This is a genomic window from Mesorhizobium sp. C268A (assembly GCF_040324475.1).
Lineage (GTDB): Bacteria > Pseudomonadota > Alphaproteobacteria > Rhizobiales > Rhizobiaceae > Mesorhizobium.
This window is the reverse complement of sequence record NZ_JAMYVX010000001.1, coordinates 4,532,720-4,644,750: the sequence shown is the minus strand read 5'-3', so window position 1 is coordinate 4,644,750 and position 112,031 is coordinate 4,532,720. Positions and strand designations below refer to the sequence as shown.

The following is a 112,031-nucleotide window of genomic DNA, read 5'->3' as shown; positions in this document are numbered from 1 at the left end:
CGGTACTCGCTATCGCGCTGACTTCGAACTGGCCACGCGCGAGGGCCTGAAGACCATGGGCATGGGCGAGCGCGTCGACGGCGGCCGATCCGGTGCGAGTGTCCCGGCCAAGCTGATCGACAATCACGCGGTGATGGCGCGGGCGCGGCAGGCGCTGGTCTATCCCGAGATCCTGGCTGTAATCGATGCGGTATGCGGTCTCGGGATGTCCATCAAGGAAGTCGCGCAGCGGGAGAACGTGGTCCGAGACATTCCCGCCCAGCTTTTGCGCATGGGTCTGGAACGTCTCGTTTTTCACTACGGGTCGCAGTCCGCAACCCGTCACAACAGTTGAAACGTGCCGTCACGTATGGTAGATATTCGAGCACGGTGACGAGTTGCGCCGGGAACCCGCCAAATTAGGCGGGTTTTTTGTTGGTTTCTTTCAGCTGCCTTTCGCTAGGCACCAGCGGTGTCATTCCATCGAAAGGCCGCGGCGAGACACGCAACAGCGCCTGGGTTAGCGCGCCATGCTCGTCGACGACGTTTTTGACGATCATGTTGACGGCCTTTTCCTCGCCATCAGGTGCGCCATACTGCTCCACCATGACGTGGAAATAGATGGGCTTATCTGCCACGCGATGCGGGTGCCATTCGCCTTGCCGGAGCGCCAACGCTTGGCAAGCGAGTCCGATGGATCGAGGTATTTCAACCGGGCGGTTGTCTTCACGGCGTTCGCCGCGCTCATAGTTTTCGACGGACCCGCGCGATATGCCGAGGGCATCGGCCGCTTGCTGCTGGCTGAAGCCGAGATCAGACCGCCAGGCTTTGAATTCTTCAGGTGTCATGCTATATCTCCGATCACAGGAGGTGGAGAGCTTTCCCCTTCGGTGGGTGCCGGGTTTCCCCGACACCCTGTGGCCTCTAGCTGAAGTAAAGGGTCAAGGTTACCGGCCCGACCTTTATCCTCAGCGTCCACCGCCGAAGTCTCATTTGCTCTCCACCTCCTTTCAGTTCCCGGCTGGTATCTGCCGGTGATTTGTTATCGCATATTCGTACTCAGTACGCAACAACAATCTGCATACACAGTACGAATTTTCAAGCCGCCTCAGGTCCAACCGGGCGGCTGCGCTTTTAGAGGTGCGGCGCACCTACGAATCGCTGGGTAGCTCCTGCCTGCGCTTTGGCTGGATAGGCGGGGAGTTAAGCCTTATCAGCTGACCGGCCGCAAAATTCCTGGCAAATTCTTCGTTCTCGAAAAGATGCTGGGTGGTTTCGCCGTTCTCAAAGATCTGCACCGCCCATTGGCCGTCGATCCTTTCGACACGAACACCATTTGTACTCTCGTCCACGGTCGCCACTCCCAAACACGAGCCCCAACGAACCATTTCAGTCGCAAGGTTCAAACGTATAATTCCGCATGCGCTCAGACCGCAAGGTGCCTCAATGCCCGCAACAGAGCTGACCCCGAAGCAAGCGCGCTTCATCGAAGAATTCATGATCGACCTCAACGCCACACAGGCGGCAAAGCGGGCCGGCTACAGCGAATTGACAGCCCAGGTGCAGGGATCGCGCCTATTATCGAATGTTATGGTTGGCGAGGCCATCGCTGCGCGGCAAGCAGCCATCGCTGAAAAGCTCGGCGTCACTCAGGAACGCATCGTGGCCGAGCTGGCGAAGATTGCCTTTTCCGATATTCGCAAGGCGGTGCAGTGGGGCCGCAGCCCGATCGACACGGAATCGGAGAACGCCAAGCCGAATGGTCTCGGCATCTATCCGGTCGAGTTGGTCGGCAGCGACAAGATTGACGACGACACGGCCGCCGCGGTGTCCGAGGTTTCGCTCACCCAAACCGGTATCAAGATCAAGATGCACGACAAGAAGTCGGCGCTGGTCGACCTGGGCAAGCATCTCGGCATGTTCAAGGAACGCGTCGAGCTCACTGGCAAGGACGGCGCTGCGCTCGTCCCCGTGGTCAATGTCCGCCTCCGCAGCCGCAGCTGAAATCAATCTCGACCTGCACGAGAAGCAGGCGCTGGCATTCGAGACGGAAGCAACCGAAGCGCTCTATGGCGGTGCTGCTGGTGGTGGCAAGTCGCACCTGATGCGCGCGGCCGCCATCACGTGGTGCGCCGAAATCCCAGGCCTTCAGGTCTATCTCTTCCGCCGCATCCGCGACGACTTGATCAAGAACCACATGGAAGGCCCGCAAGGGTTTCGCCAGATGCTCGCCGGCTGGGTGGAATGCGGGTTCGTCACCATCGTCGAGGATGAAATTCGGTTCTGGAACGGATCGAGGATCTACCTTTGCCACTGCAAGGACGAGAAGGACCGTTTCAAATATCAGGGCGCTGAAATCCATGTGCTGCTGATCGACGAGCTGACCCACTTCACCGAAGTGATTTACCGATTCCTCCGCAACCGCGTGCGCATGGTCGGGATCAAGGTTCCACCGCAATACGCCGGCCGGTTCCCGCGCATCCTGTGTGGTGCCAATCCGGGCGGCATTGGTCACCAGTTCGTCAAGGCAACATTCATTGACGGCGTGCTGCCGCTGAAGGTGTACAAGGCCGAAGTCAGCGAAGGCGGCATGCAGCGTCAGTTCATCCCTGCGCAGCTCGAAGACAACCCGTCGATGAACGACAACGATCCCGGCTATGAAAGCCGGCTGATGGGTCTCGGTTCGGAAAGCCTGGTGCGCGCAATGCGCTATGGCGATTGGGATGTGGTCGAGGGCGCCTATTTCGACAACTTCGAACGACGCCGGCATGTCATCAAACCGTTCGCCATCCCCGACCAATGGACACGCTTCAGGGCGGGCGATTGGGGCAGCGCCAAGCCGTTCTCTTTCGGGTGGTATGCGGTAGCGTCCGACGACACGATAGTGCCGTCTGGCGTGGCTGGCGCGCCCGGCATCGTCATTGCGCGCGGCGCGCTCATCAAGTACCGCGAATGGTATGGCGTGAAGATCGACAAATCGGGCCGCTATCTGCCCAACACTGGTCTGAAGCTGCATGCCGAAGCAGTCGGCGCCGGTGTCCGGCAGCGCGATTATGACGACACCATTAGCTATGGCGTGCTTGACCCTGCTGCCTTCAGCCAGGACGGCGGGCCATCTCTCGCCGAGCGCATGGCTAACGGGACCAACTCCAACGGATCGACCTTCCGACGCGCCGACAACAAGCGAACGGCTGGACGCGGTGCCATGGGCGGCTGGGACCAGTTGCGCGGCCGACTGACTGGCGACGAGGACGGCCGGGCGATGCTGTTCTTCTTCGAAACCTGCATCCACACAATTCGAACACTGCCGGCGCTGCAGCACGACGAGGCGAACCCGGAAGACGTCAACAGCGACCAGGAAGACCATGCGGCCGACGAGACGCGCTACGCGTGCATGTCGCGGCCTTGGGCGGCCAAGACCAAGACGCCGGCTCCCAAGGTGCCGCAAGGCCATGTCCAGCTTCCCGGCGTGCCTGACGACGGCAACGGGCGTCGAAGGATTCGCATATGATCAACGACACTGATGACGAGATCGACAGCACCGCAGATGATGCGGTCGACCCGTCGCTGAAGCCGAAGGCCTCCAAGGGCTGGCTGAAGCTGATCACCGATCAGGAGAAGGCCGGCTTTGCCGACTATCAGACACGGTGCACCAACATCCAGAAGCGATATGCCGATCTGGAGCGCCTGGCCAACGTCACCCGCGACCGCGAGTTTCAAATCTTCTGGGCCAATATCGAGGTCCTGAAGCCTTCCATGTTTTCCCGCCCTCCGGTTCCGGTGGTCGCGCCGCGCTTTCAGGACAGGCGACCGCTCCCGCGCACGGCATCGGAGCTTGTCGAGCGCTCGACGGCGGTCACGTTCGATCGGCAGAACATCGACGGCGTGATGCGCCTGGTGCGCGACGACCTGGCCACGATTGCGCGCGGCTGCATGTGGATCCGGTACGAGACCAAGAGCCGAGAGAACGGCTACACCGAAACCGTCTGCATCGAGCACAAGAACCGTCGCGACTTCGTGCACGATCCCGCCCGAAACTGGAAGGAAGTGGACTGGGTCGCCGGCGGCGCATGGATGACGCGCAAAGAGATGCGCAAGCGCTTCAAGGCGACGTCGGGCAACGCCTATCAGGATGCCGAGTTCGCCAAGCGCAAGGACGACAAGAACAACACCGACGGCAAGCTGAAGGCGCGCGTCTGGGAACTGTGGTCGAAGTCCGAAAACAAGGTGGTGTGGCTGTCGCCAGGCGTTGATGTGGTGCTGGACGAGGGAGCGCCGCACCTGACGCTGGAAAACTTCTTCCCGTGTCCGCAGCCGGCCTATGGCACGTTGCAGCCGGAGAGCCTTATCCCGGTTCCCGATTACGTCTTCTACAAAGACCAGATCGAGGAAATCAACGACATCACCAACCGCATTTCGGCATTGACCGAAGCGCTTCAGGTGCGTGGTTTCTATCCGGCCGGCGCCGGCGAAATCGGCGATGCGATCGAGGCCGCGGTTAAGGCGCGCGATCCGCGCCAGATCATGGTTCCGGTCAGCAATTGGGCTGCTTTCGGCAATGGATCGGCCAAGGACACGATTGTCTGGCTGCCGACCGACATGGTGGCGTCGACCATCACGCAGCTGATCGCCCTTCGTAAGCAGCTTATCGAGGACATTTACCAGATCAGCGGCCTGTCCGACATCATGCGGGGCGAGAGCAACCCGAACGAGACGCTCGGCGCGCAGCAGATCAAGACGCAATACGGCTCTGTTCGCATCCGCGACCGGCAGAACGAGTTGGTGCGCATCGCTCGCGACGCGGCGCGCATCATCGCCGAGGTGATGGCAGAGAATTTCCAGTCGAAGACGCTGCTGGAAATGAGCCAGATGGAACTGCCGAGCGATGCCGATATCGCCAAGCAGGTAAAGCCGCTGGAGGCCCAGGCCAAGAGCATCGAGAAGGAATTGCAGGGCGCGTCGAGCGATCCTGAAGTCGCCGCGATGGCGAAGCAGAACCCGGAAGCCGCACAGCAGATCATGCAGCAGGCTCAGGGCCAGATTGCCCAGATCGCCAAGCAGGTCGAGGAGCTGAAAAAGACCGTCACCATCGACCAGGTTATGGACTTCCTGCACGATCAGAAAATCCGGCCGTTCAGTCTCGACATCGAGACCGACAGCACCATCCAGCCCGACGAGAATGCCGAGAAGCAGCGCCGCAGCGAGTTCCTGACGGCGCTTGCTGGTACGCTCGCCCAGCTTGGCCCGATGGTGCAGGCGCAACCTGAGACGGCTCCCTTTGCTGCCGAGGTGCTGAAATTCGCCATGGCGCCGTTCCGCCCCGGTCGCAGCATGGATGCGACGATCGACGAGTTCGCCGAGCAAATGAAGGCGATGGGTTCCCAGCCTAGGCCGGATCCCAGTGCAGGTAAGGCCGAAGCTGACGCCAAGGCCAACGAAGGCAAGATGGCGGTGGAAAAGGCCAAGTCTGACGCCGCAATGGCCAAGTCACAAAGCGACGCGGAAATCGCAAGGACCAAGGCGGAGGCCGATATCGCCCGGATCAACGCCGATGCCGCGCAAAAGCAGCGCGAGGCCGATATCCGCATCCGCGAGATCGAGGCCAACTCGGCCGCCGCAGCTCAGAAGCACGAGCAGGACATGCAGAAGGGTCAGCTCGAAATCGAAAAGCTGCGTCTTCAGGTGCTCGGCCAAGCGCAGAAGAACGCCGCGCCTCAGCCAGCTGCTGCTCAACTTTGAAAAGGACAACACCATGCCAGTCAGTGCTGATGAACTCTGCCGGGGCGGGATGTCATATCCGGTGGCGGTCGAAGTAGCCCGCCAGATGAATGCTGGCCTCACCAATGGCAACGTCGACCGGCTTATGTCCGTTGGGGTGCCTGGCGAGCAGGCAAAGGAACTGGCCAAGCAGATCAACGCCGGTGTCTTCGATGCGCACAAGCTTGCTTTAAGCAATGTGAACCCGGGCGTCGCAACTCTGCTGAAGCGGACCAGCGGCCTGTGATGGCTTACACGTGGATCAATCTCGGCGACGGCCGGCAGGTTTTCCGCAAGGTGGATACCACCAAGCCGAAGCGCTCGCATCTATCGGCGCCAATGATCAATTCGGACACCATGTCCGAAGTCCAGTCGATGCACGACGGCAAGGTCTACACCTCGAAATCGGCTCTTCGCGCGACTTACCGCGCCGCCGGGCTCGAGGAAGTTGGCAACGATCCGTCACGGCTGCGGCCCCGCAAGCGTCCGAAGATCGACCGTAAGGCGATTAAAGAAACAGTGCTGAAAGCAAAAGCCCGATTTGACCGCGGCGAACGGGTCCGGGCGCCGTGATCAGCGCCGGCCTCGCCAACGCGATCGAGGCATCATTCAAAGGCAGTCGCCTCGATATTGGCCAGCAGGCGGTCTTGTGTGTCGCCATGCTTGAAGGCGCGCTGTCCCTGACCATCCCGAACGACATCCGGGCGAAGATGGAAGAGAAATTGCTGCGCGGCATCACGCGCGAGCACATCGACCAGGCGCTGGAATTGATGCGCCAGGACCACCAGTAACCAGCAATCCCTCAGACGGAGCAATCCCATGGAAGACTTGAACGGAGGCGCTTCGGCGCCCGCCGAAATCTCGACTGTTGCCGACGACGTGCAGACGCCGAATCCGATCAGCACTGAACCAAACACAGCCGAGCCCAAGCCGGAACCGGAAGCGAAGAAGGCGCCGACCGCTCGCGAAGCGCTGAAGGCAGCGGCCGAAAAGGTCAATGAGAAGGCCAAGGCCGAAGAGACCGACACCGGCAAGAAACCGGTGGAGCCCAAGCCGGGCGAGAAGACTGCTGACAAGGCCGACAAGACGCTTCCCGATCCGAAGCCGACCAAGGACCCGAACACCACCCAGCAGCCTGCTAAGCCGGCAGAGGCAGCCAGGACCGAGCCCGGCAAGCCTGCCACTCAAACCAGCCACGCCGAGGCTCCCGCGCGCTTCAAGAGCGACGCCGCTGCGATGGCAGAATGGGAGAAGGCACCCGAGCCGGTCAAGGCCGCTGTGCACCGGTCATTTCGCGAGTTGGAAGCCGGGATCGAGAAGCACCGCGTGGCGGCCGAGGCCTTTGAGCAGGTCCGCGACTTCAACGAACTCGCCAAGAAAAACAACACGACCATGCGCGATGCGATGACGCGCTACACCAATCTGGAGCGGACGCTACTCTCGGACCCGCTGAAGGGCATTGAAGCCGTCTGCGACTATGCCGGCATATCGCTTCGCCAGCTCGCTGCGCATGTCATGGGCCAGAAGCCAGACGAGGTGCAGGGCCAGAACGACGCCACCATCCAGCAACTCAAGCGCGAGATCGAGACCCTCAAGCATAGCGTCGGCGGCGTGACCAGCACGATGCAGCAGCAGCATGTCGCAACGATCGACGCCCAGGTGCAGAAATTCGCGGCTGACAATCCCCGTTTTGAGGACCTGGCCGAAGACATCGCCTTTTTCCTGAAATCAGGCAAAACCGCCGATCTGGCCGAAGCTTACAAGCTCGCGGAAATGCTCAATCCCGACCCGGCCGCATCGACAACCACAGTTTCAGCAGCGCCTCAGACGCGCACCGCTCAAGACCCTCAGGCTCAGACCCTGAAGGGCCAGAAATCCATCACAGGCGCGCCCTCGGCTGGCTCAGACCCGGCAACGAAGCGGGCTTCCACCTCAATCAAGGATTCGCTCCGCCGAGCTGTCGCTCAGGCCGGGTGATCCCCGTCATAAAGGAGGGCCGACATGGCTCTTACTTCCGTAGAAAAGAACCAGGAGATTTTGTCTCTGGCGCTTGAGGACCGTGCCTCGGGTTACCAGGACCTGGTCTCCAATTCCAACGCCTTGCTCAACGTGCTGAAGCGCAAGGGCAAGTTCAAGGAATACTCCGGCGCGAAGATCCGCCAGCGCCTGCTTTACACCAAGACGGGTTCGGCGGTCTGGTATAACGGCTTCGACTTCCTCAACCCGGTTCCGGCCGAGTTGTTCAACGACGCCGAATACTCGCCGAAAATGTGCGCCGTCGCCGTCACTCTCGCCAACGAGGACATCCTCAACAACGAGGGCGAAAACCAGCTCATGGATATTCTGGAGTCTCACATCGAGGCTGCGGAAGGTGAGCTGCAGGACGAGGTTGATATCTCGCTCCACGGCAATGGCACCCGCTTCGGTGGCAAGGAACTGGGCGGCCTCCAGTTGGCCGTTCCAACGGTGGTCAACTCCGGCGTCTATGCCGGCATCGATCGCGGCGCCAATGCGATCTGGCGCACTTCGGTGTTCGACGCGAATTCTGCCTTCCCGGCTATCGGAACGCAGGTCACGGCGACCACCATCCGCCCGATGCTCAACTCGATCATGACGCAGCGCTCGCGTGGCACCAGGGCCGCCGATCTCCTGCTGATGTCGCCGGAGCATTACGCGGCCTATGACGCGGCCACCGTGGCAATCCAGCGCGTCAACGATGTTTCTGGGCTTGGCAAGCTCGGCTTCACGTCGCTGAAATACTTCGGCGCCGGTCGCTCCGCTGAAATCGTCCAGGAAGGCGGCATCGGCTCCAACATGCCGGCGAACACGACCTATGGTCTGGACACCGACACGCTCTGGCTCCGCTACCACCCGGAACGCAACTTCAACAAGATCGGCAAATCCATGATGCCGATCAATCAGGACGCGAATGTCCAGTACATCGGCTTCATGGGCGAGCTGACGATGAACAATCCGCTGTTCCAGTGGAAGCTCATCGACAGCAACCCGGCCGCGTAAAGGAGAGGATCCACAAAATGGCTTACGTTCCTCACACTCCGCACCTCGGCCTCCCGCCGATCGCCGCAACGCTCCCGGCCTCTACGGCGGCCGGGCGCTCCACTCCTGGCCCTTGGCTGGGTCAGATCATCCAGGCGCAAGATCCGGTCTACGGCGTCGGCGAGTTCATCTATCTCGCTGGCGTCGCCACCACCGGTGTCGGCTCGTGGGTGCTCTACAATCCTGACGACTGGTCGACGGTGCTCCTCGGCCCCGACATGATCGGTTCCGTTGCAGTCGCCATGTCCGCGAATGTCGCCAGCCAGTTCGGTTGGTATCAGATCAAGGGCAAGGCGATCGGCAAGGCTCTGGTCGGCTTCCTCGACAATGCCAACGTCTACGCCACGGCAACGGCCGGCAGCGTTGACGATGCTGTTGTCGCTGGCGACCGCGTCAAGAACGCCAAGGGCGCTTCTGCGGTCGGCGTACCGTCTGCCGGTCTCGCCGAGTTCGAGATCGATCGGCCGTACGTCGACGACGCTCTGGCCGCGTAACCCGGCCATTCCAACAGGACACTGAAACGGGGGCTTCGGCTCCCGTTTTTCTTTGCACCCTCTCAGACAGGAGTTTCGCCATGAGCGCGAACCAGAACATCGTCAACGTCGTTTTCCGAAATCATGTCATCCCCAACGAACAGGCCAGCAGGTCAGCCGGCCGGCCGATCTTCACCGATATGGAGGTCTGCGACCTTTCATTCCCGGCAAACCGCCAGACCAAGGCGACCTATCCGGCCCATGATGCCGAACCGAACGCCACGCGCGAGAGCATTGCGGCCGGCGGCGGTCTCGTCACCTATGCGCAGCTTTACAACAAGCAGTATCTGGCCTTCAAAGACGGCACCTCTCAACCGCTCTCCGGCACGCCGCTGTCCGAAGCACCGTTCCTGAAGGAAGGCAAGCGCCGCGAACTGAAGGCGCTGGGCGTCCACACAGTCGAGCAGCTGGCTTCCCTGGACGGAACCCCGCTGAAGCAGCTCGGCATGGGCGGCCGCGAACTGAAGAACCAGGCGCAGGCCTATCTGGACAACGCGGCCGGCAGCGCCGACATCGTCAACCTCGCGGCTCAGGTCGCGGCCCTGACCCAGCAGTTGGCGGATGAACGCCGGCTGCGCGAGGAGTTCATGCAGGCAGGAAAGCCACTGGAGGGCGCCACCGCGACGGCCAAAGATACCGCCGCCGACGATGAACCTGGCGACGAGGACGAGGAAACCAGCGAGGAGCAGGACGGCGACGAAGAGACCAAGCAGACCACGCCGCCAAGCGCTGCCGAGATCGAGGCCATGGATGATGAAGCCCTGAAGGTCTACATCGCCAAGGAAACGGGCTCGCGCCCGCGCGGCAATCCGAACCACGACACCTTGGTCGCTGCGGCCAAGGAACTGGCGATGGTGGACTGATCCCAATGACGATCCTCAGCGTCGTCAAGGATGTCTGCACGGTCATCGGTTTGACCGTGCCGACGGCTGTCTTTTCATCGACAGATCGTGAGCACGTTGAATTGCAGTCGCTCGCGAACGAGATGGCGCAGAGGATCGCATTCGACACACGGGACTGGACGAAACTCAAGACGCTTGCCACGCTCACCGGCGACGGCGTTTCGACCGGCCTCAATCTCCCGGCCGATTACCAGCGCATGCTGAAGAAAGCGCGCGTCTGGCCATCAGCAAGCCCATATACATCGCTCACGCACTATCCCGACAGTGACGAGTGGCTGGGCCTGGCGGTGGAGAATTTTCAGATCCTCGTCGGCGCCTGGACGATGATCGGCGATCAGATCCAGATCAAACCCGCGATCCCCAACCTTGCCACGGCGCAATTCTATTACCTGACCAACAAAATCGTGAAGGACAAGGACGGCGCCACAAAAGCAGCTTTCACGGGTGACGATGACGTGTTCCGGCTCGACGAGCGCGTTTTGAAGCTCGGCATGATTTGGCAATGGAAGGCCAACAAGGGGCAGTCCTATTCCGAGGACATGGCGACATACGAGGATGCCATCGCGGTGTCAGCCGGTGCCGACAAGGGCTCCAACATCCTGGCCGTCGGTGGCCACCGCTCGACGATCGATGCTGACTTTGCCTTCCCTGGAGTGATCACGCCATGAGGGCCGGCTTCAGGCGCGTTCCTGTTGCGGCCCAATCGCAGCAGCGCCACAGCACGCTCACATTTCCAGCACCGATCCGGGGCAAGATTTCGAACGAAAACCTCGCTGCATCGAAGCCGCAGGGTGCCCGCGTCCTCGAGAACTGGTTTCCGACGACAACCGGCATCCGATTGCGTGGCGGCGAGAAGAAGAAGGCGACGATCGGCACTACCGCAGTGGTCAGCATGATGTCGTATGACGCCTCGCCGGGCCGCTTCATGTTCGCGGCGGATGGCACGAAGATTTTCGATGTCACGAACCCTGCAAACCCCAATGTAGCGCCGGCTCCCGTCGTCTCCGGGCTGACCAGCGGTTATTTCTCCTATGTGCAGTTCGAGACCGCTGGCGGCGACTATCTGTCGGCGGTGAACGGCACGGACAGCATGCGCCAATTCGACGGCACGGCATGGACCACGGTGGCCGCGCTGGGCACCATTGCCACGAACAAGCTCTCGCACGTCTGGACCTATCGCAACCGCGAATTCTTCATCCAAAAAAACAGCCTTACGGCGTGGTTTCTACCAGTCGACACCATTACCGGCGCCGCCGTCGATCTCTCACTGGCCGGTGTCTTCCAGAAGGGCGGATCGCTGCTTTTTGGCGGCACCTGGTCGCTTGATGCCGGCGACGGTGTCGACGACAAATGCGTGTTCGTTTCGACCAAGGGCGAGGTAGCGGTCTACGAGGGTGCAAACCCCGCCGATCCGAATGACTGGTCGCTCGTCGGCCGCTATGACATGTCGCCGCCGCGGGGCAAGCGCGCAGTGATGCAAGCCGGTGGCGAACTGCTGATCGGCATGGATGATGGTATCATTCCGATTTCCCAAGCCATCCAGAAAGACCGAGCGGCGCTTTCGATGATCAGCGTTTCGCGCAACATCGAGCCGGACTGGCGCAGGGAAGCTGCAGCTCGCGCCAACCTGCCTTGGGAAATCCTGAAGTGGCCGCTGTTCAACATGGCAATCGTCTCGCTGCCGGCGGATGTCGGACAGGATGCGAGGTGCTTCGTCGTCAACCTGCAAACCGGTGCATGGGCGGACTACACAGGCTGGGATACGCGATGCCTGGTCCTGCATGACGGCTGGGCGTATTTCGGGACGTCGGACGGCAAGATCATGCAGTGCGAGGTCAGCGGCAGTGATGACGGCTCGCCTTATACCTGCACCTATGTTGGCCTGTTCGATCACATGAAGTCGCCGGCGCGGAGCAAGATCGTTCACATGGCGCGGACGGTCTTCCTGGCCAGCCGGAAGTTCATCGCCAAGCTCTCGGTTTCCAAGGACTATCAGGTCTCGCTGCCGTCGGCGCCGTCGTCGGTTGCCGACGATGTCGTTTTCGATGAATGGGATCTGGGCCTCTGGGATGTTGCGAAGTGGGACGCCAGCGCAACGAAGACGGTTGCCACGAAATGGGTCTCTGTCGGCCTGACGGGCTTTGCCATCGCGCCTCAAGTGCAGGTGACCTGTGGTGTGACGCCGAGGCCTGATGCCGAGCTCGTCGCGATCGACATGACCTATGAAGTCGGTTCGGTGGTCGTTTGAAACTGATTTTCGGCCATAGCGAAGCAGTCGCTCGGTTCGTGGCTGACATGACGCCGGGCTGCGAAACCGGCTTCGGCAAATGCCAGGCGATCGGCGTGGGCGATGACGAAACCGGCGAACTCGTCGCCGGCATGGTGTTTCATGATTTTCAACCAGGCCCGGGGCTGATCCAGATTTCGAGCGCTTCGAAAACGCCGCGATGGCTGACGGCGGATGTCCGCCACATCATGTTTTCATATCCGTTCGACCAGATCGGTTGCCAGATGGTCGTTCTGCAGGTTTCCGCAAAGAACGAGCGCATGGTTCGGATCGCGAAGGCTTTCGGCTTCACCCCTTACTTGATCAAGCGCATGCGCGGACGCGACGAAGACGGCTACGTTTTCACGCTCACTGAAGAAGACTGGCGCAACGGCCGTTTCACGAGGAAGACAAATGGGTAAAGCCTCAGCACCTAAGCCGCCAGATCCCAAGGAAACTTCCGCGGCCTCGACGGGTACGAACATCTCGACCGCTATTGCCAACTCATATTTGAACAATGCCAATCAGGTCGGGCCTGATGGCACGATCACATATACGAACAGCGGTACGCAATCGCTCACTGACCCCTATACGGGCAAGACCTATCAAATCCCGACGCGCACCGCGACGACCACGCTTTCCGCTGCGCAGCAGGCGATTAAGGACCAGACCGACAAGGCACAGTTGAACCTTGGCACGCTTGCCAACAACCAGTCGTCATTCCTGAACGACTATATGGCCAAGCCCTTCGATGGATCGAACGATGCCACCGAGGCGCGACTGCTGCAGCTCGGGAAAGCGCGCCTTGATCCGATCTTGGCTCAACAACAGGATGCCTTGGCGACGCGGCTATCGAACCAGGGCATCAAGCTTGGCTCAGCTGCTTATGACCGTGCCATGGCCCAGCAGGGCCAGAACGCCAACGATGCCAACAACCAGCTCATCCTTTCAGGCCATGGGCAGGCGTTCGCGGAGGGCCAGGCAATCCGCAACCAGCCCATCAACGAAATCACGGCGCTGCTTTCCGGATCGCAGGTCAGTTCGCCACAGGCCGCGGGCTATACCGGCAGCACCATTCCGACAACCGACAACGCTGGGCTGATCAATCAGAACTATCAGGACAGGATGGCCGCCTACAACCAGCAGCAGGCGCAGAGCGGAAGCTTGATCGGCGGCCTCTTCGGTCTCGGCAGCAAGCTCATCGGACTATCCGACGACGAGGCGAAAAAGGACAAGGAACGGCTCGCCGACATCACCCCGGAAATGGGGCTGTGGAAGTTCCACTACAAAGGCGAGGCGAAGGGCGCTCCGATGCGGCTTGGCCTCATGGCCAGCGAAGTCGAGAGGGTGCGACCCGATGCTGTTTCGCGCCGGCCTGACGGTTATCGCCAGGTCGATTACGGCAAAGCTCTGTCGTTGGGGGCCTGAGGCATGGCGCTGTCATTCATCTTCGATGCCGAGAAAGGCGAGACGCCTGCGTCCGTCGCCAAGAAGCGGGCAATTGTCCAGGCGCTGATGTCTTCCCAGCGCGCGCCGCAGAACATCGGCGAGGGCTTGAACGCGCTTGGGGATGGCATCGTTCAGAATGTTCTCAACAGGCGCGCCGATGCGGCAGAGATCGCAGGACAAGCCCACGCGACCGACGCGTTTGGCGGCATGATCAATGCGGGCACCTTCCCGGCGGCTCCGGGCTCTCCAGTTGCGGCCTCCGCGAGCGGCGCGGCCGACTACGGCGGCGACCAACTCGCATGGCAGGACGCAAAGCCCTACCAGAAGGCGCTGCTCAACACGATTTCCGGCCCAGAAAGCGGCGGTCGCTACAACGTCATCTATGGCGGCGCAAAGTTCGATGATTTCTCCCACCATCCGAACCAGGCGGTGCGCATCCAAACCGGGCCGAATGCTGGCCGCACCTCGTCGGCCGCCGGCAAGTATCAGTTTCTGGGTTCCACATGGGACGATGAGGCCAAGGAACTCGGCTTGCCCGACTTCTCGCCAGTCAACCAGGACAAGGCAGCATGGAACCTCGCCGCCAAGACCTACAAGGCCAAGACGGGCCAAGTGCTCGATGACGTTCTACAATCCAGCGATCCGGACGCTATCGCCAACGTCGGCCAGGTCTTGAGCGGGACGTGGACGAGCCTTCCCGGTGGCATCGAGCAGGGCACAAATACGAACAGGTTCGTTGCGACCTACCAGAAGGCGCTTGGCGCCGGCGCTACGCCCGCACAGGCAACGCAGGCGGCCCAGCAGGAGCAGTCACAAGACCCAGTTCAAGTTGCCTCGCTCGGTCCCTCCGCTGGTATGACACCGGCCCCGAGCCTCGCCACCATGTCGCCCGGCACCACGGCTCCTGCGTATGATCCCAGCGGCCTTCCTCCGCTCGATCCTAACGACCCGATGGCACCCGCAACGCGTCCGACTTATCCCGGCGCTCCGCAAGGATCTGGAAAAGCTGGTGAAGTTCGCCGCGGCGCCGACGGCAAGACCTATCAGTTTGTCGAGACAACTGGCATGGCCGGCGCGACCGGTGATCAGGGCTGGATTCCAGTCAATGCCAATTCGCCGTTGCCCAATCCCGGCCCCGGTGAGCCTGACGCGACCACGCCGGCCGGCCAGCGCGTGCTGTCGACAATGATGAGCCCGGAACCGCTGAGCGGTCGCGGTGGCGTCGTGCAGGCCCTCAGCGCGGCTCAGCAGCCCGCACCAGCAGCGGCAGCCCCGTCGCCGGTCGTTGCGGCACTCGCGGGCGCTCAGCAGCCTCAGCAGGCCGCAGCAGCCTCTCCCGGCGTCCAGAAGGTCGCTCAGGCGATGTCTCCGCAGGAAGACCTGTCCAGCATCCCGGTAGAGGCTGGCGGCACTGGCGGCGCTATCCAGCCCGGTCAGGGCGGTCCGTCTATTCAGCAGATCATGCAGGTTGCCGCTGACCCGTGGGCATCGCCCGAGCAAAAGGCGATGGCCAATATGACGCTCCAGCAGAAAATGCAGGAGGCCGATCCTTTGCGGCAGCTGCAAATTCAGGCTGCGCGCAAATCTCTGGCCGTTCCGCCGAAGCAGTGGCAGAAGCTGGACGACGACACCCTGTTCGATGCGGCCAGCGGCGAGACGAAAAGCATTTCAGGCGGCGGCCCGACGAAGTTCGAAGGCAACGGCCTCGACGCCCAGGCTTGGAACATCCTGTCGACCGCCGATCCCGCTTCGCGAGAATATGCGACTGCCTACGCCATCATTTCGCAGCCAAAGACGCAGATGGTGCAGACGCCTGATGGCATGGTGCCTATTCAGGTGCCGCCCAACCTTCCGGCATGGCTACAGGCTCCCGGTGGTGGTGCCGTGCCTGCCGCACCAGCCGCGCCAGGAGTGACTTCGCCCGCTCAGGTAGCGCCTCCTGCTGCTGGGGCACCGGCTCCCGCCGTCGCTGCGCCGCCTTCGGCCGCTCCTTCTGCAGGAGCCGTCATCCCCGGCACAATGAAGCCGACAGAAACACAGCGGAACCGGGTTTCCTCCGTCAACCAGGCGTTCGATGCCATCACCGGCGAACTCGACCGCTATTCGGAGCTGGTCGCCAAGACCGGCATCGAGGCAATGCCCGGCGCGTCCAAGGACAATCTGAACACCGTCCGCCAGGGCATCATGTTGCAGATGAAGGAACTCTTCAATCTAGGCGTTCTCAACGGGCCTGATCTCCAGTTGATGGAAAACATGATCTACGACCCGGTTGTCGACGTGACCAAGGACGGCGGGGCATGGAACCTTCCGAGCCAGGTCTACACCGCAGCTACTGGCGGGGCGGGTGACAGGGCGGCCAACAGCGTCAAAGAGCTGAAGCGCATGCTGGAAGGCATCAAGGCCTCGGTTGACAGGACGACGGCCGAGCCGAACGCTCCGGCACCATCGCCAAATCCGGATGGCTGGAAAGATGTCGGCAACGGCGTGCGGATCAGGGTGAAACCATAATGGCGACGTTCGAAATTCAAGGCGCGGACGGCAAGACCTACGAAGTCGATGCGCCCGACGAAAAGACCGCGCTGAGCGCCCTCGGACAGGCGGGCGCATCCTCGGGTCCGGATGCCCGCGCTCAAGCGGGCATTGGGCTCGCTCAACAGATGCATGCGCTGTCACCCGAGCAAAAGCGCGCGATTGCCGGGGTCGATCAAGAGACGTTGCAGCCGAACCGCGTTCCTGCCTTCGCACCACCTGGCTACAATGCACTCACCGACAGGATCGAGGGCGACGATGCTCTGAGCAAAATGCGCACCACCTCGGGCGGGATTCTGGAGGGCATCCCGATCTTGGGCCCAATGATCCGGGGCGGCGTCGATCGTGCAGCTGCTGCGACAATCGCAGGAGCGTCTGACGAGACCTATGACCAAGTTCTGAAGCGCATCCAAGCGGGCACCGTCGCTGAAAAGTCGATGAACCCGAACCTCGACAAGGCGTCACAAGTCACGGGCGCTGTCGCGGGCACTATCCCGGCGATGGCGGCAGCGCCTGGGGCCTTCGGTATTGGCGTGACGTCGGCGCCGTTGCGCTTCGGCGCCAGTGCCTTGACCGGCGGACTTATCAACGGAACCGATGCGGCAGTCCGTTCTGGTGGAGATCCTACGGCAACAGGCATTGGCGCGGTTACTGGAGCCGGCCTCGGTGTGCTCGCCCCGGCTATCGGCCCTCTCGTCGGCCGAGGCGTCAAGTATGTTGCCGATGGCTGGAACCTCGGCGGTGCAGCCAAGGAACTTGGCATCGACAAGGTTGCCGCGGCGATGCTGTCAAGGGCGGCAGGGCGCGACGCGCTCGATGCCGGCGCGCTGGGTCAGATGGACAAGCTCGGCCCCGGCGGAATGATCATGGATTTGGGCGAAAATCTTCGTTCGCAGGCCGGCGGCTTGGCAGCGTTGCCCGGAAAAGGCAAAGCCATTGTTCGCGGGGCCGTCGACGCGCGCAATGCCGGTGCAAACCAGCGCATCACCAGCACGATCGACCAGGAACTTGGCCCAGCCCCTATCCCATCGCGCATCAATGCCGGCATCGACGTGAACCAGGCCAACCTGTCACCGGAATATCGGGCGGCCTTTGCCAACGCTTCGCCGGTCAATACGCGACCCATCGCCACCTATCTTGATCGGGAAATCCAGACCCTTCGCGGCGAGGCGCAGCGTGGTCTACAGCGTGTCCGCACGATGCTGAACCGCACCGCCACCCAGGAACTGGAAAGCAATCCCGTAACGTTGCTTGAAACCCGCAAGGCTATTGATGGCATGCTGGAAACGACGGTGGAAACGAACGCCCGCAACGCGCTTCAGACGGCCAGACAGGCTGTTGATGACGAGTTGCGCGCTTCCGTGCCCGGCATCAAAGAAGTCGACAGCAAATTTGCCGAGCTGGCCCGCCAGCGGGAGGCGGTCGGACGCGGTCAACAGGTGCTGTCCAGCGGCCGGGAAGCGCCGAGGCCCGCCGAGCTCGCCCAAGAAGTGCAGGAAGGTGCGTTGCCGCAAGGCATGCAGATCGGCCCGTCTGCTGTCCCTATGCGGCTGCGCGAGGGCGCGCGTGCCGAGATTGAGCGCATCGTGGGGACAAACGCAAATGACCGCGTTGCCCTTCAGCGCCTCATCAAGGGCGAAGGCGATTGGAACCGCAGTCGTCTTGCAACGCTTTTCGGCAAGGACCGAGCCGACCGCATCATCGGTCTTCTCGATCGCGAGAAGCATTTCGCAGACACAACTGATATTGTGACGCGGAATTCTCTCACCGCAGCCCGCCAGGCTTCACAGCAGGAACTCACCGGCTCCGGCGCCGAGGCCTTTGGTGTCCCTCAGGCTTTCATGGCAGGCGGGGTAGCGGGGGCGGCCCGGGCCACGGCCATGAAAGGCGTTGACGCGGTCGTTGAAGCACTCAGCGGCATCAAGAACGAAGCCACGCGCAGCGCTATGGCCAAGATCCTCACCAGTAACGATCCGGAAGTGCTTGAAACGCTTCTTCGTGCCGGCCGTGGCTCGCGTGTAAATGCGTCAGAGGTCGATAAAGTCTCTCGCGCGCTGCTCCTCTCGCAAGGTCAGCGTTCGGCGTTCCCACAGCAATAGCGCAACGAAAACCGCTGTCGTTCCCATAACGCCAACGGCAAGACCGATGACGAATTGGGGCTCGAGGCTTCGGAGAAACCCTCCAAGCACGTCGTGCAGCACGACCATGATGCCAATCGTGATCACAGCAGCGATGACCTGAAGAATTCTGACGCGCATGCGCGCGGAACATAAACCAATCCCCCAAAATTAAAAGGTGCTGCCAATGCCTATGAATGGAGCCGGCGTCACGTCGTGGCCGCCGAACACAACGGCGATTCCGAACACGACGATCGAGAGCGGGAAATACAACGCCTTCTTGGCCGATCTCTTGTCGATCATGAACACGCCGCGCCCGATCACGATGGGCGGCACGGGGGCGAGTTCGGCGGTCGGTGGCAATGATGCTCTGCACACGACCAGCAGTGTCATCGCATCAGCTGCGACGACTGATCTGGCCGCGGCAACCGGTGTCTCCGTCACGGTGTCGGGCGCGGCGGTGATCACCGCTTTGGGCGTGCTGCCCAGCGGCGTCTTGCGTTTCCTGACCTTCTCCGGAGCGGCGACGCTTACCCATAATGCCGCCACGCTCATCCTGCCGGGGGCCGCCAACATCGTTGCCGCAGCCGGTGATACCGCCGTGGCGCAGTCCCTGGGTGGTGGCAACTGGCGTTTTCGATCCTACATCCGCGCGTCTGGCCAACCAGTCGCAGTAATCTCTGATGCCAACCTCCCCGCGCGCCTTGGTGTGGTGGCTAAGACGATCACCGACTGGAACACTGCGCTCGACAACGGCTGGTATATGGGCAGTGGGGCGGCCAACGCCCCTGCGGCAAACACCGGGTGGAATATCGGCACGGTCGAGGCACACGGGGCGGCCGGCTACCGAACCCAAACGGTTTACGATTTTGTGAATGCCACGGCGGCCAACACCACCATCTGGCGCCGTTACCAGAACGGCGGCGTGTGGGGTGCTTGGTTTAAAATCCAGTGGTCTCAGGCCGAGCAAGACGCCCGCTACGTTCAGTCGAGCACGGCGCTTCTGCAGAAAGCCTACGAGAGCGCCCAGCAGACCATCACGGCCGGCGGCACATTGACGCTGGCGCATGGGCTAGGGGTGAAGCCGAAGCTCTACATCGCCGTCATCCAGTGCACGACTGCGGACTTGGCGTATTCGATCGGCGATGAAGTCGCCATCAATCCTATGCTGAACACTACTGACGCTACCGTGCAGGCCATCAGCATGGTTCCGGATACAACCAATTTGAATGTTCGAATTGGCGCCAATTCCAGTTCACTTCGAATTATGGCCAAAAGCGGAGCAAGCCTTACCAACATAACGAACACAAGCTGGCGGCTGGTATTCAGGGCGTGGGCCTAGCTTGCTGAATAGGATCCGTCTAAACCTGCGAAATGCATGCTACTGTCGTGGTTCAAGGCGAAATACCCTGCAAAGGCTACGGTGGCACTCAGCGCCAAGTAGAATGGCTGGCCACCACGCTGGTCGGTCTGGGGCATCGGGTCACGCTGATTGCCGCCCATGGCTCTACACATCCCCTTTGTGAGGTTCGACACGCTGCATCTGCGCCCGAAAGCGTGGCGGCAATCCCGCCAGATACCGACATTGTGCATTTCAACGGCTGGTACGAGGCCGAGACCAGTCACCGAGCGCTCTACACGCTGCACGGCTATGTGCCGAATACGCCAAGGGAAGGGCTGAACTGGAGTTTCGTTAGCGCCAGCCACGCCCGGCACCAGGGCCGGCAGACATTCGTCTACAACGGGTTCCCGGTGGATGCCTACCGGCTCACCGACAAGAAGACCGGTCGGCTGTTGTTTCTCGGCGGTATCGCAAGAGCGGGAAAGGGTCTCGGTCGCGCCGTCGACCTCGCCAAGAGATTTGACTTCGATCTCGACGTTGCCGGCGGCTCTCGCTGGAAGTTGCTCGGGCGTAGCAAGACTCGGGGCGTGTTCCTCAAAAGCCTTTCGCGTCGTTTCAATTTCACGGGGACTGTCGACGGTGACGAAAAGCTGCGGCTGTTGGGCGAGGCAAAAGCCTTCCTCAACCCGATTTCTTGGGATGAGCCGTTCGGCATGGCGCCGGTCGAGGCAATGCTATGCGGAACTCCAGTACTGACTACTCGACGCGGAGCGCTACCTGAAACAGTTAACGCAGAGACCGGACGCTTTTTCGACAGTAACGATGAATTCGCGACCGGCCTGAACGAGATCAGCGGGATGTCCGCACTCCGCTGCCGCGAATCGGCTGCTGACCGATTCCCAATCGAAAAGACCACTAAAGCCTACCTGGCCCTCTACCAGCGCGTTCTTGACGGCGAAACGCTTCCGTAAAGTTTCCGGACGGGCGGCAATGCCCAAACCGGAGGTTTCCCATGACAAAATACTTCGTCAAAGCTCAAGGCGTGCGCCGCTAACCGGCGGAAGGCCTATGCTGCTAACGCTCTTCCCCCCGCCTGATCTCAAAATCATCATGGTGCGTCCAATAATAAACGGCAGCTGACATTGCCACGATGCCCAACGCAAAGCCGACCGCCAACCCCAAATAAAACATCTCTGCCTCACGGCGAAAACCATGCTTGGCGAAGGCATACACCAATCACAAATTCTGAGTAAAGGGATCGGCAGATATGACCAAATTCTTCGTCGACGCGGATGGCGTCTATCTCGGCGGCTTTGACGGTGAAAACGTCGATCTGCCTCAAAATGGCGTTGAGGTCTTGGAGGCCCCGGCAGATGCCCGCCAACTCTGGGATGGCAAAGCGTGGAGCGCGCCGCCTGCTGAGCGTCGCATGGTGCCAAAATCGGTTGTGCAGGCTCGGATTATTGAGGCTGGCAAGATGTCGCAGGCCTATGCCGCCCTGGCGGGCAACCCAATCTATTTTGCCCGCTGGTTCGCGCCGGATCGGCCGGAAGTTTACAGCGACGATCCTGACGCAGTCGGGCTAGTCCGTGCTCTTGGGCTTGATCCTGCAGTCATCCTCGCGCCTTGAGTTTTTGGCGAATGATATCTACCGGCGTCCGCCACACTCGATATCGGCCAGCTTCGACGATTTGCCGTGCAACGGGCTCGGCAGCGTATGCATCGAAGAAGCGATGTACACGAGGTTCTGCGAACGCCTTCTTCCCTCGCGTATTATAGTCCCTGATCTTGAGCTTATGCGGGCTGATCGTCCGCCCCCCCAAGGACAAGGCTATGCCGATGCAGAACTGCTCCGCAGCGTCAATTTTCGATATCTGATGGACAGCAAGCATCGGTGGATACGCGTCCATCAGAGCGGGAAGATTGTCTCGATGCACTCCGAGAATGCCACTTTGCCACATAGGTTCGCGGCCCGTGATAACATGTTCGCCGATCCGAAGGCCTTCCCCTTCCAGCACAGGCGTCCATTTGTGGGGTTTCTCTAGGCGTCGCATCACTGAATGCTTAGGCGAAATGCTTTCGAAGCCAAGGGATAGAAATCCTGCTGGGTAGTGGTCTGAGTCCATGAAGATGAGGCGGTCGGTCATCCTCAGTAGTTTGATCAGCGCCCGGGCCTTGATGCCAAAATGATATTGACCGCTGAAGGACCAAGCCTCTTTCTGCATGTCAGTCAGAAGCAACGTCTCCATGGGATAGTCGACAAACAATTCGGGCCTGTCCGTCGCAATAATGATCTTTGCTTCTGGACAATGATACAAAAGCTTGAGGGCGCTCAGCAACGCGCCGCGATGGTACAATTCGTTTCCGCCATACGCGATGTAACCGAAAACGTCCTTCATCACCACTCACCTCGGTGCAACCGTACGCCACCTCTTGTGAAACTGCGTCGCCTCACGCGCCTACGGCGCAGATTACTAGAGCTTCGGGGTCGACACTGACTTTATTCGAGTAGCGTGCTTTGCAATGAAAACCTCGATCGGACCGCTGAGAGTAGCTGCCTCGCTCTTGATCTTATCCTCGTCCCATAACCACCACTGTATTTCCAGCAATTGCGCAACGGTATCAGCAGGGAACCGACTGCGGATAACTTGTGCACGATTGCCGGCCACTATCGCATAGGGCTCGACAGACTTGGTGACGACGGAGCCGGCACCCACAACAGCGCCGTCGCCGACTGTCACGCCTGGCAATATGATGGCACCGTGGCCAATCCAAACATCGTTGCCGATCGTGATGCCCCCAGGCTTCCCAGCGTTGGGTAAAGGCTCAGGCTGCTTCAGGACGCGGCTATAGATCGGGAATGAAGTGGCACTCTTCGTCTGGTGTTGGCCGGTGCACATGAACAGCACTTGGCCAGCAACAGAGCAGAAGCTACCCACATTTAGGGGCGCTTCATTAGTCGGGAAAAGCACCTTCCGCCAAGTGACGCCGTAGGTGTGGCGGCCGACGGACACATTATCGGGCAGTTTCGCGCGCGCGTCTTTGAACCACTTAGAAAATACTGACATTTAGACATCCCGCCCTGACCGCTAAAGAGCGGTTACCTTCTTTCAAATGCAACCTCAAGAGGCTTACACATGGACCGCAATTTCGTGCGGGCGCTCGCGCTCGTTCTCAAATCGGAAGGGCTCTGGTCGGACAATCCGGCCGATCCGGGCGGCGCCACCATGAAGGGCGTTACCATTGCCAATTTCCGCCGCTATGTGAAGGCGGATGCGACGAAGGACGATCTGCGCCATATCACCGATGCGCAGATCGCCACTGTTTATCGCCGCTTTTATTGGGATGCGGTCGCTGGCGCCGAACTACCCGATGGTGTCGATTATGCCACCTTTGACTTCGCGGTCAACAGCGGCCCGAGCCGAGCTGCGAAGTATCTGGAAGCCGTGGTCGGTGTGGCGCAGGACGGACGCATAGGCCCTGCCACCATGGCCGCGCTAGGCAAGAAGTCACCCGGCGCGGTCATCGACGCTCTCTGCGACAATCGGCTGACCTTCCTGAAGGGGCTCAAGACATGGCCCACCTTCGGCAAGGGCTGGGCCTCTCGCGTCGAGAGCGTGCGCCGGGCGTCCCTGTCGATGACGATACAGCCGGCGCCCGCGAAGCCCATCCCGGCTCCACAGCCACCCGTAGCGCCTCCTGCCGCTCCTGATCCGGCCTATGTCGAGCGCAATCCGTTTTGGGCGGGCCTGTTCGCTATCCTCAAAGCCATCTTCGGAAGGAAATGACCATGAAGTGGTTCAACACCAACAGCTTCCACAACCTCCTGAACGTGCTGATCACCGTCGTTTGCGGTGGCGCGCTCGTCGGCTTCGACTGGACCATGTTCGGCCTCACCGATCGCACGGCATTGCAGATCAGCGGCGCGCTGGCTTTGCTCAAGCTGGTGATCAACGCCGTGCGCGATGGCCCGACCGGCATGGTTGCGCCTCCACCGCCGGCCGAGGAGAAGTGAGATGGCCGAACTCATCATCGCCGGCCTCGAAGGATTCTTTCTCAATCCCACCGTCATGGCCATTGGTGCCGGCGTTGTCCTTGCCATCGGTGCTTGGATCAAGGGCAGGCTTTCCGGAGCCAAGGCAGAGCAGGCCAAGCATGACGCCGAGCGGCTGGCGGCCCGCACCGAATCCGACAAGATCGACCAGGCCGTCGCCGGCATGAGTGACGCCGAAGTGCTGAAAGGACAGGCCAGATGGTCACGCCCAAAGTCCTAGCGCTTGTCGCCTTCATGGCGCTCGGCGCCTGTCAGCACGCGGGCGGTTCATTCTGCGATATCGAGGAGCCGAACCGCAACCCGGTCGAGGACATGACCGTTGTTGAGGCAAGAGACGCGCTCGCCCACAATCTCAAGGGCGAAAAGCTCTGCGGCTGGGAAGCCTGACATGGCAACATCGGCGACGAAGAGCCTAGAGATGATGGTAGGCGGCCTCGTCGCCGCTATGGAGGGCGTCCAGCGGGACGTAACCGAGATCCGGCGCGATATCAAAGACAGCGATGCCAGGGCCGCGCTCTCTTATGAGCAGTCTGAACAGCGCGCCGCTGCCAGCCGATCGAAGATGTACGCCAAGACCGACGAACTGGTGGAGCGTCTTTCCGAGACCGAAGGCGCAGTGAAATCCCTCAGCGAAGACATGACCGAGGTCAAGGCCGTGACAGCGGAAGTCACACGGTGGAAGCTGATGGGGCTCGGGGCGCTTGGCGTGACCGGCATGGCAGCAGCAGCGCTGGCGTCGCTGGTCACCGCCTACTGGTCAGATATTTGGCGGGTGATGCGTGGCGGCTAACGCCGATTAATATACGGAACTGTGCACGGGTATGTGGGTCCGAGACAGGCTGGTGCTTAAAATTGTTTGGAACAAGAGCCGCATCTGCGGGTTTATGTCGTGCAGCGGCTTTCTCAGGAATATGGCCGCTCTATTCAAGGTGCAGAACCCGCCGCCATGGTCCCCCTCAGCGGCGGGTTTCTCTATTCCAATAAGGGCGCTACCCAGCCAAGATCAGAGTAAGCTGCTATCGAGCGAATCCAACTTTGAGCGAATGCTGCTGATTGCATCCACGATAGCGTCTGCCGTTGTTCGGTCGAGGGCAATATCCAGGCGACCTTCAGTTGTCCGGATTGAAAGAACGCCGAGAACGCCGTCTTTGGCCCGAACCGTGGCAATGCGAATTTCGGTCGGCACAAAGGGCGCCTTTTCCATACGCTTCATGGGTTGCTCGCTTCAGGTTCTCTGGCGTGACCGTCGCGCAACCACGCTACGATTTCAAGCGCAGCGCTTGGCTACCCAGCCGTAGGGAATGTTACACCTTAGCCTTCCGCCACCCCGCCCACCAAGCTTGCCATTGGGAGCAAAACCAGCGCTCGCCCTTGGCTGGGTTGACGACTGTGGTGTTGTAATAGCGCTGACCTGGCATGTGATAGATGCGCTCGCCTGTCTCGACGCTGATATTACCCTTGATGTTGCAGCCAGCCGGCGCTCGGGACGCTGGGGAGTCGCCCTGCCGATGCACGGTCGGCAGAGGATGCAGTTCGGCTTGTGGCATGAAATAGCTGGCTCCGGCAACGCCACAAAGCAAAACCGGGATTAGCGCCCGCTGATCTAACAGCGAACGCCGACGCCGCCTTACAGGCTTCTGCCTTTGGAGGCCCATAACCCTCTCTCCAACGAGAGAATGCGTCGAACACTTTGGGGAGTCCAGAGCGCTGTCAAGTTGCGCCGCCCTATAGGCTCGCACTCTAGCCATTCGTTAATAATTCCTGAATTTTCGAAGATTTAACTACAGCCTGCAACTCTGTTGTCGGGGACAGAAGCTATGAACAAGCTATTCTTCGGTGACAACCTTGACGTTCTGCGAAGGCAGGTCAAAGACGAGAGCGTTGATCTTGTCTATCTAGACCCTCCTTTCAATTCGAATGCCAACTACAATGTCCTATTCAAAGAGGGCGCCGGCATACCATCCGAGGCGCAAGCAGAGGCGTTTCGCGATACCTGGTCGTGGGGAGAATCTGCGGCCATAGCATTTGATGATGTCATGCGCGAAGGGGATGACTTGGCGCTTGTCCTTCGGGCCTTCCGCGCTTGGCTTGGCGACAATTCGATGATGGCCTACCTCGCTATGATGGCCGTCCGTTTGATTGAATTACACCGCGCACTGAAACCGACTGGGTCGCTCTATCTTCACTGTGACTCAACGGCCAGTCACTACCTAAAAATGCTGTTAGACACCATTTTCGGGCCAAGGAATTATCGGAACGAAATCATCTGGAAGCGGACCACGGCCCATAGCGATACAAAATCTGGCTTTAGCCGCGTTACGGATACGATCTTCTTTTATGCAAAATCGGACAAAGCGACATGGAATACCCAATACGGCGAGCACTCGGAATCTTACAAAGCGAGCCACTATCGCCACGTTGACGCACAACGGAGGCATTACCGTCATGACAACATTATTCGATCCCAGAGTATGGGGCCGAGACCTAACTTGGTATACGAATACAACGGATTTACGCCGCCCCACGGTTGGAGGGTCGTTCGTGAGAAACTTGCCGAAATAGACCGGGCGAATCGTATTTACTGGTCTCGCAATGGTGTGCCGTATCTCATTCGCTACCTAGATGAGCAGAAGGGCGAGATTGTCGACAATCTCTGGACTGATATCTTCCCGGTGAATTCACAGGCGCGTGAAAGGCTCGGATATCCAACCCAAAAGCCTCTCGCTCTGCTTGAACGAATTTTGAATGCCTCATCGAATCCCGGCGACATCGTGCTCGACCCATTTTGCGGCTGCGGCACAAGCGTTGAAGCGGCAGAGCGACTCAATCGGAAGTGGATCGGAATTGACGTGACCCACTATGCCATAACGTTGATCGAACGCCGCTTAAGAAAAATAGAGAACGTCCAAAAATTCGAAGTAAGCGGAAGGCCGACCGATCTTGCTGGCGCACGTGATCTCGCGCGGCGCGACAAACACCAATTTCAATGGTGGGCTTCTTGGCTACTTGGTGCGCAGACCTATGAATCAAAGAAGGGAGCCGATAGGGGCATTGATGGAAACATCTATTTTGCAAACGGCCCGTACGGATTTGGGCGAATAATTGTCTCTGTGAAGGGCGGAGAACACCTCGGGCCAGCCATGGTTCGGGAATTGAGCGGCGTTGTCCAAAGGGAAGAGGACGCCAATATGGGCATTCTGGTCACTCTTGCAGAGCCAACTAAGGCAATGCTTTCAGATGCTGCCGGCGCAGGGTTTGTGGAACGGTCTGCGCACGGCAGACTGCCCCGCGTACAGATCGTGACCGTCGGTGATTTGCTGGATGGGCGCTACCCGGCAATGCCCCCGTTGCCGCCGCCAGCCGTAACAAAAATCCGGACAAGGGCTGCGCGAGACCGTGACCAACTTGAACTTCTCTTGCCCTTTGATGTTGACGGGCTAAAGATTCCGAGTGGCGCAATTCTCGACCCGAGGTACCTGGCCCTCAATAGTGAAACGTCCAGGCGTTCTTCTTAGGCTTGGCGCGCAACACTCGTCGGAGGCTTACTCTGACCTGCCAGATTATGGGCTTACCCAGTCTTCCGTTGACGCCAGCAGGTGATTGGCCATTTCAGGGGTGACAGCTACATAATACCGGATCGATCTATCGCGTCGGAAAGTTAATGACTTGTCCTAGCGCATCTCCGCGGGCATTGATCTCTCGGGTCAGGTGTACCAGCATCACCATTTCGGCGCTGCCTGCTGCGATGTCGGTTGGCAGAGCATCCATCAAACTTCGCAATTTTTCTTTATCCCAACGTGGAGAGCAACTGTTTAAATGCCTTTACGGTCGCCCTGAGCTCCGCAATCAATGCATCTGCCATTTGTCTGATTAACCCCGAACCCTTCGCCGATTAACCAGGTGAAACAAAACTAGTTTCGATTCCCAAGTGTGGCTAACTGACGCAGCCGGTACAGCAGAGTTTATGCAACCATTTAGAGCTTGGTCGCGCCGCCTGTAGCGCCATATCCGCGCTGGCGGTCGTCGAGCTTACCAACAGCACTGATGCAAAGAGCATGATCGGAGGATAACTACGGGATTATCGGGCACAGCCTGGTGACGGTTATGGTGGACCGGACGGACCGGATGCAAAGTACCGGTCGTCTTGGTGGGGGGCCAGCAGGAGCCACCAAATGTACCTAGGAGATATTGTCGGACGCCAAGCGCGAGGTGAGAAGATGAGCCATATGCTCCGTCAACGCGGAGAGAATTGGCTTGGTCGCAGGCTGTGGACGGCGCTGGAAGATGATATCTGCCATTCCGAGTATCCCAACTACACGGCGATGGCGAAGAAGCTTCCTCACCGCACGCATTGCGCACTCAAAAACCATTGCCTGCAGTTGGGCATCTGCAAGCCGCGTCCGCAGTGGTTGGCAAACCAGGACACCCAATTCCGCAAAATGTATAAGGCTGGTTCCTCGATGGACGAGTTGCGCCGAGCGTTTCCGCACCTATCTAGGGTACAAATCTGGAACCGGGCTAGCCACTGCCGGCTTTATCGCCCTAAAAAAAAATACTCCCCAACGGGCATAGACCTGCTGGATCACCTGCGTTCCGAGTGTGCTCGTCGACATGTCACGATGGCTGACCTCGACCATTTCAGTAAAGCCAAGCGCTATTTTACGCAACGATTGTGGAGAGGAGAACGGGGTTTCGTCGACTTCAATTACATCGTGCGCGGTATCCATGAACTCGGCGGCACGCTCTCCGTTCAGTGGGGGATCGACCATTGAGCGCGTTCTTCCGACGCCGAGTGGAGGCGACAATCGAACATATGCTCGGCCTGCTGGACGAGATGGACGGCGACCCGGATCTGGAGCCGGAGCCCGTCGAAGAGCAGCATGACCGCGAAGCCGCCAGCTTCACCTACGTCTTGGCTGACAGAGCGAGGCGCCGACGAGTTGCGCACTAGTCGGCGGGAGTTGTCCACAGGTCGCCGAGATAGATAAAATTGTGGCGGTTTGTTTAAGGTCTCGATCATCGGCCAGGCGCATCGTTCGACCGGGTCCAATCCCAGCCTTCGGCCTTCGGACCCCCACTATAGCCCGCTGCCCTCCGGCTGCGGGCTTTTTTATGCCGGTCGGCCCACTGGCACAGAAACGGCACAGATATGTTTCAATGTTTTCGCTCTGTTCTCGCTCTGTTGGCGTATATTAGCTAATGAAAACAGAGAAAGCACTGCATTGACATTGCAGGGGTCACAGGTTCAATCCCTGTCACGCCCACCATCCTTTCAATAACTTAGCCAAGCCCGTTTTTGGCGCACCCCTTCGACGACTTAGCCGGTAAGGCGGCCACCGCTTGTGGCAGCCGCCTCGTGTTTGTGGACATTCTAATGCATGGCGCTCAAAAGTGGTCCCGGTTTGAGACAACGACATGCATAAAAACAAAGACCTATAGCGCGTCGCCTGAGTCCGTTCAAACGCGACGCGCTTTAGACGTGGTGCGGGCTTAGCGTCCTTGAAGGCGCAGGCTCGATGCCGTCCTCCATAAGAATATCCTTCTTGCGAGCGAACGCGACGAAGACGCCTCGTGCTGTCTCGGGTTCCACATCACCAATCAGAGCGGCTTTGCAAGCGCGAATAGCAGCTCTCTGCTCCGGGCTGTTGCCACACCATTCGGCTGCGAATTGATAGGCATCCGCGACCGTGTTGAGTTGGCGGGGAAAGCCCAATCCCACCCACACCCGGACTGGCTTTGCAAAAGGTTTCGATAGCATCATGACCTCCTTTCCTAATGCATGTCACCCAGAAGTATGCCGCGGTTCTGGGACAACGACATGCATCAAAACAAAGACTTAAAGCGTGTCGCATGAATCCGTTTCGCGACGCGCTTTAGGCAGTCACTCCTCCGCCTTCGCCACCTCTGCCCATCATCCACGGCATTGTCGTGGATACTTCCTCAAGGATTCTGGCTGCTTTCGCAAAACCGCTGAACGCGTCTCTGGCTGCGGAAAGCGGATAATCGCTATCGAAAGCTCGCTGGCAGGCCCGCAATGCCGTTTGGTGAATGGGGCCGCGCCTGTCCTTCGGCCATTCATAGAGGAACTCCAGAGCGTCCTCGAGACACGTGATTTCCTGAACAAGGTTGTCGCCGCTTTTCACGAAAACGGCGCTGTCAAACATCCGATCGTTCATATGATCCTCCAAATTGAACGAACCATTGAGTTTCATGGTTTGCGCGGTCCAGGCCAACTGCAGGCGCGCGACAGAGGCGCGCCAGTACGTCCTGCAGTGATCATCTTCGTTTCTCCGCAATCACAGCCTCCCGGCCGGAACCGGGAGGCGGACCCGCAGTTCAAAGTGTGACAGATCGACAGGATTACGCGGCTTTACGCGCGCGGTCCGTGTCTTGCGTGATCTGAGTGGCGGCCGTCGGCGTGTCGCCGACGCCGATGCTGATGCGGCGCGGTTTCAGCTCTTCGGGAATCTCACGGACGATGTCGATCGAGAGGAGGCCATTCTCCAGTTTGGCTGCCTTGATCTTCATGTGGTCGGCAAGCTTGAACGTCTGCCTGAAACTGCGATAGGCGATGCCCTGGTGCAGCAGCTGGCGTCCGCTCTGATCATCAGCCTTCTGGCCTACCACGACCAGTTCGGGTCCATGCTGGGTCAGCTCAACCTCATCCTGGCTGAAGCCTGCGATGGCCATCGAGATACGGTAATCGTTCTCGTCGACCTTCTCGATGTTATAGGGCGGCCAGTCTGGACGCGTGCCGCTGTCGAGCATGTCGAAAAGCCGGTCGAAACCGACGGTGGTCCGATAGAGGGTATCAAAGGTTCTCATAGCCACATCCTCCTTGAAGCAACATGGGTACAAGGACGCCGCCCCGTGCGGCGCCGCCATTTTTTGCCGAGCCTTATGGCCTTGGCGGAAATCGAATTAGGAGGCGCCCCAAATGAGTTCAAGAGCATCTCGAATTTTTTTTAGTAGCATCCTTCGCATCGACGGAAAGCGAAATCTGAGTTTCTACGGGACCTTCCCTTCGAACAGTCGAACAGCCCCTTGAAGTACAGATCCGGCGGGAAGTTTTCGCGCGATCTGCGCGACCGCATCGTCTACTGCCCCGCCGTCCCGTTTCGTATTCAAATGCCGGCCAGCAAGGAACCGGGTAGCGGCCTTCCGATCCGTAAATCCACCCTGTCGGGGGCGAGACGTCCCGGCACGTGCCGGGACGTTTCTGGCTCGCGGATCACTGTGGCCGCGGATCGGGCCTGTCGGGCTTGTCATGAGGGGTGTTGTTGCCTTCACGGCACGGTGTGCCGATGCCGCAGCATTTGCCGTTGTAGGTGACACCGGGCTTGGTCTTCTCGCATTCCCTCGGCGGTGCCGTCTGACACCCTGCCAGCACCGAAACCGCGATGGCGGCGAGAAATGCGTTTCTTGAAGTGATAAACATTGACGTTCTCCTTGATGGACCGTGTTTGCTACACACCGCTTGGTCGCGGGCGGCAGCGAAATGGTTCAAGGAAAATTGGAATCAGGCCGCGCCGAGGCGGACATCACCCTTCTCAATATGGTTGAGAAACCACGCATATGTCTGTTCCAATCCATCGCGAAGCGCGTAGCGCGGGCGCCATCCCGTCGCGAACAGCCGCGAAACATCCATCAACTTGCGCGGGGTGCCATCTGGCTTGGTCGTATCGAAGGCGATATCAGCCTCGACGCCGGCGACCGATGCGACGGTCTGGGCAAGCTCAGCAATGGTGACATCCTCGCCCGAACCGACATTGACGTGGCTGTCGCCGGCATAATTCTTCAACAGCCAGACCAAGGCATCGGCGGCGTCGTCGACATGCAGGAATTCACGCCGTGGCGTGCCCGAGCCCCAGACCTCGAGGCTGTTGCCGCCGCTCAGCGCCAGCGCATGCGCCTTTCGCATCAGGGCCGGCACGACATGGCTGGACTGGAGATCGAAATTGTCGCCAGGACCGTAAAGGTTGGCCGGCATCGCTGAGATGTAGTCGACGCCATGCTGGCGCCGATAGGCCTGGCACAGTTTGAGCCCGGCGATCTTGGCGATCGCATACCATTCATTGGTGGGTTCGAGCGGACCGGTCAGCAGGGCGTCTTCCCTGATCGGCTGCGGCGCGAGCTTTGGATAGATGCAGGACGAGCCGAGAAACAAAAGCTTGCCGACCTCGCTGCGAAAGGCGCCGTCAATGACATTGCCCTGCATAACCAGGTTTTGCTGCAGGAAATCGACAGGGAACCGGTCATTGGCCAGGATACCGCCGACTTTGGCGGCCGCCATCACCACCGCATCCGGCCTGTGCTCGGCCATCCAGCGCCGCACCCCTGCCTGGTCAAGCAGGTCGAGCCCGTCGCGCGATACGGTGAGTATCTCGCAGTCCTCGCTCGCCAGCCGGCGCACGACGGCCGAACCGACCATGCCGCGATGCCCGGCGACGAAGACACGCTTGCCTTTCAGATCAAATGTCGCGTCCATGAACCTGCCTCACGCAGAACGGCTGTTCTGCCGCGTGCCGCCGGCGGTGCGCGCCAGATCGGCCTGCACCATTTCCGCCACCAGATCCCTGAAGCCGGTCGTGTGCGACCACCCCAGCCTGGCTTTGGCCTTGGCGGGGTCGCCGAGCAGCAGGTCGACCTCGGTCGGCCGGAAATAGCGCGGATCGATGCGCACCAGGACAGTGCCCGAACCGGCATCGACACCGACTTCATCGACACCCTCGCCTTGCCAGCGGATGGTGCGTCCGGTCTCGGCAAAAGCCAGTTCGACGAATTCGCGCACCGAATGCGCCTCACCGGTCGCCAGCACGAAATCGTCGGCTTCACTGTGCTGCAGAATGCGCCACATGCCCTCCACATAGTCGCGCGCATGGCCCCAGTCACGCTTGGCGTCGAGATTGCCGAGATAGAGCGTGGCCTGAAGGCCGTGATGGATCGAGGCGACGGCCCGCGTGATCTTGCGGGTGACGAAGGTTTCGCCGCGTGTCGGGCTTTCGTGGTTGAACAGGATTCCGTTGGCGGCGAACATGCCGTAAGCCTCGCGGTAGTTGACCGTGATCCAGTAGGCGTAGAGCTTGGCCGCGGCATAGGGCGAGCGCGGATGGAAGGGCGTCGCCTCGCTTTGCGGGACCTCGCGCGCCTTGCCGTAAAGCTCCGACGTCGATGCCTGATAGAAGCGCACCGACTTCTCCAGGCGCAGGATGCGGATCGCCTCGAGCAGCCTGAGTGTTCCCAGCGCATCGGCATTGCCGGTGTATTCCGGCGTCTCGAAACTCACCTGGACATGACTCTGGGCGCCGAGATTGTAGATCTCGCCGGGCTGTGTCTCCTGCACCAGGCGAATAAGGTTGGTCGCGTCGGTCAGGTCGCCATAATGCAGGAAGAAACGCGCACCGCGCTCGTGCGGATCGACATAGATGTCGTCAACGCGCTCGGTGTTGAACGAGGACGAGCGGCGTTTGACGCCATGGACAATATAGCCCTTCTGCAGAAGCAATTCTGCGAGATAGGCCCCGTCCTGCCCGGTAACCCCGGTGATGAGCGCCACTTTTTCCGTCATTGCCGCTCCGTCCGCATCCAATCCCGGCAACCGAATACAGATTTGGCGCGAGAACGCAAATCCCCCATACGGGGGACAGGTTTCAGCCAGCGATTGTGTCGTTCTCAGGCACCTGCAATCGCGCAGAAATGCTTCATCCTGGCCAGCGCACGCTCGGGATCGGCGAGCAACCCTGCCTGGTCGGCAAGGCGGAAGATGTCGGCATAGTGCAGGATACCGCGCGCCGACTGCATGCCGCCGACCATGGCGAAATGGTCCTGATGGCCGTTGAGCCAGGCCATGAAGACGATGCCGGCCTTGTAATACTCGGTCGGCGCCTCGAAGATCTTGCGCGACAACGGCACGGTCGGCGCCATCAGCGCGTCATAGCCGGCGCGGTCTCCGTCAGCCAGTTTTGCGAGCGCCGCATTGGCGACCGGCGCGATGGCGTCGAAGATGCCGAGCAAGGCGTGCGAGTGCCGCTTCCCGTCGCCGGCAATCAGTTCGGGATAGTTGAAATCGTCGCCGGTGAACATGACGACGCCTTCCGGCAACCGGTTGCGCAAGGCAACTTCCTTGCCGGCATCGAGCAGGGAAATCTTTATCCCCTCGACCTTGCCGGCATGACGCTCGATGATGGCGACGACGGTGTCGAGCGCGGCCTCGAAATTGCCGCTGCCCCAATAACCTTTCAGTGCAGGATCGAACATGTCGCCCAGCCAGTGCAGGATGACCTTGCCGGATGCCTGGCTGAGGATGCGATCGTAGACCCTGATATAGTCGTCCGGACCCTTTGCGACCGCTGCCAGCGCCCGGCTGGCCATCATGATCGCCTTGCCGCCCTCGCCTTCAATGAAAGCGAACTGCTCCTCATAGGCGGCGATCACATCTTCGAGTGATCTCGAATTGGCCGGCGCCAGATGATCGGTGCCGGCGCCCGAGGCGAGGTCTGCGCATTCGACGCTGCGCGCCTCGGCGATCGAGCGCCGGATCAATTCCTGCGCATTCGCCCAGTCGAAACCCATGCCGCGCTGCGAGGTGTCCATCGCCTCGGCGATGCGGAAGCCAAGCCGCCACAAATGATGCCGAAACGCCATCGTCTTGTCCCAGTCGACCGCAGGCTTCGACCAGGGGTCGGTCATCGCGAAAGGGTCGGCGACGACATGGGCCGCGGCATAGGCGATGCGCGGGAAAACCGCACCGATTACGGGCTCGACCGGACTGCCCGCGAGCTTGTAGCTGACGCGGCCGCCATTCTGCGTAGGCAGGGTGATATCCATGGCAACCTCCGTTTTCGGCATCCTACTAAATGGAACGTTCCAATAAATCAAGAAACTTTATGATTCCGGCGATTGAACCGGCCCAAACGTTGAAGAAGGCTAAGAGCCCTTGCTAGGAACCACATTCATCACCTTTTCGATCTCCGCAAGAATCCCGATTGACTCTCGTTTGGCAGAGTGATTAGAACGTTCCAATAGATTTTCTCATTTAGGCGGAGGAAACCACCGACATGGCCAGCCGGGCCAAGGCAACGATCCTGGACATCGCCCGCGAGGCTGGTGTGTCCAAATCGACGGTGTCGCTTGTGCTGCAAGGCTCAGGGCTGATCCGGCCTGAAACCGCGGTCAAGGTTCGCAAGGCGATCGAGGATGTCGGCTATGTCTACAACCGCGGCGCCGCCAATCTGCGCAAAGCCCATTCCAACGTCATCGGCATGGTCATCAACGATCTCACCAACCCCTTTTTCGCCGAGCTGGCGGTCGGCATGGAGCGCGTCTTCCAGTCAGCCGGCATCGTGCCCTTCATCGCCAACACCGCGGAGAACCCGGTGCGCCAGGAAGAAGTGCTGAAGTCGCTGATGGAACAGGGCGTCGCAGGCCTGATCGTGTCACCGGCGCGCGGCACCACGCCGGGCGCCTTCCGTCGCCTCGAGATGGCGGGCGTGCCGGTCGTCTTCGCCATGCGCCGCCTGCCGGACAGCCGCATCCCGGTGATCGCTCCTGACAACCATCGCGGCGCGTATCTCGCCGCCGCCCATCTGATCGGCAAGGGCCATCACCGGCTGGCCTTCTTCGGCGGCACCTCCGACCTGGTCGTCTATCAGGAGCGCCTGGGCGGTTTTCGTGAAGCTTGCGAAACATTGGGCATCGCCAGGCGCGACGTGCTTGTCGTCGAAGGCGAGACCAGCCGCAGGGGCGGCATCGCGTGCCTGGAAACCGCCCTTGCCATGGCCGAGCCGCCGACGGCGGCGCTGTGCTTCAACGACGCCGTCGCCTTCGGCGTCATGCTGGCGCTGCGCAAGCGCGGGCTGGAGTCCGGCGCGGACTTTGCCGTCGTCGGCTTCGACGACGTGGTCGAGGCCGAGCATTATATGCCGGCGCTGACCAGCGTCTCGGTCGACACACCCGGCCTCGGCGAACGCGCCGCCCACGTCATGCTGAAGATGATCCAGTCGCGCACCACGCATGCCGAGGACCATATCGGCGCCGTCAATCTGGTCGTCAGGGACAGCTGCGGTCCCGGTCGCCGAGCCCAGAACACATCAGCAGGAATGGGAGACGCAGCATGAGCGTCAGATGGGGACTGATCGGCGCCAGCACGATCGCCAAACAGTTCATGATCAACGCAATCCGCGCGCAAGAGAGTGGCGAGATCGCGGCGGTGATGAGCTCCAGTCCGCAGCGCGCCAAGACTTATGCCGCGGAACAGAATATTCCGCTTGCCGTCTCGACGCTGGACGACCTGCTCGGCGCCGAAATCGACGCCGTCTACATCTCGACCACCAATGAACTGCATCTCGAACAGGCATTGGCTGCGATCAAGGCGGGAAAGCATGTTCTGTGCGAAAAGCCGCTGGCGCTGAACAGCGCCGACGCGCGCACAATGGTCGCCGCCGCCAAGGAAGCCGGTGTCGTGCTTGGCACCAATCATCATCTGCGCAATGCCGGCGCCCACCGCGCCATGCGCGACGCCATATCAGCCGGCCATATCGGCAAGCCGATTGCCGCGCGCGTCTTCCATTCCGTCTATTTGCCGGAAAACCTGCAGGGCTGGCGCATTACCAAGCCTGAGGCCGGCGGCGGCGTGGTGCTCGACATCACCGTGCATGATGCCGACACGCTGCGCTTCGTGCTCGGCGACGACCCGGTCGAGGTCTCCGCCTTCACCCAGTTGGCCGGCATGGCCAGCAGCGGGCTGGAAGACGGCGCCATGTGCATCTGGCGCTTCGGGTCGGGCATCATCGCCCAGTCGCATGAAGGCTTCACAACCAAGTTCGCCGATACCGGCTTTGAGGTGCATGGTTCCGAAGGTTCGCTGATCGCAAAAAATGTGATGACGCAGAAGCCGGTCGGTTCGGTGCTGCTACGCACCGCCAAGGGCGAGGAGGAACTGAGCTTCGACCGCGAAGACCTCTACGTCAGGTCGCTGCGCCAGTTCCATGCCGCTATTAGCGGCGCGGGCCAGCCCTCCGCAACCGGCGAGGACGGCGTCTGGTCACTAGCCTGCGCCGAAGCAGCGTTGCTGTCCGGGAAATCCGGCAAGGCGGTTGCCATCGAGCCGAAACTCGGGAGCGCCAAGTGAGCAAGCTCGTCTCCGCTCAGCAGGCCGCCAGCCTCATCAAGGACGGCATGACCGTCTCCGTCTCGTCATCGAGCGGCCTCGGCTGCCCGGATGCCGTGCTGGCTGCCATCGGCGAGCGCTTCGACGCTGAAGGCCATCCGAAAAATATCACCACGCTGCATCCGATCGCCGCCGGCGACATGTATGGCATCAAGGGCATCGACCATCTGGCTAAGCCTGGCCTATTGAAGCGCACGCTCTGCGGCTCCTATCCCTCGGGCCCCTCCTCGTCCGAGCCGCCGCAGATATGGAAGATGATCGGCGACAATTCGGTCGCCGCCTACAATGTGCCGTCCGGCATCCTGTTCGACATGCACCGCGAAGCTGCCGCCAAGCGGCCGGGCGTGCTGACCAAGGTCGGCCTTGACACTTTTGCCGACCCGCGCCACCAGGGCTGCGCCATGAACGCGGCTGCAAGCGAGCCGATCGTCTCGGTGCAGCAGTTCGACGGCGAGGAATGGCTCTATTTCCGCTCGATCGTGCCCAACATTTCGATCATCCGCGCCACCACCGCCGACGAGCGCGGCAACCTGACCTATGAACATGAAGGCGCCTATCTCGGCGGCCTCGAACAGGCGCTTGCCGCGCGCAACAATGGCGGCATCGTCATTGCGCAGGTCAAGCGCGTCGTCGAGAACGGCACGCTGAAGCCGCATGACGTGCGCGTGCCCGGCGTGCTGGTAGACCACATCGTGGTGGCGCCGGACCAGTTGCAGACGACGCTGACGCCTTACGACCCGGCGATTTCGGGCGAGATCTTCCGCCCGCTGTCAAGCTTTCGCAACGCCGAAATGAACATCCAGAAAGTAATCGCGCGCCGCGTCGCCATGGAGTTGCGCGATGGCATGGCCGTCAATATCGGCTTCGGCATCTCGGCCAACGTGCCGCGTATCCTTCTCGAGGAAGGCCAGCACGGCAAGGTCACCTGGGTGATCGAGCAGGGCGCGGTCGGCGGCGTGCCGCTGCTCGACTTCAAGTTCGGCTGCGCTTCCAACGCCGAGGCGATCATGCCCTCGCCGCACCAGTTCATCTATTTCCAGGCCGGCGGCTTCGATGCCTCGCTGCTCTCCTTCTTGCAGATCGACCGCCATGGCTCCGTCAACGTGTCGAAACTCTCGGCCCGGCCACATGTCACCGCCGGGGCCGGCGGCTTTGTCGACATCACGGCACGGGCGAAAAAGATCGTCTTCTCCGGCTTCTTCAATGCCGGCGCCAAGCTTTCGCTCGCCGATGGCGGCATCCGCATCGACGCGGAAGGCAAGGTCAAGAAGGTCGTCAACGAGGTCGAACACATCTCCTTCTCCGGCAAGCGCGCCGTCGCTCAAGGCCAGGACATCACCTACGTCACCGAGCGTTGTGTGATGAAGCTGACGCCGAACGGTCTGATGGTGACGGAACTGGCGCCCGGCATCGACCTCGAACGCGATGTGCTGGCGCAGTCAGAGATTCCGCTCGGCATCGCCAACGATCTCAAGGTCACGCCGGCGGCTCTCTATCAGGACCGGCCGATCGGCCTGTCGCTGAATGGTGGCGCTTCTCTCGGAGGCGCGCATGGCTGAGCGCCTCGTCACCTTCGAGCAGGACGGCGCCATCGGTATCGTCACGCTGCGCCGGCCGGAGAAGTTCAACGCGCTGGACATTCCAATGCTGCGCGCGCTCGAGACAGCGCTCGACGAAGCCGAAATGGCTGAAGGCGTGCGCGTCGTGCTGATCCGCGGCGAAGGCAAGGGCTTTTGCGCCGGCGGCGATGTCGAGGCCTGGGGCGAGATGAGCGCCGCCGACTTCCAGGTGCAATGGGTGCGCTATGGCCACCGCGTCTTCGACCGGCTGGCCAGGCTTCGCCAGCCGACCATCGCGGTGCTCTCCGGCCATGCGCTGGGCGGCGGGCTGGAGCTGGCAGTCGCCTGCGATTTTCGTGTCGCGGAAACGCAGGTCAAACTCGGCTTCCCCGAAACGTCCATCGGCGTCGTCCCCGGCTGGTCCGGCACGCAGCGCGCGGTGCGCCGCCTCGGTGCCCAGGTCGTGCGCCGCATGGCGCTCGGCGGCGAGGTCTTTGTCGCCACAGAGGCGCTCGCCCTCGGCATCGTCGACCGGGTGGTCGAGACCGGCCAGGCATTCGCAGAGGCCAAGGCCTGGGCACAAAAAATCGCCGAGCGCGGGCCGCTCGCAACCGAAGCCGCCAAGCTGATGATCGCGGTCGCCGAGGGCGAGGAAAGTGCCGCCACCGAGGCGCTCGCCAGCGGCTTCGTTGCGCTGACCGGCGACCTCAAAGCCGGCGTGAGCGCCTTCAAGTCCAAGCAGAAGCCGGCCTTTTCAAGATCCTAGAGAAAGCATGATGAACGCACCGCTCAACATTTCCATGCCGGCCGAGGCGTCCAAGGCGCCGAAGGCTTACAAGCTCCTGATCGACGGCAAGCATGTCGATGCCCGTGACGGCCGCACGATTGCGCGCAACAGCCCCGGCCATGGCTTCACCGTTTCGCGCTATGCGCAGGCCGGCGAGGCCGAGGTGGAGGCGGCCATGCAGGCCGCGCACAAGGCATTCGAGACCGGCCCGTGGCCGCGCACGAAGGCGGCCGAGCGCGCAGCCATCCTGCTCAAGACGGCCGACCTGATCGAGGCCCAGCTCGAAGACATCGCCCGCCTCGATGCGCTGGAATCCGGCAAGCCGATCGCCCAGGCGCGTGGCGAGATCGGCGGCGCCGTCGACATCTGGCGTTATGCCGCCTCGCTCGCCCGCACGCTGCACGGCGAGAGCTACGCCAATCTCGGCGACGCAATGCTGGGCGTGGTGCTGCGCGAGCCGATCGGCGTCGTCTCTATCATCACCCCGTGGAATTTCCCGTTCCTGATCGTCAGCCAGAAACTGCCCTTCGCGCTCGCCGCCGGCTGCACCGCGGTGGTCAAGCCGAGCGAAATGACCTCGGCCTCGACCTTCGTGCTCGGCGACATCCTGATGCAGGCCGGCCTGCCCGCCGGCGTCGTCAACATCCTGGCCGGCCTCGGCGCGGATGTCGGGGCGCCGATGGTCAGCCATCCGCTGGTGGAAATGGTTTCTTTCACCGGCTCGACCCGCGTCGGCAAGATGACCATGGCTTCCGCCGCGCAGTCGCTGAAGAAAGTCTCGATGGAGCTCGGCGGCAAGAACGGCCAGATCGTCTTCCCCGATGCCGATCTCAAGGCAGCCGCCGATGCGGCTGTCTTCGGCGGCTTCTTCAATGCCGGCGAATGCTGCAATGCCGGTAGTCGGCTGATCGTGCATGAAGCCATCGCCGACGATTTCCTCGCCACTGTCAAGGCCCTGACCGCCAAGGTCACGGTCGGCGACCCACTTGACGACCTGACTAAGGTCGGCGCGATGGTATCAGCCGATCATCTGACCAAGGTCGCGGGTTACGTCGCGGTGGCAGCAAAAGACGGCAGCAATGTCTATTGCGGTGGCGGCCAATTGGCGTCCAATGCCGGCCAGTACCTCGATCCGACCATCATCCGCGGCGTTACCGAAGACATGGCTATTGCGCGCGAGGAAGTGTTCGGCCCGGTGCTCTCCGTGCTGACTTTTGGATCGATTGAAAAGGCGTTGCACATCGCCAACAACACGCCCTATGGTCTGTCTGCAGGGGTGTGGAGCGCCAGCATCGACACTTGTATGTCGGTGGCGCGTGGTGTGCGTTCGGGGACCGTTTGGGTGAACACATTCATGGAAGGCTTTCCCGAGTTGCCATTCGGGGGCTACAAGCAGTCCGGCATCGGACGCGAACTCGGCAAACGCGCTGTCGAGGATTATACCGAGGAAAAGACAATCCAGTTTCATCGCGGCCAGCGCACCGGTTGGTGGGTCGGCTGAGTTTGGAAGAACCCGGTGGGCTTCCACCGGTCGTGTAATGCAACAAGGGAGGTAGTACATGTTGCGCAAACTGCTTATCGGAACGGCTCTTGCGACGGCCTTTGCTTTCTCGGCCCATGCCGAGGACGTCAAGGAAGTGCAGATGCTGCATTGGTGGACGTCGGGCGGCGAAGCGGCTGCTCTCAACGTCCTCAAGGGCGACCTTGCCAAGGAAGGCTATGCCTGGAAGGACGTGCCGGTGGCCGGTGGTGGCGGCGACGCCGCCATGACTGCGCTGAAGGCGATGGTCGCGGCCGGAAATTACCCGACCGCGTCGCAGATGCTCGGCTACACCGTGCTCGACTATGCGGCGGCCGGCGTCATGGGCGACCTGACCGAGACGGCGAAGAAGGAAGGCTGGGACAAGTCGGTTCCGGCAGCCCTGCAGAAGTTCTCCGTCTATGACGGCAAGTGGGTCGCTGCTCCAGTCAACGTCCACTCCGTCAACTGGCTGTGGATCAACAAGGCGGTGATGGACAAGATCGGCGGCACCGAGCCAAAGACCTTCGACGACTTCGTCGCCCTGCTCGACAAAGCCAAGGCGGCTGGCGTCATCCCGCTCGCCCTTGGCGGCCAGAACTGGCAGGAAGCCACCATGTTCGACTCGGTTGTGCTGTCGACCGGCGGACCTGAGTTCTACAAGAAGGCCTTCAACGACCTCGACGACGAGTCCCTCAAGTCGGACACGATGAAGAAGTCGTTCGATAACCTCTCCAAGCTCGTCACCTATGTCGACCCGAACTTCTCGGGCCGCGACTGGAACCTTGCCACCGCCATGGTCATCAAGGGCGATGCCCTGGTGCAGGTGATGGGTGACTGGGCCAAGGGCGAGTTCAACGCCGCCAAGAAAACGCCGGGCACCGACTTCCTGTGCTATCGCTTCCCGGGCACGGAAGGCTCGGTGGTCTACAACTCCGACATGTTCGGCATGTTCAACGTTCCGGACGACCGCAAGGCCGCCCAGGTCGCGTTGGCCACCGCCACCCTGTCGAAGAGCTTCCAGTCGGCCTTCAACGTCGTCAAGGGTTCGGTTCCCGCCCGTACCGACGTTCCGGACACCGACTTCGACGCGTGCGGCAAGAAGGGCATCGCCGACCTGAAGGCTGCCAACGAAGGCGGCACACTGTTCGGCTCGCTTGCCCAGGGCTATGGCGCGCCTCCGGCGGTCGCCAATGCCTACAAGGACGTCGTTTCGAAGTTCGTCCACGGTCAGATCAAGACCTCGGACGAAGCCGTGACCGAACTGGTCAAGGCAATCGACGACGCCAAGTAAGCCCTGGCCAGCAAGACACCTTTCCCGCTTCGGCGGGGAAGGTTCGCCTCAGGATTGGCCGGCTGGCGCAATTCCAGGAAAAGTGTGAGCGGTTTTCCGGCCGGAATTGCGTAAAAGAAAGAGTTAGAGAGGTTCGCCGTTTCCGTGAAACGGTGAAACCCTCTTGAACACCATGCCGACCAGAGACCCGTATGCACGGGGCCGCCTTGCCTCCTGACGGCAGAGCACGGACGACCCTAACGGGAGGAGCCTCATGAGCAGTGTAGCGACGACCCAGATCAAGCTGACACCCGAGCGGTCTCGCCCCTCCGTGCGCGCGCGATTGCAGGACGCGCTGCCGAAGATCGTGCTGGCGCCGAGCTTCGCCATCACCATCGTCTTCGTCTATGGCTTTATCCTGTGGACTGTCTATCTGTCCTTCACCAATTCCAAGACCTTCCCGTCCTATGTCATTACCGGACCACGCGCGTATCTACGGCTGTGGGCTGGACGTTCGACTCCGACCCGCCATCGAGCTGGTACACGTCGATCGTCAATATGGGCATTTTTGGCTTTCTCTACATCGCCATCTGCCTGGCGCTCGGCCTGTTCCTGGCCATCCTGCTCGACCAGAAGATTCGCGGCGAAGGCGTGTTGCGGCCGATCTATCTCTACCCGATGGCGCTGTCCTTCATCGTCACCGGCGTCGCCTGGAAATGGTTCCTCGACCCCGGCCTCGGTCTTGAGCAGACCTTGCATCAGTGGGGCTGGACGAGCTTCCATTTCGACTGGATCAAGAACAAGGATTTCGTCATCTACACGGTGGTCATTGCCGGCGTCTGGCAGGCCTCCGGCTTCATCATGGCGATGTTCCTGGCCGGCCTGCGCGGCATCGACGGCGAGATCATGAAGGCGGCGCAGATCGACGGCGCCACCACCTTCCAGCTCTATCGCCGCATCGTCATTCCGCTGCTGCGGCCAATTTTCCTGTCGGCCTTCATCGTGCTCGCGCACCTTGCCATCAAGTCCTACGATCTGGTGGTGGCGCTGACCAGCGGCGGCCCCGGTGGCTCGGCCTGGCTGCCGTCCAACTTCATGTATGAGTACACGTTCAAGCGCAACGAAATGGCTGTCGGCTCGGCCAGTGCCGTGATCATGCTGATGACCATCGTTGCCATCATCGTGCCTTATCTCTATTCGGAACTCAGGGAGAAGCCGCGATGAGCGCTGTCGCCACCCCTGCCCGCCCCGCTGCTTCCCAAAATGCCTCCGGCGGCATGAGCACCAAGACCCTCAACCGCATCGTCATCTACGGGCTTCTGGCGCTGTTTGCGCTGTTCTATCTGATGCCGCTGTTCGTCATGCTGGTGACCTCGTTCAAGACCATGGACGAGATCCAGAACGGCAACATGCTGGCGTTGCCCACGGCGCCGACCTTCGACCCGTGGCTGAAGGCCTGGGGCGAGACCTGCGTCGGCCTCACCTGCGCCGGCATCAAGGGCTATTTCTGGAACTCGATCAAGATGGTGGTTCCAGCCGTACTGATCTCGACCATGCTCGGCGCGCTCAACGGCTACGTCTTGACCAAATGGCGTTTTCGCGGCGCCACGCTGGTGTTCGGGCTGATGCTGTTTGCCTGCTTCATTCCGTTCCAGTCGGTGCTGCTGCCGATGGCGACCATCCTCGGCAGCCTGGGACGTTTCGGCGTGAAGCTGCAGAATGCGACGGGTACGAGTTTCGGTCTCGGCAATCCGACGGTCAACCTGGTCTTCGTCCATGTCGTCTACGGCATCGGCTTCACTACACTGTTTTTCCGCAACTATTACGAGGCATTCCCGAACGAGCTGATCAAGGCCGCACAGGTCGACGGCGCCTCCTTCTTCCAGATCTTCCGCCGCATCATGCTGCCGAACTCGATGCCGATCTTCGTCGTCACCGTCATCTACCAGTTCACCAACATCTGGAACGACTTCCTGTTCGCTTCGGCTTACGCCGGCACAGGCGACTCCATGCCGATGACGGTGGCGCTCAACAACGTCGTCAACACCTCGACCGGCGTCGTCGAATACAACGTCAACATGGCGGCCGCGATGATCGCGGCTCTGCCCACCCTGATCGTCTATGTCGTCGCCGGCCGCTATTTCGTGCGCGGGCTGATGGCTGGCGCGGTCAAGGGCTGATCAATTCGGAAGGAACGACCATGGCTTTTCTGGAAATTGATGGGCTGAAGAAGCGCTTCGGGAATGTCGAGATCCTGAAGGGCATCGATGTCGAGCTCGAAAAGGGCGGCTTCCTGGTGCTGGTCGGCCCGTCCGGCTGCGGCAAGTCCACCTTGCTCAACACGATTGCCGGCCTGGAGCAGATCACCGAGGGCGAAATCCGCGTCGACGGCCGCGCCATCAACGATCTGCACCCATCCAAGCGCGACATCGCCATGGTGTTCCAGAGCTATGCGCTCTATCCGAACATGACGGTGGCCGGAAACATCTCCTTCGGCATGGAGATGCGCGGCGTGCCGGCCGACGAACGCCAAAAGGCGATCGACAAGGTGGCCAAGGTCCTGCAGATCGGCCACCTCCTGCAGCGCAAGCCGAGCCAGCTTTCCGGCGGCCAGCGCCAGCGCGTCGCCATGGGCCGGGCGCTGGTGCGCGACCCCAAGCTGTTCCTGTTCGACGAGCCTTTGTCCAACCTCGACGCCAAATTGCGCGTTGACATGCGCATCGAGATCAAGCGCCTGCATGCCACCACCGGCACAACCATTGTCTACGTCACCCACGACCAGATCGAGGCGATGACGCTGGCGACCAAGATCGCCGTCATGCGCGACGGCGAAGTACAGCAGTTCGGCACCCCGGCCGAAATCTACAACAATCCGACCAATTTGTTCGTCGCCGACTTCATGGGTTCCCCGGCGATGAACCTGATCCCGGCGACCATTGCTACATCGGGCAATGCGCTGTCCGTCGTGTTGGAGCGCGAGGCGCGCGAGCCCATTACGCTGCCGATGGCCAATGCGCCGGCGGGCCTGTCGGCGTTCCAGGGCAAGCCGATCATCTTCGGCGTGCGCCCGGAAGCGCTGACCGATCCGGAAGGTGCGGAACGCAACGCCTCCAACATTGCCACTGCCGACCTGCACATCGAAGTGGTCGAGCCGGCGGGGTCCGATACTTTCGCGGTGACCAATCTCGGCGGCAAGGGCGTGGTGGCGCGGTTGCGGGCCGACGCCAACATCCAGCCGGGCACCAGCACGCCGCTCGCCTTCAACCTGACCAAGGCCGTGTTCTTCGATCCGGCGACCGAACACCGCATCCGCTGATCGAGATGGTCAGCCCCGATATCGTCATCATCGGCTCCGGTATCGGCGGCGCTACGATCGCCTCCGGTCTGGCGGGCAGCGGTGCCTCGATCCTGATGCTGGAGCGCGGTGAGCCCTTGACGGCAACGCCGCATGCCCGCGACACGCGCTCCATCTTCGTCGACGGCCACTACCGTCCGAAGGAGATGTGGCGTGAGGCCGGCGGTGCGGCCTTCAACCCCGGCAATTACTACTATGTCGGCGGCAATTCGAAATTCTACGGCGCGGTGCTGATCCGCTACCGCAAAGAGGATTTCGCCGCCATGGAGCACTTCGGTGGCGTCTCGCCGGCATGGCCGTTTTCCTACGATGAATTCGAGCCTTGGTATTCGAAAGCCGAGCAGCTGTTTCGCGTCCGCGGCTCACTCGGCGAGGACCCGACCGAACCGTTCCACTCGGTCCCCTATGCCTTCAAGCCGGTGCCCGACGAGGCGCCGATTGCGCGCGCGCGCGCCGAGTTGAAGGGACTGGGCCTGCACCCCGCCTCGCTGCCGCTCGGCGTCGACATCGACACCTGGCTGAAAGAGGGCAAGACCGGCTGGGACGCATTCCCCAACACCGCCCAGGGCAAGGTCGATGCGCAGACCGGACCGTTGACGGCTGCACTTAAGGACAGCAATATCCGACTCGAAACCGGCTGCCATGTCGAATATCTCGATGCGTCGTCCGACGGCAAAAGCATCGCTGCCGTTCACTACCGTCAGAATGGCGAGCTGAAGAAAGTCGCGCCGAAGCTGGTCATCCTGTCCGCCGGCGCGGTCAATTCCGCCGTCATCCTGCTGCGCTCGCCTTCACCAGATGGCAAAGGCCTCGCCAACCGCTCCGACCAGGTCGGCCGCAATTTCATGAACCATAATTCGAGCGCCATGCTGGCGATCGATCCGCGCCGCAGGAACGACAGCGTCTACCAGAAGACGCTGATGCTGAATGACTACTATCTCTCCGACGGCAAAGGCGGCAAGCCGCTCGGCAACGTCCAGCTGCTCGGCAAGATCGACGGCAACATGTTGAAGGCCAACGTCAAACGCGTGCCGAAATTCGCGCTCGATTACATGGCCGGTCACGCCGTCGACTGGTATCTGATGTGCGAGGATCTACCCGATCCGGAAAGCCGCATCATGGTTGACGGCAAGGACATCGTCATGCAATGGCGGCGCTCCAACATGCAGTCGCTGGACGGGCTGACCAGGGTGATGCGTGAGAACTTCCGCGCCTGCGGTTATCCCATCGTGCTGTCGCGTCCCTTCGACAAGCGCACGCCCTCGCACCAGTGCGGCACGGTGAAAATGGGCGACGATCCGGCGACGTCGCCGCTCGACCCTTTCTGCCGCGCCTTCGACCACCCGAACCTGTTCGTCGTCGACGCCAGTTTTCTGCCGAACTCGGCCGCCGTAAATCCGGCGCTGTCGATTGCGGCACAGGCGCTGCGCGTGGCCGAGCATATTCGCCGAACGGACCTCGCGGCATGACCCGCCCTGCAGCCATCGTCACCGGCGGCGCGCGCGGCATTGGACTGGCCTGCGCCGAGGCGCTGGCCGGGGCCGGCTTCGACATTTTGATCGCCGACCTTGCCGAACAAGCGCCGGACGAACTGGCCGCCAACATCACCGTACGGGGTGCGGAGTTCGCCTATGTCCGTTGTGATATCGCCAACCTCAAGGATCACACGGCCCTCGTCGACGCCGCCATACGTGCCTTCAGCCGCATCGACTGCCTGGTCAACAATGCCGGCATCGGCGCCGTGGTGCGCGGCGATCTGCTGGAGCTGAAGCCCGAGAATTTCGACCGTGCGCTGGACGTCAATCTGCGCGGCACAGTCTTCCTTAGCCAGGCCGTCGCCAAGGCGATGCTGGCGGCTCCCAGCAATCATCCGCGCTCGATCATCACCATCACCTCGGTCAGCGCCGATATGGCCTCGCCGGAACGCGCCGACTACTGCATCTCGAAAGCCGGCCTTTCGATGTGGGTGAAGAACCTGGCGCTACGGCTTGCGCCGGAAAACATCGGCGTGTTCGAACTGCGGCCGGGCATCATTCGCACCGACATGACCGCGAGCGTATCAGCCAAATACGACGCGCTTATCGACAGCGGCCTGGTGCCGGCAAAACGCTGGGGCGAAGCATCGGACATCGGCGCCGTGGTGGCGACGCTTGCCGCCGGCAAGCTCGGCTTTTCCACAGGCTCGATTATCAATGTCGACGGCGCGCTCTCCGTGCCTCGACTGTAGGTGGATAGAGTTATGACCGACTACATCATCGTAGGTGCCGGCCCGGCCGGCTGCGTTCTGGCCAACCGGCTGAGCGAGGATCCAGCGAATTCCGTGCTGCTGCTCGAGGCCGGCGGCAAGGACTGGCACCCCTACATCCACATGCCGGCGGGCTTTGCCAAGATGACCAAGGGCATCGCTTCCTGGGGCTGGTCGACTGTGCCGCAGAGGCACATGCAGGACCGCGTCTTCTGGTATACGCAGGCGAAGGTGGTCGGCGGCGGCTCGTCCATCAATGCCCAGATATACACGCGCGGCAACGCCCGCGACTACGACGCATGGGAGAAGGAAGAGGGCCTCGCGGGCTGGGGCTATCGCGACGTGCTGCCCTATTTCAAGCGCGCCGAGAACAACCAGCGCTTCGCCAACGATTTTCACGGCGACCAGGGGCCGCTCGGCGTGTCGAACCCGATTTCGCCGCTGCCGATTTGCGAGGCCTATTTCCGCGCCGGCCAAGAGATGGGCATCCCCTTCAACCCGGATTTCAACGGCGCTAGCCAGGAAGGCGTCGGCTACTACCAGCTGACCCAGAAGGACGCCCGGCGCTCATCCGCTTCGGTCGCCTATTTGAAGCCCATCCGCGCCCGCAAGAACCTGACGGTCCGAACCGATGTGCTGGTCACCCGCATCGTCGTCGAGAAAGGCCGCGCCATTGGCGTCGAGATCGTCGACAAACCCGGCGGCGAGAAGACCATCATGCGCGCCGAGCGCGAAGTGATCGTCTCGTCCGGCGCCATCGGTTCGCCGAAGCTGTTGATGCAGTCGGGCATCGGCCCGGCTGATCACCTGAAATCGGTCGGCGTGACGCCGGTGCATGATCTGCCCGGTGTCGGCTCCAACATGCAGGACCATCTCGATTTGTTCGTTATCGCCGAATGCACCGGCGACCACACCTATGACAACTACGCCAAGCTGCACCGCACCGCGTGGGCCGGCTTGCAGTATCTGCTGCTGAAGAAAGGGCCGGTCGCCTCCAGCCTGTTCGAGACCGGCGGCTTCTGGTACGCCGATCCGACCGCCGCCTCGCCCGACATCCAGTTTCATCTGGGACTCGGCTCCGGCATCGAGGCCGGCGTCGAGAGGTTGAAGAACCCCGGCGTGACCTTGAACTCGGCCTTCCTGCGCCCGCGCTCGCGCGGCACGGTGCGGCTGAGCAGCGCCGACCCGGCCGACCACCCGCTGATCGATCCCAACTATTGGTCGGACCCTTATGACCGCGCCATGTCGATCAAGGGCCTCAGGCTTGCGCGCGAGATCATGCGGCAGAAGGCGCTTGCACCTTACGTGTTGCGCGAGGTGCTGCCCGGACCATCGCTCGCCAGCGATGACGAGCTGATCGACTATGCCTGCCGCACCGCCAAGACCGACCATCACCCTGTGGGCACCTGCCGCATGGGCCATGACGATATGGCGGTGGTCACACCGGACCTGCGCCTGCGCGGCATCGAGGGCCTGCGCGTCTGCGATGCCTCGGTGATGCCGCGCGTGCCTTCCTCCAACACCAATGCGCCGACCATCATGGTCGGCGAAAAAGGCGCGGACATCATCCTCGGCCGCGAGCCGCTTCCGCCGGCGGTGTTCTCCGGCAATCGGGCCGCATAGCCACTTAGGAGAACGAACCAATGATCAGACACTGCGTCTTCGTACGCTTCCGCAGCGATGTGCCCGCCACCGAGCGCACGGCAATCCACGCCGATCTCGAAGCACTGCGCTCCGTCGTCGACGGCATGGACACGGTCCATTTCAGCACCAATGTCAGCCCGGAGCCGTTCGCGCGCGGCTTCAGCCATGCCTTCACCATCGACTTCCGCGATGCCGCCGCCCGCGACGCCTATCTCGTGCATGAAGCGCATCAGCGCGCCGGCGCCCGATTGGTCGCAGCGCTCGAAGGCGGCACCGACGGGCTGATGGTGTTCGATCTCGACATTACGAAAAAGTGACCGCGCTTCTTTCGAAAGCCGGCTGACGCCTGTTCTCTTTTGCGCCCCAAGGAACATATCGTTCCCCGGGGGCGTTTAGGAGGAACGTCGTGGCTCTCACCGCGCAGAAGAAGAAAACCGTCCTTGCCTCCTTCCTCGGCTGGACGCTCGACGCTTTTGATTTCTTCCTTCTGACGTTCCTGCTCACCGATATCGCAACCGAATCCAACACTGACGTCCCGGCAGTCTCCAAAGCGTTGTTCCTGACGCTGGCGACACGCTTCATCGGCGCCTTCTTCTTCGGCAGGCTGGCCGACAAATATGGCCGCAAGCCCATTCTGATGCTCAACATCGTAAGCTATTCGGTGATCGGCGCGCTGGCTGCCTTCTCGCCCAATCTCGTGGCTACGCGCTGGCGCTGTTTGCCGGCGTGGTCGCCGTCTGCATCATCGTCGTCATCCGCTTCAGTCCGGAACGGCGCGGACAGGTGATGACGGTGCTCGGCTGAAGTATCAGGCTCTCAGCCCAGTCTGAGGGCCACCACACCGGCAACGATGCTGAGCGCGGCGGCGCCGCGCCAGCCTGTCATTTTCTCGCCGAGCGCGAAAACCGAGATCATCATGGCAAACAGAATCGACGTCTCCCGCAACGACGCCACCGAGGCGATCGGCGCCTTGGTCATCGCCCACATGACGATCCAGTAGGCCGCGCCGCTGAGCACGCCGGTGAACAGGCCTGCTTTCCAGTCACGCGCCAGCACGGGCAGCGCCTTGGGCCCGCGAAAGATGAGGCACAGCACCAGCGCCCACGTGGCATCGCAGATGAACAGCCATGCGGCATAGCTCGTTGCCGTTGCGGCCAGCCGCGCGCCGCTGCCGTCGGAGAGCGTGTAGCTGGATATAAAGATCGAAGTGCCGAGCGCAAAGCCGACCGCCCGCACATTGATCCGCTCCAGATGCGCGCCGCCGCGAAACGACATCACCAGCGTGCCGGCCGACAGCAGCAGGATGCCGAGGATGGCGAAAGGCGCCGGCATCTCCTGCACCACGACAACGCCGCCGAGGGCGGTCAAAAGCGGCGCCGTACCGCGCGCCAGCGGATAGGTTTGGGCAAAGTCGCCTGCCTTGTAGGCGCCGATGAGGAAGGTCCGGTAGCCCATGTGAAAGAGCACCGAGGCGATTATAAAGGGCCATACCGCGGCCTTTGGAAACTCGACGAAGGGCAGCACGAACAGTGCGGCAAAACCCATGCCCAGCGTCATCAGCGTGATCGACAGGAAGCGATCGAGATGCACCTTGACCAGCGCGTTCCAGATCGCGTGCATGGCGGCGGCGGCAAGCACCGCGAAAAAGACGAAAAGCGTCATTGAGGGCTCACCGATCTCCTGAGCTCAAAGGCGTTTCGAGATCGATATCGATCCGGACCGGAAAATGGTCTGAAGCGATCTCGCCTATATCGGCACTGACCGAGCGCACACGGTCCGCGAACATACCGCCGACGAAGCAATGGTCGAGCCGGCGTTTTGCCACTTTCCCGTCGATCGTTTTCACATGGGTGTGGAAATCGGCAGCCGGCTCGCTAGCGACGGCAGCGGCATCAACAAAGCCGTCGAGATAAGCTGCCCCGCGATGATAGGGCGTGCTGCCGACGATGCGGCTGTATTCGGCGCTGCCAGGCTCCATGTTGAAATCGCCCATCCAGATCGCCGCCGTCGGGTTCTCCGGCTCGGCCTCGCCACTGGTCCAGTTGCGCGAAGGCTCATCGTCCGCGCCGCTCCACGGGCCTCCCTCGAACGGCGCGCGGCGATGCTCGGCCAAGAGATAGTCGATCTGCTCCAGACGCTCCTCCGCCGCGATATGGGCGAGATGCAGCGACAGGACCCTTACCGGTCCGGCCGGCGTGCGGATCATGCATTCGAGCGCGGCGTTGCGCGTGTTGAGCGGCCGCAGCGTGCGGCGCATGGGCAGCGCGTGCAGCCGCGACCAGGCGATCGGCAGCTTCGACAGCAGCATGGTGCCGAACTGGCGGCGGCGGTTGACGACCCGGCCGTCGCGCTGCTCACTGGCGTCCATGTCGAAGGCCGGGCCATAGACCCAGTAATAGCTAGGCAGCAGCTTGGACAGGACCTCCGGCTGGTCGTCCTCATTGGTGCGCTGCCAATGCCGCTCGACCTCCTGCAGCGCGATGATATCGGCGCCGTCGACCAGCTTGGTGCAGCGCGAAAGATCGTAACGGCCATCGCCGCCGAACCCGTACTGGATGTTGTAGCTGACCAGCTTCATTGCTTATCCGGCTCAATTTCGCTTTGGCAGTAGCGGTTCGGCAGACGGGTTGCAATGTACCGGCACGACGGCGGAACTGGGCCAGCGTCTATGATGTGGTCAGCGGCTGGAACCGGCCCGCCGGCGATGCCGCCAGTTCGGCCCAGTCGATCTCTTCCTCCAGCCGGTGGTAGGCTTCGTCGCCGATCGTGCCGTTGCTGCGCAACTCCTCGAGCGTGTCGCGCTGGCGGTTGATGGCATAGAGGCGCAGCCGGTCGTATTCGGTCGCGGCCTGAGCGTCCTCCGGGTTTTCCGCAATCAGGCGCTGCGCTTCATACTGTTCGCGCACGACGGCGGCGGCCGCAGATGTCTTGCGGCTCAGCACGTCCAGTGCTGCCTGCATGATGGCGACGCGCGCCTGCGCCACCTCATTGTCGACGGTTCTATCGGGGTCGAAGTTGATCCAGCGCAGCAGCGGCTTCAGCGTCATGCCTTGCAGCACCAGCGTGCCCAGCACCACCGCGAAGGCGGCAAGCACGATCGGGTCGCGGCCGGGAAAATCGGCCGGCAGCGCAATGGCCACCACCAGCGTCACCAACCCACGCATGCCGCACCAGCCGACAATGACGGCGCCGCCGAACGTCGGCAATTCCCGCCTTGCCTCTTGGCTGCCGAAGCGGGCAAGCCACCGGATGATCGCGACGTAACTCGCCACCCAGACAAGGCGCGCGACGATAACGACGACCAGCACCGTTGCGGCGAAAAGGAATGCTTCGCCTTGCCCGTCGCCGGCCAGCCTGCCAACGATCGTGCGTGCCTGCAGGCCCATCAGCACGAAAGCCAGCACGTTGAGCACGAACACCGCCGACTCCCAGACCGAATAGGTGCTGACGCGGCGTCTCGCCGACGACTGGCGCGGCGCCCTGCGCGCAATGGTCATGGCATAGACGACGATGGTGATGATGGCGGAAAGGCCGAGCCTGTCGGCGATGATCCACACGGCGAAGGTTCCGGCAAACTGCACCACCGTGCTGCTCGCCGCATCCTCGATGCGGCCGAGCGCCAGCAGCGAGACGCGGCCAAACAGATAGCCCGCGATCACACTGCCGATCGTTGCCAGCAGGATCACCGGAACGGCGTTGCTGAGCATGATCGTGCCAAGCGCGGCCGAAACCGCCAGCCGGTAGATCAGCAGCGCCGTGGCATCGTTGAGCAGGCTCTCGCCCTGCAGGATGGCGGTGATGCGGTGCGGTACCTTGAACTGGCTGAGCACGGCGGATGCGGCCACCGCATCCGGTGGCGCGACGATGGCGCCAAGCGCGATTGCCGCCGCGATCGGCAGGCCGGCCATCTTCCAGCCGACCAAGGCAACCACCACGGTGGTGAAGACCACGGCGCCCAGCGCGAGCAACGCGAGCGACAGCCGGTAGCGCTTGAGGTCGCGCAGCGACGTGTCATAGGCGGCGTCGAGAAGCACCGGCGCGATGAACAGGGCAAGCGCCAGCTCCGGATCGATCTCGATCGTCGGCGCACCGGGTACGAAGGCAATCGCGACGCCGGCCAGAGCCAGCAGGGACGGATAGGGAATTTCCAGCCGCCGCGACAGCGCCGTCAGCGCGACGGCAGCCAGAAGCAGGATGAGGGTAAGTTCGAATAGCGCCATGGCCCATCGTAGCGGCGAAGCGGCATCATGGGCAGTGGCTGGATGGCAAGATGCTGTTGATTGTCCAGCAAACGCCCGACCTTGGCAGGATACGGCCGTTCATCGCGCTGGCCTGATTCGACCGTCTCGGTTCCCTTGGGATGCTGCTTTTACTAGTGCAGCACCAGCATGTCGCTCGATGAAAACGATATCTCCGCCTTCTCGCCAACAGCCGGCGGTGGTGTGGCCGGGCTGTTGAAGGTGTCGAGCGACACCGTGTTGCCGCCGATGCCGACGCGAACGCGGATCACCGAGCCGAGGAAGTGCACTTCGGAGATTTCGCCCGACAGGCTTGAATCGCGACCGGGCTGGCGCCCTAGCGAAATCGCCTCGGGACGCAGCGCCAGCGACAGGGTGTCACCGGACTTCGAGCCGTTGAGCTTGCCCTTGAGCGAGACTTCCTGCGTGTTGACTTGCACCGTGCCGGCCGCGGCGTCAGTGACCTTGCCTTCGAGCACGTTCAGCGTGCCGACGAAATTGGCGACGAACTTGGTCGCCGGCCGGTTGTAGATCTCGAACGGCGTGCCGACCTGCTCGGCCTTGCCGCCATACATCACCGCGATGCGGTCCGAGATCGACAGCGCCTCTTCCTGGTCATGTGTGACGAAGATGGTGGTGATGCCGAGCTTCTTCTGGATCGAGCGGATTTCCTCGCGCAGCGAGACGCGCACCTTGGCGTCGAGCGCCGACAGCGGCTCGTCGAGCAAAAGCAGCTTCGGCTTCGGCGCGATGGCACGCGCCAGCGCGATACGCTGCTGCTGGCCGCCTGAGAGCTGATAGGGATAGCGGTCTGCCATCTGCGGCAACTTGATGATGTCGAGCATCTCGGCGACCCGGGAATCGATCTCTGCCCTTGCCATGCCGGCGACCTTCAGGCCGAAGCCGATATTTTGCGCCACGGTCAGGTTCGGGAACAGCGCGTAAGCCTGGAACACCATACCGACATTGCGCTGGTTGGGCTTCAGCCGCGTAATGTCCTTGCCTGCGACGACGATCTTGCCCGCCGACGGCTCTTCGAAACCGGCGACCATGCGCAGCACGGTGGTCTTGCCGCAACCCGATGGCCCAAGGAAAGATACGAACTCGCCCGGCTCGACATCAAGATTGAAATCTTCGACCACGGTGGTGGCGCCGAAGGATTTTCGCACATGCTGGATGGAGAGGAATGGTTCGGCCATGGCTTTTTCTTTCGATCAGTACTTTGTCGATCAGTTCGGGCGGTTCGCCGATCTCGGCGCGAAACGGGACAGGATCTGGATCAGCGACATACAGCCCCAGGTGATGGCGAAGGCGATGATGGCAAGCGCCGCCGGCTCATAGGCGCGGTTGGCGCCAACGTTTTGCAGATAGGGGCCGAAGGCGGGCCGGTTGAGCAAGCTGGCCATGGTGAATTCGCCAATGACGATGGCGAAGGTAAGGAAGGCGCCCGACAGCACGGCGATCAGCACATTGGGCAGGATCACACGACCAATGATCGTGCCCCAACCGGCGCCAAGGATCTGCGCCGCTTCGGTCAGCGTCCTGACGTCGATGGTGCGCAGTCCGGTATCGACCGCGCGATACATGTAGGGCAGCGCCAGCATTGCATAGCCGATGACCAGCAAGGCATTTGTGCCCATGTCGGTCGCCAGGAACGGCAGCGGCGAATTCGAACCGTACATCCTGATATAGCCGAAGACGATGACGATGGCGGGAATGACCAGCGGCAGCAGCGTGATGAACTCTACGATCGGCCGCAGTTGCGGCAGGCGCAGTCGAATCCAGTAGGCGGCGGGCACCACGATCAACACGCCCAGAATGATGGTGAAGATGGCGGCAAGCACTGAGTAGCCAAAGGTCGCCTGAAAACGAGGGTCGCCAAGCACGATCTGATAGGCGTCGAAGGAATAAGCGCCGCGCCGCATGCGCAAGGAAAATTCCACCGTCGCGATCAGCGGAATGAAGAAATAGGCCGCGCCCAGCCCGAAGACGACCCAGGCCCAGAATTTTCCGGACTTCATTTCAGCCACCTCTCCGAGCGCGTCCGGAACCAAATGTAGAAGACATTGGCCAGCCCGGTGATGACGATCATGCCGAAGGCGATCGCATAGCCGAGATGGGCATTGTGCAGCACGTCACCGCGTATCTGCGCATAGAGCAGGATCGGTACGATGTTGAGTGAAGAGCCGGTCAGCGCATAGGCGGTGGCGATGGCGCCGAAGGCATTGGCGAAGAGCAGGATGACCGTGCCGAGGAAACTCGGCCAGATCACCGGGATGACCACCATGCGCCAGTATTGCGTCTGGGTGGCGCCAAGCGTCGCCGCAGCCTCGCCCCACTCCTTCTTCAAGCCGTCGATCGCCGGCGTGATGATGACCACCATTAGGGGAATCTGGAAATAGACATAGGTCAGCGTCAGGCCCCAGAACGATAGGATGTTGAAGCCGTGCGCATAAATGTTGAGGCCGAACACGGTGTTGAGCAGCACCGTGGCGAGACCGAGGCGTCCGAGCGTGGCGATGAAGGCGAAGGCCAGCGGTACGCCGGCGAAATTGGAAGCCACGCCGGAGAATGTCAGCGTCGCCGAACGTATCCACTCCGGCAGGCCGCCGCGCACGATGGCGATGGCGATGCCGAGACCTGCGAAGGCGCCGATCAGCGACGAGGAAAGGCTGACCTTGAGCGAGATCCAGTAGGCGGCGACAATCGATGGCTGCGCCAGTGCTGCTATGTTTTCGAACGTGAATTCGCCGGCATCGTTCTGGAATGCACCCAGCATCAGATAGAGCGTGGGTAGGATCAGGAACATGATGGCGAAGATGAAGAATGGCGCAACGCCGAGCCATTGCGTCGGCAGTCGCATTGCACGCGCCTCGCTGGGGGGCGCGGTCTTCCCGGCAACTGCGTGATCGGAAAGCGAGATATCTGTCATGCGCCGGCTACCGTCTCCGAGGAACACCGGGCGGCCGCGAGGCCGCCCGGTTGGTTTCAAGCCTTACTTGACGTTGGCGCCGACGACGGCATCCCAGTTCTTGGTGACGGCTTCCTTTGCCTTGCCCTGCTCGTCCAGCGTCGGGAACACCGCGGCAGCGTAAGCCTCGGCCGGCGGCAGCTTGGCCATCACGTCCGCCGGGAGCTTGCCGTTCTTGGCAAGATCGTTGAAGCGGATCGGGTGGCAATAGCCCTTCAGCCAGCCGATCTGGCCTTCGTCGGAGTAGAGATACTCCAGCCAGAGCTTGGCAGCGTTCGGATGCGGTGCGAAAGCACTGATCGCCTGCACATAGACGCCGGCAACGACACCGGTCTTGGGCACGACGACGTCGACGGGCGGATTGCCCTTCAGCGTGTCGCGACCGGCAAGTGCATTGTAATCCCAGGTCACCAGGATCGGCGTCTGGCCTTGTGCCAGGGTCGCCGGTTTGCCGATGACCGGCACGAAATTGCCGGCGGCGTTAAGCTTCTTGAAGAAGTCGAGACCAGCAGTGCCAGCAGCTTCGCCGGCAGCCGCACCACCGGAAATGCCGGCCGCGTAGACGGCCTGGATGGCCTGGTTCGAGGCGCGCGGGTCGCCGGCAAGCGCCACGGTGTTGGCGAATTCCGGCTTCAGCAGGTCAGCCCAGTCAGCAGGCGCTTCCTTGACGAGGTCCTTGTTCACCAGGAAGGATAGCACGCCATAGTAGTCGCCGGTCCAGTAACCATCGGCATCCTTGGCGCTGTCGGGGATCGAGTCCCAGGTCGACACTTTGTAGGGCTGGATCAGGCCGTCAGCCTTGGCGGTCGGGCCGAAGGACAGGCCAACGTCGATGACGTCGGGCGCCTGCGGGCCCTTGTTGTCCTTGTTGGCCTTGATCGCCTCGACCTCGTCGCCGGAGCCGGCATCGGGGTTGAGTTCGTTGATGGTGATCTCAGGATACTTTGCCTTGAAGCCGTCGATGACGGCGCCGTAGCCGCACCAGTCATGCGGCAGCGCGATTGTCGTGAGCTGGCCTTCCTTCTTCGCAGCGGCAACCAGTTCATCCATGGACTGGGCCGACGAGATAGCAGAGGTCGCCATGAGGGCGACGGCCGAAAGGGAAAGCACTTTCCCTGTGAACTTGAACATGTGTTCTCTCCGTTGAACTGGCGTCCTGGACGCCTGCGATGCGGTATCGGTTTCATATGACAGCCAGATGAAAGCTTTTTGAAACTGGCCCCCGGCGGTACGAAAAGTTAACTCTTTTTAACCGGCTGTAGCAATTAGCCTCGACTTAATTTCCCGGCTAATGGTTTATTGCCTTGCTTTTTGCCCCCTTGCCCTTCCTTTCCCTTCGTTTTTAGATCACGTCCGGCGCAGAAACCGCCTCAGACAGTGCCGGCGATAGTGTTCTCGAGCAGCGTCAGCGCTGCTTTCTTGGTCAGCTTGACCGGGTTGCCGCCGGCTGTCGGATCGACCACCGCCATGTCGGCGATCAGCCCCTTGCGCTTCTTGTCCATGTCGAGCCCCTTGATCAGATCGGGCAGCGCATGCGGCACCTTCAATTCCTTGCGCAGCTTGATGATCGCTTTGGCAAAGCCGTCGAAGCCACCCTTGATGCCGCAATAGGCAGCGAGCCGGGCAATCCGCTCCTCGATGGAGTCGCGATTGAAGGCCAAGACATAGGGCATGAACACCGCATTCGTCATGCCGTGATGGGTGTCGTAGAGCGCGCCGATCGGATGCGACAGCGAGTGGATGGCGCCAAGACCCTTCTGGAAGGCGGCAGCACCCATGGCGGCCGCACTCATCATGTGGGCGCGCGCGACAAGGTCCTTGCCTTTGGCGTAGGCCCTGGGCAGGTTCTCGAACACCAGGCGCACACCTTCCACCGCAATGCCGTCGGCCATCGGATGGTAGCCCGGCGCGCAATAGGCTTCGAGGCAATGTGCCAGCGCATCCATGCCGGTGCCGGCGGTGATGAAGCCGGGCATGCCGACCGACAGTTCCGGATCGGCAATGACGATTGCCGGCAAAAGCTTCGGATGGAAGATGACCTTCTTGGTGTGCGTCGCCTCATTGGTGATGACGCCGGCACGCCCGACTTCCGAGCCTGTGCCGGCAGTGGTCGGCACGGCGATGATCGGCGCGATGGCATCCGAATTGGCGCGCGTCCACCAGTCGCCGACATCCTCAAAGTCCCAGATCGGTCGCGTCTGGCCGGCCTGGAACGCGATCAGCTTGCCGAGATCGAGCGCTGAACCGCCGCCGAAGGCGATGACGCCGTCATGCTTGCCCTTCTTGAACACGGCGATGCCGGCGGTGAGGTTGGAATCGACCGGGTTCGGCTTCACCTCGGAGAACACGCCATAGGATACCTTGGCGTCGTCGAGGATTTTCAGCGTCGAAGCGACGACCGGCAGTTTCGCCAACCCCGGATCGGTGACGAAAAGCGGCCGCTTAATGCCGGTGGCAGCGAGCACCTCAGGCAGTTCCTTGATGCGCCCGGCGCCGAAGCGGACGGTGGTCGGGTAGTTCCATTTGGAGATCAGCTTGGACATGTCTTGTCTTTCAAAAAATCAGATGGCTTCGCGCAGATGGAAGGATTTCGGCCGGGTCAGATTGTCGTAGCCGAGCGCCGAAAGGGCGACGCCTTTGCCGGTGTCCTTGACGCCGGTCCAGACCAGCGCCGGATCGAGGTAGTCGCAGCGGTTCATGAACACGGTGCCGGTCTCGACGCGGTCGCCGATCGCCACCGCATGCTCGATATCGTCGGTCCAGATCGAAGCGGTCAGCCCGTAGGGGCTGTCGTTCATCAGCGCGATCGCCTCCTCGTCGTTGCGCACCTTCATGATGCCGACGATCGGGCCAAAACTTTCCTCGCGCATGACGCTCATCTGGTGGTCGACGCCGGTCAGCACTTCCGGCGCGAGATAGGGCGAGCCGGCCTTGTCGTTAGCCACCTTCATATTGATGTGTGCGATTGCACCCTTGCGCAGCGCCTCGGCCTTCTGCTCGCGGATCAGGTCGGCAAAGCGCGCCTGCGCCATCGGCCCCATTGTCGTCGCCTGTTCTAGCGGATTGCCGACGGCATAATTCTTCGTCTCGGCGATGAAACCTTCGACGAACTGGTCGTAGACCTTCTCATGCACATAGACGCGCTCGATGCCGCAGCAGCACTGGCCGGAATTGTAGAAGGCGCCGTCGACCAGATTGGCCACCGCATGGTCGAGCTTGGCGTCGGGCAGCACATAGGCCGGATCCTTGCCGCCGAGTTCGAGCCCGAGCGTCATGAAGGTGCCGGCCGCCGCCTTCTCGATGGCGCGGCCGCCGCCGACCGAACCGGTGAAATTGACATGGTCGATCTTGCCCGAGCCGAGCAGCTTCTCGGTCTGGGCATGGTTCAGCACGACATTCTGGAACACGCCCTTGGGCAGCCCAACCTTGTCGAACGCCTGCTGGAACCGTTCGCCAACCAGCAGCGTCTGCGCCGCATGTTTGAGGATAACGGTATTGCCGGCCATCAGTGCCGGCACGATGGTGTTGACGGCGGTCAGATAGGGATAGTTCCACGGCGCGATCACCATGACGACGCCGAGCGGATCCTTCTTCACATAGCGTCGGAAGCCGTCCTTCGGGTTGGATGCCGGCACGGATTTCAGCGCGGCTTCAGCGATCTCGACCATGTAATTGGTGCGTTCCCTGACGCCGCCGAACTCGCCGCCATAGCGCACCGGTCGCCCCATCTGCCAGGCGATCTCCGGCACGATCTCGTCGGTCATCGCGACCAGCGCTTCGAGCATCGCCAGCATAAATTTGCCGCGCTCGACGATCGGCGTCAGCGCCCACTTCTCCTGCGCCGCCTTGGCGCGCTCGACCGCGGCATTGATCGCCTGGTCGGTCGCGATCGGCCGCTCGGCGTAAATCGAACCATCGATGGGCGATTTGAGTTTTACGGTTTCCAAAGGATACTCCAAGTTAGCAGGCTAGGGTGCGCAGATGGCCATTGCGGCCATAGCGAAGGATGGGCTCGTCACGCGTCACCAGAACCATGTCCAACGCTCTCGCACTTGCCATCAGTATCCGATCCATGGGATCACCATGAGGCGGACCGGGCAGGTTGGATGACGCAATCAGAATGGCTGGTGAGATAGCGCTGAGCTTCGCCGACATTCGCTCGATGAATCGCTCCACGAAGTCGAGTGGCGCCAATGGCAGATTGAGCCGGCCTTGGCTACGCCAATTCCGATCTCCCATGCCGACATCGGCGAAAGATACAGACGGCCGTCATAGGCCGCTTCCGAAATCTCCCGGCTTGCGTGCGGATCGATCAGACTATCGTTGGCGACAAAGATCATCGCACATGTATCCAGAAGCAGGTTTGGCTCTTCGCTCATTTACGCACCGCAAGTTTGCCGTCACGCGCGTCAGCCTCACCGCCCAGATAGCCCCGGTCCCATGGCTCGTCATCGAAAGGTTTGGTGATATCAAATCCGGCTTCGATTGTTATCAGGCCCTTCATGAAACCAAAACCGGGGTGGCGATCCGCGCGCGCCTCCTTTGGCGCGGCAGGCACGCTACCACTGGGCGGCGCCGAAATGGGTACTTTGCGAACGCGGCGAAATACCAGTTTCCCACTCCCTATATTGACGGATTCGGTCTCGAACCCAGCCTCAAGCCACTCCCTTGTCATGGGATTGTTGCTCGGATTGTTGCTCCACCATGCAGGGTATTGCTTCGATGCGGGCAGCGGCAGATTGAGCACTCTCTCGATTTCGGCGAATGACATCGGAATGCGATCGACATTTTGGGCAATGAGAAAGTCCTTGAGCGGCGCATATTTGGACATTGCAAACTCCTCAATGTAGCGCACTGCAGTTTACAGGTACCATATGGTACTAACTTCACTACATTGTCAACATTAAAGCTGTATAAAGTTTTAATACCGCTCGAACCCCCTGTGCAGTTCCCAATCCGTAATGCGGCGGTCGTATTCGAACTGCTCCCACTTTGCGGTGTGGACATAATGTTCGAGCACATCGTCGCCGAGCGCCTGCTTCAGCATCTTCGACTTGGCCAGCGTCTCGGTGGCGTCGCGCAGCGTCTTCGGGATCTCCGGCAGGCGCGAGGCCTGGTAGGCATCGCCGACGAACGGCTTCTGCAGTTCGAGCTTCTCGTCGATGCCGGCAAGGCCGGCGGCGATCAGCGCCGCGAAAGCGAGATAGGGGTTCAGGTCGGCGCCGCCGATGCGGCATTCCATGCGGATGCCCTTGGTGCCCTCACCGCACAGGCGGAAGCCGGCGGTGCGGTTGTCCTCGCTCCACATGATCTTGGTCGGTGCGAAGGTGCCGGCCTGGAAGCGCTTGTAGGAGTTGATGTAGGGCGCCAGGAACCAGGTAAACTCCCTGGCATATTTCAGTTGCCCAGCCGCCCATTGCTGGCCAAGCGTGGACAAAGTCCAGTCCGCCTTCTTGTCGAAGAACAATGGCGTCTTGCCATCGGCGCTCCACAGCGAATTGTGGATGTGGCTGGAATTACCGGCGAGCCCGTAATTGTATTTCGACATGAAGGAAATCGACTTGCCTTCGGACTCGGCAATCTCCTTGGCGCCGTTCTTCAGGATGACGTGGCGGTCCGCCATGTCGAGCGCCTCGGCATAGCGCACATTGATCTCTTCCTGCCCCGGGCCCCATTCGCCCTTGGAGTTTTCGATCGGAATGCCCGCCGCTTCCATCTCGTTGCGAAGCCGGCGCATGACGCCTTCTTCCTTGGTGGTGATGCCGATCTGGTAGTCGCCGATATAGGGCGACGCGGTGTCGAGCCCCTGCCAGTGCTTCTTGCGGGCGGAATCGTAGGTCTCGTTGAACAGGTAGAATTCGAGCTCGGAGGCGAAGTAGCCGATATAGCCGCGTTCGGTGAGCCGCTTGACCTGCTTTTTCAGCATCGCGCGCGGCGAATGCGGAAGGTCGTCATGGGTGTGGTGGTCGAGCACGTCGCAGATCACCAGCGCGGTCTTTTCCAGCCACGGAACCCGCCGCAGCGTGGCAAGGTCCGGCTTCATGACGAAGTCGCCATAGCCCTTCGACCAGCTTGCCGCCTTGTAGCCCGGCACCGGCTCCATATCGATGTCGGCGGCGAGCAGATAGTTGCAGCCATGCGTCTCGTCATGAGCAGAATCCACAAAGTACTGCGCCAGGAAACGCTTTCCCGCGAGCCGCCCCTGCATGTCGACGATGCAGGCCAGCACCGTGTCGATCTCGCCACTGGAGACCGCTTTCTTCAACTGATCGAACGAGAAATTTCCGGCCATTCCTTTGGCACTCCAGTGCTTGGTCGTTGAGGACGAAACCATAGCCGGCTGCACGCCGGCCATGGCCATGATGGTGACGTCAGTGGCCGGTTTCGCCGACAGCTTGTTCGGCAGCCTTGATCGCTGCCTGACGCGCCGCGATGATGTCGCCCAGCGGCGGGCCCTGGAAGCGATTGCGCTCGAAGGCGAACCAGACAATCGCCGTCAGGATGAAGAAGCCGACGGTGATGTACAGCGCCCAGTCGTTCGGCGGCTGGATGCCGATGATGAAGATCAGGATCATCGACACTATGGAAAGGACCCCGAACAGCATGAAGATGCCACGGCCCAGGTTCCACGGTCCCATCTTGTCCCACTTCGGCGTGCCCCAGGCCACCATGCCGAGCACGATCGGCACGGTGAAGGACAGGAACAGGAAGATGACGGTGCACGAGACGACGATGGTGTAGGCCGAAGTGCCGGCGACCGAAACCAGCGTCGAACCCCAAACGAACAGCACCGACAGGACCGACGCCGTCCAGATGGCCGCCACTGGCGTGCGATAGGTCGGGCTGACCTTGGCCAGTGCCGACGAGCCCGGCAGGCCGCCGTCACGCGAGAAGGCAAAGATCATGCGCGAAGCCGAGGTGACGGTTGCGAGGCCGCACAACAGCTGGGCGATGAACACGACGAGGTAGACGAACTCCTTGAGGCCGGGACTGACGCGCTGGTCGAAGGCCCAGAAGAACACGTTCCAACCCTGCTTGGCGGCGTCGTCCATGTTGGGGATCATCAGCACGAAGGCGGCCAGGAACAAATAGCCGAAGACCGCCGACCAGATAACAGACATCACCATCGCACGCGGCACCGATGAGGCCGCCTTGATGGTTTCCTCGGAAGTGTGTGCCGAAGCATCGTAGCCGGTGATGGTGTAGATCGGCAGCAAGAGGCCGAGAGCGAACACCCAGGCGTTCGAGACGGACGGCCAGACGCTGGCGCCGGCCTCACCCGAGTAGTTGTGGAAGGTGAAGAGCCGGCTGAAATCCCAGGTCTCGGCGGAGAACAGGCAGACGACCGCAATCAGGATCGAGCCGAAGAAGATCAGGTAGCCCGAAAAATCGGTCAACTTCGCCGTCAGCTTGATGCCGAGATGGTTGATCAGGGCCTGGGCGCCAGTGATGATGACCAGGAAGATCATCTGATTGGTCAGCGTACCCTCGATGCCGAGCGTCGGCCCGAAGGCGCCGATGAAGAACGTCCAGGTGCCGACATTGATGGCGCCAAGCACGGTGATCAGGCCGAGCAGGTTGAGCCAGGCCGTCACCCAGCCGGTGCCGCGATTGCCGAGGATCGAACCCCAGTGATAGAGGCCGCCGGCCGTCGGATAGGCCGAGCTGATCTGCGACATGGCGACCGCGAAGGTGAGCGAAACGAAGCAGCCGACCAGCCAGCCGATGCCGATACCGATACCGCCGGCGCCCGACGTTGCCTGCGCTAGCGAATTGATGCCGCCGGACAGGATGCAGATGATGGAGAAGGAAACGGCGAAGTTGGAGAAGCGGCTTAGCCGCCGCTCAAGTTCCTGGGCGTAGCCCATGGAATGGAGGTGCTTTACGTCTTCCGCCTTGTCTGTGTCTGAATAACCCGGTGCTGCCATTGTAGTCCCCTTGCGTTCTTAGCTGGCCGGCCCTGCCCCGGTCGGCTTGCGCCGGCCGGAGCATCTCGTCTTTGCTGTTAGCCTGCCGTCTGGCCGACGGCTGCTTCCGCGGCCGCGATCTCCGAAGCGCGGCGAGCAATGTCGGCGCCGATCGGCGGGCCCTTGAAGCGGCGCGATTCGATGCCGAACCACAGCACCACGAGCAGAACGATCAGGCCGATGGCATAGTTGATCAGGATGTCGAAGGGCGGCTGGATGCCGGCATACATCAGCACCAGAACGCCAAGCACCGTGATGACGGCGAACGGCTTGGACCAGATGCCGAGGCGGAACGGGCCGAATTCGGTCCAGCTCTTGCCCTCGGCAAGCAGGCCGGCGGCCACGGGCATGGCGTAGGACACGTAGAGGAACAATGCACAGCCGGCCGCCAGTGCGGCAAAAGCCGGCGAGTACAATGTCGCTGCGACCGCGAGCACCGCTCCGAGCCAGATTGCCGCCACCGGCGTGCGCCATGTCGGGCTGACGGTTTTCCACACCGACGAACCGGGCAGGCCGCCGTCACGCGCGAAGGCAAAGATCATGCGCGAGGTCGACGTCAGTCCGGCGAGAGCGCAGATGAAGTTCGCCAGCACGATTGCGATGGCAATGATGCTCTTCAGCAGGAATGGTGCCGGCAGGTTGTTGAAGAGATTGAACCAGGCATTGGCGCCATCCTTGGCCGTCGCTGCCAGATCGGGGCTGGCCAGTACGAACGAAACGGCCATGACGAAGCCGAACACCAGCGACCACAGGACCGAATGGATCATGCCGCGCGGCACCGCCACGCGGGCATTGTGGGTCTCTTCGGACGTGTGGGCCGAAGCGTCGAAGCCGGTGATGGTGTAGAGTGGGTAGAGCAGGCCGATCAGGAAGGCGACGAGTGCCGTCCGTGCGGTCGGAACGTAGCCTGCGCCTGGATCACCGGTGTTATTGACGAAGGTGGTGAGCCGCGAGAAATCCCAGCTTGCGCCCCAGATCAGGAACATCGCGGTCAACACGACGGCGACGACCAGAATGAGGTAGCCCGAGAAATCCGTCAGCATGGTGGTGAGCCTGATACCGAAATGGTTGATCAGCGCCTGTGCGACCGTGATGATCACAACGCCGATCACCTGCTCCTGATAGCCCCACGCGGAGACGTCGTTGCCGAACACGCCGGACCAGACAAGGTCCTTGAACAGCGCGTAGACGCCGACATTGACCGAGGCGACGACGAAGACCAGGCCGAGCAAGTTGATCCAGGCCGTGGCCCAGCCCCAGCCGCGCCCGCCGAGAATTGACGACCAGTGGTAGAGACCGCCGGCCGTTGGGTAGGCCGAGCCGATCTGGCCAAGGGACGCGGCAACGACAAGTGCAAAGACGCCACCGATGACCCAGCCGACAGTCGCCTCGAAGCCGCTGCCGGTCGCCATGGCCAGCGGGAAGGACGTGATGCCGCCCGCCAGAATACAAATGATCGAAAAGGAAATTGCGAAATTCGAGAAGCCGCTCATGCGGCGAGCCAACTCCTGGGCATAGCCCATGCTATGGAGGGTTTTTACATCCTCCGATCTTTCAGCGTCTGATTTGTCCGGTCCTGCCATTTTCGTCCCCTGTTTTTCTAGCTGGCCGATTGAACTGACTTTCCCATTGCGTGTCGCCGGGAACCCTTGGCCTCCTCGGGTTCCAGGTCAGAAAAAATGCCTGTGAGCAGATCCGCCCATTTCCGCTGCCCGGTCTCGCCGGAGATCTCGTCGTTGCGGATTTCGATCATTGCGCAGGCAAGGCCGCGCGAGCGTGCATGGCGCTCCAAAGTGAAATAGACGCGGTCGGCCGGCGAATAGGGCTCGTTGATGCCGACAGTGACGCCGGAGAGCCGCTGCAGCGCCGCTATCAGCGGCGACGCCAGCCGGCGGTCGTCATCATGGATGATGCCGATATGCCAGGGCCGGTTCTTGCCCTTGTAGACCGGCGTGAAGGAATGCACCGACACCAGCCGGGTGTCCTGCCCACGCGCCTGCCGGTCGTCGATGATCGATGCGATCGTGTCGTGGAACGGCCGCCACGACAAAGCGATGCGCTCGGCGCGCTCACTGTCCGACAGGCCGGCATTGCCCGGAATGGCCGTCGTCTCGCTTACCGGCGGCACCAGGTCCGGTGCCTCGAGCGGACGGTTGCAGTCGATTATCAGGCGCGAGATGCGGGTTTCGATGAGCGTCGCATCGAGGGCGGTCGCGATGCGGCGCGCCACCGGCAGCGCGCCGGGGTCCCAGGCGATGTGGCGGGAGAGGTCCTCGGCCGGCAGGCCAAGCGTGCCGAATTCGGACGGCAGGAAGTTGGAAGCGTGGTCGCAGGTCAGCACGAAAGGGCTGGACCCGCCGGGGTTCGTCACCCCTACGGTATCAGACGATGCAAGGCTGGCGGGCCGTGCTCTCTCCATAGTCTGCCGTCCCCTGGGGAGCGCTGTATCTTATGTTACGTATTTTGCCTCATTGCGTCCCTGTGGATGATTTCATACAGTTTGTCCGGCTTTGTCAACGCGATTTCGGGGAAGCGGTCTGGACGGGCTCAGGGGTGGGGAAAACGATGATTTCCAGCATTGCCGAACTGATTTCGGACCGCATCGGCACGATGCCGGCCGGCGAGCGCCGCGCCGCGCAGACACTGATTGCGAACTATCCGCTGATCGGGCTGAAGACGGTCGCCGAGTTCTCGACCGCCGCCGGCGTATCGTCGCCGACCATCCTGCGCTTTGTCTCCAGGCTGGGGTTCCAGAACTATCCCGAATTCCAGTCGGCGCTGCAGGACGAACTGGCGGCGCAATTGCAGTCGCCGGCATCGCGCACGCTCAACCCGGCCTCCCCAAGCGGTGCAGTATCGCCAATGCTGGAGGCGACGCTGGACAATATGCGCGAGACCTTCAGGCATCTCTCCGACAGACAGCTTGCCGACATCGCCGCAAGGCTTGCCGACCGGCGCGGCAAGACATTCCTGATCGGCGGCCGCTTCACCGATCCGTTGGCACGCTACATGGCCGCCCACCTCGCCATCATCCAGCCCGATGTCTATCACCTTGCCGGCCAGGAGAGCATCTGGCGCGACCGGCTGATCGACATGGGCAAGCGCGACGTGCTGGTGATCTTCGACATCAGGCGCTACCAGGACAGTCTGGTCCGCTTTGCCCAGACCGCGCATCAGCGCGGCGTTCAGATCGTGCTGTTCACCGACCAGTGGCTATCGCCGATCGCCCGCTTTGCCCGCCATGTCATTGCCGGACGCACCGCCGTGCCTTCGGCGTGGGACTCTTCGGCCGCTCTGTTCGTTGTCGCCGAGACGCTGATCGGCGCCGTCACGAGGCAGCTCGAGGCCGACAGCGCCAGGCGCATCCGCGACCTCGAAAGCCTGCGCTGACACGTTCAATCCCCGCCGCAGGTGCGCAAAATTACGCAGATTTAATGTGCATGGAAGCGGCAGAATTGCCATAAAGCCATGATATTGCGGCGGCTTCGCACATACCGGGTGCGTCGCTGCGCGTTTTTTTGCTTGGCGAAACCGGTAGACGTTTTGCCAACCGGAGTGTCGATGGCCGCCTGGAAACAGATCGTTTTTGCGCTTGTGATCCTGGTCGCGGCTGTCCTCGCCTGGGCGCGATTCTTCCCGGGCGCGCCGGAGGTTCTAGCACGCTGGGGCATCGACTGGACCTATGCTTCGGCGCCCGCCACAACCGGTGCGGTCGACACGACAAAACAGGCAGGCGGCCGCAACGCTGCCGGCCGCCCGGCAAATGTCGTCGCCTTGCCGGCGACCACCGCCACCATCAACGATCGCCTGCAGGCGATCGGCACCGGCCGCGCCAACGCCTCGGTGACGGTCAACCCATACAGCTCTGGGCGCCTCGTTGAATTTCTCGTCCAATCCGGCACCCGCGTCGACAAGGGGCAGATCATCGCTGTTCTCGATTCCGAGACCGAGGTGATCTCGCAAGATCGTGCCAAGCTTGCCTTGCAGGATGCCCAGGACAAGCTCGAGCGGGTGAAATCATTGAGGGCCTCCAACGCCGCGACCCCGGTCGCCGTCGCCGATGCCCAAGTGGTGCTGGCCGGCGCCAAACTGGCGCTGCAGGATGCCGAACTCGCCTTGCAGCGTCGTTCGATCGTCGCCCCTATCGCCGGCACGGTCGGCATCCTGCCGATATCGGCCGGCAATTACGTCACCAGCCAGTCGGCGATCGCCACGCTTGACGACCGCTCCTCCATCCTGGTCGATTTCCTGGTGCCCGAGCGCTTCGCCGCCGCCGTCAAGGTCGGCGCGCAACTGTCGGCGACGCCGATCGCCAATCCGAGCAAGGCCTATACCGGCACTGTGTCGGCCATCGACAACCACATCGACGAAAAGAGCCGCACCCTGCTGGTCAAGGCTGCAATCGCCAATCCGGCGGATTCGCTGCGCGCCGGCATGTCGTTCGGCATCACCATGCGCTTCCCCGGCGACACCTATCCGGCCGTCAGCCCGCTGGCAATCCTGTGGGGTTCCGACGGCGCCTATGTCTGGCAGGTCGAGGACGGCAAGGCCAGGCGCGTTCCCGTGCGCATCATCCAGCGCAACACTGAGACGGTGCTGATCGACGCTGAGATCGAGGATGGCGACATGGTCGTCACCGAAGGCACCCAGAGCGTCAGCGAAGGCGGCGCGGTCCGCATCGCCGGCCAGGATCAGCGCGCCGCGGAAGCTGCCGAAGGCTCATGACTGCACCCGTCAGCACCGCCAGCGAAACCGGCTTCACCGCACTCTTCATCCGCAGGCCGGTTATGGCCTTCGTGCTGAACACGCTGATCGCAGTGGCCGGCCTTGCCGCTTTCTATGGCGTCGAAATCCGCGAACTGCCCGATGTCGACCGCGCCGTGGTCACCGTGTCGACGGCCTTCGAGGGTGCCGCCGCCGAAACCGTCGACCGTGAACTGACCGACACCATCGAGGGCGCGGTCGCCCGCGTCTCCGGCGTCAAGTCGATCTCGTCGACCTCTTCCTTCGGCCAGAGCCGCGTCACCATCGAGTTCAACGACGGCGTCGATTTGAACGTCGCCGCCTCCGACGTGCGCGACGCGGTCGGCCGTGTCGCCAACATGATACCGGAGACCGCCGACCCGCCGCGCATCGTCAAGGCCGATGCCAATTCCGATGCCGTGATGCGACTGGCCGTCACCTCCGACACCATGTCGGTGCAGGACATGACGGTGATCGTCCAGGACCAGATCGAGGACGAACTGGCTGCCGTGCCTGGCGTCGCCGACGTTCAGGTCTATGGCGACCGCGACAAGATCTTCCGCATCGATGTCGACCAGAACAAGCTCGCCAGCCTCGGCTTCACTGTGGCCGATCTGAGGGCAGCGCTTGCCTCGGTCGCTTTCGATTCACCAGCCGGTTCGATCACCACCACCAACCAGGATCTCATCGTCCGCACCACGGCCGATGTGACGACGCCGGAAGAATTCGAAAACATCATCATCGGCGGCACGACGCGCATCCGCGACGTCGCCACCGTCACGCTCGGTCCCGACATCGGCCAGACCTCGTTGCGCTCCGACGGCAAGACCGGCATTGGCCTTGGCATCATCCGCCAGGCGGAATCGAACACGCTGGATATTTCCACCGGAGTGAAGGCAGCCGTCGCCAAGCTGCAGGAAAACCTGCCCAAGGGCATGTCGATCAAGATCACCAGCGACGACGCAGTCTTCGTCAACGGCGCCGTGCACGAGGTCGAGATCGCGCTCGGCCTGTCGATCTCCATGGTGCTGATCGTCATCTACATCTTCCTGCTCGACTGGCGCGCGACGCTGATCCCTGGTCTGTCAATGCCGGTCGCCATGATTGGCACCATCGCCGCCATCTATCTCGCCGGCTTCTCCATCAACATCCTGACGCTTCTGGCGCTGGTGCTGGCAACCGGCCTTGTCGTCGACGACGCCATCGTCGTTCTGGAAAACATCGTGCGACGGCGCAACGAAGGCATGGGGCCTCGTGCCGCCGCCGTGCTCGGCGCCCAAGAAGTGTTCTTCGCAGTCATCGCCACGACGCTGACGCTCGTTGCCGTTTTCGTGCCGATCTCCTTCCTGCCGGGACAGACCGGCGGCCTGTTTCGCGAATTCGGCTTCGTCCTCGCCATGTCGGTGCTGCTCTCCTGCGTGGTGGCGCTGACGCTGTGCCCGATGCTGGCCTCGCGCATGTTGACCGGCGCATCGCTCCACCATGAAGGCGGTCACGGCATTGGCGCGCGCGTCGGTGGCGCGCTGAACGCGGCCTACAAGCGCGCCCTGCATGCCTGCCTCGGCGCGCCGTGGATCGTGCTGCTGGTTGCGGTGCTGTTTGCGGGCGTCGCCTTCAGCCTGTTCGGCACCATCCGCCAGGAACTGACGCCGAGCGAGGACCGCGCCGTCGTGCTGTTGCGCATCAACGCGCCGCAAGGCGTCAGCCTCGATTACACCACGCAGCAGATGCAGAAGATCGAGCGGCTGATCCAGCCGCTGCGCGATTCCGGCGAGATCGTCTCGACCTTCGAAAACGCCGGCCAGAACGGCGCCTACAATTCCGGCTTCATGGTGATGACGCTGGCGCCGTGGGACGAGCGCACGCGCAGCCAGCAGGAGATCATGGCGCAGATAAGCCAGCTGACCCGGCAGGTGCCATCCGTGCGCATCTTCCCGGTGCAGGCCAATAGCCTCGGCATTCGCGGCGCCGGCAACGGCCTGCAATTCGCGCTGGTCGGCAACGACCGCAAGGCGCTCGGCGACGCGGCGGTGAAGATCATCGCCCGGATGCAGGCCGATCCGCGCTTCCAGACGCCGCGGCTTTCCATCGACCCGACGCAGCCGCAGCTGGCGGTGGCGATCGACCGCGAGCGCGCCTCCGATCTCGGCATCGACATATCGGGTCTCGCCAACACCTTGCAGGCGATGCTCGACGGCAACGATGTCGTCGATGTCTACATCGCCGACCGCAGCTATGGCGTGAAGCTGGTCTCGACCACCAACCCGATCAATGATCCGACCGATCTGGAAAACATCTTCCTGAAGACCGCCGACGGCCGCTTCGTGCCAATGTCGACCATCGCCACGCTGACCGAGCGCGCCGTGCCGCCGTCGCTGACCCGCGAACAGCAGCAGCCTTCGGTGGCGATCACCTCGAACCTGAACGGCAATTTCGCACTGGGTGACGCGCTCGGCGTTGCCGAGCAGATCGCCGCCCCGCTGCTGCCGCCGGGCAGCCGCGTCCTGCCGCTGGCCGAAGCCGCGACGCTCGGCGAGACCAACAGCGCCATGATCACCATTTTCGGCTTCGCGCTGGTCATCATCCTCCTGGTGCTCGCCGCCCAGTTCGAAAGCTTCGTCAGCGCCGTCATCATCATGGCGACGGTCCCCCTCGGCCTTGCCTGCGCAATCTTTGCGCTGCTTTTGTCAGGCACCAGCCTCAATGCCTACAGCCAGATTGGCCTCGTGCTTCTGGTCGGCGTCATGGCCAAGAACGGCATCCTCATCGTCGAATTCGCCAACCAGCTGCGCGACCGCGGCCTCGGCGTGCGCGAGGCGATCGAGCAGGCCTCGATCATCCGCCTGCGGCCGGTGATGATGACGATGATCTGCACCATTCTCGGCGGGGTCCCGCTGGTGCTGGCCGCCGGCGCCGGTGCCGAAGCGCGCATCGCGCTCGGCTGGGTCATTGTCGGCGGGCTGGGTCTCGCCACCGCCTCGACGCTGTTCCTGACCCCGGTCGCCTACCTCCTGCTCGGCCGCTTCGTCACGCCGAAGACGCATGAGGAAGCGAGGCTGAAGCGGGAGCTTGAGGAAGCGGCGTACGCCAATGTCGAGCCGGCGGAGTAGCTCCGCTTACCATCCCCCTTGTGGGGAGGGTCGGACCGCAGGTCCGGGGTGGGGGTGCAGCGCCAACTAACGTCGGTCCAGCGCTCCCGCGAATAACAGAGGTAGGAGCCAAGACCCCCACCCCGACGAAAGAGCAAAATTGCTCTTTCGTCGACCCTCCCCACAAGGTAGAAAGTCACGGCCTAATAAACACCTTCCCGTTCGGCTTGGCCAGCTCCGCCGGGGCCTTCGCCATCGCCTCATCCAGCGGCAGCACCGCCGTCACGTCGGTTGACCAGCGCCCATCCGAAAAGCGCTTCTGTGCTTCCATGATCGCCGGGCCGCGCTTGTCGCGGAACTGGCGCATCCATTCGACCAGCCAGAAGCCTTCAATGTGCTTGTGTTGGAAGATCATCTGGCCGGGCTCACGGATGACAGTGGTGTCCGGATCGAGCCGTCCATAGATGATCCAGCGCGAGCGCTTCGGCATGGCGTCGAAGATCGCCGAGGCCAGCGGCCCGGTCACGGCATCGAGGAAGATGCGCGGCTGCTCGGCCTTGACCACATCGCGTAGTGCTGCCTTGAAATCCGGCGCCTTCTCGTTGAGCACATGGGCAGCCCCGATCTCCTTCAACAGCGGAATCTGCTCGTCGCGGCGCACGGTGACGATCGGCCGGAACCCAGCCTCCTTGGCGAGACCCGCGATCAGCTTGCAAAGCTGGCTGGCGCCGGCGGTCATGATGAAGGCTTTTTCGCCCGTCTCCTTGACGATGTCGAACATGGCGAGCGCCGTGAGCGGGTTGACGATCATCGCCGCGCCATCCTCGTCGCGGACCGTGTCGAGCAGCGGAATGCAGCCGGCAGCTTCGGCAACTGCATAGTCCGCCCAGGCGCCCCAATTGGTGACGCCTGTGGTGAAGGCGATGCGCTTGCCGATCAGGCTTTTCGCATAGGGCTCGTCGCCGCTGGCAACGACCGTGCCGACACCCTCGAAGCCGGCCGGCTGGCCCTTGGCGCGCGGCTGACCGTACTGGCCCTTGATGAACATGACGTCGGACGGGTTGATCGAGGCGAGGCTGACCTTGATCAGCACCTGGCTCGGTCCGGGCGTCGGCACGCCGATGCTGCCAAGCTTGAGATACGGCTCCATCGCCTCCAGCGCACTGCCGGAGGGCGTCCTGGTGTAGCCGTCGCCGGTCAGCAGCAGTGCTTTCATGTCTGAGGGGATCGCCATGGCGGGGCTCCTTACAGTTTGAGGATGAGCTTGCCGGATGCGCCACGGCCAAGCACGCGCGTCACCACGGCGGCGGCATCGGCCAGCGGATAAGTGCCTTCGATGACCGGCCGAACCTTGCCGGCGCGATGCCAGCCGACCCAGCTCCTTCAGATTGTCGGCATAGACGAGGTGGCCGAGCGGCGCGATCGCGGGCGATGAGGGTTTTCATCCACTCAGACCTTTTCCTGCGTGTATTTCCTGAGCTCCGTGCGCGCCACCTGCCGGCGGTGCACGGCGTCCGGCCCGTCGGCGAGGCGCAGGGTTCGCAGATGCGTCCATGAGCGTGCCAGCGGCGTGTCCTGGCTGATGCCTTGCGCGCCGAACATCTGCACTGCCTCGTCGGTGACCTTGAGCGCGACGCGCGGTGCGATGACCTTGATCTGGCTGATCCAGGGCGCGGCTGCGCGCGCATCGCCCTGGTCGATCATCCACGCCGCCTTGAGGCAGAGCAGCCGCGCCATCTCGATCTCCATGCGGCACTCCGCGATGATGTCGAAATTGGCGCCGAGCTTGGCCAAGGGCTGGCCGAAGGCCTCGCGGCGCACCGAGCGCTGGCACAGCAGCTCCAGCGCCATTTCGGCCTGGCCGATGGCGCGCATGCAATGGTGGATGCGGCCGGGGCCAAGCCGCCCCTGGGCGATCTCGAACCCCCTGCCCTCGCCGAGGATCAGGTTTCCGGCCGGCACCCGCACATTGTCGAAGCGAAGATGCATGTGGCCATGCGGCGCGTCGTCGTCGCCATAAACCTGCATCGGCCGCAGCTTGGTCACGCCCTTGGTACCGGACGGCACCAAGATCATCGAATGGCGGCGGTGCTGCGGCTCGGCTTCGCCGCCGGTCCGAACCATGACAATGTAGATGGCGCAGCGCGGGTCCCCGGCCCCCGACGCCCACCATTTCTCGCCGTTGAGTGCATAGTCGTCGCCTCGCCGTTCGCAGCGCATGGCGATGTTGGTGGCGTCGGAGGAAGCGACGTCCGGCTCGGTCATCAGATAGGCCGAGCGCATTTTCCCCTCGAGCAGCGGCGCCAGCCATGCCTGCTTGTGATCCTCCGAGCCATAGCGCTCCAGCACCTCCATATTGCCGGTGTCGGGCGCCGAGCAGTTGAAGGTCTCGGCGCCGAGATGCGCCTTGCCCATCTCCTCGGCGAGATAGGCATATTCAACGGTCGAGAGCCCGTAGCCGCGCTCGGACCCGGTCAGCCAGAAATTCCACAGACCGCGCTCCTTGGCCGTCTTCTTCAACCCTTCGAGGATCTCGGTCTGCCGCGCGGTGTAGACCCAGCGGTCGCCGCCCTTGCCGACCTCGCTCAAAAACTCATGATCGAGCGGCATGATCTCATCGCGCACCATGGTGGCGACGCGGGCGTGGATCGGCTTCAGCCGCTCGGTCATGCCGAGATTCATGTCCGCCATCGGTCTCCAACCCTTTCACGCATCTGGGGCACTTTACCCGTGGCAAGGATGACCGTACTTCGGGTAGCCTTGTCAACGCGAGCCCTTTCGCCCCAGACCGTGAGCAGAGAGGCGCGGAGGAATTGCGATGAGCTATCTGGAAGAACTGTTCTCAGTCGCGGGTAAGACCGCGCTGGTAACGGGAGCCGCGACCGGCATCGGCCGCATGGTTGCGACCGCTTTGGTCCAGGCCGGCGCTACCGTGATGATCGCCTCGCGCAAGGGCAAGGATTGCATCAAGGTCGCCGCTGAGTTGAACGGGCTCGGCGGCTCCGGCAGTGCCGAAGGTTTCGCCGGTGACGTCTCGAGCGAAGCCGGCATTGCCGCGCTGGTCAGCGAGGTCAAGGCGCGCACCGAGAAGCTGCACATTCTGGTCAACAATGCCGGCATATCCTGGGGTGCCTCCCTGGAGGATTTTCCCTATAGCGGCTGGGCCAAGGTGTTCGCCGTCAACGTCACCGCCGTCTTCCATCTGACGCGCGAATTGCTGCCGCTGCTGGAAGCCGCCGCGAGCGATGCCGATCCGGCCCGCGTCATCAATCTGGGCTCGGTGATGGGCACGCAGCCGCTGGCCGACGACGCCTATTCCTATACCGCGTCCAAAGGCGCCGTTCACCACCTGACGCGCACGCTGGCGATCGAGCTCGCGGCGCGGCGCATCACCGTCAACGCCTTCGCGCCCGGCCCCTTCCAGAGCCGGATGACCGCCTTTGCCACCGGCACCGAAGAAAAGGCCAGACATGTCGGCAGCCATGTGCCGATCGGACGTATCGGCGTGGCGGATGACATCGGCGGCGCAACGCACTATTTGTGCAGCCGCGCCGGCTCCTATGTCACCGGCGCCATCCTGCCGATCGACGGCGGGCAGTCGGTGCAGCATGGGCTGACACTGTTCAAGGAATGAGCCGCGGTCGGCGGCAAGGGGAGGACACCGCAGTGGAACCGATCAGTCTCGATGTGCTTCTGGCCAGCGTCGGCAAGGAAGTCGGCGTCTCGCCATGGCGCGAGGTCACACAGACCATGATCGACCAGTTCGCCGACGCCACCGACGACCACCAGTTCATCCATTGCGACCCCGAGCGGGCCAAAAACGAGACGCCGTTCGGCGGCACCATCGCGCATGGCTTCCTGTCGTTGTCGCTGCTCTCGGCGATGACCTTCGAGACCATGCCGCCGCTGGAAAAGGGCAAGATGGGCGTCAACCACGGTTTCGATTCGCTGCGCTTCCTGGCGCCGGTGAAGACCGGCGCGCGCATCCGCACCCGCTTCGTGCTGGCCGACGTCAAGGTCAGGCCGTCGGGCTGGGTGCAGACGGCGCATGACGTGACCATCGAGATCGAAGGCTCGAAGAAGCCGGCGCTGACCGCGCGCTGGCTGACGCTGACGCTGATCGAGCGTGAGCCGGAGACCGCATGAGCGACGCCAATACGCTCGACCAGACAGCGCTAGCCCCTTACCTCGAGGCGCACATCCCTGGTTTTGCACGGCTTTCCGCAATCGAAAAATTCAAATCCGGCCAGTCGAACCCGACCTATCTGCTGACCGCGGCCAGCGGCCGCTATGTCCTGCGCGCCAAGCCGCCGGGCCAGTTGCTGAAATCGGCGCATCAGGTCGACCGCGAATTCACGGTCATGAAGGCCCTGGCCGGCACCGCCGTGCCGGTGCCGGCGATGCTGCATCTGTCGGCGGAGGCGACGCCGATCGGCCGCATGTTCTACGTCATGGACTTTCTCGACGGCCGCATCTTCTGGGATCCGGCAGTGCCGGAGGCCGCTGGCAACGATGAGCGCGCCGCCCTCTACGATGCTATGAACGCCACGCTTGCGGCCCTGCACGATGTCGATGTCGAGGCGGTCGGGCTCGGCGATTTCGGCAAACCCGGCAATTACTTCGAACGCCAGCTGGCACGCTGGACCAGCCAGTACCGCGCCTCGGAGACCGGCACGGTCGCCGACATGGACCGGCTGATCGCCTGGCTGGAGACGCATATGCCGACCGATGACGGCCGGATATCCCTCGTGCATGGCGACTACCGGCTGGACAACATGATCTTCGCGCCCAGCGAGCCGAAAGTGCTGGCGGTTCTCGACTGGGAACTGTCGACACTCGGCCATCCCTTCGCCGACATCGCCTATCAATGCATGCAATGGCGGCTGCCGCACGCCTCAGGCTTTCGCGGCCTTGGCGGCGTCGACCGCGCCGCCCTCGGCCTGCCCTCGGAGGAAGCCTATGTCGCGGCCTATTGCAGGCGGCGCCGGCTGGGCGGCATCGACAATTGGAGCTTCTTCCTCGCCTTCTCCTTCTTCCGTTTGGCGGCCATCTGCCAGGGTGTCTACAAGCGGGCGCTCGACGGCAACGCCTCAAATCCCGAAAAGGCAAAAACCTATGGCGAAGCGGTGAAGCTGCTGTCGCACCTTTCCGCCAACCTGATCGACCGAACCTGACTCGACAATGAGATATTGTGGTCGGCGCGATTTGATGACAGATCGGATCAGTTCCGTTCCCCGACCGGGGAGCAAGCCCATACGGAGGTGGTGGCAACCGGCCTGGAAACAGGACGCAAACCGATCACCGTCTGTAGACAGAGCATGATGCCGAAAAGTGTGAAGCGGTTTTCGGACGACATCATGCTCTATCTATTTGATTTAGAGCCGGATTCAGATTCAGGTCAATTCGACCTGAAATCATCCGGCTCTAGCGCGCATCGCTGGAAATGAACTTCATGTGCCGGCTGACTTGCAGGGCGATGTAGACGACCAGCGAGCATCCGATCGGAAACACGATCTCAATGAGGCCGGTGGCGACAGCCTGCGGCAATGCCAGCGCAATGTCCTTGGCTGCGGCGGTCTCGATCGTCAGCGCCGTGATCCCGCCGCCGAACACCGCGCCGGCCAAGGCACCCGCCAGCATGAAATGCAGCGAGCGAGGTTTTTCCTTGGATGCCAGCGAAGCCAGCATCCAGCCCAGCAAGCCATACTCGATCGCCCGCAACATACCGAGCGTGGTGAGCGACAGGATCACGGGCTTTGCCGATACATCAAGCGCGCTCACCATCACCTTTTGCGTACCTTTGGCGATGCCCATGGCCAGCGGCCCCGAGATCATGGCGATCAGGCCGCCAAGCGAGGCTCGCACCTTGGTGATCGCCGTGCCGAGGCTGACGCCGGCGCAGACGAAGAATGACCAGGTCACGCCTTGCGCCAAGTCTATCAGAACCTGGGTCGGGGCCGGGTGCGAACCTGCCGCAAATCCGGCAGTCAGAATAAGCGCTTCCATGGCGAAGCCGATTGCGATCGCCAGCCATGCGACTATCACGACTCGCCTGAGCGCCAGCCTTGCGCCATGAGAAAGTGGATGTGCGCCCGGCAGCCCGGACGAAAGCTCTATCGCAGCCATAGAGGCCCCCGAAAACCGAAATTTCTTGCAGAGCCGCCAAATAGGCTTTGTTTGTAACAGTCCGATGTTGCCTGCGTGCGCCCAGGTTACACATGCTGTGACATAGATGCCGGCGAAATGGACCAGACGGGCACGACTATTCGAGAGAAAGCTTGAGGTCGCTTTTTGATGTCCCTGACAGCGCCCTTGCCCGTTTCCGTACAGCGTATATATTCAGTCATGCACAACCAACCAAAGGCACCGGATCTTGCCACTGAGCGTTCAGAAACGCCGCGAGAAACAAAAGGCCGAACTGCGTTCCGAACTGCTCGACGCAGCCCACAAGCTCGTCAAGGAAGAGGGCTATGAAGGCCTGACCATCCGCAAGTTGGCCAAGCGGGTCGGCTATGCTCCGATGTCGGTCTATTCCTACTTCGCCGACAAGCAAGACATCCTGTTTGCGCTGGCCGAGGATGCCTTCGAAACACTTGCCCGCCGCATCGAGGAGCATCCTTCCGACGATCCGATCGAGGCCTTGCGTGCGGTGATGACCGAATATGCCGCCTTCGGGCTCGGCAACCCCAACGAATACCGCACCGTGTTCATGACCGAAAAGACCAAGCTGCCGGAAGGCAGAAGCTATGAGGACATGGAAGAGGCCAACCCGGCGATGAAAGCGCTGATATCCAGGGTCGAGGCCTGCGTTGCTGCAGGCAAGCTGCAGGGCGATCCGCGCGCCATCGCCACCATGCTTTGGGCAGTCGGCCACGGCACCATCTCGCTTTTGATCACGTTCCCGTTCTACCCCTTCGGGGATCCGCAGGCTTTCGTGACGCGGATGTGCGATTTCACACTCGCCACGCTCAGCACTCAGAATGTGCCGCCGCTGACCGAGACCCCGGTCGACTGCTGAGCATCCCCGCCCCTCCAATTCAACGTCCGGCCTGACAGCTTCGGCTGTGTCAGTGCGCCGCAATTTTCGGCATTCAAAAAAATTTGTCGTACGCGTACGCTTTTCGACTTGAAAACCCATCTCGGTGGGCGTATGTGTACGTTGTATCGTACATGTACGAAAAGAATTTAACCGATGGAGACAGACATGAACAAGACCCTTCTCGCTCTCGCCACCGTGCTGGCTCTCTCCGGCTCGGCTTTCGCCGCCAACAACACACACTCGACCAAGCAGGCCCCCGCCGCCACCTGCGTCGACACCACGACCAATGCCAAGCTCGATTGCGCCGTGACCGGCTCGGTCGAAAAGTCCGACGTCAAGGCCAAGAGCCCGCGTCTCGGCATCGAGATCAACCCATGGATCGTGCCGAGCACGTTCTAAGTTGATCGGGCTCGACCACAGCACAACGATTAATTTAAGGGCGGCAGGATAATCCCGGCCGCCCGTTTTTTCCTCAGCGCCCCCATTTCCTCAGCGCAAGCCGGCTTTTCCTGAGTTCAAACCTGGCGTAGCCGAACGGGTTATTTCTTGCGCGGTTTGCGACCCGGCACCGTCTTGGCCTTGCCGGGTCTTGCCGGCGCGCCTGGGATGGCGGTCGAGGTGATCGACACCGGATCGCTGGCCGGAAACGTGTCCTCGAGGCCTTCCTCGAGTTCCTCTTCTTCGGCAGTCACCTCGTGATGCTGCTCATGTTCGAGTGAGCGCACGGCGGACGTCTTGCCAGCTGACTTCGGCGGCGCTTTCGACGGCATCGTATGTTCTCCCTGATGGGGGAAGCAGAACGGCTTGACCCGTCAAACGTTCCTACGCCGCCGCGTCGCTGGCTGCTTCCGACAGGAAAGTAAAGACATAGTCCGAGAAGGAACGCCAGCACTCGACCCGGAAAGCGTCGGCTGCCGTGCGCAACAGCAGGATTTCGCACTTGCCGAGAATGGTGCGCGACGCCGCGCCCACCGGAAAAGCCTCGAGCGACAAATCCTGCGGGCAGCCTGCATTGATCGCGGCGGCAGCCGCCGGGCCGGTGACGGCGAAGGCGACGTTGCGGTGCGAGATGCCGACCGCCGAATGCAATGCGGCAACCCCAGCACGATCGGCCAGCGGATCCTTGCCAGCCTCATCGATAACCAGCCACTCGTCAGGGCCAAGCCACAGCGCCGTGCGCCCTGTCTTCGACGCCGAAGTTTTCGGCTGCTTCGGCAAGGTCAGGCCGAGCGCCTTCGACAGCGCCGCGACGGAAGCCTCCGGCGCGCGCAGCGACATGCGCTCCGCCGGCGGCAGCACCTCGACCTTGACATCCGTTGCGGAAACGACGCGTTCAGCCAGGGCCGGGCGGCGCTCGACCGACGGCGCTGCAGCTGGGGCCGTCTTCTTTGCAGCAGCCTTAGCCATTGAGGCGCCCTCCCGTCTCGTCGAAGAACACCATGCCGGTAACCTCCACTTCGATCATCCCGTTCGGCATCGGCACATAGAGCGTGTCGCCCATCCGGTCGCGCCCGCCGGCAACCAGCGCCAGCGCGATCGAGCGACCGCAATTTTCCGACCAGTAGCTGGATGTGACGTGACCGATCATCTTCATCGGGATCGCCTGCTTCGGGTCGGCGACGATCTGCGCGCCTTCCTCAAGCACCACTTTCGGGTCCTTGGTCTTCAAGCCGACCAGCTGCTTGCGGCCCTTGGCGACCAGATCGGGCCGCGTCAGGCCGCGAATGCCGACGAAATCGGTCTTCTTCTTGCCGACCGCCCAGTCGAGCCCGGCATCGTTCGGCGTCACCGTACCGTCCGTGTCCTGCCCGACGATGATGTAGCCCTTTTCGGCGCGCAGCACGTGCATGGCCTCGGTGCCGTAGGCAGTAGCGCCATGCTTCTGGCCTTCGGCCCACAGCGCTTCCCAGACCGCCTGGCCGTGATCAGCCGGCACGTTGACTTCAAAACCGCGCTCGCCGGTGAACGACATGCGAAACAGCCTGGTCGGCACGCCGCAGATCTTGCCTTCGCGCACCGACATATGCGGCAGCGCCTCGTCCGACATGTCGATGCCTTCGACCAGCGGTGCAATGATGTCTCGCGACTTCGGCCCCTGCACGGCGATGACCGCCCATTGCTCGGTTATCGAGGTCAGCCAGACATTCAGATGCGGGAACTCGGTCTGGAGATAGTCCTCCATATGGTTCATGACGCGCGGCGCGCCACCCGTCGTGGTCGTCACATGAAAACGGTCCGGCGCCAGCCTGCCGACGACGCCGTCATCATAGATGAAACCATCCTCGCGCAGCATGATGCCATAGCGGCAGCGGCCGGGCTCAAGCTTCTCCCACGGATTGGTGTAGAGCAGTTCCATGAACCTGGCCGCATCCGGCCCGACCACTTCGATCTTGCCCAGCGTCGAGGCGTCGAACAGGCCGGCATTGCTGCGCACAGCGACGCATTCGCGGTCGACCGCCTTGTGCATGTCCTCGCCGGGTTTGGGGAAATACCAGGCGCGCTTCCACTGGCCGACATCTTCGAACACGGCGCCTTGCGCTTCGGCCCAGGGATGGATCGCGGTCTTGCGTGTCGGGTCGAACAGCGGACCGCGCGAATGGCTGACGATCGCGCCGAAAGTAACAGGCGTATAGGGCGCGCGGAATGTGGTCAGCCCGACCTCGGGGATCGGCTTGCCAAGCGTCTCGGCGGCAATCGCCAGGCCGTGCATGTTGGAGGTCTTGCCCTGGTCGGTCGCCATGCCGTTGGTGGTGAAGCGCTTGACGTGCTCGATCGAGCGCATGCCTTCATGCACCGCCTGGCGGATGTCCTTGGCGGTGACGTCGTTCTGGAAATCGACGAAGGCCTTGACCGTCTTGTCCGGCCCGGCGCCGGGCGCCGCGCCCAGCATGCCGCGCGACCAGCTTTCCGACGCGTCGACCTTCGGCTTAACGCCCTTGGCCACTTTGCCGCCCGCATCCTTCGCCGCCTTGGCGCCGGCTGCATAGGCTTCGTCGATCGACGCCGAGAGCCCATCCGTACCGTTGCAGGCGCCGACCGAAACGCAGTCCTGCGCATAGATGCCCGGCACGAAGCGCTTGGTCTCGTCATTGAAGGCGACCTTGCCGCGCGACTGCGAGAACAGATGCACCGACGGCGTCCAGCCGGCCGACATCAGGATGGCGTCGACCGGAATGGTGCGCTCGCCGCCGCCATTCTTCGGCTGCACCGTCATCGAGGTCACGCGCAACTTGCCGCCGGCGCGGATCACCGCGCGGCCGAAATTGACCTCGATGCCGAGCGCCCTCGCCTCGTCGATCACAGGTCCGGTCGGATGGTCGCGCAGGTCAACGATCGCCGCCACGTTGACGCCGGCCTTCTTCAGGTCGATCGCGGCGGAGTAGGCCGAGTCATTGGCGGTGTAGACGCCGACATTTTTGCCGACCGCGACACCGTACTGGTTGAGATAAGTCCGCGCCGCCGAGGCCAGCATGATGCCGGGCCGGTCATTGTCGGCAAACACCATGTGGCGTTCGATGGAGCCGGTCGCCAGCACCACGCGCTTGGCGCGGACCTGCCACAGCCTTTCGCGCGGCAGATCGCGGCCGGGGTTCTGCAGATGGTCGCTGACGCGCTCGACCAGGCCGACGAAGTTCTGCGCGTAATAGCCGAACGCCGTCGTGCGCGAGAGCACACGGACATTGTCCATGGCGGCAAGCTTGGCTACCGCTGCTTGCGCCCAGCCAAAGCCGTCATGGCCGTCTATCCTGGCGCCGCTCTCGAAGCGCAGGCTGCCGCCGAAGCTGGCCTGTTCATCGGCGAGGATGACACGCGAGCCGGTTTCGGCAGCGGCGAGCGCTGCCGCAATGCCGGCCGCACCGCCGCCCAGCACCAGTACGTCGCAATGCGCATAGCGCGAGGAATAATGGTCGGGATCTGACTTGTCAGGCGAAACGCCGAGGCCGGCCGCGGCGCGGATCTTCGGCTCGTAGAGGCTCTTCCAGGCTGCCTTCGGCCACATGAAGGTCTTGTAGTAGAAGCCGGCCGAAAACAGCGGCGATGCCAGATCGCTGACCGCGCCGACATCGAAGGCGAGCGAGGGCCAGCGGTTCTGAGATTGGGCGACAAGCCCGTCATAAAGTTCCTGCACGGTGGCGCGGATGTTGGGCGCCTTGCGTGCCGCGTCGCGCTTGACCTCGACCAGCGCATTTGGCTCTTCCGCTCCGGCCGACAGGAAGCCGCGCGGACGGTGATACTTGAACGAACGTCCCACCAGATGCACGCCATTGGCAAGCAGCGCCGAGGCCAGCGTGTCGCCTTCGATGCCGGTGTAAGACTGGCCGTCGAAAGAGAACCGCGCGGTCTTGGCCTGGCTGAGACGGCCGGCGCTCGGAATGCGGAACGCGCCGCTCATTTGGAAGCCATTTCGTTGGAGTTTTTGGGCAGCTTGGACGGTTTCGGCTCGCCGGCTTTGTAAGTCATGACGAACTTGTCGGTGACGGTGTCGCGCACCGCGTTGAAGAAACGCGCGCAGCCATGGATGTGGCGCCAGCGCTCATAGATGATGCCCTTGGGGTTCGAGCGGATGAAGAAGAACTTTTCGAAGTCGTCGTCGCTCTCGCCCGCCATGTTGGCCGAACGCGCAATATGCGCCTCGCCGGCGTTACGGAACTCGAGCTCCGGGCGCTCTTCCTCGCAATAGGGGCAGCGGATGAGAAGCATTATCGTTCGTTCCTACAATTCGCCGTGGCCGACATGCGCGCCGGCCGGTTGGTTGCAAAGCCTCTGGCCCATCGCCGCAAAAGGCGCGACGAGCCGAATGCGCTCCTCTACACTTGCGGCGGGGCGAAACAGCTCGCGATACGCCATGTTGCCGATCGTGAGCTGAAACGGATCGGTCGTTACGATGACGCTGCGCGCATCGAATGTGTCGTCCTCGCCGAGATCGGAGGGCCTGTTCTCCATGAAGATGACCACCTTCTGGCCACCGCTCCACACGCATGCCAGAATGCCGGCGTCGATCGAAAACGGCCAATTGGCTTCGTTGCCGGCGCGGCTGATCGGCTGCGTCCGCACCTCGTCCGGTGACGGAAAATGGAACAGGTCCTGCTCCCCCGCCAGCACCAGCGGCACCGCTACAGCCAGTTCCACCATCATCAGTGCGCCACCGCCGCCGCTGCTGCCTCGTCGATGAGGCGCCCGGTGCGGAAGCGCTCGATGGTGAAGGGCGCGTTGATCGGATGCGGATCGTCCTTGGCAATCGTGTGGGCAAAGACATGGCCTGAGCCGGGCGTTGCCTTGAAGCCGCCCGTGCCCCAGCCGCAATTGACATAGAGGCCTGATACCGGCGTCTTGGCCAGGATCGGCGAACGGTCGGGCGTCACGTCGACGATGCCGCCCCACGAGCGCAGCATCTTCATGCGGGTGAAGATCGGGAACATCTCGCAGATGGCGTCGAGCGTGTGCTGCAGGATATGCAGGCCGCCGGTCTGCGAATAGGAGACATACTGGTCGGTGCCGGCGCCGATCACCAGCTCGCCCTTGTCGGACTGCGAGATGTAGGCGTGCACCGTGTTCGACATCACCACGCAAGGCACCACCGGCTTGACCGGCTCCGACACCAGCGCCTGCAGCGGATAGCTTTCCAGCGGCATGCGCACGCCCGCCATGTTCATGATCACCGAGGAGTGGCCTGCAGCCACCACGCCGACCTTCTTGGCGCCGATGAAGCCGCGCGTCGTGTCGACGCCCATGACCGCGCCATTGGCCGCCCGCTTGACGCCGGTGACCTCGCAATTCTGGATGATGTGCACGCCGCGCGCCGAAGCGCCGCGCGCATAGCCCCAGGCCACCGCATCGTGACGCGCCGTGCCGCCTCGCCGCTGCAAGGCGGCGCCGACGACGGGATAGCGCGCCTGCCTGGAAATGTTGAGCGGCGGGCAGAATTCCTTCGCCTGCTCAGGCGTCAGCCATTCATTGTCGATGCCGTTGAGACGGTTGGCATGGACATGGCGCTTCAGCACCTGGATGTCGTGCACATTGTGCGCCAGCATCATGACGCCGCGCGCCGAATACATGACGTTGTAGTTGAGTTCCTGGGAGAGCCCATCCCACAGCTTCAGCGCATGGTCGTAAATGCCGGCGCTCTCGTCGTAAAGGTAGTTGGAGCGGATGATGGTGGTGTTGCGCCCGGTGTTGCCGCCGCCTAGCCAGCCCTTTTCCAGCACCGCGACATTGGTGATGCCGTGCACGGTGGCGAGATAGTAGGCGGTGGCCAGGCCATGACCGCCGGCGCCGACGATGATGACGTCATATTCCTTCTTCGGCTCCGGCGAGGACCATTGTTCCTCCCAGCCCTTGTGGCCGCGCATGGCCTCGCGGGCGATGGCGAATACCGAATATTTTTTCAACGTTCCAGCCTCGCAAATGGCGATGGGGTATTTTACGCAGCCCCGGCGCGCGAGGTGTATCACTAGCGAAACGGCGCTTCCACCCTTGCGCTGTTTGCGACGGCGCTTGCCGTTTTGCGCCGCGGTGGAAAAGACCTGCCCGGGCTGGCAGGCATGGCTGCGTTCGGACACACTGGCGATCGCGAGACTCTGGAGGACGGATATGGGCAACGCCTGGTGGAATCTAACCTTGCGTTTCCTGCTGGAACTTGCCGCCTTGCTTGGCCTCGGCTTTGCCGGCTGGAGCCTCTCCGGCGGATGGTGGCGCTGGCTCTTCGCCTTGGCCTTGCCGTTCATTGCAGCTGCGCTGTGGGGAACCTTCGCGGTGCGCGGCGATCCGAGCCGGTCCGGACGCGCGCCGGTTCCTGTACCAGGCGCAGTCAGGCTGGTGCTTGAACTGGCCATCCTGTTTGGCGGTGCAGCCGGATTCTATGCCGCCGGTCACACAACCACGGGCGTTGTCATCACGCTGCTCATCGCCATCAGCTACGCATTTTCGCTCGATCGCCTCGGCTGGCTGCTGAAGCAATAGTCCGGCGCGCGGCGCTTGTGCCGCTGCGAAGCCATTCAGCAAGTCGAGCACGTATCGGGTGGCTAGCACCGTCCCGAACTGCGATCAACATCCCGGGTGCCGGCACAGCCGGCGCGATGAAAGGATGCAAAAAATGTTCGCACTCACCAATAAAATAGCGATCGTCACCGGCGCCAGTTCCGGCATCGGCCGCGCCACCGCAAAACTCTTCGCCGAAGAAGGCGCCAGGGTCGTCATCGCCGCCCGCCGCCAGGCCGAACTCGATGCGCTGGTCGTCGAAATCGAGGACGCCGACGGCACGGCAGTCGCGCTTGCCGGCGATGTCCGCGACGAAGCCTATGCAAAAGCCCTCGTCGATCTCGCCGTCGAAAAATTCGGCGGGCTCGATATCGCCTTCAACAATGTCGGCTCCGTCGGAACGATGGGTCCGATTTCGGAACTGTCGCTGGACGGATGGCGCGAGACGCTCGACGCCAATCTGACCAGCGCCTTTCTCGGCGCGAAATACCAGGTGCCGGCGATGGTCGAACGCGGCGGCGGATCGCTGATCTTCACCTCGACCTTCGTCGGTCACACAGTCGGCATGCCGGGCATGACCAGCTATGCCGCCAGCAAGGCCGGACTGATCGGCCTGACGCAGGTGCTGGCCGCCGAATACGGCCCCAGGGGCGTGCGGGTCAACGCGCTGATGCCGGGTGGCACCGACACCCCGTCGGCAACATTCAAGACGCCGGAATCACGCGCTTTCGTGGAAAACCTGCATGCCTTGAAACGTGTCGCTGTGCCTGAAGAGATCGCCCGCGCTGCGCTCTTCCTGGCATCGGATGCGTCGAGCTTCACCACAGGATCGGCGCTGTTTGCCGATGGCGGCGTCTCGATCACCCGGACGTGAAGCATTTCGCGGGTCATCGCCCGCGCCGATCAGCCATAGAACCCGAAACCGGACTTGCTTTTTCCTCGCGATTTGGCGATTCGGTTTCGGGTGAGGAGGACGGACATGCTGCTGATCAGGACCTATGTCGCCCAGAGCGCAATCGAAGGCGTCGGCGTGTTCGCCGCCGAGCCGATCAGGAAGGGCGCCTCGATCTGGCGGCTCGATCCGGATTTCGACCGGCTGATCCCGACGGACAAATACGAGGCGGCGCCGCCGCACCTCAAGGAATTGCTCGACCGCTATGCCTATCCGAGCCCCGACCGTCCCGGCTTCATGGTCTATGAAGTCGATAATGGCCGCTTCATGAACCACGCCGAGCGGCCGAACACGGATTTTTCGCAATATGGCGGCGCCACCGCCACTCGAGATATATCAGCCGGCGAGGAAATTACCTGCGATTACGGCGAATTCTTCGAGGATTTCGCACGGCTCCATCTGGCCAGCGCCTAGTTGGCCCCCTATCTCGGGGCTGCCGTGGCAAATTGGCGGTTGTCCTTCATTTCCAGTGTGGACAGCGCGGCCTGATTCTGCTATCAGCCGCCACAATTCGTGGTGTAAAGCGCCGCGGAGGCATGTGGCTATGGTCACTTGCCTGTTGATATCAAACCCGAAAGACAGGATTGCCCGTGCAGGTACTCGTCCGCGACAATAACGTTGATCAGGCGCTTCGCGCTCTCAAAAAGAAGATGCAGCGCGAAGGCATTTTCCGCGAAATGAAGATGCGCGGCCATTACGAGAAGCCTTCCGAGAAGCGCGCCCGTGAAAAGGCCGAAGCCGTTCGCCGCGCCCGCAAGCTGGCCCGCAAGCGCGCCCAGCGCGAAGGCCTGCTGCCGATGACGCCGCGCCCGGTTGCTGCCGGCGCCGCCGGTGGTCCTGGTGGTGCTCCGCGTCCGCCGCGGTTCTGACGCCAATTTTTCGTCCTTTTCGAAGGATACTCTGAGGTGGCGCGATGCGGAATCGCCGCCACCTTTTTGTTTGGAGCGCCGCCATTCTGTTGGAGGCCGTTCCCTTGAACGCGCAAACGGCGTTCTAGATTTTGTTACGACAATCTGTGACCCGGCCCGGAGGGGGACCTGGACGGCGCGGCTGAAGTGAGGACAGGGCAGACATGAACGCAATCGGCGTAGAGCGCAAAACCACAATGCGCGGTTTGGCCCTGGCGGCAGCCCTGATGTCCGGCCTGGTGCTTGCCGGTTGCCAGAGCGTTCCGACCGGCGAATTCAACAACATCGACAAGGCGCAAGGCTCAAGCGAGAACATCTCCTCGCTGTCGGCGGTGATCCAGCGCAATCCGCAGGATCCGGAAGGCTACAATGTGCGCGGCTCGGCCTATGGCCGTGGCGGCCAGTACCAGGCGGCGCTGAAGGATTTCGACACCGCCATCCAGCTCAACCCGAATTTCTACCAGGCCTATTCGAACCGGGCACTGATCCAGCGCTTCCTCGGCAACCAGGCGGCCGCCCTTGCCGACTACAACCGCTCGATCCAGATCAATGCAAATTATGACGCCGCCTATATCGGCCGCGGCAACCTCTATCGCAAGGCCGGCCAGACCCAGCAGGCCTTCAACGATTTCCAGAAGGCGATCCAGCTCGACACCACGGATGCCCGCGCCTATCACAATCGCGGCCTGATCTATCAAAGCCAGGGCCAGCACAAGTTTGCCATCGAGGATTTCTCGACCGCCATCTCCCTGGCGCCGGACGCGGCCGAACCCTATAACGGCCGCGGCCTCTCCTATCTCGCCATGAATGACGAGGACAACGCCTTCTCCGACTTCAACATGGCCATCAAGCTCGACGGCAAGAACGCCGAAGCCTGGTCCAACCAGGCGCTGATCTACGAGCGCCGCGGCGACAAGGTCAAGGCCTCGAAGGCCTACCGCGAAGCCGTCCATCTCGACCCGACCTACCAGCCGGCCAAGGACGGCCTGTCGCGCACATCGGGCGCCACCGCCGGCTGAGATGCAGCCGGCGCGCCGCCATCGGCGGCCTTTTATAACAACGTTCTATTCCTGATGCAGTGCGCCGCGTGAGCGGTTTCTCCCAAGGGAAAGCGCAGAGCGCTTCCCCTTGAGATTGCGTATCCAGAAAACCCCACTATCACCCAATCTTAACCACCAGGGGCAAAGCGTTAACCCCTGCCTTGATCGCGCCAAGTTTTCAGCGGAACGCTCCGGGCCATTCAACCGTTGTTGAAGGCATTTTCGAAAGGACTGACCCATGATCAAGAAAATCATCTGTGCCGCGGCACTTGCCACGACGCTGCTTGCCGTTCCCGCCAGCGCCGGCAAGCTTCAGCTCGGCACGCTCGATTGCACCATCGACGGCGGCGTCGGTTACGTCATCACGTCGAACAAGGGCGTCGACTGCACGTTCCGCCCTTATCACCATGGGCCGTCCGAGAAATACACGGGGATGATCTCCAAGCTCGGCGTCGATCTCGGCCAGACGCATCAGGGCCAGCTGGTGTGGGCGGTTCTGGCCGCCACCCGCGGCCATGACGAGGGCGACCTTGCCGGCCATTATTACGGCGTCAACGCCGAGGCGAGCGTGGTGACCGGCGGCGGCGCCAATCTGCTGGTCGGCGGGCTGGACGGCGCCTTTGTGCTGGAGCCGCTCAGCGTCCAGGCGCAGACCGGCGTCAATGTAGCGGTCGCCGTGACCTCCCTGGAGCTGATCCACTCGTTCAAATAAGCATGGGCAAATAAGGATCGACTGATCCCTCTACGCGCGGCGCGGAACAGGTTACTGTTTCGCGCCGCATGCTTTTTGGGGGATCCGCCGTGCTGAAACCAGCCATCGCCGCCGCTATCACCATCATCTGTACCGCCCAGGCCCAAGCGCAAGGCCAGGGTATCGAACTCGGTGTGCTCGATTGCGCCATCGGCGGCGGCACCGGCTTCATCTTCGGCTCCAGCAAGGATCTGAGCTGCACCTTCACGCCGGCCGACAAGAGCTTTTCGCCGGAAGCCTATTTCGGCGCCGTCAACAAATACGGGCTCGACATCGGCACCACCAAGCAGACCGTCATGCAATGGCTGGTGCTGACGCCGCTGAGGAACATCTATGCGCCCGGCGCGTTGGCCGGCGACTATATCGGCGCCAGCGCCGAAGTGACCGCGGCGGTCGGCGCCGGCGCCAATCTCCTGGTCGGCGGCTCCTCGCAGGCCTTCACCCTGCAGCCGCTCAGCCTGCAGACGCAGACCGGTATCAACATTGCGATCGGCGTCAGCCAGTTTCAGCTGCGCAGCATTGAGAACTGACCGGCGCATCAAGCGGAGAGGCTTCCGGCCAATCTCGACCGTTTGCACTTCGATAAAAAGCCACTTGAGCTCAACTGCGCTTGAGGTTTTACAACTCGCCTGACTGAAACAGCGCGCATGGCCCCGCCGGAAAGCCTGACTGGCTTCTGGCGCCATGCGCCGGCATCGAGATATGCAAAGGCAGGGTAAAAGAATGACTGGAATCACCAGCAACAAGGTCGACTGGCGGGCATTGTGGGCAAGCGGCGACCTCGCGCGCTTCTGCTTCATCAGCCTCGGCATCCTGCTGCACGCCACCAACGAGACGATGGTGGCGACGGTCATGCCGGCCATGGTCGGGGACCTCGCCGGTGTGCAGTTCGTCGGCTGGTCGCTGGCCGTCTACGAGCTCGGCGCCATTGTCGCCGGCGCAGCGGCCGGGCGGCTGGTCAGCTATGTCGCTCTACGCTCCAACGTCACGGTCGCCGCCCTGCTCTATGCCGTGGGCGCACTGATCTGCGCCACCGCGCCGTCCATGCCGGTGTTTCTTGGCGGCCGTCTGGTCGAGGGTCTCGGCGGCGGTGCGCTGGTGTCGCTGGCCTTCGTCTCGGTCGAGCGGCTGTTTAACCGCAGCATCTGGCCACAGCTGTTCGGCATAATGTCGGCGATCTGGGGCGTCGCCGCATTCAGCGGCCCGATGCTCGGCGCGATCATGGTCGAGCTCCTGTCCTGGCGCTGGGCCTTCGGCGTCTTCGTGCTGGGTGGCATTGCCATGGCATCGGCAAGCTTCATCGTCCTGAACACGCCGGAAGCGGCGAAGCCGCAGGCGGCCGCCGGCACATCGCCGCCCTTCCCCTATGCAGCACTTGGCTGCCTCGCCATCGCCGTCGTGCTGATCGCCACCGCAGGCGTCGACGTCGCCTTGCTGCGCTCGTCGCTGCTGCTGGCCCTCGGCCTCGCCGGCCTGGCGCTGTTCGTTTTCGTCGACGCCATGAAGCCGCAATCGCGACTGTTCCCGTCGGGCCTGTTCTCATGGCGCTCGCCGGTCGGCAGCGGCATGAGCATGGTTGCCGCCTTCTCGGTGGCGACAGTCTCTTTTTCCATCTACGGGCCGCTTCTGCTTACCACGCTGCACGGCATCCCGATCCTGACCACAGGCTACATCATCGCCGCCGAATCGATCGCCTGGTCGATCCTGTCGATCGCCGTCGCCAATGCGCCGCTGCAGCGCGAACGGCAGATCCTCGTCATCGGCGCGCTGATGATTGCAGCCGGCCTCGCGGGTTTCGCCTATGCCATCCCCGCCGGCTCGATCCCGCTGATCCTGCTCTGCGCTTTGTTGCAAGGCGGTGGCTTCGGCGTGTCATGGCCCTTCCTGACCCGCATCATCGTCGCCTCGGCCCGCGGCGGCGAGCAGACGATCGCCTCGGCCGCCGTGCCGACCATGCAGCGCATCGGCTACGCCGTGGGCGCCGCCATGGCCGGCATCATCGCCAATGCCAGCGGCTTTTCGGACGGACTGAACCGCGAGGCAGCAGCGCACGTCGCCGGCTGGCTGTACCTGGCCTTCGTGCCGCTCGGCATTGTCGGTTGCCTGGCGGCGTTGAAGATGGCTTTGGAGGCACGCCGGCCGCAACTGGCGCCAGGCTGAGGGCACGGCCGATCGAGAATTTGGCGACAGCATTCCGCCGGCGCTGTCGGCGTCAAATGCCCTCGGCCACAAGGCTGCTTGCAAGACCATGGCCTGCCCGATTGCGGAACCGGCGGCCGCTCAGGCTTGCAAACGCTCGGCGATGAGCGCGGCGAGCCGCGCCGCCACCTCGCCCTTGCCCATCTCAGGCCATTCCTCGACACCGTCCTTCGAGACGATGCGCACCTTGTTGCGGTCGCCGCCCATGACGCCGGTGGGGCCGACGCCGCTTTCATGCGAGACATCGTTGGCGACAATGAAATCGGCGCCCTTCTTCTTCAGCTTGGCCTCGGCATTCGCAATCAGGTCCTGCGTCTCGGCGGCGAAGCCGACAACCAGCCCCGGCCGTTGCCCGTGATGACCAACACTGGCGAGAATGTCGGGGTTTTCGACCATTTGCAGCGCCGGTGGGCCCTGGCCCGCCACCTTCTTGATCTTCTCGCCGGCCGTGCCAGCGGTGCGCCAGTCGGCGACGGCAGCTACGAAGACCGCGGCGTCCGCCGGCAACAACTGTTCGACGGCCGCCTTCATCTCGGCCGCGGTCTCGACATGTGTCGTCACAACGCCGGCCGGATCGGCAATGCTGACCGGACCGGAGACCAGGCGTACATCCGCGCCCAGTCTCGCCAGCGCTGCCGCAATCGCATGGCCCTGCTTGCCCGAAGAGCGGTTGGCGATGTAGCGCACCGGGTCGATCGGCTCATGCGTCGGCCCCGAGGTGACGATGATCCTGCGGCCGGCCAGCGGCTTCGGCCTGCTGTCGAGCAGTGCCTCGATCACTGCCACGATCTCCAGCGGCTCGGCCATGCGGCCCTCGCCCGCCTCGTTGCTCTCGGCCATCTCGCCCCTGGCCGGGCCGACGAAGGCGATGCCATCCTTGGCGAGCGTCGCCCGGTTGCGGCGCGTCGCGGCATGCGACCACATTTTCGGATTCATCGCCGGCGCCATCAGCACCTTCTTGTCAGTGGCGAGCAGCACCGTCGAGGCCAGATCGTTGGCGTGGCCGTTGGCGAGCTTGGCCATCAGATCGGCGGTGGCCGGCGCCACCACCAGAAGGTCGGCCTCGCGCGACAAGCGGATATGGCCGACATCGTGCTCGTCATTGAGGTGGAACAATTCGCTGAAAACATGGTCGGCCGAAAGCGCGCCGACCGAAAGCGTGGTGACGAACTCCTGCGCCGCCGATGTCATCACGACGCGCACCGCCGCACCGCGCTCGCGCAGCCGGCGGATCAGGTCCAGCGCCTTGTAGGCGGCGATGCCGCCGCCGATGATCAGCAGGATGCGCCTGCCGTCGAGGGTTTTGTGCGTTTTTGTGGATTGACCACGCTGGGGCAGATCGATGTCAAAACCTCCATGAGGCTCAACCAAGCGGCGGATTGTTGCATAGAGGGTTTCGCTCTCGGGCATGCCGGCTTCCGCCGACAGCACGCTTTTGGCAAGCGCATCACGCGCCTCTTCCTCCATCGACACCCCGCGCGCCGCAGCGCGCTCACGCAATTTCTGCTTCACGTCGTCAGCTAGATTGCGGACAGTAATGGTGCCCATGACTTGCTCCGCGACATCAATAGCGCGACTGCAACGCTAGCACCACGGTTGCTAGCGTTGCAAGCGATCAGAGCAGCTTCCACGCGATATACACCAGCGTCAGCGCGATCACCCATAGCGCCAGCCGGCCCGAGCGGGTGTAGCGCGCTTCGGCCTTACCGATGGCGCGCGATGTCGCTTCGTTGAAGCGGAGGCCGTGCTCCGCCATAAAATCGATCTCGCGTGACAGCCGCTCGGTGCGGGCGGCAAGGTCCGGCGCCTGGCGGGCGAGCGCCAGCAGCGCCTTGGCGCCGTCGCGCGCGTCCATCAGCAGCCCGCTCGGCCCGAGGTTGCCGGCGATCCAATGGCCGACCACCGGCTCGGCCGTCTTCCACATGTTGAAGGCCGGGTCGAGGGTGCGCGCGACCCCTTCGACCACCACCATGGTCTTCTGCAACAGGATCAGTTCCGATCGCGTGGCCATATCGAACAGTTCGGTGACCTCGAACAGCAGCGTCAGAAGCTTCGCCATCGAGATGGTCTCGGCCGGCTGGCCATGGATCGGCTCGCCGATGGCGCGGATCGCCTGCGCGAAAGCCGCGACATTGTGCTGACGTGGCACGTAGCCGGCCTCGAAATGCACCTCGGCGACGCGCAGATAGTCGCGCGTGATAAAGCCGTAGAGGATTTCGGCGAGGAACCGGCGCTCCTTCTTGCCGAGCCGTCCGGCAATGCCGAGATCGACGGCGACGATATTGCCATTGGCCTCGACGAACAGATTGCCTGGATGCATGTCGGCATGGAAGAAGCCGTCGCGCAGCGTGTGACGCAGGAACGACTGGATCAGGTTGGTGGCGATCGCCTTCAGATCGTGCCCCGCCGCCGCGAGGCCGGCGATGTCGTTCATCTTGACGCCGTCGACCCATTCCATGGTCAGCACATCGCGCCCGGTGCGCTCCCAGTCGACCGACGGCACGCGAAAGCCCGGATCGTCCTTGGTGTTTTCGCCAAGTTCCGAAAGCGCTGCCGCCTCGAGCCTCAGATCCATCTCGATCTTGGTGGTTTGCGCCAGCGTCTCGGTCACCTCGACCGGCCGCAGTCGGCGCGACGACGGAATGTATTTCTCCTGCAGCCGGGCGGCGAGGAAATAGCTTTCGAGATCCTGGAAGAAGCGGCGCCGCACGCCAGGCCGGATCACCTTCACCGCCACCTTGATATCGACACCGTCATGCACGGCTTGCGCGGGATGAACCTGGGCGATGGAGGCCGCCGCGACCGGCCCGCCGAACTGCGTATAGAGTTCGCCGATCTTGCGCCCGAGCGAGCCCTCGATCGCCGCCACCGCTTCCGCCTGCGAAAAAGTGTGCATCTTGTCCTGCAGCATGGCGAGGTCGAGCGCCATGTCGTTGCCGACGACATCAGGCCGCGTCGCCAGGAACTGGCCGAGCTTGACGTAGGAGGGTCCGAGCCGGACCACCGCCTTGGCCAGCCGGTCGCTGCGCTCATAAGCGAGCGCGCGGCGGCGGGTAAACAGCCGCGCCATGCGCCAGCCGAATTTCGGCAGGCCGCTGAGTTCGTCGCCCGGCAGTGCTGCGATCACGCCCTCGCGGACCAACACCCAGCCGGCCCGTGCGAGCCGAAAGGCGGCGCCGACGCTGCTCATCGTCTACCCTGCTGCTGCAAACTGTCCGGCCTCAAAGCTTCCAGCCCGAATGAAGCGCTGCGATGCCGCCGGAATAGTTGCGGAACGACACGCGCTCGAAGCCCGCGCGGGTGATCATGGCAGCAAAGTTCTGCTGATTGGGAAATTTGCGGATCGATTCGACCAGGTAGGAATAGGGTTCGCCCTCGCCCGTCACCATCTTGCCGATCTGCGGAATGGCGTTGAACGACCAGGCTTCGTAGACCTTGTCCAGCAGCGGCATCTCGACCTCGGAAAACTCCAGGCACAGGAACCGTCCGCCGGGCTTCAGCACGCGAAAGGCTTCCGTCAGCGCGACATCGATGCGCGGCACGTTGCGGATGCCGAATGCGATGGTGTAGGCGTCAAAGGTGCTATCGGTGAAAGGCAGTTCCTCGGCATTGGCCTCGACGAAATCGGTGTTGCCGGACAGGCCCTTTTTCTCCGCGCGGTCACGGCCGACGCTAAGCATCGAGCCGTTGATGTCGAGCACCGTGGCATGCGTGTTGCCATGGCTGGCGTCTACAATGCGGAAGGCGATGTCGCCGGTGCCGCCCGCCACGTCAAGCACTTTCCAGCCCGGACGTTTCGGCGGATTGAGCCATGTCACCATGGCATCCTTCCACAGCCGGTGCAGCCCGGCCGACATCAGGTCGTTCATCAGGTCGTAGCGGTTCGCCACCTTGTGGAAAACCTCATTGACCAGAGGCTGCTTGTCGCCTGGCCCTACCTTCTTGAAACCATAGGAGGTTTCCATGCCGCCCGCGGCCGTGGTTCTCTCAACTGACATTATTTTGATCCGTCATAAAACCGGCGGGACCATAGCCGATCGATGGTGCGGGCGCTATTGTTTAAGGCGCGGTGTTCGGCCGCGCTTCCAGGTGGTGGGCTTTACGGCCTGGACTGATGAGACGGGATAACTGCATGCCTTTGAAAGCAGAACTGCACTGCCACATCGAGGGGGCAGCGGCGCCCGAACTCGTCATCCGTCAGGCGCAGAAATACGGCAAGGACACCTCGCCCTATATCCAGAACGGCTCCTTCGTCTGGCATGATTTCACCTCGTTCCTGGCGGCTTATGATTTTTCCGCCGACCTGTTCCGCACCGAGGAGGATTATGCCCGCCTCGCCGACCATTATCTGACCAGCCTTGCCCGCGACGGCGCCATCTATTCCGAGGTCTTCACCTCGCCCGACCATGCCGTCAGGGCCGGCCTGTCGCCCAAGGCCTATACCGATGCGCTCGGCGAAGGCATGCTGCGCGCCAAAGCCAAGACCGGCATCGAGGGCCGCATGATCGTCACCGGCGTACGCCATGTCGGCGTCGAATCGATCGAGCAGGCGGCGCGCTTTGCGGCGCGCTGCGGAAATCCGCTGGTCACCGGCTTCGGCGTCGCCGGCGACGAGCGCATGGGCGAGATGGAGGATTATGTCAGGGCCTTCGAGATCGCCCGCGAAGCCGGCCTCGGCATCACCATCCATGCCGGCGAGCTGACCGGATGGGAGACGGTGCAGGCCGCACTCGACCATATCCGCCCGTCGCGCATCGGCCATGGCGTGCGCGCCATCGAAAACCCCGATCTGGTGCGGCGCATCGCCGATGAGGGCATCGTGCTGGAATGCTGCCCCGGCTCCAACATCGCGCTCAAGGTCTACGACAGTTTCGCCGATCACCCTTTCCCTGCGCTGCAGGCAGCCGGCTGCAAGGTGACGCTGAATTCTGACGACCCGCCCTATTTCTGGACTTCGCTGAAGCGCGAATACGACATCGCCGCCGAGCACTTCGCCATGAACGAAAAGGCGCTGGCCGCCATCACCCGGACCGCGATCGAGGCGGCTTTCGTCGACAGGAAGACGAAAAGCGCGCTGCTTGCCCGGCTCGATGCGAAGAGGTGAATGGTGAATGGTGAATGGTGAATGGTGAATGGTTTGCCGGCTCTTCGGCCTGTCAACCGCAATGATCGATCCATCGGGACTCGCAAACCTGCTCACTATTCACTATTCACTATTCACTATTCACTGGAGCAACCCATGCAGGGCGTCACCGTCGTCGACCACCCGCTTGTCCAGCACAAGCTCACCATCATGCGCAAGAAGGAGACGTCGACCGCCGGTTTCCGGCGGCTGCTGCGCGAGATCTCGCTGCTGCTCGGCTACGAGGTCACCCGCAACCTCGAACTGACGACGACGACCATCGAAACGCCGATGGAAACCATGGAAGCGCCGACGCTGGAGGGCAAGAAGCTGGTCTTCGCCTCGGTGCTGCGCGCCGGCAATGGCCTGCTCGAAGGCCTGCTCGACTTGGTCCCGGCGGCCCGCGTCGCGCATGTCGGCCTCTACCGCGATCACGAAACGCTGGAGGCGGTGGAATATTTCTTCAAGGCGCCGAGCGATCTCGCCGACCGGCTGGTGATCGTCGTCGATCCGATGCTGGCGACCGCGAACTCGGCCATCGCGGCCATCGACAAGCTGAAGGAGCGCGGCGCCACCAACATCCGCTTCCTTTGCCTGCTGGCGGCGCCAGAAGGCATCGAGCGCTTCACCAAGGCGCATCCGGATGTCCCGGTCTTTACCGCTTCCATCGACCGCCAGCTCAACGAGAAGGGCTACATCATGCCCGGCCTCGGCGATGCCGGCGACCGCATGTACGGAACCAAATGACGGCGGCTGGCAAGGCCAGCTGACATCCAGTCGTTTACCGCCCGTTTACGCAAAGCCGCGGTTTCGGGTTGGCGTTAAAGCGGCAAACACCATGTGCGCACGAGAATGGGCCTTCACGAAGGTCCGTTCATGCTGCGCAAGCTTCTCATTCTGGGCGTGTTCGCCGGAACATCGGCATCGATCCCGATCGTCTATCAGTCGAACCCGCAGATTCTCGACAACCTGTTGAAGTCGACCGTCGCCGGCAAGCCGCAACCGCAGCCCGAGCTGAGCCTCGCCTCGGTTCCCGACAAGCCGGCCGCACCGCTGCCCACAGGTCGCAAGGTCCTGGTGGCGGCCGACGAGCGCGGCCATTTCACCTCCGCCTTCAAGCTCAACGGCCGCCAGATCGACGGCATGATCGACACCGGCGCCACGTTGGTCGCCATCAACACCTCGACGGCGCGCCGCATCGGCATCTCGCTCAACCCGTCGGATTTCAGCCATCAGGTCAACACCGCCAATGGCGCGATCAGGGCCGCTGTGGTCAACATCGACCGCCTGCAGATCGGCAAGATCAGCGTCGACAACATCCAGGCCGTGGTCCTCGACGACAAGGCGCTGCGCACCAACCTGATCGGCATGAGCTTTTTGCAGCGGCTGGCAAAATACCAGGTCGAAAACGGCACACTGTTGCTGGTGCAGTAGCGCCTTCCGCTACCCGCGCGGCAGCACGCGCCGGATGACAGTCTTGTCGGCGGCTGGTTTCGACGCCCCGATCGTATAGGCCGAAAGCACGGCGGCTGCGGCCGCTTCGGCCTCCACTTGCGTGCGGGCGTGGACCAGCGCCAGCGGCTCGCCGGCCCGCACCTCGGCGCCGAGCGGCAGTAGCCTGGTGATGCCGACCGCATGGTCGATCCTGTCGTCCGGCCGCGTGCGCCCGCCACCGAGCCCGACCACAGCAAGGCCGATATCGCGGGTGGCAATACCGGTGGCAAAACCGTTGCCTGTCGCCTTGACCGCAAACTCCACCGCCGCTTTCGGCAGGTATTTTTCCGGCTTCTCGACGAAATCGGCGGGACCGCCAAGCGCTGTCACCATACGCGCGAAGGCGGCTGCCGCGCGGCCGCCGGCCAGCGTCTCGGCCGCGCGCCTGAGACCGTCCTGATTGGACGACGCCAGCCCTGCCGATTGCAGCATCTCGGCGGCCAGCGCCAGCGTCACATCCTCCAGTCGCTTGTCGCGGAGCCTCCCGGTGAGGAAATCGACGGCGTTGCGCACCTCGACCGCGTTGCCGGCCGCCGACGCCAGCGGCTCGTTCATGCCGGTGACCAGCGCCGAGGCCTTCAGGCCGGCGCCGTTGGCGATCTCGACCAGGCTGTTGGCCAGTGCTGTCGCGTCGCGCGACTTCTCCATGAAGGCGCCATTGCCGACCTTGACGTCGAGCACCAGCGACTGCAGGCCGGCCGCGAGTTTCTTCGACAGGATAGAGGCAGTGATCAGCGGCACCGATTCCACCGTTCCGGTCACATCGCGGATCGCATAGAGCCGACGGTCGGCCGGCGCGAGATCGGCGGTCTGGCCGATGATGGCGCAGCCGGTCTCGAGCACCGTCTTGCGGAAGCGCGCGATATCCGGCTGGCTGGTATAGCCCGGGATGGCATCCATCTTGTCCAGCGTGCCGCCGGTATGGCCAAGGCCCCTGCCGGATATCATCGGCACATAGGCGCCGCAAGCGGCGACGATCGGCGCCAGCATCAGCGAGACATTGTCGCCAACGCCGCCGGTCGAATGTTTGTCGGTGACCGGACCCGGCAGGTCCGACCAGTCGAGCACATCGCCGGAATCGCGCATGGCGAGCGTCAGCGCCACCGCCTCGTCGCGGTTCATGCCGTTGAAGAACACCGCCATGGCAAAGGCGCCGACCTGACCGTCCGAGACGCTGCCCGAAGTTACGCCGGCGACAAAGGCCGAAATCTCCTGCGCCGACAGTTTCTGGCCATCGCGCTTGCGGCGGATGATTTCCTGGGGAAGCATCAGGCGTCGCCCTTCAGCTCCGGCAACCCATCCTGGAACACATGCGCAAGGATCGTCGCCAGCCGTGCGCCGCCGATCGGCGCCATGTCCTTGGTCTCCTGGTGCGACAGTTCCGCCCCGGTCATCCCGGCGGCGAGATTGGTGATCACCGAACAGGCGGCTACGCGAAGCCCAAGGAAGCGGGCGAGAATGACCTCCGGCACGGTCGACATCCCTACCGCATTGGCGCCCATGACGCGGGCCATGCGGATTTCAGCAGGGGTTTCGAAACACGGACCGGAAAACCACATATAGACGCCCTTGTGCAGCGCCGTCCCTGTCGCCTTCGCCGCCCGTTCGATCGCCGCGCGCAAGCCGGCATCATAGGCTTCGGTCAGGCCGACGAAGCGGCGGTCGCTTGGCTCGCCGATCAGCGGGTTGGAGCCGGAGAAATTGATGTGATCGGTGATCAGCATCACCGATCCAGGCAGCATGTCGGGATCGACCGAGCCGGCGGCATTGGTAAGGATCAGCTTGGTGATGCCGATGCCGGCAAGCACCTCCAGCGCCGGCCGCATCGCCGCAGCAACGCCGTGCTCGTAATAATGGGCGCGGCCGGACAGCATCAGCACCGGCGTGCCGGCGAAAAGCCCCGCGACCACCTCGCCGGCATGGCCAGTCACCCCGCTGCGGGGGAAACCCGGCAGGTCGGCATAAGAGATGCGCACGGCATTTTCGACCTGGTCGACAAGCCCGCCAAGGCCCGACCCCAGCACCATCGCCGTTGTCGGCGCCAACCCGTCCAGCCTTTCAACGAGGTGGTCCAGAGCTTCCTTCATATCAGCCAACTCTCACTTCAAAATGTCGCCACGAAACCCGTAGGGCAGCATGTCGCCCATGGTCACGGTCTCGACCACGCCGGTGTTGTCGCAAAGATAGAGCTTCGTGTCCGGCCGGCAGAACTCCGCCAGCCTTTGCCGACAGCCGCCACAGGGCGAGCATTTGGCCATGCGCGAGGCAATGACGGCGATCTCGACGATCTTGCCGCCGCCGCCCATGATGTAATGGCCGAGCGCCGTGGTCTCGGCGCACCAGCCTTCCGGATAGGACGCGACCTCGATGTTGGCGCCGGTGAAGACACGGCCGTCCTCGGTGCGCAACGCCGCACCCACCGGAAACTTCGAATAGGGCGCGTAGGCCTTGGCCATGGCCTCCTGCGCGGCTTCGAACAGATCATGCGACATTCAGGTGTTCTCTCCGACGATCGTGGTCAAAACCCGGCGCTTTGCGTTTTCGTGGCGCCTTTCGAGCACCAGCCGCATGCTCGACTCAGTGCTCCTGGGCGCCCGGATCAACGTTCCTTGACATAAGGCACGCCGCCGGCGCGCGGCGGGATCGCCTTGCCGATGAAGCCGGCAAGCAGGATCACGGTCAGCACATAGGGCAGCGCCTGCATGAACTGCACCGGCACCTTGCCGATCAACGGCAGCGGCGAACCCTGCAGGCGGATCGCCGCCGCGTCGAGGAAGCCGAACAGAAGACAGGCGAACATAGCGTTGACCGGTCGCCATTTGGCAAAGATCAGCGCCGCCAGTGCGATGTACCCCTTGCCCGCGGTCATGTCCTTCACGAAGCCGCCATTCTGCACCATCGAGAGGTAGGCGCCGGCAATGCCGGTCAGCACACCGGTGCAGATCAGGGCCCGGTAGCGCAGCCAAGCGACCGAGATGCCGGCGGTGTCGACGGCGGCCGGGTTCTCGCCGACGGCGCGTAGGCGCAGGCCGAAGCGGGTGCGAAACAACACCCACCAGGTGAACGGCACCATGGCGAAAGCGAGATAGACCAGGATCGAATGGCCAGAGAGCAGCTCGGAATAGATCGGCCCTATGATCGGCACGTCGTGGATCGCGGCAGCACCAGGCAGAGTGATGGCCTCGAAACGCTCGCCCGGCTGCAGCGCCGGCGTGCGCCCGCCCTGCTGGAACCAGGCCTGGCCCAGAATGATTGTCGAGCCGGCGGCGACGAAGTTGATGGCCACACCGGAGACGATCTGGTTGCCGCGATGGGTGATCGAGGCGAAGCCGTGCACCAAGGCAAAGGCGACCGACATCACGATCGCCATGCCGAGACCGAGGAAGGCCGAATGGAAGACCGAAGCGGCGGCCGCACCTGCAAAGGCGCCGACCAGCATCTTGCCTTCCAGCCCGATGTCGAAAACGCCTGCGCGTTCCGAATAGAGGCCGGCAAGGCAAGCGAGCAGCAACGGCACCGACAGGCGTATGGTCGAGTCCAGGATCTGCACGATGGCGATGAAGACGTCCATCTCAGGCGCCCTTCCCTTTGACCGCTTCGATGCCGACCGACCTTGGACTGAACGAGGCGAACAGCGCCTGGACGTAGGGCCGGAACATGTGCTCCAGCGCACCGGCAAACAGGATGACCAGGCCTTGGATGATGACGATCATGTCGCGGGAAATCGCCGGCATTTCGAAGGCGAGTTCGGCGCCACCCTGGTAGAGCATGCCGAACAGGATCGCCGCCAGCACGATGCCGACCGGATGCAGACGGCCCATCAGCGCCACGGCAATGCCGACGAAGCCGGCGCCGGAGACGAAATCGATCGCCACATTGTGCTGGTCGCCCATCACCGGGTTGAGTGTCATCATGCCGGCCAGCGCGCCCGAAATCATCATCGCGATGATGATGATGCGGGTCTCCGAAATGCCGGCATAGCGCGCCGCTTTCGGGCTGTGGCCATAGGTGCGCATCTCGTAGCCGAGCTTGGTGCGCCAGATCAGCAGCCAGACCAGGAATGCCATGAGCAGCGCCAGCAGGAAGCAGATGTTGAACGGCGCCGAGCGGATCTTGGCGCCGAACAGTTCGATGATCCAGTTGAGTTTGGGCAGTTCGGCGCCGGCGAGGAAGTTGCGCGTCTGCGGCGCCTGCGACGCCGCCGGCTTCAACGGCCCGACCAGGAGGTAGACCATGATCGAGGCCGCGATGAAGTTGAACATGATGGTGGTGATGACGATGTGCGACCCGCGCTTGGCCTGCAGATAGGCCGGGATCAGCGCCCACAGCGCACCGACGGCGGCTCCGGCGACGATCGCCAGCGGAAAGGTCAGCCACCACGGCAGCACAGTGTCGAAGGCGAGGCAGACCACGCCCACGCCAAGGCCGGCAATATAGGCCTGGCCCTCGGTCCCGATGTTGAACAGGCCGCAATGCGCGGCCACCGCCACCGACAGGCCGGTGAAGATGAAGGTGGTGGCATAGAACAGCGTGAAGGCAATGCCGGTTCCCTTGCCGAAAGCGCCCTCGACCAGGATGACGGCGGCACGAAACGGGTTTTCGCCGACCAGCATGACGACGAAACCGGCAACGATGAAAGCCACTGACAGATTGATCAGCGGGATCAGCCCATAATCGGCCCAGGCCGGCAGCTTGGCGTAAGGCGTGCTCACTCTGCCGCCTCCTGGCGGTCGACGCCTGCCATCAGCAGGCCAAGCTCGCCTTCGGTCGCCTCGGGGCCACGTTCGCCGACGATGCGCCCGGCAAACATTACCAGGATGCGGTCCGACAGCGAACGGATCTCGTCGAGCTCGACCGACACCACCAGCACCGCCTTGCCCTGGTCGCGCATGGCAATCAGCCGCTTGTGGATGAATTCTATGGCGCCGACATCGACGCCGCGCGTCGGCTGGCCGACGATCAGAACACCGGGATCCTGCTCCATTTCTCGCGCCAGCACGATCTTCTGCTGGTTGCCGCCGGAGAAATTCGCCGTCTTCAGACGCGGATTGCCGGGACGGATGTCGTATTTCTCGATCTTGTCCTTGGCATCGGTCATGATGGCGTCGATGTTGAGGAACGGCCCTTTGAGGTAGCGCGGGTCGTCATGGTAGCCGAGGATCGAATTCTCGTTCTCCTCGAAGGCCAGCACCAGGCCGACATGATGGCGGTCCTCCGGCACATGGGCGAGCCCACGGTCGCGCAACTCGCCGGGATCGGCGGCCCCGGTCAGGTCGATCGGCTTGCCATCGAGCATCACCGAGCCGGAAACCGCGCGCCTGATGCCGGAAATCGCCTCGAGCAGTTCGGACTGGCCGTTGCCGGCGACACCGGCAATGCCGACGATCTCGCCGGCGCGGATATCGAAGGAGATGTCGTCGACCATGGTGACGCCGCGCTGGTCTTTAACCGTCAGGTTCTTGACCGCGAGCTTGACCGCGCCGGCCTCCGTCTCGCCCTTTTCGACCCGCAGCAGCACGCGCCGCCCGACCATCAGTTCGGCCAGTTCGCCGACTGTCGTCTTGCTGGTCTCGCGCGTCGCCACCATCGTGCCCTGGCGCATGACCGAGACATTGTCGGTGATGGCCATGATCTCGCGCAGCTTGTGGGTGATCAGCACCACCGTTTTCCCCTGGTCCTTTAATTGCCTGAGGATGCGGAACAGATGGTCGGCCTCGGCCGGCGTCAACACGCCCGTCGGCTCGTCGAGAATCAGGATTTCGGCGCCGCGATAAAGCGCCTTCAGGATTTCGACACGCTGCTGCAGGCCGACCGGCAATTCCTCGATGATGGCATCGGGATCGACTTCCAGCCCGTATTCGCGCTCGAGCCGCTCCAGTTCGGAGCGCGCCTTGGCGATGCTCTTTTTCAACAGCGCATCGCTTTCGGCGCCGAGGATGATGTTTTCCAGCACGGTGAAATTGTCGACCAGCATGAAGTGCTGGTGCACCATGCCGATGCCGAGCGCGATGGCGTCGTTGGAAGTCTTGATCGACGCCGGCTTGCCGCCGACGCGGATCTCGCCGCTGTCGGCCTGGTAGAAGCCGTAGAGGATCGACATCAGCGTCGACTTGCCGGCGCCGTTCTCGCCGACGATGCCGTGGATGGTGCCGCGTGCGATCTCCAGATTGATGTCGCGATTGGCGCGAACGGCGCCAAAACTCTTGTTGATGCCGATCAGTTCGATTGCGGCTTGCGCCATGCAGCCTGTCCCACTCTTATTTTTTTATCGCTTGGTCAAAACGCCTAGCATGATGCCCCACCCGTGCCAATTGGCGGCGCAGTGGCCACTCTCGACAAATCCCGGTGCGCTTGTCAATTTCGAACGTGGCCGCAGACCTTCACATTCACTAATATGCAAGGCTCGACAGTCGCATCATGCTGCAACTGCGAGCACCAGGACCTGGGGAGTTTCGAATGATCATGCCTGTCGACCGGCTGACGACGCTGGAAATCCGCGCCGCCGAGCAGGAAAAGACGATCGAGGAACTGTCGGGCCAGATCGCCGAACAGTGGACGGTCATCGAGCGCATGCAGCGCAAGCTGGATGCGCTGACCGGGCGCTTCATGGCGCTGGAGGAACAATCGGCACCCGACGTGCCGATAACCAAACCGCCGCACTGGTAGCAAGGAGAAGCCGATGGCCGGTGAAAGCGATCGCGTTGCGCGGGCGGGCGATTATGTGCTTGGCCTGATGAACGACCGCGACCGCGAACGTGCCGAGCGCGACCTGGAGATCGATCCCGCCTTCCGCGACACGGTGATGCGGCTGGCCGAGCGCATGCATGTCTTCGACCGTGGTCCGCCATCGGGCGGCAGCGATCGCTGGCGGCTGATTTCGCAACGCATCGCCGAACTGCCGCAGATGCGTGTGGTCGGCCAGGGCGAAGCGAAGCCGGTGATCGGCAGGCTGGAGCGGAAGCCCTATGGCGTCGGCGTGCATTCGCTCGGTGGCCGACGCGGCTTCGCTATCGCCATTGCGCTGATGGTGGTGTTTGCGCTGGGTTATCTCGTCGGACAGCTATAGGCCGAGTTCGCGCGACATCAGCAGCATCGGGTAGCCGTCCTGCTCAAACGACTCGACCACTGCCCAACCGAGCCCGGCATAGAAGTCTCGCGCCACCCAGGTATAGAGGTAGGTCCTCTCCACACCGATCGCGGTTGCATGCGCTTCGATGGCTGCAACCAGCGCGCGGCCGATCCCTTTGCCGCGGTGGTCGCTATCGACGACCAATCCCGCCAGCCAAGGCGTCAGCTCATGCGCGGGTTCAAGTTCGTGGCGAACCAGCAGGCAGGTCCCGACCGGGACGTCCCCTATCCGCGCCACAAGCGCCGCCTCGAAGCCATCTCCATTGAGCAACTCGCGAAGCCCGGCGACGTCCTCATTCAACGTTCTTGCGCTGCCCTCGAAAAAGGCGGCGATGCGCAGTCGCGCCACTGCATCAACATCGCGTTCGGTCATCGGTCCGATGGTCGGCTTCACTCTCGCCTCTCAAGTTGCGGCCCCCGTCAAACCCAAAAACAAAACCGCCGGACTCTCGCCCGGCGGTTTCAACTCTAATGGATACAGATCAATACGGGCAGGCGTTGTCGGCGGTGTAGTCGTGCACCTGGATCGTGCCGGCGATGATGTCGGCCTTGGCCTTTTCGACGGCAGCCTTCATCTCGTCGGTGACCAGCGCCTTGTTGTTGTCGTCCATGGCGTAGTCGACACCGCCTTCCTTGAGGCCGAGATTTTGCAGGCCGCCTTTGAAGGTGCCGTTCTTGCCGTCCATGAAGGCGGTGTAGACGGCCACGTCGACGCGCTTCAGCATTGAGGTCAGCACCTTGCCGGGCTGCAGGCCGTTCTGGTTGGAATCGACGCCGATGCCGAGCTTGCCGGCATCCGCCGCCGCCTGCAGCACGCCGACGCCGGTACCGCCGGCCGCGGCATAGACCACGTCGGAGCCCTGGTCGATCTGTGTCTTGGCGATCTCGCCGCCCTTGGCCGGATCGTTCCACGCCGCGGGCGTGTCACCGGTCATGTTCTGGATGACATCGGTCGCACCGGCCGCCTTGGCGCCGCCGACATAGCCGCATTCGAACTTGCGGATCAGCGGAATGTCCATGCCGCCGATGAAGGACACCTTCTTGGACTTCGAGGCCATCGCCGCCAGGATGCCGACGAGATAGGAGCCTTCGTTTTCCTTGAAGACAAGCGAGCGGACATTGGGCATATCGACGGCATCGTCGATGATGGCGAAGTTGAGATCGGGATATTCCTTCGCGACCACCTTCAGCGCATCCTCCCAGGCAAAGCCGGCCATGACGATCGGGTTGCGGCCGTCTTCGGCGAAGCGGCGCAGCGCCTGCTCGCGCTGCGAGGCATTGGACACTTCGAACTCGACATAGGCGGTGCCGGTCTCGGTCTTGAACTTTTCGGCGCCGTGATAGGCAGCCTCGTTGAAGGATTTGTCGAACTTGCCGCCGAGATCGTAGAGGATGGCCGGCTGGACATCCGCGGCGAAAGCCGGAAGAACCATTGCGGTTGCGGCCAGGAGGCCGAGAACGATACGTTTCATGTGATCCACACCCTGTCGGTTATTTTTTTCCGTTACGCGCCGCCCGCCTGCCCGGTTCTCCGGCAGACATGCGGCATCAGCCAGGAGTGTACTCCCCTCCCGCTCAGGGCAATCTGGCACGGCCCGAAACAAAATTCACGCGGAATTTTGACCTTTTGGAAAAGCATGCCTCCCCTTGGAAAAGCAGGCTTGGGCAATGACTGCCGCGGACGATTGCCGCATTGTCGTCGCAAGTCCGCCGGGACAACCCATCAGCCCGGCGCGAATTCTCCGCCGCGCCGCCGGCGCCGGTAGCCGATCGCATAGAGGATGAAGGCAAGCACCGCGAACACGGCAAACCCCGGCTGGGCAAGCACCCAGGCGATGCCGCCATCCCATATCATCGGATTGACCTTGGCGCGCACGAAGGTCTCGAAGGCCGCGCGGGTGTCGGGCGAAACCGCCAGCCAGCTCGAATTCAGCGGCGTCATGACCAATGCGGAAGCCGCCACCGAGCGCGTCGCGTCGAGTACCGCCATGATGACGGCGACCGAGAGTGCGACCATGGCCGCGAGGCGAAACAAAAAACGCAACATCAGATCTTTCCCCCGGCCTGGTCCTCAAGCTCCTCCCGAGGACCTTCCGGTCACAGGCGAGGAATAGAATGCGTACGCCCGGCGCGCAATCGGCTTACGCGAATTTGAAGTCTATCGCTTGCGCCGATGAACGAGCCAGACGCCGAGGATACCGCCGACGATGGCGCCGACCACCAGCCCGACAAGGCCGATGAACACCGCGAAATAACCGCAGCCGCCTTCGAAACAGCTGATGTCGGTGACTTCGGCGATCCCTGCCCCGAGCGCGAAGCCGGCCACGGCGCCGACGACGGCGCCGAGGAGGATGCCGACCAGCGCGGCGACAACCGAGGCGAAGACCTGCGGTGTTTGCGCTTGCCGCTCGGTATAGACGGCTGCGGGTCCGGCATGGCGGCGCAGCAGGTAAATGCAGAACAGGCCGATACCGATTTCGGCGCCGGTGATGGTCAGGCCCCTGGCGGAGAAGACGAAATCGGGCACGGCCAGGGTATAGGCTTGCCGCGCCAACAGAAAGACGATGATGGCGATCTGCCAGATGATGAATTGGCGCGGAAAGTGCTCCGAGCGGCCGAAGGCGAGGCCGAGCAGGTAAAGCCCGCACAGGATGGTGATGATGTTGGCGGCGAGCCCGCCCAGCAGCAGGTAGAAGACTGTATCCGGCAGGCCGGAGCTGCCGACCAGCCACCGGGCCGAGACCAGCCCGTAGGCCGACCATGCCATGACGACGACAAGCCAGCCCACCGGGATGAAGGACAGGTCCGAACGCCCAGGCAGCGGCAGCCCGCTGCCTGGCACGCCTGCGGCCGGCGTTCCGCTGGCCGGCTGTTCATTGCTCGATGTCATGTCTGGACGTTGCCCCCGCAAAGCCTCCGCCTCACTCGACAGGGGGCCCGGGCCGAAGTCAAGCGCGCCCGGCTCTGCCGCCTCGCCCGTGCACACCATTCAGAGCCGAAAGCACCTTTGAAGCGGAGGCGTTGGCGGCCCCACGAAACGATGCGTGGCCGGCAAAGCGAATAGACTGCCGTTATGGCTTGGCATTCGGCGCCGGATCGACTAGATGAGCCCCGCGCCTGTTTGAATGACGGGCGCCGGGAAGGGCATCCGCTGGTTGGCGATGTCCATCAAGCGGGTCTTCCCGCAAATCCCAAAGGGATGCATCTCCCCAACCCGCGTGGCAAAACCGGCCGGCGCGAATGCAAGGACGGAGAGGTGGCCGAGTGGTTGAAGGCGCACGCCTGGAAAGTGTGTTTACGGGAGACCGTAACGCGGGTTCGAATCCCGCTCTCTCCGCCACTATCAAGCCATTGAAACCGCTGCGATTTCCCATCCCAGCGGGTGCGGCTGACTTTACTTCACATGCTCGCCCTGGGTTCATGGCGGATTGCCGGCTTGCTCGCCAAGCCAGGCGCAGAAATGCCGCGGAGCGATCCGGCGGTCGCCGTCACCTGTTCAACCGCCAGAGTTTCAAAGGCGTAGCCGGACCTCTGTCTTCACTCTTCGTGCCCCATCTGTCACCGTCGCAACCAACGCGGTAGTGCCGCCTGGTGCGATCTCAGGTCGCAGATGAGGTAATTCCATGAATTATAACGATATCGACCTCAATCTATTGCGGGTCTTTGACGTGATGATGCGGGAAAGGAGCGTCACGCGGGCGGCTACCGAATTAGGCAGAACACAATCCGCTGTAAGCCACTCCCTGTCGAAGCTTCGGTATCTATTGCAGGATGAACTGTTCACCAGAGATGGCGGCGAGATGCGGCCAACTCCCCGGGCAGTTGAGCTGCTGTCGAATATTTCCGCCGCACTCGCAACGATCCGCGCATCGATCGACCGGCATCAGATCTTCAATCCAGCAACGACGCGACGCAACTTTCGCGTTGGACTTACAGATTATCATGCCATGGTTTTCATCCCGGGCCTCATTCGAGAATTTTCCAGGCAAGCTCCTGGCGCGACGCTGAACGTCATTCCCGCAAACGGACCCGAAATCGGGTCATCGGTCTATCTGAGACAAGTTGACTGCGCGCTGACGGGAGCAGCGATACGCGACGACCCAGGTCTCTTGAAGGTGGAGCTTGGCCAGGACCGATTGTTTTGCGCGGTGTGGAGTGGAAGCAAGATCGCCAGAAGCGCGATGACGCTGGAAACCTATCTGGCCAGTTCTCACCTCCAGATTTCCGCAGATGGCCTGGCGGAAGGCCTCGCGGATGCCGCCCTCAAACAGATGGGTCTTCGCCGCAATGTCGTTGCGACCATCTCGAACTATCCGGTGCTGCCCTGGGCGCTTCGCGGCACTGAACTGATTACCCATTGCGGTGATGCCATCCTGCAAATGCTGGATGAGAGGAGTGAGGTGACGTTGGTCCCGCCACCCCTTCCGATATCGAATGTGAATGCCTGGCTTATTGTTCATCGCCAGATGGCGAATGACCCGGGAACCAGGTGGCTCCGGGAAATCATCGTGGGAATCTACAACGAATCGCGGAGCAAGAGACACCAAGGCACCGTCGGAGCACCGGGGTCGGCCGTAAAATAGGTCGCGCGCGCTGCTTCACCACTCAACCGCTTTTCAGCTGCGAGTGCTTCGCAACTATGAGCAGCGCTCATTTTCACCATGAGAACAATCGATTTGACGAATACTTGGGCTGGAGAGCACATTCCCTTCAACAATAACAGGGGAATGCCGAAATGAGATCAACGTTCAAGGGCCTTCTTGCCCTCGCCATCGCGTGCACCGCCTCCTCGGCGTGGTCCGCAACCCTCGACAATGTCAAGAAAAATGGCGTGCTGACCTGTGGCACAAATTCGGCCACGGCTGGCTTCAGCCTTCCCGACAATGAAGGCAAATGGACCGGATTTGTCGTCGATTATTGTCGCGCCGTGGCCGCTGCCGTGCTCGGGGATGCGCAAAAGGTCAAGTTCATCCCATTGACGCCAAAGGATCGCTTCACCGCCTTGCAGTCGGGAGAGATCGACATTCTCGCCCACAACGCAACCTGGACATCGTCCCGCGATACGTCGCTAGGCATACTGTTTGCCGGCACGTATTTCTATGACGGCCAGGGGTTCATGGTGCGCAAGGCGGACAATATCACGTCAGCCAAGGGACTTGACGGCGCATCGATATGCGTCACCCAGGGCACCACGACCGAGTTGAACCTTGCCGACTATTTTCGCTCGCAGTCGATCAAGTACACGACGGTTGGTTTCGCGGACGAGGAAGCTGTAGTGAAGGCTTATGAGGAGGGACGTTGCGACGTCTTGTCCGCAGACACCTCCACCTTGAACGCGTCGCGGCTTCGCATGGCCAAGCCGGACGACAGCATTGTTCTTCCCGAGCTGATCTCCAAGGAGCCGCTTGGTCCGGCCGTGCGGCAGGGTGACGACCAGTGGCTCAATGTGGCGAAGTGGACGCTCTACGTCATGGTGGCCGCGGAGGAATACGGGGTCACCTCCAAGAACGTCGATGCCATGAAATCGTCGGACAATCCCAGCATCCGCCGCTTGCTTGGCGTGGACGGCAGCATAGGCAAGGACATCGGGCTCGGCGATAACTGGCCGGTCGAGGTGATCAAGCAGGTCGGCAATTACGGCGAAGTGTTTGATCGCAATGTCGGCAAGGATTCGCCGCTGAAAATGGAGCGCGGCATGAACGCGCTCTGGAACCAAGGCGGCGTTCAATACGCTCCGCCGATCCGCTAACGCATGTCGCTCAAAAATGGCCCCGGTTTTGAGACAACGACATGCATAAAAACAAAGACCCTAAAGCGCGTCGCCTGAGTCCGTTCAAACGCGACGCGCTTTAAGCAAAGCACGGTTGCAAGGCGCTG

At 62.3% G+C, this 112,031-nt stretch carries 114 protein-coding genes, 1 tRNA gene and 1 pseudogene (1 of these 116 cut by a window edge); 66 read left to right on the top strand and 50 right to left on the bottom strand.

The genetic code is table 11. From position 1 onward, the window contains the following. Positions 1-334, top strand: partial view of a DUF6456 domain-containing protein gene (locus NKL06_RS22660; protein WP_245267085.1) — the 3' portion only. Its footprint begins 299 nt before the window's first position; only the last 334 of its 633 coding nucleotides appear in the window; its start codon lies off the left edge, out of view; the stop codon is at positions 332-334. A gap of 64 nt (positions 335-398) precedes the next feature. Here NKL06_RS22660 and NKL06_RS22655 read toward each other — a convergent pair whose 3' ends face one another. Together NKL06_RS22655 and NKL06_RS22650 are read right to left on the bottom strand one after the other, a co-directional pair. Beyond that, positions 399-827, bottom strand: coding sequence for a helix-turn-helix domain-containing protein (locus NKL06_RS22655; RefSeq protein ID WP_023691789.1), 429 nt, complete (start codon positions 825-827; stop codon positions 399-401). Between the two features lie 303 nt (positions 828-1,130). After that, the gene (locus tag NKL06_RS22650; RefSeq protein WP_245266144.1) at positions 1,131-1,331 is read right to left on the bottom strand and encodes a hypothetical protein; all 201 of its coding nucleotides are present in this window, start codon (positions 1,329-1,331) and stop codon (positions 1,131-1,133) included. A gap of 145 nt (positions 1,332-1,476) precedes the next feature. Here NKL06_RS22650 and NKL06_RS22645 point away from each other — a divergent pair, with 145 nt between their 5' ends. The 19 genes from NKL06_RS22645 to NKL06_RS22555 all read left to right on the top strand — a co-directional run bounded on the left by NKL06_RS22645 (position 1,477) and on the right by NKL06_RS22555 (position 21,561). Beyond that, positions 1,477-1,983, top strand: a complete 507-nt coding sequence (locus tag NKL06_RS22645; RefSeq protein ID WP_245260945.1) for a terminase small subunit — start codon at positions 1,477-1,479, stop codon at positions 1,981-1,983. Next, positions 1,958-3,490, top strand: coding sequence for a terminase large subunit domain-containing protein (locus NKL06_RS22640; protein ID WP_031210394.1), 1,533 nt, complete (start codon positions 1,958-1,960; stop codon positions 3,488-3,490). Before NKL06_RS22645 ends, NKL06_RS22640 begins: the two co-directional genes overlap by 26 nt. Continuing rightward, positions 3,487-5,718 carry a hypothetical protein gene (locus NKL06_RS22635; protein ID WP_023691793.1) on the top strand — a complete coding sequence of 744 codons (2,232 nt, stop codon included), beginning with the start codon at positions 3,487-3,489 and terminating at the stop codon, positions 5,716-5,718. The genes NKL06_RS22640 and NKL06_RS22635 overlap by 4 nt, the downstream gene beginning before the upstream one ends. 13 nt (positions 5,719-5,731) lie before the next feature. After that, positions 5,732-5,983: a hypothetical protein gene (locus NKL06_RS22630; protein ID WP_156939134.1), complete on the top strand. Its 252-nt coding sequence runs from the start codon at positions 5,732-5,734 to the stop codon at positions 5,981-5,983. Positions 5,984-6,033: 50 nt separating this feature from the next. Further along, a complete protein-coding gene (locus tag NKL06_RS22625; protein WP_156939135.1) occupies positions 6,034-6,309 on the top strand; it encodes a hypothetical protein in 276 nt (91 codons plus the stop codon). Next, on the top strand, positions 6,306-6,527 hold the full coding sequence (locus tag NKL06_RS22620; protein ID WP_023691796.1) for a hypothetical protein: 222 nt from the start codon (positions 6,306-6,308) through the stop codon (positions 6,525-6,527). Before NKL06_RS22625 ends, NKL06_RS22620 begins: the two co-directional genes overlap by 4 nt. A 28-nt stretch (positions 6,528-6,555) precedes the next feature. Then, complete coding sequence (locus NKL06_RS22615) at positions 6,556-7,713, top strand: hypothetical protein (RefSeq protein WP_023691797.1); 1,158 nt, start codon at positions 6,556-6,558, stop codon at positions 7,711-7,713. A gap of 24 nt (positions 7,714-7,737) precedes the next feature. Beyond that, on the top strand, positions 7,738-8,754 hold the full coding sequence (locus NKL06_RS22610) for a phage major capsid protein (RefSeq protein ID WP_023691798.1): 1,017 nt from the start codon (positions 7,738-7,740) through the stop codon (positions 8,752-8,754). A 17-nt stretch (positions 8,755-8,771) separates the two neighbouring features. Further along, positions 8,772-9,287 (top strand): hypothetical protein, encoded by a 516-nt coding sequence (locus NKL06_RS22605; RefSeq protein ID WP_023691799.1) that lies wholly within the window; start codon positions 8,772-8,774, stop codon positions 9,285-9,287. A gap of 80 nt (positions 9,288-9,367) precedes the next feature. After that, on the top strand, positions 9,368-10,189 hold the full coding sequence (locus NKL06_RS22600; protein WP_023691800.1) for a hypothetical protein: 822 nt from the start codon (positions 9,368-9,370) through the stop codon (positions 10,187-10,189). A gap of 5 nt (positions 10,190-10,194) precedes the next feature. Beyond that, positions 10,195-10,896, top strand: a complete 702-nt coding sequence (locus tag NKL06_RS22595) for a phage adaptor protein (protein ID WP_023691801.1) — start codon at positions 10,195-10,197, stop codon at positions 10,894-10,896. Continuing rightward, a complete protein-coding gene (locus NKL06_RS22590) occupies positions 10,893-12,476 on the top strand; it encodes a hypothetical protein (protein WP_023691802.1) in 1,584 nt (527 codons plus the stop codon). Before NKL06_RS22595 ends, NKL06_RS22590 begins: the two co-directional genes overlap by 4 nt. Positions 12,477-12,523: 47 nt before the next feature. Then, positions 12,524-12,916 (top strand): GNAT family N-acetyltransferase, encoded by a 393-nt coding sequence (locus NKL06_RS22585; RefSeq protein ID WP_081726051.1) that lies wholly within the window; start codon positions 12,524-12,526, stop codon positions 12,914-12,916. Then, a complete protein-coding gene (locus tag NKL06_RS22580) occupies positions 12,909-13,922 on the top strand; it encodes a hypothetical protein (protein WP_023691804.1) in 1,014 nt (337 codons plus the stop codon). The genes NKL06_RS22585 and NKL06_RS22580 overlap by 8 nt, the downstream gene beginning before the upstream one ends. A gap of 3 nt (positions 13,923-13,925) precedes the next feature. Next, positions 13,926-16,451 (top strand): glycoside hydrolase family 24 protein, encoded by a 2,526-nt coding sequence (locus NKL06_RS22575; protein WP_023691805.1) that lies wholly within the window; start codon positions 13,926-13,928, stop codon positions 16,449-16,451. Next, entirely contained in the window at positions 16,451-18,571 is a 2,121-nt protein-coding gene (locus NKL06_RS22570) for a hypothetical protein (protein WP_023691806.1), read from the top strand. Before NKL06_RS22575 ends, NKL06_RS22570 begins: the two co-directional genes overlap by 1 nt. Positions 18,572-18,776: 205 nt before the next feature. Next, entirely contained in the window at positions 18,777-19,931 is a 1,155-nt protein-coding gene (locus NKL06_RS22565) for a pyocin knob domain-containing protein (RefSeq protein ID WP_156939136.1), read from the top strand. Positions 19,932-19,963: 32 nt separating this feature from the next. Next, the gene (locus NKL06_RS22560) at positions 19,964-20,902 is read left to right on the top strand and encodes a glycosyltransferase (RefSeq protein WP_352580931.1); all 939 of its coding nucleotides are present in this window, start codon (positions 19,964-19,966) and stop codon (positions 20,900-20,902) included. Between the two features lie 296 nt (positions 20,903-21,198). Continuing rightward, positions 21,199-21,561 (top strand): hypothetical protein, encoded by a 363-nt coding sequence (locus NKL06_RS22555; protein ID WP_023691811.1) that lies wholly within the window; start codon positions 21,199-21,201, stop codon positions 21,559-21,561. Here the strand turns inward: NKL06_RS22555 and NKL06_RS22550 are convergent. Together NKL06_RS22550 and NKL06_RS22545 are read right to left on the bottom strand one after the other, a co-directional pair. Next, positions 21,545-22,330, bottom strand: coding sequence for a hypothetical protein (locus NKL06_RS22550; protein ID WP_023691812.1), 786 nt, complete (start codon positions 22,328-22,330; stop codon positions 21,545-21,547). The two genes, NKL06_RS22555 and NKL06_RS22550, sit on opposite strands and share 17 nt — an antisense overlap. 75 nt (positions 22,331-22,405) lie before the next feature. Continuing rightward, positions 22,406-22,999 carry a CatB-related O-acetyltransferase gene (locus tag NKL06_RS22545; RefSeq protein WP_023691813.1) on the bottom strand — a complete coding sequence of 198 codons (594 nt, stop codon included), beginning with the start codon at positions 22,997-22,999 and terminating at the stop codon, positions 22,406-22,408. Positions 23,000-23,068: 69 nt separating this feature from the next. Here NKL06_RS22545 and NKL06_RS22540 point away from each other — a divergent pair, with 69 nt between their 5' ends. The 5 genes from NKL06_RS22540 to NKL06_RS22520 are packed head-to-tail and all read left to right on the top strand — an operon-like array spanning position 23,069 to position 24,775. Continuing rightward, positions 23,069-23,719, top strand: coding sequence for a glycoside hydrolase family 108 protein (locus NKL06_RS22540; RefSeq protein WP_023691814.1), 651 nt, complete (start codon positions 23,069-23,071; stop codon positions 23,717-23,719). Positions 23,720-23,721: 2 nt separating this feature from the next. Then, positions 23,722-23,946, top strand: a complete 225-nt coding sequence (locus tag NKL06_RS22535) for a hypothetical protein (RefSeq protein WP_031195962.1) — start codon at positions 23,722-23,724, stop codon at positions 23,944-23,946. A gap of 1 nt (position 23,947) precedes the next feature. Beyond that, complete coding sequence (locus NKL06_RS22530) at positions 23,948-24,205, top strand: hypothetical protein (RefSeq protein WP_023691816.1); 258 nt, start codon at positions 23,948-23,950, stop codon at positions 24,203-24,205. Then, positions 24,184-24,372 (top strand): hypothetical protein, encoded by a 189-nt coding sequence (locus tag NKL06_RS22525; RefSeq protein ID WP_023691817.1) that lies wholly within the window; start codon positions 24,184-24,186, stop codon positions 24,370-24,372. Before NKL06_RS22530 ends, NKL06_RS22525 begins: the two co-directional genes overlap by 22 nt. A 1-nt stretch (position 24,373) precedes the next feature. Then, complete coding sequence (locus NKL06_RS22520) at positions 24,374-24,775, top strand: DUF1515 family protein (protein ID WP_023691818.1); 402 nt, start codon at positions 24,374-24,376, stop codon at positions 24,773-24,775. Between the two features lie 213 nt (positions 24,776-24,988). Here NKL06_RS22520 and NKL06_RS22515 read toward each other — a convergent pair whose 3' ends face one another. After that, positions 24,989-25,198, bottom strand: coding sequence for a hypothetical protein (locus tag NKL06_RS22515; RefSeq protein ID WP_031210400.1), 210 nt, complete (start codon positions 25,196-25,198; stop codon positions 24,989-24,991). Between the two features lie 91 nt (positions 25,199-25,289). After that, on the bottom strand, positions 25,290-25,640 hold the full coding sequence (locus tag NKL06_RS22510) for a sunset domain-containing protein (protein ID WP_023695647.1): 351 nt from the start codon (positions 25,638-25,640) through the stop codon (positions 25,290-25,292). A 162-nt stretch (positions 25,641-25,802) separates the two neighbouring features. Between NKL06_RS22510 and NKL06_RS22505 the strand changes: the two genes are divergently transcribed. From NKL06_RS22505 to NKL06_RS22495, 3 genes are all read left to right on the top strand, one after another. After that, complete coding sequence (locus NKL06_RS22505; protein ID WP_023691819.1) at positions 25,803-27,500, top strand: DNA methyltransferase; 1,698 nt, start codon at positions 25,803-25,805, stop codon at positions 27,498-27,500. A gap of 702 nt (positions 27,501-28,202) precedes the next feature. Then, complete coding sequence (locus NKL06_RS22500) at positions 28,203-28,757, top strand: hypothetical protein (protein ID WP_156939137.1); 555 nt, start codon at positions 28,203-28,205, stop codon at positions 28,755-28,757. Next, positions 28,754-28,936, top strand: a complete 183-nt coding sequence (locus tag NKL06_RS22495) for a hypothetical protein (protein ID WP_084567695.1) — start codon at positions 28,754-28,756, stop codon at positions 28,934-28,936. Before NKL06_RS22500 ends, NKL06_RS22495 begins: the two co-directional genes overlap by 4 nt. A 522-nt stretch (positions 28,937-29,458) precedes the next feature. On the opposite strand, the gene NKL06_RS22490 is transcribed toward NKL06_RS22495, so the two are convergent. From NKL06_RS22490 to NKL06_RS22460, 7 genes are all read right to left on the bottom strand, one after another. Then, entirely contained in the window at positions 29,459-29,746 is a 288-nt protein-coding gene (locus tag NKL06_RS22490; RefSeq protein WP_245267087.1) for a DUF982 domain-containing protein, read from the bottom strand. A gap of 112 nt (positions 29,747-29,858) precedes the next feature. Further along, entirely contained in the window at positions 29,859-30,281 is a 423-nt protein-coding gene (locus NKL06_RS22485) for a DUF982 domain-containing protein (RefSeq protein WP_306413578.1), read from the bottom strand. 64 nt (positions 30,282-30,345) lie between these two features. Continuing rightward, positions 30,346-30,810 (bottom strand): Hsp20 family protein, encoded by a 465-nt coding sequence (locus NKL06_RS22480; RefSeq protein WP_023671192.1) that lies wholly within the window; start codon positions 30,808-30,810, stop codon positions 30,346-30,348. Positions 30,811-31,216: 406 nt separating this feature from the next. Further along, positions 31,217-31,423 carry a hypothetical protein gene (locus NKL06_RS22475; RefSeq protein WP_023710933.1) on the bottom strand — a complete coding sequence of 69 codons (207 nt, stop codon included), beginning with the start codon at positions 31,421-31,423 and terminating at the stop codon, positions 31,217-31,219. 81 nt (positions 31,424-31,504) lie between these two features. After that, positions 31,505-32,473, bottom strand: coding sequence for a GDP-L-fucose synthase (gene fcl / locus NKL06_RS22470; RefSeq protein ID WP_023691823.1), 969 nt, complete (start codon positions 32,471-32,473; stop codon positions 31,505-31,507). Between the two features lie 9 nt (positions 32,474-32,482). Further along, complete coding sequence (gene gmd / locus NKL06_RS22465) at positions 32,483-33,553, bottom strand: GDP-mannose 4,6-dehydratase (protein WP_023686427.1); 1,071 nt, start codon at positions 33,551-33,553, stop codon at positions 32,483-32,485. Positions 33,554-33,657: 104 nt separating this feature from the next. Continuing rightward, positions 33,658-34,812 carry a dihydrodipicolinate synthase family protein gene (locus tag NKL06_RS22460; protein ID WP_023691824.1) on the bottom strand — a complete coding sequence of 385 codons (1,155 nt, stop codon included), beginning with the start codon at positions 34,810-34,812 and terminating at the stop codon, positions 33,658-33,660. 230 nt (positions 34,813-35,042) lie between these two features. Between NKL06_RS22460 and NKL06_RS22455 the strand changes: the two genes are divergently transcribed. The 14 genes and pseudogenes from NKL06_RS22455 to NKL06_RS22390 all read left to right on the top strand — a co-directional run bounded on the left by NKL06_RS22455 (position 35,043) and on the right by NKL06_RS22390 (position 50,322). Next, entirely contained in the window at positions 35,043-36,101 is a 1,059-nt protein-coding gene (locus tag NKL06_RS22455) for a LacI family DNA-binding transcriptional regulator (RefSeq protein ID WP_023691825.1), read from the top strand. After that, positions 36,098-37,114: a Gfo/Idh/MocA family protein gene (locus NKL06_RS22450; RefSeq protein WP_023691826.1), complete on the top strand. Its 1,017-nt coding sequence runs from the start codon at positions 36,098-36,100 to the stop codon at positions 37,112-37,114. Before NKL06_RS22455 ends, NKL06_RS22450 begins: the two co-directional genes overlap by 4 nt. Next, positions 37,111-38,712 carry an acyl CoA:acetate/3-ketoacid CoA transferase gene (locus NKL06_RS22445; protein ID WP_023691827.1) on the top strand — a complete coding sequence of 534 codons (1,602 nt, stop codon included), beginning with the start codon at positions 37,111-37,113 and terminating at the stop codon, positions 38,710-38,712. The genes NKL06_RS22450 and NKL06_RS22445 overlap by 4 nt, the downstream gene beginning before the upstream one ends. Beyond that, positions 38,705-39,478, top strand: coding sequence for an enoyl-CoA hydratase/isomerase family protein (locus NKL06_RS22440; RefSeq protein WP_023691828.1), 774 nt, complete (start codon positions 38,705-38,707; stop codon positions 39,476-39,478). Before NKL06_RS22445 ends, NKL06_RS22440 begins: the two co-directional genes overlap by 8 nt. A 10-nt stretch (positions 39,479-39,488) precedes the next feature. Next, positions 39,489-41,000: an aldehyde dehydrogenase family protein gene (locus NKL06_RS22435; RefSeq protein WP_023691829.1), complete on the top strand. Its 1,512-nt coding sequence runs from the start codon at positions 39,489-39,491 to the stop codon at positions 40,998-41,000. Positions 41,001-41,058: 58 nt separating this feature from the next. Then, positions 41,059-42,312 carry an ABC transporter substrate-binding protein gene (locus tag NKL06_RS22430; protein ID WP_031207841.1) on the top strand — a complete coding sequence of 418 codons (1,254 nt, stop codon included), beginning with the start codon at positions 41,059-41,061 and terminating at the stop codon, positions 42,310-42,312. Positions 42,313-42,565: 253 nt separating this feature from the next. Then, positions 42,566-43,515 (top strand): annotated as a pseudogene (locus tag NKL06_RS22425) (carbohydrate ABC transporter permease). Beyond that, positions 43,512-44,471: a carbohydrate ABC transporter permease gene (locus NKL06_RS22420; protein ID WP_023691831.1), complete on the top strand. Its 960-nt coding sequence runs from the start codon at positions 43,512-43,514 to the stop codon at positions 44,469-44,471. Before NKL06_RS22425 ends, NKL06_RS22420 begins: the two are co-directional and overlap by 4 nt. Positions 44,472-44,491: 20 nt before the next feature. Then, entirely contained in the window at positions 44,492-45,607 is a 1,116-nt protein-coding gene (locus NKL06_RS22415) for an ABC transporter ATP-binding protein (RefSeq protein WP_023671180.1), read from the top strand. A 5-nt stretch (positions 45,608-45,612) separates the two neighbouring features. Then, entirely contained in the window at positions 45,613-47,115 is a 1,503-nt protein-coding gene (locus NKL06_RS22410; protein ID WP_023691832.1) for a GMC oxidoreductase, read from the top strand. Continuing rightward, positions 47,112-47,873, top strand: a complete 762-nt coding sequence (locus NKL06_RS22405; protein WP_023691833.1) for a 3-ketoacyl-ACP reductase — start codon at positions 47,112-47,114, stop codon at positions 47,871-47,873. The genes NKL06_RS22410 and NKL06_RS22405 overlap by 4 nt, the downstream gene beginning before the upstream one ends. A 12-nt stretch (positions 47,874-47,885) precedes the next feature. Then, positions 47,886-49,514 (top strand): GMC family oxidoreductase, encoded by a 1,629-nt coding sequence (locus NKL06_RS22400; protein WP_023691834.1) that lies wholly within the window; start codon positions 47,886-47,888, stop codon positions 49,512-49,514. A gap of 20 nt (positions 49,515-49,534) precedes the next feature. Continuing rightward, entirely contained in the window at positions 49,535-49,852 is a 318-nt protein-coding gene (locus NKL06_RS22395; protein WP_023683219.1) for a Dabb family protein, read from the top strand. Positions 49,853-49,941: 89 nt separating this feature from the next. Next, positions 49,942-50,322 carry an MFS transporter gene (locus NKL06_RS22390; protein ID WP_023683218.1) on the top strand — a complete coding sequence of 127 codons (381 nt, stop codon included), beginning with the start codon at positions 49,942-49,944 and terminating at the stop codon, positions 50,320-50,322. Between the two features lie 29 nt (positions 50,323-50,351). Here NKL06_RS22390 and NKL06_RS22385 read toward each other — a convergent pair whose 3' ends face one another. From NKL06_RS22385 to NKL06_RS22315, 15 genes are all read right to left on the bottom strand, one after another. Then, positions 50,352-51,197: an EamA family transporter gene (locus tag NKL06_RS22385; protein WP_023683217.1), complete on the bottom strand. Its 846-nt coding sequence runs from the start codon at positions 51,195-51,197 to the stop codon at positions 50,352-50,354. Positions 51,198-51,204: 7 nt separating this feature from the next. Then, positions 51,205-52,113 (bottom strand): endonuclease/exonuclease/phosphatase family protein, encoded by a 909-nt coding sequence (locus NKL06_RS22380; RefSeq protein WP_023691835.1) that lies wholly within the window; start codon positions 52,111-52,113, stop codon positions 51,205-51,207. A gap of 88 nt (positions 52,114-52,201) precedes the next feature. After that, positions 52,202-53,755, bottom strand: coding sequence for a cation:proton antiporter (locus tag NKL06_RS22375; RefSeq protein ID WP_023704038.1), 1,554 nt, complete (start codon positions 53,753-53,755; stop codon positions 52,202-52,204). 152 nt (positions 53,756-53,907) lie between these two features. Beyond that, the gene (locus NKL06_RS22370) at positions 53,908-54,972 is read right to left on the bottom strand and encodes an ABC transporter ATP-binding protein (protein ID WP_023691836.1); all 1,065 of its coding nucleotides are present in this window, start codon (positions 54,970-54,972) and stop codon (positions 53,908-53,910) included. A gap of 30 nt (positions 54,973-55,002) precedes the next feature. After that, a complete protein-coding gene (locus tag NKL06_RS22365) occupies positions 55,003-55,794 on the bottom strand; it encodes an ABC transporter permease (protein WP_023671171.1) in 792 nt (263 codons plus the stop codon). Continuing rightward, positions 55,791-56,705 (bottom strand): ABC transporter permease, encoded by a 915-nt coding sequence (locus tag NKL06_RS22360; RefSeq protein WP_023671170.1) that lies wholly within the window; start codon positions 56,703-56,705, stop codon positions 55,791-55,793. Before NKL06_RS22360 ends, NKL06_RS22365 begins: the two co-directional genes overlap by 4 nt. A 63-nt stretch (positions 56,706-56,768) precedes the next feature. Beyond that, the gene (locus NKL06_RS22355; protein WP_023671169.1) at positions 56,769-57,875 is read right to left on the bottom strand and encodes an ABC transporter substrate-binding protein; all 1,107 of its coding nucleotides are present in this window, start codon (positions 57,873-57,875) and stop codon (positions 56,769-56,771) included. 239 nt (positions 57,876-58,114) lie between these two features. Next, positions 58,115-59,287, bottom strand: coding sequence for an iron-containing alcohol dehydrogenase (locus tag NKL06_RS22350; RefSeq protein WP_023691837.1), 1,173 nt, complete (start codon positions 59,285-59,287; stop codon positions 58,115-58,117). Between the two features lie 18 nt (positions 59,288-59,305). Next, complete coding sequence (locus NKL06_RS22345) at positions 59,306-60,691, bottom strand: aldehyde dehydrogenase family protein (protein ID WP_023691838.1); 1,386 nt, start codon at positions 60,689-60,691, stop codon at positions 59,306-59,308. Between the two features lie 168 nt (positions 60,692-60,859). After that, the gene (locus tag NKL06_RS22340) at positions 60,860-61,123 is read right to left on the bottom strand and encodes a hypothetical protein (RefSeq protein WP_352580919.1); all 264 of its coding nucleotides are present in this window, start codon (positions 61,121-61,123) and stop codon (positions 60,860-60,862) included. Further along, positions 61,120-61,575 carry a DUF7662 domain-containing protein gene (locus tag NKL06_RS22335; protein WP_023691839.1) on the bottom strand — a complete coding sequence of 152 codons (456 nt, stop codon included), beginning with the start codon at positions 61,573-61,575 and terminating at the stop codon, positions 61,120-61,122. Before NKL06_RS22335 ends, NKL06_RS22340 begins: the two co-directional genes overlap by 4 nt. A gap of 90 nt (positions 61,576-61,665) precedes the next feature. Continuing rightward, a complete protein-coding gene (locus tag NKL06_RS22330; RefSeq protein WP_023691840.1) occupies positions 61,666-63,036 on the bottom strand; it encodes a glutamine synthetase family protein in 1,371 nt (456 codons plus the stop codon). 79 nt (positions 63,037-63,115) lie between these two features. Then, positions 63,116-64,672, bottom strand: coding sequence for an amino acid permease (locus tag NKL06_RS22325; RefSeq protein ID WP_023691841.1), 1,557 nt, complete (start codon positions 64,670-64,672; stop codon positions 63,116-63,118). 77 nt (positions 64,673-64,749) lie between these two features. Then, on the bottom strand, positions 64,750-66,294 hold the full coding sequence (locus tag NKL06_RS22320; protein ID WP_023691842.1) for an amino acid permease: 1,545 nt from the start codon (positions 66,292-66,294) through the stop codon (positions 64,750-64,752). Positions 66,295-66,311: 17 nt separating this feature from the next. After that, positions 66,312-67,130, bottom strand: a complete 819-nt coding sequence (locus tag NKL06_RS22315) for an N-formylglutamate amidohydrolase (protein ID WP_023691843.1) — start codon at positions 67,128-67,130, stop codon at positions 66,312-66,314. A gap of 146 nt (positions 67,131-67,276) precedes the next feature. On the opposite strand from NKL06_RS22315, the gene NKL06_RS22310 reads away from it, so the two are divergent. The 3 genes from NKL06_RS22310 to NKL06_RS22300 all read left to right on the top strand — a co-directional run bounded on the left by NKL06_RS22310 (position 67,277) and on the right by NKL06_RS22300 (position 72,564). Further along, positions 67,277-68,101 (top strand): MurR/RpiR family transcriptional regulator, encoded by an 825-nt coding sequence (locus tag NKL06_RS22310; RefSeq protein ID WP_023671160.1) that lies wholly within the window; start codon positions 67,277-67,279, stop codon positions 68,099-68,101. A 171-nt stretch (positions 68,102-68,272) separates the two neighbouring features. Continuing rightward, positions 68,273-69,436, top strand: a complete 1,164-nt coding sequence (locus NKL06_RS22305) for an efflux RND transporter periplasmic adaptor subunit (protein WP_023691844.1) — start codon at positions 68,273-68,275, stop codon at positions 69,434-69,436. Further along, positions 69,433-72,564, top strand: a complete 3,132-nt coding sequence (locus NKL06_RS22300; protein WP_023691845.1) for an efflux RND transporter permease subunit — start codon at positions 69,433-69,435, stop codon at positions 72,562-72,564. The genes NKL06_RS22305 and NKL06_RS22300 overlap by 4 nt, the downstream gene beginning before the upstream one ends. Positions 72,565-72,739: 175 nt before the next feature. Here NKL06_RS22300 and NKL06_RS22295 read toward each other — a convergent pair whose 3' ends face one another. Together NKL06_RS22295 and NKL06_RS22290 are read right to left on the bottom strand one after the other, a co-directional pair. After that, entirely contained in the window at positions 72,740-73,777 is a 1,038-nt protein-coding gene (locus tag NKL06_RS22295) for a zinc-binding dehydrogenase (protein WP_023691846.1), read from the bottom strand. Positions 73,778-73,992: 215 nt separating this feature from the next. Next, a complete protein-coding gene (locus tag NKL06_RS22290; RefSeq protein WP_023691847.1) occupies positions 73,993-75,234 on the bottom strand; it encodes an acyl-CoA dehydrogenase family protein in 1,242 nt (413 codons plus the stop codon). Positions 75,235-75,361: 127 nt separating this feature from the next. Between NKL06_RS22290 and NKL06_RS22285 the strand changes: the two genes are divergently transcribed. From NKL06_RS22285 to NKL06_RS22275, 3 genes are read left to right on the top strand one after another with little or no spacing between them, the layout of a single operon-like run. Further along, a complete protein-coding gene (locus tag NKL06_RS22285) occupies positions 75,362-76,177 on the top strand; it encodes an SDR family oxidoreductase (RefSeq protein ID WP_023691848.1) in 816 nt (271 codons plus the stop codon). Further along, complete coding sequence (locus NKL06_RS22280) at positions 76,174-76,689, top strand: MaoC family dehydratase (protein ID WP_280790513.1); 516 nt, start codon at positions 76,174-76,176, stop codon at positions 76,687-76,689. The genes NKL06_RS22285 and NKL06_RS22280 overlap by 4 nt, the downstream gene beginning before the upstream one ends. After that, entirely contained in the window at positions 76,686-77,717 is a 1,032-nt protein-coding gene (locus tag NKL06_RS22275; RefSeq protein ID WP_023691849.1) for a phosphotransferase family protein, read from the top strand. The genes NKL06_RS22280 and NKL06_RS22275 overlap by 4 nt, the downstream gene beginning before the upstream one ends. 250 nt (positions 77,718-77,967) lie before the next feature. Here NKL06_RS22275 and NKL06_RS22270 read toward each other — a convergent pair whose 3' ends face one another. Further along, positions 77,968-78,669: a hypothetical protein gene (locus NKL06_RS22270; RefSeq protein WP_023691850.1), complete on the bottom strand. Its 702-nt coding sequence runs from the start codon at positions 78,667-78,669 to the stop codon at positions 77,968-77,970. Positions 78,670-78,916: 247 nt separating this feature from the next. Here NKL06_RS22270 and NKL06_RS22265 point away from each other — a divergent pair, with 247 nt between their 5' ends. Beyond that, positions 78,917-79,561, top strand: coding sequence for a TetR/AcrR family transcriptional regulator (locus NKL06_RS22265; protein ID WP_023671149.1), 645 nt, complete (start codon positions 78,917-78,919; stop codon positions 79,559-79,561). A gap of 186 nt (positions 79,562-79,747) precedes the next feature. Beyond that, a complete protein-coding gene (locus NKL06_RS22260) occupies positions 79,748-79,981 on the top strand; it encodes a DUF680 domain-containing protein (RefSeq protein ID WP_023671148.1) in 234 nt (77 codons plus the stop codon). 140 nt (positions 79,982-80,121) lie between these two features. Here NKL06_RS22260 and NKL06_RS22255 read toward each other — a convergent pair whose 3' ends face one another. From NKL06_RS22255 to NKL06_RS22230, 6 genes are read right to left on the bottom strand one after another with little or no spacing between them, the layout of a single operon-like run. Next, a complete protein-coding gene (locus tag NKL06_RS22255) occupies positions 80,122-80,352 on the bottom strand; it encodes a hypothetical protein (protein WP_023691851.1) in 231 nt (76 codons plus the stop codon). 52 nt (positions 80,353-80,404) lie between these two features. Continuing rightward, complete coding sequence (locus NKL06_RS22250) at positions 80,405-80,989, bottom strand: sarcosine oxidase subunit gamma (protein WP_023691852.1); 585 nt, start codon at positions 80,987-80,989, stop codon at positions 80,405-80,407. After that, a complete protein-coding gene (locus NKL06_RS22245) occupies positions 80,982-83,975 on the bottom strand; it encodes a sarcosine oxidase subunit alpha (protein ID WP_023807230.1) in 2,994 nt (997 codons plus the stop codon). The genes NKL06_RS22250 and NKL06_RS22245 overlap by 8 nt, the downstream gene beginning before the upstream one ends. Then, a complete protein-coding gene (locus tag NKL06_RS22240; protein WP_023683197.1) occupies positions 83,972-84,283 on the bottom strand; it encodes a sarcosine oxidase subunit delta in 312 nt (103 codons plus the stop codon). The genes NKL06_RS22245 and NKL06_RS22240 overlap by 4 nt, the downstream gene beginning before the upstream one ends. A gap of 12 nt (positions 84,284-84,295) precedes the next feature. Further along, entirely contained in the window at positions 84,296-84,718 is a 423-nt protein-coding gene (locus tag NKL06_RS22235) for a hypothetical protein (protein WP_023686459.1), read from the bottom strand. After that, positions 84,718-85,971 (bottom strand): sarcosine oxidase subunit beta, encoded by a 1,254-nt coding sequence (locus tag NKL06_RS22230; RefSeq protein WP_023686460.1) that lies wholly within the window; start codon positions 85,969-85,971, stop codon positions 84,718-84,720. Before NKL06_RS22230 ends, NKL06_RS22235 begins: the two co-directional genes overlap by 1 nt. Here NKL06_RS22230 and NKL06_RS22225 point away from each other — a divergent pair. The 8 genes from NKL06_RS22225 (at position 85,946) to NKL06_RS22190 (ending at position 92,371) form a co-directional block, all read left to right on the top strand. Next, positions 85,946-86,542 (top strand): YrdB family protein, encoded by a 597-nt coding sequence (locus tag NKL06_RS22225; RefSeq protein WP_245261282.1) that lies wholly within the window; start codon positions 85,946-85,948, stop codon positions 86,540-86,542. The genes NKL06_RS22230 and NKL06_RS22225 overlap by 26 nt on opposite strands. Before the next feature lie 133 nt (positions 86,543-86,675). After that, positions 86,676-87,434 (top strand): SDR family oxidoreductase, encoded by a 759-nt coding sequence (locus NKL06_RS22220; protein ID WP_023671140.1) that lies wholly within the window; start codon positions 86,676-86,678, stop codon positions 87,432-87,434. Positions 87,435-87,539: 105 nt separating this feature from the next. Continuing rightward, positions 87,540-87,926 (top strand): SET domain-containing protein, encoded by a 387-nt coding sequence (locus NKL06_RS22215; protein WP_023686461.1) that lies wholly within the window; start codon positions 87,540-87,542, stop codon positions 87,924-87,926. 176 nt (positions 87,927-88,102) lie between these two features. Next, positions 88,103-88,381, top strand: coding sequence for a 30S ribosomal protein S21 (gene rpsU / locus NKL06_RS22210; protein ID WP_023671138.1), 279 nt, complete (start codon positions 88,103-88,105; stop codon positions 88,379-88,381). 203 nt (positions 88,382-88,584) lie between these two features. Next, positions 88,585-89,439, top strand: coding sequence for a tetratricopeptide repeat protein (locus NKL06_RS22205; RefSeq protein ID WP_023686462.1), 855 nt, complete (start codon positions 88,585-88,587; stop codon positions 89,437-89,439). A 259-nt stretch (positions 89,440-89,698) separates the two neighbouring features. After that, a complete protein-coding gene (locus NKL06_RS22200; protein ID WP_023671136.1) occupies positions 89,699-90,172 on the top strand; it encodes a DUF992 domain-containing protein in 474 nt (157 codons plus the stop codon). A gap of 89 nt (positions 90,173-90,261) precedes the next feature. After that, complete coding sequence (locus NKL06_RS22195) at positions 90,262-90,741, top strand: DUF992 domain-containing protein (RefSeq protein ID WP_023671135.1); 480 nt, start codon at positions 90,262-90,264, stop codon at positions 90,739-90,741. 193 nt (positions 90,742-90,934) lie between these two features. After that, on the top strand, positions 90,935-92,371 hold the full coding sequence (locus tag NKL06_RS22190; RefSeq protein ID WP_023691853.1) for an MFS transporter: 1,437 nt from the start codon (positions 90,935-90,937) through the stop codon (positions 92,369-92,371). A 120-nt stretch (positions 92,372-92,491) separates the two neighbouring features. On the opposite strand, the gene coaBC is transcribed toward NKL06_RS22190, so the two are convergent. From coaBC to ubiE, 3 genes are all read right to left on the bottom strand, one after another. After that, a complete protein-coding gene (gene coaBC, locus NKL06_RS22185) occupies positions 92,492-93,958 on the bottom strand; it encodes a bifunctional phosphopantothenoylcysteine decarboxylase/phosphopantothenate--cysteine ligase CoaBC (protein ID WP_023691854.1) in 1,467 nt (488 codons plus the stop codon). Positions 93,959-94,025: 67 nt separating this feature from the next. Beyond that, the gene (gene ubiB / locus NKL06_RS22180) at positions 94,026-95,600 is read right to left on the bottom strand and encodes a 2-polyprenylphenol 6-hydroxylase (RefSeq protein WP_023691855.1); all 1,575 of its coding nucleotides are present in this window, start codon (positions 95,598-95,600) and stop codon (positions 94,026-94,028) included. 31 nt (positions 95,601-95,631) lie between these two features. Further along, positions 95,632-96,408, bottom strand: a complete 777-nt coding sequence (gene ubiE, locus NKL06_RS22175; protein WP_023691856.1) for a bifunctional demethylmenaquinone methyltransferase/2-methoxy-6-polyprenyl-1,4-benzoquinol methylase UbiE — start codon at positions 96,406-96,408, stop codon at positions 95,632-95,634. A 134-nt stretch (positions 96,409-96,542) separates the two neighbouring features. On the opposite strand from ubiE, the gene NKL06_RS22170 reads away from it, so the two are divergent. The 3 genes from NKL06_RS22170 to NKL06_RS22160 all read left to right on the top strand — a co-directional run bounded on the left by NKL06_RS22170 (position 96,543) and on the right by NKL06_RS22160 (position 98,966). Next, positions 96,543-97,514, top strand: coding sequence for an adenosine deaminase (locus NKL06_RS22170; protein ID WP_023691857.1), 972 nt, complete (start codon positions 96,543-96,545; stop codon positions 97,512-97,514). Positions 97,515-97,649: 135 nt separating this feature from the next. Beyond that, positions 97,650-98,279, top strand: a complete 630-nt coding sequence (gene upp, locus NKL06_RS22165; RefSeq protein ID WP_023671129.1) for a uracil phosphoribosyltransferase — start codon at positions 97,650-97,652, stop codon at positions 98,277-98,279. A gap of 129 nt (positions 98,280-98,408) precedes the next feature. Then, positions 98,409-98,966 carry a TIGR02281 family clan AA aspartic protease gene (locus NKL06_RS22160; protein ID WP_023691858.1) on the top strand — a complete coding sequence of 186 codons (558 nt, stop codon included), beginning with the start codon at positions 98,409-98,411 and terminating at the stop codon, positions 98,964-98,966. 9 nt (positions 98,967-98,975) lie between these two features. Here the strand turns inward: NKL06_RS22160 and deoA are convergent, their stop codons facing one another. The 6 genes from deoA to NKL06_RS22130 form a co-directional block, all read right to left on the bottom strand. Further along, positions 98,976-100,295, bottom strand: a complete 1,320-nt coding sequence (deoA, locus tag NKL06_RS22155; RefSeq protein WP_023691859.1) for a thymidine phosphorylase — start codon at positions 100,293-100,295, stop codon at positions 98,976-98,978. Then, positions 100,295-101,113, bottom strand: coding sequence for a purine-nucleoside phosphorylase (locus NKL06_RS22150; protein WP_023691860.1), 819 nt, complete (start codon positions 101,111-101,113; stop codon positions 100,295-100,297). Before NKL06_RS22150 ends, deoA begins: the two co-directional genes overlap by 1 nt. Positions 101,114-101,125: 12 nt before the next feature. Beyond that, entirely contained in the window at positions 101,126-101,518 is a 393-nt protein-coding gene (cdd, locus tag NKL06_RS22145) for a cytidine deaminase (protein ID WP_023683183.1), read from the bottom strand. Between the two features lie 107 nt (positions 101,519-101,625). Next, positions 101,626-102,597, bottom strand: coding sequence for an ABC transporter permease (locus NKL06_RS22140; RefSeq protein WP_023683182.1), 972 nt, complete (start codon positions 102,595-102,597; stop codon positions 101,626-101,628). 1 nt (position 102,598) lies between these two features. After that, positions 102,599-103,738 (bottom strand): ABC transporter permease, encoded by a 1,140-nt coding sequence (locus NKL06_RS22135; protein ID WP_023686470.1) that lies wholly within the window; start codon positions 103,736-103,738, stop codon positions 102,599-102,601. After that, positions 103,735-105,267 (bottom strand): ABC transporter ATP-binding protein, encoded by a 1,533-nt coding sequence (locus NKL06_RS22130; RefSeq protein ID WP_023691861.1) that lies wholly within the window; start codon positions 105,265-105,267, stop codon positions 103,735-103,737. The genes NKL06_RS22135 and NKL06_RS22130 overlap by 4 nt, the downstream gene beginning before the upstream one ends. Before the next feature lie 218 nt (positions 105,268-105,485). Between NKL06_RS22130 and NKL06_RS22125 the strand changes: the two genes are divergently transcribed. Beyond that, positions 105,486-105,692 carry a SlyX family protein gene (locus tag NKL06_RS22125; RefSeq protein ID WP_196813704.1) on the top strand — a complete coding sequence of 69 codons (207 nt, stop codon included), beginning with the start codon at positions 105,486-105,488 and terminating at the stop codon, positions 105,690-105,692. A 13-nt stretch (positions 105,693-105,705) separates the two neighbouring features. Beyond that, entirely contained in the window at positions 105,706-106,092 is a 387-nt protein-coding gene (locus NKL06_RS22120) for a hypothetical protein (protein WP_023691863.1), read from the top strand. On the opposite strand, the gene NKL06_RS22115 is transcribed toward NKL06_RS22120, so the two are convergent. The 4 genes from NKL06_RS22115 to NKL06_RS22100 all read right to left on the bottom strand — a co-directional run bounded on the left by NKL06_RS22115 (position 106,087) and on the right by NKL06_RS22100 (position 109,044). Further along, positions 106,087-106,548, bottom strand: a complete 462-nt coding sequence (locus tag NKL06_RS22115; protein ID WP_023691864.1) for a GNAT family N-acetyltransferase — start codon at positions 106,546-106,548, stop codon at positions 106,087-106,089. The genes NKL06_RS22120 and NKL06_RS22115 overlap by 6 nt on opposite strands. 88 nt (positions 106,549-106,636) lie before the next feature. Further along, on the bottom strand, positions 106,637-107,626 hold the full coding sequence (locus tag NKL06_RS22110; RefSeq protein WP_023683177.1) for a BMP family lipoprotein: 990 nt from the start codon (positions 107,624-107,626) through the stop codon (positions 106,637-106,639). Positions 107,627-107,877: 251 nt separating this feature from the next. Then, entirely contained in the window at positions 107,878-108,201 is a 324-nt protein-coding gene (locus NKL06_RS22105; RefSeq protein WP_023691865.1) for a hypothetical protein, read from the bottom strand. A 111-nt stretch (positions 108,202-108,312) separates the two neighbouring features. Beyond that, a complete protein-coding gene (locus NKL06_RS22100; RefSeq protein ID WP_245267088.1) occupies positions 108,313-109,044 on the bottom strand; it encodes a DUF2569 domain-containing protein in 732 nt (243 codons plus the stop codon). Between the two features lie 360 nt (positions 109,045-109,404). On the opposite strand from NKL06_RS22100, the gene NKL06_RS22095 reads away from it, so the two are divergent. The 3 genes from NKL06_RS22095 to NKL06_RS22085 all read left to right on the top strand — a co-directional run bounded on the left by NKL06_RS22095 (position 109,405) and on the right by NKL06_RS22085 (position 111,903). After that, positions 109,405-109,494 (top strand) — tRNA-Ser (locus NKL06_RS22095). A gap of 283 nt (positions 109,495-109,777) precedes the next feature. Next, positions 109,778-110,737, top strand: a complete 960-nt coding sequence (locus NKL06_RS22090; protein ID WP_023691868.1) for a LysR family transcriptional regulator — start codon at positions 109,778-109,780, stop codon at positions 110,735-110,737. A 152-nt stretch (positions 110,738-110,889) separates the two neighbouring features. Next, positions 110,890-111,903, top strand: a complete 1,014-nt coding sequence (locus NKL06_RS22085) for an amino acid ABC transporter substrate-binding protein (protein ID WP_023686475.1) — start codon at positions 110,890-110,892, stop codon at positions 111,901-111,903. Positions 111,904-112,031 lie beyond the last annotated feature (128 nt).

What these genes read in the sequence shown, in the direction of transcription:
- NKL06_RS22100 (WP_245267088.1), bottom strand. Translation starts at nt 109,044, where the DNA reads ATGACATCGAGCAATGAACAGCCGGCCAGCGGAACGCCGGCCGCAGGC.
- NKL06_RS22505 (WP_023691819.1), top strand. Translation starts at nt 25,803, where the DNA reads ATGAACAAGCTATTCTTCGGTGACAACCTTGACGTTCTGCGAAGGCAG.
- coaBC (WP_023691854.1), bottom strand. Translation starts at nt 93,958, where the DNA reads ATGGGCACCATTACTGTCCGCAATCTAGCTGACGACGTGAAGCAGAAA.
- NKL06_RS22270 (WP_023691850.1), bottom strand. Translation starts at nt 78,669, where the DNA reads ATGGCTGCGATAGAGCTTTCGTCCGGGCTGCCGGGCGCACATCCACTT.
- NKL06_RS22275 (WP_023691849.1), top strand. Translation starts at nt 76,686, where the DNA reads ATGAGCGACGCCAATACGCTCGACCAGACAGCGCTAGCCCCTTACCTC.
- NKL06_RS22290 (WP_023691847.1), bottom strand. Translation starts at nt 75,234, where the DNA reads ATGGCGGACATGAATCTCGGCATGACCGAGCGGCTGAAGCCGATCCAC.
- NKL06_RS22315 (WP_023691843.1), bottom strand. Translation starts at nt 67,130, where the DNA reads ATGGAGAGAGCACGGCCCGCCAGCCTTGCATCGTCTGATACCGTAGGG.
- NKL06_RS22215 (WP_023686461.1), top strand. Translation starts at nt 87,540, where the DNA reads ATGCTGCTGATCAGGACCTATGTCGCCCAGAGCGCAATCGAAGGCGTC.
- gmd (WP_023686427.1), bottom strand. Translation starts at nt 33,553, where the DNA reads ATGACGGAAAAAGTGGCGCTCATCACCGGGGTTACCGGGCAGGACGGG.
- ubiE (WP_023691856.1), bottom strand. Translation starts at nt 96,408, where the DNA reads ATGTCAGTTGAGAGAACCACGGCCGCGGGCGGCATGGAAACCTCCTAT.
- NKL06_RS22530 (WP_023691816.1), top strand. Translation starts at nt 23,948, where the DNA reads ATGGCCGAACTCATCATCGCCGGCCTCGAAGGATTCTTTCTCAATCCC.
- NKL06_RS22365 (WP_023671171.1), bottom strand. Translation starts at nt 55,794, where the DNA reads ATGAAGTCCGGAAAATTCTGGGCCTGGGTCGTCTTCGGGCTGGGCGCG.
- NKL06_RS22545 (WP_023691813.1), bottom strand. Translation starts at nt 22,999, where the DNA reads ATGTCAGTATTTTCTAAGTGGTTCAAAGACGCGCGCGCGAAACTGCCC.
- NKL06_RS22395 (WP_023683219.1), top strand. Translation starts at nt 49,535, where the DNA reads ATGATCAGACACTGCGTCTTCGTACGCTTCCGCAGCGATGTGCCCGCC.
- NKL06_RS22240 (WP_023683197.1), bottom strand. Translation starts at nt 84,283, where the DNA reads ATGCTTCTCATCCGCTGCCCCTATTGCGAGGAAGAGCGCCCGGAGCTC.
- NKL06_RS22450 (WP_023691826.1), top strand. Translation starts at nt 36,098, where the DNA reads ATGAGCGTCAGATGGGGACTGATCGGCGCCAGCACGATCGCCAAACAG.
- NKL06_RS22310 (WP_023671160.1), top strand. Translation starts at nt 67,277, where the DNA reads ATGATTTCCAGCATTGCCGAACTGATTTCGGACCGCATCGGCACGATG.
- NKL06_RS22090 (WP_023691868.1), top strand. Translation starts at nt 109,778, where the DNA reads ATGAATTATAACGATATCGACCTCAATCTATTGCGGGTCTTTGACGTG.
- NKL06_RS22295 (WP_023691846.1), bottom strand. Translation starts at nt 73,777, where the DNA reads ATGGCGATCCCCTCAGACATGAAAGCACTGCTGCTGACCGGCGACGGC.
- ubiB (WP_023691855.1), bottom strand. Translation starts at nt 95,600, where the DNA reads ATGAGCAGCGTCGGCGCCGCCTTTCGGCTCGCACGGGCCGGCTGGGTG.
- NKL06_RS22120 (WP_023691863.1), top strand. Translation starts at nt 105,706, where the DNA reads ATGGCCGGTGAAAGCGATCGCGTTGCGCGGGCGGGCGATTATGTGCTT.
- NKL06_RS22510 (WP_023695647.1), bottom strand. Translation starts at nt 25,640, where the DNA reads ATGGGCCTCCAAAGGCAGAAGCCTGTAAGGCGGCGTCGGCGTTCGCTG.
- NKL06_RS22535 (WP_031195962.1), top strand. Translation starts at nt 23,722, where the DNA reads ATGAAGTGGTTCAACACCAACAGCTTCCACAACCTCCTGAACGTGCTG.
- NKL06_RS22335 (WP_023691839.1), bottom strand. Translation starts at nt 61,575, where the DNA reads ATGTCCAAATATGCGCCGCTCAAGGACTTTCTCATTGCCCAAAATGTC.
- NKL06_RS22105 (WP_023691865.1), bottom strand. Translation starts at nt 108,201, where the DNA reads ATGTTGCGTTTTTTGTTTCGCCTCGCGGCCATGGTCGCACTCTCGGTC.
- NKL06_RS22140 (WP_023683182.1), bottom strand. Translation starts at nt 102,597, where the DNA reads ATGGACGTCTTCATCGCCATCGTGCAGATCCTGGACTCGACCATACGC.
- NKL06_RS22490 (WP_245267087.1), bottom strand. Translation starts at nt 29,746, where the DNA reads ATGATGCTATCGAAACCTTTTGCAAAGCCAGTCCGGGTGTGGGTGGGA.
- NKL06_RS22110 (WP_023683177.1), bottom strand. Translation starts at nt 107,626, where the DNA reads ATGAAACGTATCGTTCTCGGCCTCCTGGCCGCAACCGCAATGGTTCTT.
- NKL06_RS22330 (WP_023691840.1), bottom strand. Translation starts at nt 63,036, where the DNA reads ATGGCCGGAAATTTCTCGTTCGATCAGTTGAAGAAAGCGGTCTCCAGT.
- NKL06_RS22170 (WP_023691857.1), top strand. Translation starts at nt 96,543, where the DNA reads ATGCCTTTGAAAGCAGAACTGCACTGCCACATCGAGGGGGCAGCGGCG.
- NKL06_RS22160 (WP_023691858.1), top strand. Translation starts at nt 98,409, where the DNA reads ATGCTGCGCAAGCTTCTCATTCTGGGCGTGTTCGCCGGAACATCGGCA.
- cdd (WP_023683183.1), bottom strand. Translation starts at nt 101,518, where the DNA reads ATGTCGCATGATCTGTTCGAAGCCGCGCAGGAGGCCATGGCCAAGGCC.
- NKL06_RS22640 (WP_031210394.1), top strand. Translation starts at nt 1,958, where the DNA reads ATGTCCGCCTCCGCAGCCGCAGCTGAAATCAATCTCGACCTGCACGAG.
- NKL06_RS22410 (WP_023691832.1), top strand. Translation starts at nt 45,613, where the DNA reads ATGGTCAGCCCCGATATCGTCATCATCGGCTCCGGTATCGGCGGCGCT.
- NKL06_RS22400 (WP_023691834.1), top strand. Translation starts at nt 47,886, where the DNA reads ATGACCGACTACATCATCGTAGGTGCCGGCCCGGCCGGCTGCGTTCTG.
- NKL06_RS22480 (WP_023671192.1), bottom strand. Translation starts at nt 30,810, where the DNA reads ATGAGAACCTTTGATACCCTCTATCGGACCACCGTCGGTTTCGACCGG.
- NKL06_RS22435 (WP_023691829.1), top strand. Translation starts at nt 39,489, where the DNA reads ATGAACGCACCGCTCAACATTTCCATGCCGGCCGAGGCGTCCAAGGCG.
- NKL06_RS22605 (WP_023691799.1), top strand. Translation starts at nt 8,772, where the DNA reads ATGGCTTACGTTCCTCACACTCCGCACCTCGGCCTCCCGCCGATCGCC.
- NKL06_RS22200 (WP_023671136.1), top strand. Translation starts at nt 89,699, where the DNA reads ATGATCAAGAAAATCATCTGTGCCGCGGCACTTGCCACGACGCTGCTT.
- NKL06_RS22440 (WP_023691828.1), top strand. Translation starts at nt 38,705, where the DNA reads ATGGCTGAGCGCCTCGTCACCTTCGAGCAGGACGGCGCCATCGGTATC.
- NKL06_RS22600 (WP_023691800.1), top strand. Translation starts at nt 9,368, where the DNA reads ATGAGCGCGAACCAGAACATCGTCAACGTCGTTTTCCGAAATCATGTC.
- NKL06_RS22500 (WP_156939137.1), top strand. Translation starts at nt 28,203, where the DNA reads ATGAGCCATATGCTCCGTCAACGCGGAGAGAATTGGCTTGGTCGCAGG.
- NKL06_RS22520 (WP_023691818.1), top strand. Translation starts at nt 24,374, where the DNA reads ATGGCAACATCGGCGACGAAGAGCCTAGAGATGATGGTAGGCGGCCTC.
- NKL06_RS22565 (WP_156939136.1), top strand. Translation starts at nt 18,777, where the DNA reads ATGCCTATGAATGGAGCCGGCGTCACGTCGTGGCCGCCGAACACAACG.
- NKL06_RS22305 (WP_023691844.1), top strand. Translation starts at nt 68,273, where the DNA reads ATGGCCGCCTGGAAACAGATCGTTTTTGCGCTTGTGATCCTGGTCGCG.
- NKL06_RS22555 (WP_023691811.1), top strand. Translation starts at nt 21,199, where the DNA reads ATGACCAAATTCTTCGTCGACGCGGATGGCGTCTATCTCGGCGGCTTT.
- fcl (WP_023691823.1), bottom strand. Translation starts at nt 32,473, where the DNA reads ATGGACGCGACATTTGATCTGAAAGGCAAGCGTGTCTTCGTCGCCGGG.
- NKL06_RS22570 (WP_023691806.1), top strand. Translation starts at nt 16,451, where the DNA reads ATGGCGACGTTCGAAATTCAAGGCGCGGACGGCAAGACCTACGAAGTC.
- NKL06_RS22085 (WP_023686475.1), top strand. Translation starts at nt 110,890, where the DNA reads ATGAGATCAACGTTCAAGGGCCTTCTTGCCCTCGCCATCGCGTGCACC.
- NKL06_RS22250 (WP_023691852.1), bottom strand. Translation starts at nt 80,989, where the DNA reads ATGGCTAAGGCTGCTGCAAAGAAGACGGCCCCAGCTGCAGCGCCGTCG.
- NKL06_RS22655 (WP_023691789.1), bottom strand. Translation starts at nt 827, where the DNA reads ATGACACCTGAAGAATTCAAAGCCTGGCGGTCTGATCTCGGCTTCAGC.
- NKL06_RS22575 (WP_023691805.1), top strand. Translation starts at nt 13,926, where the DNA reads ATGGCGCTGTCATTCATCTTCGATGCCGAGAAAGGCGAGACGCCTGCG.
- NKL06_RS22550 (WP_023691812.1), bottom strand. Translation starts at nt 22,330, where the DNA reads ATGAAGGACGTTTTCGGTTACATCGCGTATGGCGGAAACGAATTGTAC.
- NKL06_RS22205 (WP_023686462.1), top strand. Translation starts at nt 88,585, where the DNA reads ATGAACGCAATCGGCGTAGAGCGCAAAACCACAATGCGCGGTTTGGCC.
- NKL06_RS22560 (WP_352580931.1), top strand. Translation starts at nt 19,964, where the DNA reads ATGCATGCTACTGTCGTGGTTCAAGGCGAAATACCCTGCAAAGGCTAC.
- NKL06_RS22635 (WP_023691793.1), top strand. Translation starts at nt 3,487, where the DNA reads ATGATCAACGACACTGATGACGAGATCGACAGCACCGCAGATGATGCG.
- NKL06_RS22300 (WP_023691845.1), top strand. Translation starts at nt 69,433, where the DNA reads ATGACTGCACCCGTCAGCACCGCCAGCGAAACCGGCTTCACCGCACTC.
- NKL06_RS22260 (WP_023671148.1), top strand. Translation starts at nt 79,748, where the DNA reads ATGAACAAGACCCTTCTCGCTCTCGCCACCGTGCTGGCTCTCTCCGGC.
- NKL06_RS22405 (WP_023691833.1), top strand. Translation starts at nt 47,112, where the DNA reads ATGACCCGCCCTGCAGCCATCGTCACCGGCGGCGCGCGCGGCATTGGA.
- NKL06_RS22235 (WP_023686459.1), bottom strand. Translation starts at nt 84,718, where the DNA reads ATGATGGTGGAACTGGCTGTAGCGGTGCCGCTGGTGCTGGCGGGGGAG.
- NKL06_RS22340 (WP_352580919.1), bottom strand. Translation starts at nt 61,123, where the DNA reads ATGAGCGAAGAGCCAAACCTGCTTCTGGATACATGTGCGATGATCTTT.
- NKL06_RS22350 (WP_023691837.1), bottom strand. Translation starts at nt 59,287, where the DNA reads ATGTCCAAGCTGATCTCCAAATGGAACTACCCGACCACCGTCCGCTTC.
- NKL06_RS22595 (WP_023691801.1), top strand. Translation starts at nt 10,195, where the DNA reads ATGACGATCCTCAGCGTCGTCAAGGATGTCTGCACGGTCATCGGTTTG.
- deoA (WP_023691859.1), bottom strand. Translation starts at nt 100,295, where the DNA reads ATGCTTCCCCAGGAAATCATCCGCCGCAAGCGCGATGGCCAGAAACTG.
- NKL06_RS22540 (WP_023691814.1), top strand. Translation starts at nt 23,069, where the DNA reads ATGGACCGCAATTTCGTGCGGGCGCTCGCGCTCGTTCTCAAATCGGAA.
- NKL06_RS22385 (WP_023683217.1), bottom strand. Translation starts at nt 51,197, where the DNA reads ATGACGCTTTTCGTCTTTTTCGCGGTGCTTGCCGCCGCCGCCATGCAC.
- NKL06_RS22320 (WP_023691842.1), bottom strand. Translation starts at nt 66,294, where the DNA reads ATGGCAGGACCGGACAAATCAGACGCTGAAAGATCGGAGGATGTAAAA.
- NKL06_RS22590 (WP_023691802.1), top strand. Translation starts at nt 10,893, where the DNA reads ATGAGGGCCGGCTTCAGGCGCGTTCCTGTTGCGGCCCAATCGCAGCAG.
- NKL06_RS22280 (WP_280790513.1), top strand. Translation starts at nt 76,174, where the DNA reads ATGAGCCGCGGTCGGCGGCAAGGGGAGGACACCGCAGTGGAACCGATC.
- NKL06_RS22245 (WP_023807230.1), bottom strand. Translation starts at nt 83,975, where the DNA reads ATGAGCGGCGCGTTCCGCATTCCGAGCGCCGGCCGTCTCAGCCAGGCC.
- NKL06_RS22420 (WP_023691831.1), top strand. Translation starts at nt 43,512, where the DNA reads ATGAGCGCTGTCGCCACCCCTGCCCGCCCCGCTGCTTCCCAAAATGCC.
- NKL06_RS22190 (WP_023691853.1), top strand. Translation starts at nt 90,935, where the DNA reads ATGACTGGAATCACCAGCAACAAGGTCGACTGGCGGGCATTGTGGGCA.
- NKL06_RS22375 (WP_023704038.1), bottom strand. Translation starts at nt 53,755, where the DNA reads ATGGCGCTATTCGAACTTACCCTCATCCTGCTTCTGGCTGCCGTCGCG.
- NKL06_RS22415 (WP_023671180.1), top strand. Translation starts at nt 44,492, where the DNA reads ATGGCTTTTCTGGAAATTGATGGGCTGAAGAAGCGCTTCGGGAATGTC.
- NKL06_RS22430 (WP_031207841.1), top strand. Translation starts at nt 41,059, where the DNA reads ATGTTGCGCAAACTGCTTATCGGAACGGCTCTTGCGACGGCCTTTGCT.
- NKL06_RS22645 (WP_245260945.1), top strand. Translation starts at nt 1,477, where the DNA reads ATGATCGACCTCAACGCCACACAGGCGGCAAAGCGGGCCGGCTACAGC.
- upp (WP_023671129.1), top strand. Translation starts at nt 97,650, where the DNA reads ATGCAGGGCGTCACCGTCGTCGACCACCCGCTTGTCCAGCACAAGCTC.
- NKL06_RS22255 (WP_023691851.1), bottom strand. Translation starts at nt 80,352, where the DNA reads ATGCCGTCGAAAGCGCCGCCGAAGTCAGCTGGCAAGACGTCCGCCGTG.
- NKL06_RS22220 (WP_023671140.1), top strand. Translation starts at nt 86,676, where the DNA reads ATGTTCGCACTCACCAATAAAATAGCGATCGTCACCGGCGCCAGTTCC.
- NKL06_RS22460 (WP_023691824.1), bottom strand. Translation starts at nt 34,812, where the DNA reads ATGGATATCACCCTGCCTACGCAGAATGGCGGCCGCGTCAGCTACAAG.
- NKL06_RS22455 (WP_023691825.1), top strand. Translation starts at nt 35,043, where the DNA reads ATGGCCAGCCGGGCCAAGGCAACGATCCTGGACATCGCCCGCGAGGCT.
- NKL06_RS22355 (WP_023671169.1), bottom strand. Translation starts at nt 57,875, where the DNA reads ATGTTCAAGTTCACAGGGAAAGTGCTTTCCCTTTCGGCCGTCGCCCTC.
- NKL06_RS22380 (WP_023691835.1), bottom strand. Translation starts at nt 52,113, where the DNA reads ATGAAGCTGGTCAGCTACAACATCCAGTACGGGTTCGGCGGCGATGGC.
- NKL06_RS22610 (WP_023691798.1), top strand. Translation starts at nt 7,738, where the DNA reads ATGGCTCTTACTTCCGTAGAAAAGAACCAGGAGATTTTGTCTCTGGCG.
- NKL06_RS22130 (WP_023691861.1), bottom strand. Translation starts at nt 105,267, where the DNA reads ATGGCGCAAGCCGCAATCGAACTGATCGGCATCAACAAGAGTTTTGGC.
- NKL06_RS22580 (WP_023691804.1), top strand. Translation starts at nt 12,909, where the DNA reads ATGGGTAAAGCCTCAGCACCTAAGCCGCCAGATCCCAAGGAAACTTCC.
- NKL06_RS22630 (WP_156939134.1), top strand. Translation starts at nt 5,732, where the DNA reads ATGCCAGTCAGTGCTGATGAACTCTGCCGGGGCGGGATGTCATATCCG.
- NKL06_RS22325 (WP_023691841.1), bottom strand. Translation starts at nt 64,672, where the DNA reads ATGGCAGCACCGGGTTATTCAGACACAGACAAGGCGGAAGACGTAAAG.
- NKL06_RS22285 (WP_023691848.1), top strand. Translation starts at nt 75,362, where the DNA reads ATGAGCTATCTGGAAGAACTGTTCTCAGTCGCGGGTAAGACCGCGCTG.
- NKL06_RS22360 (WP_023671170.1), bottom strand. Translation starts at nt 56,705, where the DNA reads ATGACAGATATCTCGCTTTCCGATCACGCAGTTGCCGGGAAGACCGCG.
- NKL06_RS22525 (WP_023691817.1), top strand. Translation starts at nt 24,184, where the DNA reads ATGGTCACGCCCAAAGTCCTAGCGCTTGTCGCCTTCATGGCGCTCGGC.
- NKL06_RS22150 (WP_023691860.1), bottom strand. Translation starts at nt 101,113, where the DNA reads ATGAAGGAAGCTCTGGACCACCTCGTTGAAAGGCTGGACGGGTTGGCG.
- NKL06_RS22225 (WP_245261282.1), top strand. Translation starts at nt 85,946, where the DNA reads ATGGCGAATACCGAATATTTTTTCAACGTTCCAGCCTCGCAAATGGCG.
- NKL06_RS22585 (WP_081726051.1), top strand. Translation starts at nt 12,524, where the DNA reads ATGACGCCGGGCTGCGAAACCGGCTTCGGCAAATGCCAGGCGATCGGC.
- NKL06_RS22515 (WP_031210400.1), bottom strand. Translation starts at nt 25,198, where the DNA reads ATGAAGCGTATGGAAAAGGCGCCCTTTGTGCCGACCGAAATTCGCATT.
- NKL06_RS22615 (WP_023691797.1), top strand. Translation starts at nt 6,556, where the DNA reads ATGGAAGACTTGAACGGAGGCGCTTCGGCGCCCGCCGAAATCTCGACT.
- NKL06_RS22370 (WP_023691836.1), bottom strand. Translation starts at nt 54,972, where the DNA reads ATGGCCGAACCATTCCTCTCCATCCAGCATGTGCGAAAATCCTTCGGC.
- NKL06_RS22475 (WP_023710933.1), bottom strand. Translation starts at nt 31,423, where the DNA reads ATGTTTATCACTTCAAGAAACGCATTTCTCGCCGCCATCGCGGTTTCG.